The 115,343-nt window shown below is 51.1% G+C and carries 97 protein-coding genes, 6 tRNA genes and 2 pseudogenes (1 of these 105 running past the window's edge); 35 read left to right on the plus strand and 70 right to left on the minus strand.

What is annotated here, in order from left to right; all coding sequences use genetic code 11:
- The 17 genes and pseudogenes from BZG73_RS00005 to rpsB form a co-directional block, all read right to left on the minus strand.
- Nucleotides 1–245 (minus strand): annotated as a pseudogene (locus BZG73_RS00005) (acetyl-CoA carboxylase carboxyl transferase subunit alpha); the annotation flags it as partial.
- A 55-nt stretch (nucleotides 246–300) separates the two neighbouring features.
- Complete coding sequence (gene dnaE, locus BZG73_RS00010; protein WP_077578863.1) at nucleotides 301–3,780, minus strand: DNA polymerase III subunit alpha; 3,480 nt, start codon at nucleotides 3,778–3,780, stop codon at nucleotides 301–303.
- 46 nt (nucleotides 3,781–3,826) lie between these two features.
- Complete coding sequence (rnhB, locus tag BZG73_RS00015) at nucleotides 3,827–4,426, minus strand: ribonuclease HII (protein ID WP_046074188.1); 600 nt, start codon at nucleotides 4,424–4,426, stop codon at nucleotides 3,827–3,829.
- Nucleotides 4,419–5,573, minus strand: coding sequence for a lipid-A-disaccharide synthase (gene lpxB, locus BZG73_RS00020; protein ID WP_077667283.1), 1,155 nt, complete (start codon nucleotides 5,571–5,573; stop codon nucleotides 4,419–4,421). Before lpxB ends, rnhB begins: the two co-directional genes overlap by 8 nt.
- Nucleotides 5,573–6,361 carry an acyl-ACP--UDP-N-acetylglucosamine O-acyltransferase gene (lpxA, locus tag BZG73_RS00025; protein ID WP_046074186.1) on the minus strand — a complete coding sequence of 263 codons (789 nt, stop codon included), beginning with the start codon at nucleotides 6,359–6,361 and terminating at the stop codon, nucleotides 5,573–5,575. Before lpxA ends, lpxB begins: the two co-directional genes overlap by 1 nt.
- Before the next feature lie 2 nt (nucleotides 6,362–6,363).
- On the minus strand, nucleotides 6,364–6,816 hold the full coding sequence (gene fabZ, locus BZG73_RS00030) for a 3-hydroxyacyl-ACP dehydratase FabZ (RefSeq protein WP_046074224.1): 453 nt from the start codon (nucleotides 6,814–6,816) through the stop codon (nucleotides 6,364–6,366).
- Nucleotides 6,817–6,899: 83 nt separating this feature from the next.
- Nucleotides 6,900–7,925, minus strand: a complete 1,026-nt coding sequence (lpxD, locus tag BZG73_RS00035; protein WP_077667284.1) for a UDP-3-O-(3-hydroxymyristoyl)glucosamine N-acyltransferase — start codon at nucleotides 7,923–7,925, stop codon at nucleotides 6,900–6,902.
- A 14-nt stretch (nucleotides 7,926–7,939) separates the two neighbouring features.
- Nucleotides 7,940–8,449, minus strand: coding sequence for an OmpH family outer membrane protein (locus BZG73_RS00040; protein ID WP_077667285.1), 510 nt, complete (start codon nucleotides 8,447–8,449; stop codon nucleotides 7,940–7,942).
- 20 nt (nucleotides 8,450–8,469) lie between these two features.
- A complete protein-coding gene (gene bamA, locus BZG73_RS00045; RefSeq protein WP_077667286.1) occupies nucleotides 8,470–10,908 on the minus strand; it encodes an outer membrane protein assembly factor BamA in 2,439 nt (812 codons plus the stop codon).
- Nucleotides 10,909–10,941: 33 nt separating this feature from the next.
- The gene (gene rseP, locus BZG73_RS00050; RefSeq protein WP_077667287.1) at nucleotides 10,942–12,297 is read right to left on the minus strand and encodes a sigma E protease regulator RseP; all 1,356 of its coding nucleotides are present in this window, start codon (nucleotides 12,295–12,297) and stop codon (nucleotides 10,942–10,944) included.
- The gene (gene ispC / locus BZG73_RS00055; protein WP_077667288.1) at nucleotides 12,294–13,490 is read right to left on the minus strand and encodes a 1-deoxy-D-xylulose-5-phosphate reductoisomerase; all 1,197 of its coding nucleotides are present in this window, start codon (nucleotides 13,488–13,490) and stop codon (nucleotides 12,294–12,296) included. Before ispC ends, rseP begins: the two co-directional genes overlap by 4 nt.
- Before the next feature lie 18 nt (nucleotides 13,491–13,508).
- Entirely contained in the window at nucleotides 13,509–14,360 is an 852-nt protein-coding gene (locus BZG73_RS00060; RefSeq protein WP_077667289.1) for a phosphatidate cytidylyltransferase, read from the minus strand.
- Nucleotides 14,361–14,375: 15 nt separating this feature from the next.
- Nucleotides 14,376–15,146, minus strand: coding sequence for an isoprenyl transferase (locus BZG73_RS00065; protein ID WP_077667290.1), 771 nt, complete (start codon nucleotides 15,144–15,146; stop codon nucleotides 14,376–14,378).
- 75 nt (nucleotides 15,147–15,221) lie between these two features.
- Complete coding sequence (frr, locus tag BZG73_RS00070) at nucleotides 15,222–15,779, minus strand: ribosome recycling factor (RefSeq protein ID WP_077667291.1); 558 nt, start codon at nucleotides 15,777–15,779, stop codon at nucleotides 15,222–15,224.
- 53 nt (nucleotides 15,780–15,832) lie between these two features.
- Nucleotides 15,833–16,561 (minus strand): UMP kinase, encoded by a 729-nt coding sequence (gene pyrH / locus BZG73_RS00075; RefSeq protein ID WP_046074177.1) that lies wholly within the window; start codon nucleotides 16,559–16,561, stop codon nucleotides 15,833–15,835.
- A gap of 82 nt (nucleotides 16,562–16,643) precedes the next feature.
- Entirely contained in the window at nucleotides 16,644–17,486 is an 843-nt protein-coding gene (gene tsf, locus BZG73_RS00080) for a translation elongation factor Ts (RefSeq protein ID WP_046074176.1), read from the minus strand.
- A gap of 132 nt (nucleotides 17,487–17,618) precedes the next feature.
- The gene (rpsB, locus tag BZG73_RS00085; protein ID WP_077667292.1) at nucleotides 17,619–18,347 is read right to left on the minus strand and encodes a 30S ribosomal protein S2; all 729 of its coding nucleotides are present in this window, start codon (nucleotides 18,345–18,347) and stop codon (nucleotides 17,619–17,621) included.
- Nucleotides 18,348–18,793: 446 nt separating this feature from the next.
- On the opposite strand from rpsB, the gene map reads away from it, so the two are divergent.
- The 3 genes from map to BZG73_RS00100 all read left to right on the plus strand — a co-directional run bounded on the left by map (nucleotide 18,794) and on the right by BZG73_RS00100 (nucleotide 22,717).
- Entirely contained in the window at nucleotides 18,794–19,588 is a 795-nt protein-coding gene (gene map / locus BZG73_RS00090; RefSeq protein WP_046074174.1) for a type I methionyl aminopeptidase, read from the plus strand.
- Between the two features lie 54 nt (nucleotides 19,589–19,642).
- Nucleotides 19,643–22,261: a bifunctional uridylyltransferase/uridylyl-removing protein GlnD gene (gene glnD, locus BZG73_RS00095; protein ID WP_046074173.1), complete on the plus strand. Its 2,619-nt coding sequence runs from the start codon at nucleotides 19,643–19,645 to the stop codon at nucleotides 22,259–22,261.
- A gap of 78 nt (nucleotides 22,262–22,339) precedes the next feature.
- Complete coding sequence (locus tag BZG73_RS00100; RefSeq protein WP_046074172.1) at nucleotides 22,340–22,717, plus strand: DUF3461 family protein; 378 nt, start codon at nucleotides 22,340–22,342, stop codon at nucleotides 22,715–22,717.
- Between the two features lie 46 nt (nucleotides 22,718–22,763).
- Here BZG73_RS00100 and truC read toward each other — a convergent pair whose 3' ends face one another.
- Complete coding sequence (gene truC, locus BZG73_RS00105) at nucleotides 22,764–23,516, minus strand: tRNA pseudouridine(65) synthase TruC (protein ID WP_235605998.1); 753 nt, start codon at nucleotides 23,514–23,516, stop codon at nucleotides 22,764–22,766.
- Nucleotides 23,513–23,830 carry a YqcC family protein gene (locus BZG73_RS00110; protein ID WP_046074171.1) on the minus strand — a complete coding sequence of 106 codons (318 nt, stop codon included), beginning with the start codon at nucleotides 23,828–23,830 and terminating at the stop codon, nucleotides 23,513–23,515. The genes truC and BZG73_RS00110 overlap by 4 nt, the downstream gene beginning before the upstream one ends.
- A 139-nt stretch (nucleotides 23,831–23,969) precedes the next feature.
- Here BZG73_RS00110 and BZG73_RS00115 point away from each other — a divergent pair, with 139 nt between their 5' ends.
- The 4 genes from BZG73_RS00115 to BZG73_RS00130 all read left to right on the plus strand — a co-directional run bounded on the left by BZG73_RS00115 (nucleotide 23,970) and on the right by BZG73_RS00130 (nucleotide 26,761).
- Nucleotides 23,970–25,022, plus strand: a complete 1,053-nt coding sequence (locus tag BZG73_RS00115) for a DUF3549 family protein (protein WP_046074170.1) — start codon at nucleotides 23,970–23,972, stop codon at nucleotides 25,020–25,022.
- Complete coding sequence (locus BZG73_RS00120) at nucleotides 25,012–25,335, plus strand: DUF3301 domain-containing protein (protein WP_046074169.1); 324 nt, start codon at nucleotides 25,012–25,014, stop codon at nucleotides 25,333–25,335. Before BZG73_RS00115 ends, BZG73_RS00120 begins: the two co-directional genes overlap by 11 nt.
- Before the next feature lie 877 nt (nucleotides 25,336–26,212).
- Complete coding sequence (locus tag BZG73_RS00125) at nucleotides 26,213–26,446, plus strand: DUF2789 domain-containing protein (protein WP_046074168.1); 234 nt, start codon at nucleotides 26,213–26,215, stop codon at nucleotides 26,444–26,446.
- Between the two features lie 36 nt (nucleotides 26,447–26,482).
- Nucleotides 26,483–26,761, plus strand: coding sequence for a hypothetical protein (locus tag BZG73_RS00130; protein ID WP_077578881.1), 279 nt, complete (start codon nucleotides 26,483–26,485; stop codon nucleotides 26,759–26,761).
- On the opposite strand, the gene BZG73_RS00135 is transcribed toward BZG73_RS00130, so the two are convergent.
- Together BZG73_RS00135 and syd are read right to left on the minus strand one after the other, a co-directional pair.
- Nucleotides 26,758–27,537: a Zn-ribbon-containing protein gene (locus BZG73_RS00135; RefSeq protein ID WP_046074166.1), complete on the minus strand. Its 780-nt coding sequence runs from the start codon at nucleotides 27,535–27,537 to the stop codon at nucleotides 26,758–26,760. The two genes, BZG73_RS00130 and BZG73_RS00135, sit on opposite strands and share 4 nt — an antisense overlap.
- Nucleotides 27,534–28,082 (minus strand): SecY-interacting protein, encoded by a 549-nt coding sequence (syd, locus tag BZG73_RS00140; RefSeq protein WP_046074165.1) that lies wholly within the window; start codon nucleotides 28,080–28,082, stop codon nucleotides 27,534–27,536. The genes BZG73_RS00135 and syd overlap by 4 nt, the downstream gene beginning before the upstream one ends.
- Nucleotides 28,083–28,145: 63 nt before the next feature.
- Between syd and queF the strand changes: the two genes are divergently transcribed.
- The 5 genes from queF (at nucleotide 28,146) to xni (ending at nucleotide 35,414) form a co-directional block, all read left to right on the plus strand.
- Nucleotides 28,146–28,994, plus strand: a complete 849-nt coding sequence (queF, locus tag BZG73_RS00145) for an NADPH-dependent 7-cyano-7-deazaguanine reductase QueF (RefSeq protein ID WP_046074164.1) — start codon at nucleotides 28,146–28,148, stop codon at nucleotides 28,992–28,994.
- Between the two features lie 57 nt (nucleotides 28,995–29,051).
- A complete protein-coding gene (locus BZG73_RS00150) occupies nucleotides 29,052–31,397 on the plus strand; it encodes a tetratricopeptide repeat protein (RefSeq protein ID WP_077667294.1) in 2,346 nt (781 codons plus the stop codon).
- Between the two features lie 77 nt (nucleotides 31,398–31,474).
- The gene (locus tag BZG73_RS00155; RefSeq protein WP_052708027.1) at nucleotides 31,475–33,031 is read left to right on the plus strand and encodes a GGDEF domain-containing protein; all 1,557 of its coding nucleotides are present in this window, start codon (nucleotides 31,475–31,477) and stop codon (nucleotides 33,029–33,031) included.
- A gap of 119 nt (nucleotides 33,032–33,150) precedes the next feature.
- The gene (gene ppnN, locus BZG73_RS00160) at nucleotides 33,151–34,506 is read left to right on the plus strand and encodes a nucleotide 5'-monophosphate nucleosidase PpnN (protein ID WP_077607288.1); all 1,356 of its coding nucleotides are present in this window, start codon (nucleotides 33,151–33,153) and stop codon (nucleotides 34,504–34,506) included.
- A 116-nt stretch (nucleotides 34,507–34,622) separates the two neighbouring features.
- Complete coding sequence (gene xni, locus BZG73_RS00165) at nucleotides 34,623–35,414, plus strand: flap endonuclease Xni (RefSeq protein WP_101494447.1); 792 nt, start codon at nucleotides 34,623–34,625, stop codon at nucleotides 35,412–35,414.
- Between the two features lie 85 nt (nucleotides 35,415–35,499).
- On the opposite strand, the gene rlmM is transcribed toward xni, so the two are convergent.
- From rlmM to BZG73_RS00185, 4 genes are all read right to left on the minus strand, one after another.
- Nucleotides 35,500–36,576: a 23S rRNA (cytidine(2498)-2'-O)-methyltransferase RlmM gene (gene rlmM / locus BZG73_RS00170; protein WP_046074221.1), complete on the minus strand. Its 1,077-nt coding sequence runs from the start codon at nucleotides 36,574–36,576 to the stop codon at nucleotides 35,500–35,502.
- 119 nt (nucleotides 36,577–36,695) lie between these two features.
- Nucleotides 36,696–37,076, minus strand: coding sequence for a DUF423 domain-containing protein (locus BZG73_RS00175; RefSeq protein ID WP_077667296.1), 381 nt, complete (start codon nucleotides 37,074–37,076; stop codon nucleotides 36,696–36,698).
- The gene (locus tag BZG73_RS00180; protein ID WP_046074159.1) at nucleotides 37,073–37,711 is read right to left on the minus strand and encodes an alpha/beta family hydrolase; all 639 of its coding nucleotides are present in this window, start codon (nucleotides 37,709–37,711) and stop codon (nucleotides 37,073–37,075) included. The genes BZG73_RS00175 and BZG73_RS00180 overlap by 4 nt, the downstream gene beginning before the upstream one ends.
- Nucleotides 37,708–38,613, minus strand: coding sequence for a transcriptional regulator GcvA (locus tag BZG73_RS00185; RefSeq protein ID WP_046074158.1), 906 nt, complete (start codon nucleotides 38,611–38,613; stop codon nucleotides 37,708–37,710). The genes BZG73_RS00180 and BZG73_RS00185 overlap by 4 nt, the downstream gene beginning before the upstream one ends.
- Nucleotides 38,614–38,969: 356 nt before the next feature.
- Here BZG73_RS00185 and BZG73_RS00190 point away from each other — a divergent pair, with 356 nt between their 5' ends.
- From BZG73_RS00190 to BZG73_RS00225, 8 genes are all read left to right on the plus strand, one after another.
- Nucleotides 38,970–40,181, plus strand: a complete 1,212-nt coding sequence (locus BZG73_RS00190) for an aminotransferase class V-fold PLP-dependent enzyme (protein ID WP_077667297.1) — start codon at nucleotides 38,970–38,972, stop codon at nucleotides 40,179–40,181.
- A gap of 19 nt (nucleotides 40,182–40,200) precedes the next feature.
- On the plus strand, nucleotides 40,201–40,626 hold the full coding sequence (csdE, locus tag BZG73_RS00195) for a cysteine desulfurase sulfur acceptor subunit CsdE (protein WP_046074156.1): 426 nt from the start codon (nucleotides 40,201–40,203) through the stop codon (nucleotides 40,624–40,626).
- A 504-nt stretch (nucleotides 40,627–41,130) separates the two neighbouring features.
- Complete coding sequence (locus BZG73_RS00200) at nucleotides 41,131–41,871, plus strand: SDR family oxidoreductase (RefSeq protein WP_046074155.1); 741 nt, start codon at nucleotides 41,131–41,133, stop codon at nucleotides 41,869–41,871.
- Nucleotides 41,872–41,886: 15 nt separating this feature from the next.
- The gene (locus BZG73_RS00205; protein WP_046074154.1) at nucleotides 41,887–43,098 is read left to right on the plus strand and encodes an acetyl-CoA C-acetyltransferase; all 1,212 of its coding nucleotides are present in this window, start codon (nucleotides 41,887–41,889) and stop codon (nucleotides 43,096–43,098) included.
- Between the two features lie 58 nt (nucleotides 43,099–43,156).
- The gene (locus BZG73_RS00210; protein ID WP_046074153.1) at nucleotides 43,157–43,504 is read left to right on the plus strand and encodes a phasin family protein; all 348 of its coding nucleotides are present in this window, start codon (nucleotides 43,157–43,159) and stop codon (nucleotides 43,502–43,504) included.
- A gap of 79 nt (nucleotides 43,505–43,583) precedes the next feature.
- Nucleotides 43,584–45,407 (plus strand): class I poly(R)-hydroxyalkanoic acid synthase, encoded by a 1,824-nt coding sequence (gene phaC, locus BZG73_RS00215; protein ID WP_046074152.1) that lies wholly within the window; start codon nucleotides 43,584–43,586, stop codon nucleotides 45,405–45,407.
- Between the two features lie 179 nt (nucleotides 45,408–45,586).
- Complete coding sequence (locus BZG73_RS00220; protein WP_158010031.1) at nucleotides 45,587–46,303, plus strand: substrate-binding periplasmic protein; 717 nt, start codon at nucleotides 45,587–45,589, stop codon at nucleotides 46,301–46,303.
- Between the two features lie 38 nt (nucleotides 46,304–46,341).
- On the plus strand, nucleotides 46,342–47,121 hold the full coding sequence (locus BZG73_RS00225; protein WP_077667298.1) for a substrate-binding periplasmic protein: 780 nt from the start codon (nucleotides 46,342–46,344) through the stop codon (nucleotides 47,119–47,121).
- A 7-nt stretch (nucleotides 47,122–47,128) separates the two neighbouring features.
- Here BZG73_RS00225 and tcdA read toward each other — a convergent pair whose 3' ends face one another.
- Nucleotides 47,129–47,944 carry a tRNA cyclic N6-threonylcarbamoyladenosine(37) synthase TcdA gene (tcdA, locus tag BZG73_RS00230; RefSeq protein ID WP_077667299.1) on the minus strand — a complete coding sequence of 272 codons (816 nt, stop codon included), beginning with the start codon at nucleotides 47,942–47,944 and terminating at the stop codon, nucleotides 47,129–47,131.
- Between the two features lie 32 nt (nucleotides 47,945–47,976).
- Nucleotides 47,977–48,894: a LysR substrate-binding domain-containing protein gene (locus tag BZG73_RS00235; RefSeq protein ID WP_158075255.1), complete on the minus strand. Its 918-nt coding sequence runs from the start codon at nucleotides 48,892–48,894 to the stop codon at nucleotides 47,977–47,979.
- Nucleotides 48,895–48,993: 99 nt separating this feature from the next.
- Between BZG73_RS00235 and BZG73_RS00240 the strand changes: the two genes are divergently transcribed.
- From BZG73_RS00240 to BZG73_RS00250, 3 genes are all read left to right on the plus strand, one after another.
- Nucleotides 48,994–50,319: an aspartate aminotransferase family protein gene (locus BZG73_RS00240; protein WP_077666546.1), complete on the plus strand. Its 1,326-nt coding sequence runs from the start codon at nucleotides 48,994–48,996 to the stop codon at nucleotides 50,317–50,319.
- A 40-nt stretch (nucleotides 50,320–50,359) separates the two neighbouring features.
- Nucleotides 50,360–51,187: a BKACE family enzyme gene (locus BZG73_RS00245; RefSeq protein WP_077667301.1), complete on the plus strand. Its 828-nt coding sequence runs from the start codon at nucleotides 50,360–50,362 to the stop codon at nucleotides 51,185–51,187.
- A 142-nt stretch (nucleotides 51,188–51,329) separates the two neighbouring features.
- Nucleotides 51,330–52,301, plus strand: a complete 972-nt coding sequence (locus BZG73_RS00250; RefSeq protein WP_046074145.1) for a TAXI family TRAP transporter solute-binding subunit — start codon at nucleotides 51,330–51,332, stop codon at nucleotides 52,299–52,301.
- Nucleotides 52,302–52,376: 75 nt separating this feature from the next.
- Here BZG73_RS00250 and mltA read toward each other — a convergent pair whose 3' ends face one another.
- Nucleotides 52,377–53,456 (minus strand): murein transglycosylase A, encoded by a 1,080-nt coding sequence (gene mltA / locus BZG73_RS00255; RefSeq protein WP_077667302.1) that lies wholly within the window; start codon nucleotides 53,454–53,456, stop codon nucleotides 52,377–52,379.
- 235 nt (nucleotides 53,457–53,691) lie between these two features.
- On the opposite strand from mltA, the gene BZG73_RS00260 reads away from it, so the two are divergent.
- Nucleotides 53,692–53,916, plus strand: coding sequence for a hypothetical protein (locus tag BZG73_RS00260; RefSeq protein ID WP_046074144.1), 225 nt, complete (start codon nucleotides 53,692–53,694; stop codon nucleotides 53,914–53,916).
- 30 nt (nucleotides 53,917–53,946) lie between these two features.
- Here the strand turns inward: BZG73_RS00260 and BZG73_RS00265 are convergent, their stop codons facing one another.
- On the minus strand, nucleotides 53,947–54,303 hold the full coding sequence (locus tag BZG73_RS00265) for a DUF2850 domain-containing protein (protein ID WP_046074143.1): 357 nt from the start codon (nucleotides 54,301–54,303) through the stop codon (nucleotides 53,947–53,949).
- Between the two features lie 252 nt (nucleotides 54,304–54,555).
- Here BZG73_RS00265 and argA point away from each other — a divergent pair, with 252 nt between their 5' ends.
- Nucleotides 54,556–55,881, plus strand: a complete 1,326-nt coding sequence (gene argA / locus BZG73_RS00270) for an amino-acid N-acetyltransferase (protein ID WP_046074142.1) — start codon at nucleotides 54,556–54,558, stop codon at nucleotides 55,879–55,881.
- Nucleotides 55,882–55,896: 15 nt separating this feature from the next.
- Here argA and recD read toward each other — a convergent pair whose 3' ends face one another.
- Nucleotides 55,897–57,735: an exodeoxyribonuclease V subunit alpha gene (recD, locus tag BZG73_RS00275; RefSeq protein ID WP_077667303.1), complete on the minus strand. Its 1,839-nt coding sequence runs from the start codon at nucleotides 57,733–57,735 to the stop codon at nucleotides 55,897–55,899.
- Nucleotides 57,732–61,325: an exodeoxyribonuclease V subunit beta gene (gene recB, locus BZG73_RS00280; RefSeq protein WP_077667304.1), complete on the minus strand. Its 3,594-nt coding sequence runs from the start codon at nucleotides 61,323–61,325 to the stop codon at nucleotides 57,732–57,734. Before recB ends, recD begins: the two co-directional genes overlap by 4 nt.
- Nucleotides 61,326–61,572: 247 nt before the next feature.
- Here recB and BZG73_RS00285 point away from each other — a divergent pair, with 247 nt between their 5' ends.
- Entirely contained in the window at nucleotides 61,573–63,183 is a 1,611-nt protein-coding gene (locus BZG73_RS00285; protein WP_077667305.1) for a methyl-accepting chemotaxis protein, read from the plus strand.
- Nucleotides 63,184–63,314: 131 nt separating this feature from the next.
- Here BZG73_RS00285 and BZG73_RS00290 read toward each other — a convergent pair whose 3' ends face one another.
- From BZG73_RS00290 to BZG73_RS00300, 3 genes are all read right to left on the minus strand, one after another.
- Entirely contained in the window at nucleotides 63,315–65,561 is a 2,247-nt protein-coding gene (locus tag BZG73_RS00290; protein WP_077667306.1) for a CehA/McbA family metallohydrolase, read from the minus strand.
- A gap of 525 nt (nucleotides 65,562–66,086) precedes the next feature.
- Nucleotides 66,087–69,467, minus strand: coding sequence for an exodeoxyribonuclease V subunit gamma (recC, locus tag BZG73_RS00295; RefSeq protein ID WP_077667307.1), 3,381 nt, complete (start codon nucleotides 69,465–69,467; stop codon nucleotides 66,087–66,089).
- 134 nt (nucleotides 69,468–69,601) lie between these two features.
- Nucleotides 69,602–70,285: a DNA-3-methyladenine glycosylase I gene (locus tag BZG73_RS00300; RefSeq protein WP_077667308.1), complete on the minus strand. Its 684-nt coding sequence runs from the start codon at nucleotides 70,283–70,285 to the stop codon at nucleotides 69,602–69,604.
- An 83-nt stretch (nucleotides 70,286–70,368) separates the two neighbouring features.
- Between BZG73_RS00300 and BZG73_RS00305 the strand changes: the two genes are divergently transcribed.
- From BZG73_RS00305 to pheA, 4 genes are all read left to right on the plus strand, one after another.
- Nucleotides 70,369–70,677: a YebG family protein gene (locus tag BZG73_RS00305; RefSeq protein WP_046074135.1), complete on the plus strand. Its 309-nt coding sequence runs from the start codon at nucleotides 70,369–70,371 to the stop codon at nucleotides 70,675–70,677.
- A 223-nt stretch (nucleotides 70,678–70,900) separates the two neighbouring features.
- Complete coding sequence (gene dapD, locus BZG73_RS00310) at nucleotides 70,901–71,932, plus strand: 2,3,4,5-tetrahydropyridine-2,6-dicarboxylate N-succinyltransferase (protein ID WP_074213325.1); 1,032 nt, start codon at nucleotides 70,901–70,903, stop codon at nucleotides 71,930–71,932.
- 394 nt (nucleotides 71,933–72,326) lie between these two features.
- Nucleotides 72,327–72,677, plus strand: coding sequence for a ribosome hibernation-promoting factor, HPF/YfiA family (gene hpf, locus BZG73_RS00315; RefSeq protein WP_046074133.1), 351 nt, complete (start codon nucleotides 72,327–72,329; stop codon nucleotides 72,675–72,677).
- Nucleotides 72,678–72,936: 259 nt separating this feature from the next.
- Nucleotides 72,937–74,121: a prephenate dehydratase gene (gene pheA, locus BZG73_RS00320; RefSeq protein WP_077667309.1), complete on the plus strand. Its 1,185-nt coding sequence runs from the start codon at nucleotides 72,937–72,939 to the stop codon at nucleotides 74,119–74,121.
- A gap of 69 nt (nucleotides 74,122–74,190) precedes the next feature.
- Here the strand turns inward: pheA and BZG73_RS00325 are convergent, their stop codons facing one another.
- The 3 genes from BZG73_RS00325 to BZG73_RS00335 all read right to left on the minus strand — a co-directional run bounded on the left by BZG73_RS00325 (nucleotide 74,191) and on the right by BZG73_RS00335 (nucleotide 77,512).
- Nucleotides 74,191–74,880 (minus strand): DUF3800 domain-containing protein, encoded by a 690-nt coding sequence (locus BZG73_RS00325; RefSeq protein WP_077667310.1) that lies wholly within the window; start codon nucleotides 74,878–74,880, stop codon nucleotides 74,191–74,193.
- A gap of 418 nt (nucleotides 74,881–75,298) precedes the next feature.
- Nucleotides 75,299–76,432, minus strand: coding sequence for a bifunctional chorismate mutase/prephenate dehydrogenase (tyrA, locus tag BZG73_RS00330; RefSeq protein WP_077667311.1), 1,134 nt, complete (start codon nucleotides 76,430–76,432; stop codon nucleotides 75,299–75,301).
- Nucleotides 76,433–76,435: 3 nt separating this feature from the next.
- Nucleotides 76,436–77,512 carry a 3-deoxy-7-phosphoheptulonate synthase gene (locus tag BZG73_RS00335; protein ID WP_046074130.1) on the minus strand — a complete coding sequence of 359 codons (1,077 nt, stop codon included), beginning with the start codon at nucleotides 77,510–77,512 and terminating at the stop codon, nucleotides 76,436–76,438.
- 180 nt (nucleotides 77,513–77,692) lie between these two features.
- Here BZG73_RS00335 and BZG73_RS00340 point away from each other — a divergent pair, with 180 nt between their 5' ends.
- Complete coding sequence (locus tag BZG73_RS00340) at nucleotides 77,693–79,390, plus strand: sensor histidine kinase (protein ID WP_046074129.1); 1,698 nt, start codon at nucleotides 77,693–77,695, stop codon at nucleotides 79,388–79,390.
- A complete protein-coding gene (gene btsR / locus BZG73_RS00345) occupies nucleotides 79,387–80,103 on the plus strand; it encodes a two-component system response regulator BtsR (RefSeq protein WP_077667312.1) in 717 nt (238 codons plus the stop codon). The genes BZG73_RS00340 and btsR overlap by 4 nt, the downstream gene beginning before the upstream one ends.
- A gap of 13 nt (nucleotides 80,104–80,116) precedes the next feature.
- Here btsR and BZG73_RS00350 read toward each other — a convergent pair whose 3' ends face one another.
- The 7 genes from BZG73_RS00350 to ffh form a co-directional block, all read right to left on the minus strand.
- The gene (locus BZG73_RS00350) at nucleotides 80,117–80,503 is read right to left on the minus strand and encodes a DUF2799 domain-containing protein (RefSeq protein ID WP_077650551.1); all 387 of its coding nucleotides are present in this window, start codon (nucleotides 80,501–80,503) and stop codon (nucleotides 80,117–80,119) included.
- Nucleotides 80,504–80,653: 150 nt separating this feature from the next.
- Complete coding sequence (locus BZG73_RS00355; protein ID WP_046074126.1) at nucleotides 80,654–82,078, minus strand: carbon starvation CstA family protein; 1,425 nt, start codon at nucleotides 82,076–82,078, stop codon at nucleotides 80,654–80,656.
- Between the two features lie 222 nt (nucleotides 82,079–82,300).
- Nucleotides 82,301–82,654, minus strand: a complete 354-nt coding sequence (gene rplS / locus BZG73_RS00360; RefSeq protein ID WP_046074125.1) for a 50S ribosomal protein L19 — start codon at nucleotides 82,652–82,654, stop codon at nucleotides 82,301–82,303.
- A 28-nt stretch (nucleotides 82,655–82,682) separates the two neighbouring features.
- Complete coding sequence (trmD, locus tag BZG73_RS00365) at nucleotides 82,683–83,438, minus strand: tRNA (guanosine(37)-N1)-methyltransferase TrmD (protein ID WP_046074124.1); 756 nt, start codon at nucleotides 83,436–83,438, stop codon at nucleotides 82,683–82,685.
- A gap of 25 nt (nucleotides 83,439–83,463) precedes the next feature.
- Entirely contained in the window at nucleotides 83,464–83,991 is a 528-nt protein-coding gene (rimM, locus tag BZG73_RS00370; RefSeq protein ID WP_077667313.1) for a ribosome maturation factor RimM, read from the minus strand.
- Between the two features lie 28 nt (nucleotides 83,992–84,019).
- Nucleotides 84,020–84,268 (minus strand): 30S ribosomal protein S16, encoded by a 249-nt coding sequence (rpsP, locus tag BZG73_RS00375; protein ID WP_046074122.1) that lies wholly within the window; start codon nucleotides 84,266–84,268, stop codon nucleotides 84,020–84,022.
- Nucleotides 84,269–84,473: 205 nt separating this feature from the next.
- Nucleotides 84,474–85,856: a signal recognition particle protein gene (gene ffh, locus BZG73_RS00380; RefSeq protein ID WP_046074121.1), complete on the minus strand. Its 1,383-nt coding sequence runs from the start codon at nucleotides 85,854–85,856 to the stop codon at nucleotides 84,474–84,476.
- A gap of 181 nt (nucleotides 85,857–86,037) precedes the next feature.
- Here ffh and BZG73_RS00385 point away from each other — a divergent pair, with 181 nt between their 5' ends.
- Together BZG73_RS00385 and BZG73_RS00390 are read left to right on the plus strand one after the other, a co-directional pair.
- Nucleotides 86,038–86,835, plus strand: a complete 798-nt coding sequence (locus tag BZG73_RS00385) for a cytochrome C assembly family protein (protein ID WP_077578920.1) — start codon at nucleotides 86,038–86,040, stop codon at nucleotides 86,833–86,835.
- A 101-nt stretch (nucleotides 86,836–86,936) separates the two neighbouring features.
- The gene (locus tag BZG73_RS00390) at nucleotides 86,937–88,223 is read left to right on the plus strand and encodes an HlyC/CorC family transporter (RefSeq protein ID WP_046074119.1); all 1,287 of its coding nucleotides are present in this window, start codon (nucleotides 86,937–86,939) and stop codon (nucleotides 88,221–88,223) included.
- Between the two features lie 149 nt (nucleotides 88,224–88,372).
- On the opposite strand, the gene BZG73_RS00395 is transcribed toward BZG73_RS00390, so the two are convergent.
- The 22 genes from BZG73_RS00395 to BZG73_RS00505 form a co-directional block, all read right to left on the minus strand.
- Complete coding sequence (locus tag BZG73_RS00395) at nucleotides 88,373–90,928, minus strand: LuxQ periplasmic sensor domain-containing protein (protein WP_077667314.1); 2,556 nt, start codon at nucleotides 90,926–90,928, stop codon at nucleotides 88,373–88,375.
- A gap of 3 nt (nucleotides 90,929–90,931) precedes the next feature.
- Nucleotides 90,932–91,978, minus strand: coding sequence for a substrate-binding domain-containing protein (locus BZG73_RS00400; protein ID WP_077667371.1), 1,047 nt, complete (start codon nucleotides 91,976–91,978; stop codon nucleotides 90,932–90,934).
- Between the two features lie 303 nt (nucleotides 91,979–92,281).
- Nucleotides 92,282–92,800, minus strand: a complete 519-nt coding sequence (gene luxS, locus BZG73_RS00405) for an S-ribosylhomocysteine lyase (RefSeq protein ID WP_077667315.1) — start codon at nucleotides 92,798–92,800, stop codon at nucleotides 92,282–92,284.
- 30 nt (nucleotides 92,801–92,830) lie between these two features.
- Entirely contained in the window at nucleotides 92,831–93,448 is a 618-nt protein-coding gene (locus BZG73_RS00410) for a transglycosylase SLT domain-containing protein (protein ID WP_046074116.1), read from the minus strand.
- Between the two features lie 14 nt (nucleotides 93,449–93,462).
- Nucleotides 93,463–95,040, minus strand: a complete 1,578-nt coding sequence (gshA, locus tag BZG73_RS00415) for a glutamate--cysteine ligase (protein WP_077667316.1) — start codon at nucleotides 95,038–95,040, stop codon at nucleotides 93,463–93,465.
- A gap of 97 nt (nucleotides 95,041–95,137) precedes the next feature.
- Nucleotides 95,138–97,987, minus strand: coding sequence for a M16 family metallopeptidase (locus tag BZG73_RS00420; protein ID WP_077667317.1), 2,850 nt, complete (start codon nucleotides 97,985–97,987; stop codon nucleotides 95,138–95,140).
- Between the two features lie 10 nt (nucleotides 97,988–97,997).
- Nucleotides 97,998–98,420, minus strand: coding sequence for a YqaA family protein (locus BZG73_RS00425; RefSeq protein WP_077578927.1), 423 nt, complete (start codon nucleotides 98,418–98,420; stop codon nucleotides 97,998–98,000).
- A gap of 93 nt (nucleotides 98,421–98,513) precedes the next feature.
- Nucleotides 98,514–99,470, minus strand: a complete 957-nt coding sequence (locus BZG73_RS00430) for an NADP-dependent oxidoreductase (protein WP_077667318.1) — start codon at nucleotides 99,468–99,470, stop codon at nucleotides 98,514–98,516.
- A 183-nt stretch (nucleotides 99,471–99,653) separates the two neighbouring features.
- On the minus strand, nucleotides 99,654–100,784 hold the full coding sequence (locus BZG73_RS00435; protein WP_046074111.1) for a sodium ion-translocating decarboxylase subunit beta: 1,131 nt from the start codon (nucleotides 100,782–100,784) through the stop codon (nucleotides 99,654–99,656).
- A 9-nt stretch (nucleotides 100,785–100,793) separates the two neighbouring features.
- Nucleotides 100,794–102,584, minus strand: coding sequence for a sodium-extruding oxaloacetate decarboxylase subunit alpha (oadA, locus tag BZG73_RS00440; protein WP_046074110.1), 1,791 nt, complete (start codon nucleotides 102,582–102,584; stop codon nucleotides 100,794–100,796).
- 32 nt (nucleotides 102,585–102,616) lie between these two features.
- Nucleotides 102,617–102,871 (minus strand): OadG family transporter subunit, encoded by a 255-nt coding sequence (locus tag BZG73_RS00445; protein WP_077578930.1) that lies wholly within the window; start codon nucleotides 102,869–102,871, stop codon nucleotides 102,617–102,619.
- A gap of 511 nt (nucleotides 102,872–103,382) precedes the next feature.
- Nucleotides 103,383–103,459: transfer RNA gene (locus tag BZG73_RS00455), tRNA-Arg, on the minus strand.
- 26 nt (nucleotides 103,460–103,485) lie between these two features.
- Nucleotides 103,486–103,562: transfer RNA gene (locus tag BZG73_RS00460), tRNA-Arg, on the minus strand.
- 55 nt (nucleotides 103,563–103,617) lie between these two features.
- Nucleotides 103,618–103,694 (minus strand) — tRNA-Arg (locus BZG73_RS00465).
- A 31-nt stretch (nucleotides 103,695–103,725) separates the two neighbouring features.
- A tRNA-Ser gene (locus BZG73_RS00470) sits at nucleotides 103,726–103,818 on the minus strand.
- Nucleotides 103,819–103,826: 8 nt separating this feature from the next.
- A tRNA-Arg gene (locus tag BZG73_RS00475) sits at nucleotides 103,827–103,903 on the minus strand.
- A 24-nt stretch (nucleotides 103,904–103,927) separates the two neighbouring features.
- Nucleotides 103,928–104,020: transfer RNA gene (locus BZG73_RS00480), tRNA-Ser, on the minus strand.
- A 199-nt stretch (nucleotides 104,021–104,219) separates the two neighbouring features.
- Nucleotides 104,220–104,417: a carbon storage regulator CsrA gene (gene csrA, locus BZG73_RS00485; protein ID WP_046074107.1), complete on the minus strand. Its 198-nt coding sequence runs from the start codon at nucleotides 104,415–104,417 to the stop codon at nucleotides 104,220–104,222.
- A 442-nt stretch (nucleotides 104,418–104,859) separates the two neighbouring features.
- A complete protein-coding gene (gene alaS / locus BZG73_RS00490; protein ID WP_077667320.1) occupies nucleotides 104,860–107,442 on the minus strand; it encodes an alanine--tRNA ligase in 2,583 nt (860 codons plus the stop codon).
- Between the two features lie 128 nt (nucleotides 107,443–107,570).
- Nucleotides 107,571–108,011 (minus strand): regulatory protein RecX, encoded by a 441-nt coding sequence (locus BZG73_RS00495; RefSeq protein ID WP_077578960.1) that lies wholly within the window; start codon nucleotides 108,009–108,011, stop codon nucleotides 107,571–107,573.
- A 26-nt stretch (nucleotides 108,012–108,037) separates the two neighbouring features.
- The gene (recA, locus tag BZG73_RS00500) at nucleotides 108,038–109,087 is read right to left on the minus strand and encodes a recombinase RecA (protein WP_046074105.1); all 1,050 of its coding nucleotides are present in this window, start codon (nucleotides 109,085–109,087) and stop codon (nucleotides 108,038–108,040) included.
- A 132-nt stretch (nucleotides 109,088–109,219) separates the two neighbouring features.
- Nucleotides 109,220–109,705 (minus strand): CinA family protein, encoded by a 486-nt coding sequence (locus BZG73_RS00505; protein WP_046074216.1) that lies wholly within the window; start codon nucleotides 109,703–109,705, stop codon nucleotides 109,220–109,222.
- Nucleotides 109,706–109,792: 87 nt separating this feature from the next.
- Between BZG73_RS00505 and mutS the strand changes: the two genes are divergently transcribed.
- Complete coding sequence (gene mutS / locus BZG73_RS00510) at nucleotides 109,793–112,396, plus strand: DNA mismatch repair protein MutS (RefSeq protein WP_407690275.1); 2,604 nt, start codon at nucleotides 109,793–109,795, stop codon at nucleotides 112,394–112,396.
- Between the two features lie 126 nt (nucleotides 112,397–112,522).
- Here the strand turns inward: mutS and rpoS are convergent.
- The 4 genes and pseudogenes from rpoS to surE form a co-directional block, all read right to left on the minus strand.
- Nucleotides 112,523–113,504 (minus strand): annotated as a pseudogene (rpoS, locus tag BZG73_RS00515) (RNA polymerase sigma factor RpoS).
- Between the two features lie 101 nt (nucleotides 113,505–113,605).
- On the minus strand, nucleotides 113,606–114,508 hold the full coding sequence (locus tag BZG73_RS00520; RefSeq protein ID WP_077667321.1) for a peptidoglycan DD-metalloendopeptidase family protein: 903 nt from the start codon (nucleotides 114,506–114,508) through the stop codon (nucleotides 113,606–113,608).
- A 34-nt stretch (nucleotides 114,509–114,542) separates the two neighbouring features.
- The gene (locus tag BZG73_RS00525; RefSeq protein WP_046074102.1) at nucleotides 114,543–115,163 is read right to left on the minus strand and encodes a protein-L-isoaspartate(D-aspartate) O-methyltransferase; all 621 of its coding nucleotides are present in this window, start codon (nucleotides 115,161–115,163) and stop codon (nucleotides 114,543–114,545) included.
- Nucleotides 115,164–115,248: 85 nt separating this feature from the next.
- Nucleotides 115,249–115,343, minus strand: partial view of a 5'/3'-nucleotidase SurE gene (gene surE / locus BZG73_RS00530; RefSeq protein ID WP_077667322.1) — the end only. It continues 643 nt past the right edge of the window; only the last 95 of its 738 coding nucleotides appear in the window; its start codon lies off the right edge, out of view; its stop codon occupies nucleotides 115,249–115,251.

The following is a 115,343-nucleotide window of genomic DNA, read 5'->3' on the forward strand; positions in this document are numbered from 1 at the left end:
ATGCGATCCAGATAGTCGTAGGTATAAGGACGTTGAGGATGACGCGCCAGTTGTGCCACCTGCCATGCGCCTAAATCACCAAAAATCTTTCGCGTCAGCTCAAGGCTTTTTGTTTCCAGTTGCTCAATTTCTTTATCTAAGTTAACCGCGTCTTCTCCACCCCGCTTAGAGACAGCGCGAAGGGCCTCAATTTTGGCTTCTAGTTCTGCGATAGGTTGTTCAAATTCTAAAAAATTAAGACTCATACCAAGAGAATCCTATTGGTCACCGCCAGTGTACGCGTTACGTCACCAGCCTGGCTTAGTTAAACTCTAATTCGACCTGCTCGTTACCGAGCAAGCCTTTCAAGGTGTCGATTAATTCATCGGTTGGCGTTACGCGCCACTCTGCGCCTAAGCGTAACCGCGCGCGCGCATCGTCGCGCTGATAGTAAAGATTCACAGGAACGGTACCGGATCGGTAGGGTGCCAGTGCATCATGAAACCGTTCAAAAAAGGGCGCATCGACCTGCTCAGATGTCATCGATATCCCTAAACAACGCGCATATTTTTCCCGCGCCTGACTAATGTCCATCACTTCACGGGCGGTCATTTTAAGCCCCCCGTTGAAGTCATCAAAGCTGACCTGTCCTGAGACCACTAAAATTCGATCTTTCTCCACTAAATCGAGATATTTGTCGAGCACATCAGAGAAAAGCATCACTTCCATACGCCCTGAGCGATCGTCTAGTGTGAGGATCCCTAATCGAGACCCTCGTTTAGTGGTCATCACCCGAGCTGCGATCACTAATCCTGCCACCGTCGACACCACATCGCGTTTCGTTGCATGAGCATCCTCGAGCCGCCACGTGATATAGTTTTTTAGCTCTTTGCGATAACTGTTGATCGGATGACCGGTCAGATACAAGCCCAGTGTTTCCCGCTCCCCTTCTAACCATACTTTATCTGGCCACGGGTTGGCATGCGCATAGGCATGCTCGACTTCTTCGGGGGCATCGGTCAACACCCCAAACATATCGGTTTGCCCGTAGGCTTCCGCTTGGTGATGTTGGCTCGCAGCACGAATAGCTTCATCGACCGAGGCCATCATCGCCGCACGATGAGGGCCGAGTTTGTCCATGGCACCAGCGCGGATCAGGCGCTCTATCACGCGCTTATTGACTTTTTTGGTATCAATGCGGGCGCAAAAATCAAACAAGTCGCGGAAATAACCGTCTTGCTCTCGCGCGGCGACAATGGTGTCGATAGGGCCTTCACCGACCCCTTTTATCGCCCCAATACCGTAAACAATTTCCCCTTGCTCATTGACGGTGAAATGGTGCAGTCCCGCATTCACATCCGGCGGTAACACCGTCAACTTCATTCGCCGACACTCCTCGACCAAGCCAACCACTTTATCGGTGTTATCCATATCCGCGGTCATTACCGCCGCCATGAACTCCGCCGGGTAGTGAGCTTTCAACCACAAGGTTTGGTAAGAGACCAGCGCGTATGCGGCTGAGTGCGACTTGTTAAAGCCATAGCCGGCGAACTTTTCTACCAAGTCAAAGATCCGCATTGCCAGCTCGCCATCAATGCCGTTGGCAATCGCCCCTTTTTCAAAGATGTCTCGCTGCTTGGCCATTTCTTCTGGCTTTTTCTTACCCATTGCCCGGCGCAACAAGTCCGCCCCACCCAAGGTGTAGCCTGCGAGTGTCTGAGCAATCTGCATCACCTGCTCTTGATAGAGAATGATGCCATAGGTCGGCTCAAGCGTTTCTTTCAACGAGTCGTGTTGCCATTTTTCATCCGGGTAAGACACGACTTCACGGCCATGCTTACGGTCGATAAAGTTATCCACCATCCCAGATTGCAATGGCCCAGGCCGGAACAAGGCCACCAATGCGATCATGTCTTCAAAGCAGTCAGGCTGAAGGCGCTTAATCAGCTCTTTCATGCCACGTGATTCAAGCTGGAATACCGCAGTCGTCTCTGCCTTACGCAGCATCTCGAATGACGCTTGGTCCGCCATGGGAATTGCGGCGATATCAATAGGATCTTTCCCTTGACGCTGTAAACGCGGATTTATCATCCCCAGCGCCCAGTCGATGATGGTCAGCGTCCGCAGACCCAAGAAGTCAAACTTCACGAGACCGGCGGTTTCAACATCGTTTTTATCAAACTGCGTGACCGGATGATGCCCTTCACTGTCGCAATAAAGAGGGGCGAAATCGGTGATCGTGGTGGGTGATATCACCACCCCGCCCGCGTGCTTACCCGCATTTCGGGTTACCCCTTCAAGCATCCGCGCCATGTCAATCAGCGCTTTGACTTCCTCATCGTTGTTATAAACCTCGACCAGCTGAGGTTCGGCGTCGAAGGCTTTCTCGAGGGTCATACCTGGGTCTGGTGGCACCAGCTTGGAAATCCTGTCCACAAAACCATAAGGATGGCCCAACACACGGCCCACATCGCGGATCACGGCTTTCGCAGCCATGGTACCGAAAGTAATGATCTGAGAGACCGCATCACGGCCATACATTTCAGCGACGTGATCAATCACCAGATCCCGCTTGTCCATGCAGAAGTCGACGTCGAAGTCAGGCATAGAGACACGTTCGGGGTTCAAAAAGCGCTCGAACAGGAGATCAAACTGTAGCGGGTCGAGATCGGTGATTTTTAGGGCGTACGCCACCAAAGAACCAGCCCCTGAGCCGCGTCCTGGGCCCACGGGGATATCATTATCTTTTGACCATTGGATAAACTCCATGACGATCAAAAAGTAGCCGGGAAACCCCATTTGGTTGATGACCCCAAGCTCGCGCTCTAGCCGAGCATCATAGTCGGGGCGTCGGCGCGTTCTTTCCGCTTCGTCAGGAAAGAGAAAGGCGAGACGCTCTTCCAAGCCTTCTTGTGAGCGCTTAACCAAATATTGATCAATTTCCATTCCCTCAGTCGGGAAGTTAGGCAAAAAGTACTCATTCAGCCGCACCGGGACGTTACATCGCTTGGCGATTTCTACGCTATTGGTCAGTGCCTCGGGAATATCCGCGAAGAGCTCACACATCTCTTGCTCGGTACGCAAATACTGTTCGGCGCTGTATTTCTTGGGACGGCGAGGATCATCGAGAGTGAAACCATCATGAATCGCAACCCGGATCTCATGCGCATCAAACTCCTCAGATGAAATGAAGCAGACTTCATTGGTCGCCACCACAGGCAAGTCATGCTCGGTCGCGAAATCAACCGCAAAATGGAGATACACTTCTTCATCTTGCCGCCCGGTCCGCACCAGCTCCATGTAATAGGCATCGGGAAAATAGGTTTGATAGAAACGGGCGCATTCCTTAGCCAGTGTTTGATTGCCTTTGAGTAAGGCTTTCCCCAAGTCGCCGCGGCAGCCGCCAGACAACACAATCAACCCTTGTGCATGCTCAACCAACCACTGCTGATCGATCACTGGGCGGTGCTGAATATGGCCTCGGAGGTAGGCCTTGGAGATCAGCAAGGTCAAGTTCTTGTAGCCGGCTTTATCGGTCGCCAACAAGGTAAGCTGGCAAAGCTCCTCGCCAAAGGCGTCAGACTGGACCAGAAAGTCAGCGCCGATAATCGGCTTAACACCAACGTTATTGGCCGTGTTGTAGAATTTGACCAACCCACAAAGGTTACTGAAATCGGTCAGCGCCATGGCGGGCATGCCCATTTCCGCCACTTTTTTTACCAGTGGCGGCACTTTGGACAACCCATCTACCATGGAAAAGTCACTGTGGATGCGTAAATGGACAAAACGTGGCTCAGACATACGGCTCGTTACTTAACGGTAATAGGGCTGGAATTCACCACACGCACTAGTCAATGCCCAGTGCGCGCTTAACAGGTTTAAAACTTTTGCGATGCATTGGCAGAGCGCCATGCTCGGCCAACGCCGCCATGTGGACCTTGGTGGGATAGCCTTTGTGTTGAGCAAACCCATAGTTCGGGTAAGCGGCATCCAACATGGCCATTTCATGATCGCGATCGACTTTCGCCAAGATCGAGGCGGCACTAATTTCTGCTACCCGCAGGTCACCTTTTACCACGGCCTGTGCCGGCATCGGCAAGGATGGTACCCGGTTGCCATCAATTAATGCGTAATCAGGGGTGACCGATAAGCCATCAATCGCACGCTGCATCGCCAGCATGGTCGCATTTAAGATATTCAGCGAATCGATTTCATCAGGCTCTGCGCGCCCCACTGACCAAGCCAATGCTTTTTGTTTGATTTGATCATAGAGCGCGAGCCGTTTTTTCTCGCTCAACTTTTTCGAGTCCGTTAGACCCGCAATAGGCTGAGCCGGATCGAGAATCACCGCGGCAGTGACCACGGCACCGACCAAGGGCCCACGTCCGACTTCGTCGACCCCCGCGATAAGCTGTGCGTCAGGGTAGTGAAAAGGGTGTTCAGTCATGGTCATCTAATAAATTTAATACGGCATTGGCTGCAGACGTATCCGCATCTTTGCGGATGGTGTGATGCAACTCAGTAAAGGTGGTCAACAATGCCTGGTTATCACTGTCTAATTGCGCACTGACCGCGTCAGCCAGTGCGCCTGGCTCACACTCTTCTTGCAGCAGTTCCGGCACTAAAGGCGCGTCAGCGAGAATATTGGGTAAGGAAACATACTGCGTTTTAAGCAGGCGTTTGGCAAGCCATGCCGTGACCGGCTTGACCTTGTATCCCACCACCATCGGGCGTTTAAGTAACATGCACTCTAACGCTACGGTGCCAGAAGCGAGCAGCACCGAGTCGGCGGCGCTAATCACTTGGCGCGCCGTATCATCAACCAGGGTAAATGAAAGCTCTGGCGCGATCGCTTGCCAAGCCTGCTCAAATTGCTGTCGCCGGGTTTCATTAACGAGCGCAACCACAAACCCCAAGTCCGGATATCGCGCCGCCAGTTGCTGACACGCTTGTAAAAACGGCGGAGCTAACATCGACATTTCACTGCCACGGCTGCCAGGCAGCACTGCTAACCAACGTTTTTGGCTATCTAACCCAAGAGCACGCTGCGCGGCGAGTTTGTCCACCTGCATCGGAATGCTATCGGCCATGGTATGGCCAACAAACGCACAAGGCACATTAAACCTATCGTAAAACGCTTTCTCGAAGGGCAAAAAAGCCAGAACCAGATCAGTGGCTGCAGCAATCTTAAAAATCCGCTTTTGCCGCCATGCCCACACTGATGGGCTGACATAGTGAACGGTTTTGATCCCCGCTTTTTTTAATGATGCCTCGAGACGTAAATTAAAATCTGGGGCATCGATACCAATGAACACATCCGGCGGATTGACGGTAAAATGCTTGACCAACGCCGTTTTTACTTTCAGCAAACGTGGCAGTCGTCCTAGCACTTCCACCAGCCCCATCACAGAAAGCTCTTCCATATCGAACAAGCTGTGACAGCCTTGAGCCATCATTCTTGGGCCACCGATACCGACAAACTCAACATTAGGGTGTTGAGCTCGCATCGCTTTGATCAGGCCTTCACCTAAAACATCGCCGGAGATTTCTCCGGCGACGATTCCAACGCGTAATGGACGTTCACTCGGTAACATTAACGAATAACGCCTCGCGTCGAACGCTCAAAGAAGTCAATGAAAAGAGCCAGCGCCGGCTCGCTCTCGGCTTGCTCTGCAAGCTCTTTTTTCACTTCTTCTAAGGTTTTACCGGAGCGGTACATATTTTTATATACCGCCCGAATGGCGCGAATCGCTGATTTTTCAAACCCGCGTCGCTTCAGGCCTTCCACATTAATACCAAATGGCGCGCAATGATTGCCCTGTGCCATCACATAAGGGGGGACGTCTTGAACCACAATCGAGCCACCGCCGAGCATGGCATGGCTGCCAATCACACAGAACTGGTGAATGGCTGACATGCCACCGACAATCGCATAATCATCGACATGAACGTGGCCCGCTAAGGTAGCGTTGTTGGCAAAAATACAATGATTACCGACCACACAATCATGGGCGACGTGGGCATTAATCATAAACAGGTTGTCGCTGCCAACTTTGGTTTCGCCTTTATCTTGGACCGTACCACGGTGCATCGTCACGCTTTCACGAATGGTGTTACGATCACCGATTTCTAGCGTGGTTGGCTCCCCAGCATATTTAAGATCTTGGCACGCTTCACCAATGGAAGCGAATTGATAAATGCGATTGTCTGCGCCGATACGGGTCGGGCCTTTGATCACAACATGTGTCATCACCTCGGTACCTGTACCGATTTCAACCCCTTCGCCAATATAAGAAAAAGCGCCGATTTTTACGTTTTCGCCCAATACGACGCCGTCTTCGACAACCGCAGTGGGGTGAATGTAAGCCGTTTCGTGGATCACAATTAGATCTCTCTTCTTGCGCACTTCAGTTCCGCCGAGCAGACAACCTCGCCGTCTACTTTCGCCACCCCATTAAAGGCCGCAATACCTCGACGCTCTTTAATAAATTCCACCTCAAGCACCAATTGGTCACCCGGTGAGACCGGACGGCGGAATTTCGCATTATCAATGCTTGCAAAGTAGTATAGCTCGTTGTCTTTCGGCTTACCGAAGGTCTTAAACGCCAACAAGCCTGTTGCTTGCGCCATGGCCTCTAAAATGAGTACGCCTGGGAAAACAGGCAATTGCGGGAAATGACCCGTAAATTGAGGCTCATTGACAGTGATGTTTTTAATCGCGTGAAGGTATTGCCCTTCTTCAAAATCGATAACGCGATCAATCAACAAAAAAGGATAGCGGTGTGGTAACAGCTCTTTGATTTCGTTGATATGTAGAACTTTGTTTTCGCGAGTCAAGGTAGTATTCCCGTTCAAATCCAATACTGACTTCATTAACGCAAAACGGCCCGCGTTGCTAAAGCGGGCCTGTCATCTCGGCGTTAATCTTGTTTTTCGAGCTGATTTTCCAGCTCTTTGAGCCGCTTGTGCATCTCATCAATCTTGAGTACACGCGCGGCAGTCTTCCGCCACTCGCGGTTGGGCTGCAACGGAATGCCGGACGAATACATGCCCGGCTCAGTGATTGGCCGCATCACCATCGCCATTCCCGTGATGGTCACGTTATCTGTGATTTCCATATGGCCATTAAACACGCTGGCGCCACCAATGATGCAGTGTTTACCTACCTTGAGGCTGCCTGCCATGACAGTCGCGCCGGCGATTGCCGTGTTCTCACCGATCGATACATTATGCGCAATCTGACACTGGTTGTCGATAATCACCCCATCGGCAATTTCGGTATCATCCAGTGCGCCCCGGTCAATGGTGGTGCACGCACCAATTTCGACCCGATCCCCAATCACAACGCGGCCAAGCTGAGGGATTTTAACCCACTTGCCTTTGTCATTGGCATAGCCAAAGCCGTCCGCACCGATCACGGTACCCGCTTGAATCAAGCAGTCTTGCCCTATCACTACCTCATGATAAAGGGTGACATTCGCCCAAAGCTTGGTCCGAGCGCCCACCTTTGTCCCTTTGCCGACAAAGCAACCTGCGCCGATTTGCACGCCATCGCCAATAAGCGCACCAGATTCAATCACCGCGTTAGGGCCGATGGCAACGCCTTCTCCCAAGACTGCATCATCAGCCACCACCGCCGATGCGGCAATATCGGTGGCACAAGCAGGCGTCGAGTCAAGAATCTGCGCCACTTTGGCATAAGCCAAATACGGGTCTGACACCACCAGCGCATTGCCTTGACAATAAGACAAGTCCCCTTCTTTGAGCATCACGGCGCTGGCGCGGCATAGTGCCAAATTTTTACGATATTTAGGGCTGGATAAGAAGGTGATTTGCCCTTCTCCCGCTGAATTCATCCCTGCAAGCGAGGTTATCGTTACAGCGCCATCTCCGTGGAGCTGTGCATCCAGTTTATCCGCTAATTCAGCGAGAGTAATCGAAACCATGGGCTCCTCGACTTTTATTTAACTGCATTGATCACTTTTTCAGACAAGTCATCGCTTGGGTTAGCGTACAAGACGGCATTGGCGTCAATCACCATGTCATAGCCCTCTTGCTCAGCCACTTGGTCGACCGCTGTCTTGAGCTTTTTGACCAGTTTAGACTCTTCTCGACCACCACGCTTGCGTTGATCTTCTTGGAGCGCTTTCACTTTCAGCTTGTAATCCGACTCCATCGACTGAAGTTTACGTTGAAGCGTCACTCGCTCGTCTTCGCTCATCAGCTCACCATTGCGCTTGAGCTTTTCTACGCCCTCGGAGAGCTTTTCTTTCAAACGCTCAATTTCAGCCACGCGGTCTTTAAATTCACCGCGTAGTTTTTCGTTGAGGTTGTTTTTCTTCGCCAGTTGCGACATCACGGCCCCGGTTGATACGTAGCCCACCTTCTGTGCAGCATCAGCCGCTGATGCGTACATGGACGTCGTCAATACCGCGACACTCAGTCCCGCTGCTTTCAAAAATGATTTCACAATAGTCTCCTTTCTGATCATCAGAATGTGCGCCCGATCGTGAAGGTAAAGAACTCTTCATCGTCGCCAGGCTGGCTTGTAATAGGTTTTGCGATGGAAAATACCAAAGGTGCCATCGGGGACATCCACTGCAATGCCATACCATAAGAGGCACTGATATTGGATGGATCTGAGTAGTCTTTTGTGCCTGCGGGATAGCCCATGTTGATAAGTTCTTGGCGATCAAACTCAGTGTCCCACACTGAGGCGGCATCAATAAACACACTGGTACGGATTTGCTCGCGTGCTTCCTCTGAGGCAAACGGCGTTGGCACAATCAACTCAGCACTGGCGCGTGCCATGGCGTTACCACCGACGGCGTCACTCGAGCCATAGCTACCTTCTGAGTACTCCACGTCTCCGTCTGACTGCTCAGATCCTCCCTCCGACTTGTCTTTGTAGACCGCTTTCGGGCCTACCGTATTCGAACGGAAGCCACGCAGTGACGAGAAGCCCCCCGCGTAATAGTTCTCATAAAACGGCAGCATGTGATCTTGGCCATTGGTTTGGCCATAACCGTTACCATACGCAAGTCGGCCACGCATCAACAGCGTAAACTCGTGCTCTTGTGTCAGCGGCACGTATTGGCGGATGTCATACTGCATTTTAAAGTACTGTACATCCGAGCCGGGTACCGTCATCCGATACGATGCGCGTTGGTAGTTACCTGCGGTTGGGAAATAGCCGCGGTTGAGGTTATTGCGCGTCCAGGATACTGAAATATCAAAGTCGTCAACTTCCAGGCCTTCATTGTGATTAAGATTATCTTGGTGAAGGTCTAAGAACTTATCAATTTGATAATAACTGCCGAGGTTCTCAATCTTGTTGTGCGTGTACCCTAACGAGAAATCAATCGAGTTCAGCTCATCAGTCCAAAAACCCCAGGTGAGGTTGGTACCGTAACTTTGGTTGGTGTACTCAACGATGTTGGCGTCGCGCGCTTCAAATTCGTTATAGAATACCTTACCGCCTAGGCTTACACCGTCGAGCGTAAAGTAAGGGTCACGGTACTCAAGCGTCAGGTTTTTGCGATAGTCGTTGACCATGGCGTTGATACCAAAGCGGTTCCCCGTACCAGCAAAGTTATCTTGCTGTAAGCCGAGCTGTAAGCTCGCGCCTGACTCGGTGCCATAACCGATACCAAAGTTGATGCTGCCTGAGTTAGCTTCTTTAACTTTGTAGTTAACGTCGACTTGATCATCCGTGCCGGGTACGCGCTGAGTGTCCACTTCAACATTCTGGAAAAAGCCGGTTCGACTGAGACGCTCTTTACCACGGGTAACCGCTTTTGAGTTAAGCCAAGTGCCTTCAAGCTGTCGCATTTCACGGCGCAATACTTCATCTTTGGTGGTGGTGTTGCCTGAAAAACGGACATTGCGCACGTAAATACGCTTACCTGGCTCGACATTGACCGTTAACGACACTTGCTGATTGTCATCATCAAAGCTGGGTAAGGTGTTCACTTTGGGGTAGGCAAAGCCTGTCTCGCCTAAGTGGCGTTTGATCGCCTCTTCAAGTGCAGTCACTTTATCACCGTTATAGGTATCACCACGGGTGAAGGTGACTAATGAACGGTAAATCTCTTCATTCTGTGGATCACCACGAAAGTCCAAATCAGCGACCTGATAAGGCTTGCCCTCGTTGACATTCAAGGTGATGTAGACCCCTTTTTTGTCAGGTGAAATAGCCACTTGTGTCGACTCAACACGGAACTTAAGGTAACCGCGATTGAGATAAAAACTGCGTAGTTTTTCAAGATCGCCTGCAAGAACCTGTTTTTGGTACTTTTCGTTGGCGAGGAAATTCCACCACGGCACGTCGGCACGCAAATCAAAATTATCACGCAGCTGCTCATCACTGAACACATCATTGCCGACAAAGTTAATTTGCTCAATTTTGGCCGATACGCCCTCAGTGAAAACAAATTTCAAATCGGCACGATTACGCGGCAAGGGGGTGACCACCGCTTTCACCGACGCACTGTACTTACCGACGCTGTAGTAAAAGTCTTCAAGACCTTTTTCGATTTTGCTCAGTTGGGTGCGATCGAGCGCTTCACCGACACGAAGGCCTGACGATGTCAGGTTCTCTTTTAGCTGCTCTTCCTTAATCGCCTTATTCCCTGAAAAGGAAATACTGGCAATGGTCGGGCGCTCTACCACTTTGACCAGCAGTGCTTCATCATCGCGGTAAACTCGCACATCCTCAAAGTTACCAGAGGCAAAAAGTGCATTGATAATGTCAGCCACATCGTCGTCGTCCACTTTGTCGCCGACACGCACTGGCATTGACAACAAAGCGGCCCCTAGACTGACTCGTTGCAGTCCCTCAAAGCGGATATCGCTGACTTGAAATGTGTCAGCATGCGCCATACTACTGCTTACTAAAAGAGACGCTATTAATAGTTTTTTCATCGCCATCTGCTATCTGACTTATCCTTGAATACTAACCGTTTAAAGTCGGGCGAAGTCGTTAAACAATGCCACTGCCATTACCATCATCAACACGGCAGCGCCGATTCGATACCCAAAGTCCTGCACACGCTCCGATACCGGTCGCCGTGTGACAGCCTCAATCCCAAAGAACAGCAAATGGCCGCCATCCAATACGGGCAGAGGGAGTAAATTGATAATGCCTAGGTTCACACTAATCAGTGCCATAAACCCTAAAAATGAGATCAGCCCGATCTCCGCGGTCATCCCCGCGCCTTTTGCTATCGATATTGGGCCACTCAAGTTATTCACCCCAACATCGCCGGTAATCAGTTTTTTGATCATATTGACCGTCATACTGATCACTTGGCCTGTTTTCCCCACTGCCTCCGGTATCGCTGCGAATGGTCCATACTGTTGGGTGAATCGATATGACTCGGGCCACTCGTCCATTTGTGGCGCAATGCCAGCATAGCCTGTGACCTCACCATGACTGCGACGCGCATCCGGCGTTAATACCACAGATTGACGCTGCCCCTGTCGCAATATTGTCAGCGACAGGGTTTGGTCTGGGCTCGCTTTAATCACCTCGACCAAGCGCTGCCATGACGACAGCTCGGTATCAGCCACTGCAATAATTTTGTCGCCTTGCTTGAGACCCGCTTGCTCTGCCGCGCTTCCTTCTACCACTTGCGCGATCGATAAAGTAATCGCAGGGCGATAGGGGGTGATCCCCAGCGTCGTCAGAGGTGATTGGTGCTCTGGGTCAAATTGCCATTGGCGTAAATCCAGTTGATAGTCTCTGCCATAACTGGACGTTGGGCTCGGTTTGGCGGTGAGGGTCATGCTCTCATCACCAATGTGACCAATCAACGCAAAATTAACAGCTTGCCAATCAGCGGTTTCGACGCCTGAAACCTGGGTTAGTTCCATACCTGGTTCAATTCCCGCTTCTGCCGCGATCGAATTGGGTGCAATTTCACCAATCACAGGTTTGACGGCAGGAACACCTATCATCATCACCAGCCAGTATGCAAAAACGGCAAATACGAAATTAGCGATGGGGCCAGCGGCAACAATAGCACTGCGCTGCCACAAAGGCTGGTTGTTAAATGCGCGTGGTTTATCGGCATCCGGCACCGCTTCGATGCGCTCGTCCAGCATTTTGACATAGCCGCCAAGGGGGATCGCGGCAATCACATATTCGGTGCCATCCTTACCAAGTTTCCGCCACAATGCGCGACCAAAACCAATGGAAAAGCGCTCCACTTTCACGCCACAACGGCGAGCCACCCAAAAATGGCCGAACTCGTGAATCGCAACCAGTATGCCCAACGCGACGATAAACGCCGTTGCATTCCATAGAAACCCGCTCATGGTGCCACCTTAGCAATCTGCTCATTTGCAGTGATGCGCGCTATTCTATCCAGCTCAAATAAGCAATCCAAGCTTGTTGGCGTAGGAAGCGAGGACTGGGTCAAAACCTGTTCATTGATACGCGCAATATCCATAAACCCGATTTTTCCTGCCAAAAAGGCTGCCACCGCCTGTTCGTTGGCCGCATTCAAGCTCGTCGTCGCCGCTTGTCCTTGCTCGCAGGCCGCGATCGCGAGCGATAAGCAGGGATAACGTCGAGCATCCGGTGCCATAAAGGTAAATTCGCCAATTTGGGTAAAATCCAGCGGCGCAACGGAGGCATGAACACGCTCAGGGTACCCCATCGCATGAGCAATAGGGGTACACATATCTGGCGTCCCTAATTGTGCTAACACCGAGCCGTCACACATTTGCACCATGGAGTGGATCACTGACTGAGGATGGATCACCACCTCTAGCTGTTCAGGCTTGGCGTTGAATAACCAACGCGCTTCTATGTATTCCAAGCCTTTATTCATCATGGTGGCTGAGTCGACTGAGATTTTAGGGCCCATCGACCAGTTCGGATGTGTGACTGCCTCTTCGACGCTCACACTGGCAAGACTTTGCGGATCGCGATAACGGAACGGGCCACCAGAGCCGGTTAACAGGATTTTGCTGACCCCCGCGGCATGAAGATCGCAACGCCCAGGTGTGTGTTGAACCGCCTGCGGCAAGCATTGAAAAATGGCATTGTGTTCACTGTCGATAGGGAGCAGCTCGGCGCCATATTGATAAACGGCATCAATAAAGAACTGTCCAGACATCACTAAGGCTTCTTTATTGGCAAGCAGAACACGTTTGCCCGCCTTCACCGCCGCCATGGTCGAGGATAACCCTGCCGCCCCGACCACGGCAGCCATCACCATATCTACCTCAGGTAGCGAAGCCAGTTGACACAGCCCCTCCTCTCCAGCAAGCACCTCGGTAGCTAGGCCTTTGCTCGCGAGTCTTTTTCTGAGCTGCTGAGCCGCGTCGTGGTCGGCCATCGCCGCATAAGCGGGCTGCCAATAAAGACACAAAGCGGTCATTTTTTCCACATTGGTATGGGCAGCCAGTGCCACTACCTCATACTGCTCAGGGTTCGCTTCAACCACTTTCAATGTGCTTGAACCAATCGAACCTGTCGCGCCTAACACGGTGATTTTTTGCATTTCAACGACTCGTTTCACTTAATTCGCAAACGCGAAGTACAACACGGTAAAAACAGGGAATGCCGCCGTCAGACTATCAATACGATCGAGAATGCCGCCGTGACCGGGCAGCAGGTTCCCGCTGTCTTTAATCCCTGCCACACGCTTAAACATGCTTTCCGCGAGATCCCCCAATACCGACGCAAGGGCCGTCACCATTGCAATCGCCAACAAGATACCGAGGTTGGCAAAATGCAGCTCGAGGACATGGGCGCCAAGCCAGGTCACACCAACCGCTGCGGAAAGTCCACCCAGCAACCCCTCTAGGGTTTTATTGGGGCTCACCGCCGGTGCCATTTTGTGTTTGCCAAACTTCTTTCCGGCAAAGTAAGCACCGCTATCCGCACACCAAACCAGCACAAACACCAGCAGTACTAATTTAGCGCCGTAGTAAGTGGAAAACTGATAATCCGCTGCACGCAATAACAATACACTCCACATAAAAGGAAGCATGGTGAGCAGACCAAACACCAGGCGAAGTAGTTTGCTATGGGTCCAATAGCTGCCTGAGCGTGGGAATGCGAGCACGAGGACAGTGGCAAACAGCCACCAAGCAGCGCCTGTTGCAGCGACCGCAAAAGGCGGTAAACGTACGTGCCCCAATGCCATGGCGTCAAAAGGGAGAGCAAACAGAGACAATGCCAACGCAGCAGCGGGAATGATAAAAGTAAGCAGTCGTGACGACGCTGAAACAAATTGCGTCCACTCCCAAAGTCCAATAAGCGTGACGACCGCTATCGCTGCCACAAAAGCAGGAAACGGTAAGTAGAAGACGCCCGCGACCACTAACGGGACTAAAAAGGCCGCGGTTAAAACTCGTTGTTTGAGCAAACTGATTCCTCGTGGTTACTTATCCGTGGTTATCATGGCTTTTATTTGCTCGCCCGTGCAGCCGAACCGTCGTTCTCGGTTGACGTACCAAGCCACAGCATCATACAAACTCTGTTCGTTGAAGTCCGGCCAATACTGCTCGGTAAAACACAGCTCGGCATAAGCGGCTTGCCATAAAATAAAATTACTGATGCGGCACTCTCCGCTGGTGCGGATCATCAAATCCACATCCGGTAAGTCAGCCAGCATCAAATAGCGAGCAATATCTTGCTCACCGATATCGTTCGGTTGCAACTGCCCTGCCGCGACTTCTTCGGCCACTCGGCGCGTTGCTTGGGTAATATCCCACTGCCCACCATAGTTAGCAGCAATATTGAGTACTAAACGGTCATTATCGGCCGTTAGGGCTTCGGCTTCGGCGATTTTGGCCTGCAGTGACGGGCTAAAGCGAGAGGTATCACCGATGATGCGTAATTGCACCCCATGACTGTCGAGTCGTTTGACCTCACGAGAAAGCACATTGATAAACAGCTCCATCAATACACTCACTTCGTCTTCAGGGCGACGCCAATTCTCACTGCTAAACGCAAATAACGTCAGGGCTTTTACCCCTAGTTCAGACGCGGCTTTCACCGTTTTACGCACCGCTTTTACACCCGCCTTATGTCCAAACACACGGGCTTTGCCTCGTGCCTTAGCCCAACGCCCATTGCCATCCATGATCACGGCAATGTGCTGCGGTAAAGCGGCAGACTCGAGCTGCGCATCAAGAGACTGGGAACTCATGTTTCTCCTTGGCAAATAAAAAGCGCTGTACTGCACGCACAGCGCTTTAGCATCGGCGGTAAAGTCTAATGAGATTTAGACTTCCATCAACTCTTTTTCTTTTGCATCAAGAAGTGCATCAACATTCTTGACCGCTTCGTCAGTCAACTTTTGAATGTCATCTTGCGCACGACGCTCATCATCTTCAGAGATTTCTTTGTCTTTAAGCAGCGCCTTAAGCTCATTGTTAGCGTCGCGGCGAATATTACGAATTGCCACACGGCCTTGCTCGCCTTCGGCACGCACCACTTTCACCATATCTTTACGGCGCTCTTCAGTCAGTGGCGGCAAAGGAACACGGATCACGGTGCCTGCAGAGGCTGGGTTGAGGCCCAAGTCTGAGGTCATGATTGCTTTTTCAACCGCTTGTGTCACTTGCTTGTCGTACACGCTAATCGCCAACGTACGCGCATCTTCCGCCACGATAGAGGCGAGCTGATTCAAGGGGGTCGGCGCACCGTAGTACTCAACCGTGATCCCTTCAAGCAAACTCGGGTGGGCACGGCCTGTGCGCAATTTACCTAGCGTGTGTTTTAGCGCCTCTACACTTTTATCCATACGCGATTTCGCGTCGTCTTTTATGTCATTAATCACGGGAGTATCCTTGCGATTGAATTAGTTTGTAAGATTATGCCACCGATACCGGCTTAGCTGTTAGTGATCAAAGTGCCTTCTGCCTCGCCCATCACGACACGGCGTAATGCACCTGGCTTGTTCATATTAAAGACACGAAGTGGCAGCTTATGATCGCGTGCTAACGTAAATGCGGCCAAATCCATCACTTTCAACTCTTTTTCTAAAACATCTTGGTATGTTAGCGAGTCATAAAGCGTTGCATCCGGGTTTTTGGTTGGGTCATCGCTGTAAACCCCATCGACCTTGGTTGCTTTGATCACAATATCAGATTCAATTTCAATACCGCGTAAGCACGCCGCCGAATCCGTGGTGAAGAAAGGGTTACCTGTCCCGGCGGAGAATATCACCACGCGACCATTGCGAAGCTGGCTAATCGCTTCTGCCCAATTGTAGCTATCACACACGCCATTCAAGGGAATGGCTGACATCACTCGCGCGTTCACATAGGCACGATGAAGTGCGTCACGCATTGCCAATCCGTTCATCACGGTGGCTAACATACCCATGTGATCGCCCACAACACGGTTCATTCCCGCCTCAGCAAGACCAGCACCCCGGAATAGATTACCGCCGCCGATAACCAAACCCACTTGAACACCCAGCTCGACCAGTTCTTTGATTTCTTGTGCCATGCGATCTAGCACGGCGGGATCAATCCCGAATCCATCATCGCCCTGCAGGGCTTCACCGCTAAGTTTAAGTAAAATTCGTTGATAAGCTGGCTTAGGATTTGTAGTCATTTCACTACCTTTCTATTAGGCACTAGTTAGGGAAGAAGGTTATGGAAGACCGCGGCGAGCACCGCGGTCTGAGTCAGAAAAATTAGCTTTGTTGTGCCGCAGCAACTTCTGCAGCAAAGTCTACTTCTTCTTTCTCGATGCCTTCGCCCACTTCAAAGCGGATGAAGTCGGTCACTTCGGCACCTTTCTCTTTCAGCATTTGGCCCACAGTTTGTGATGGGTCCATGACGAATGCTTGACCCGTCAGAGAAATTTCACCGGTGAATTTCTTCATGCGGCCAGCAACCATTTTCTCTGCGATGTCAGCAGGCTTGCCTGATTCCATTGCGATATCAACCTGAATTTGCTTCTCTTTCTCTACCACGTCGGCAGGTACATCTTCAGGGTTAACATAGTCAGGCTTAGACGCTGCAATGTGCATAGCCACGTGCTTGATGGTTTCTTCGTCCGCTTTTGCCGCAACGATAACACCGATGCGACCGCCGTGACGGTAAGAACCCACTTTCTCGCCTTCGATGAATGAAACACGACGGATATCCATGTTTTCACCGATTTTCGCGACCAGATCAGCACGCTGCTGTTCAAATTTTTCTTTCAGCGCGTCGATTTCAAGGCCTTCAGCCAGTGCAGTTTCAGCAACTTGATCAGCAAATTCCGCGAAGTTTGCGTCTTTTGCAACGAAGTCAGTTTCACAGTTGATCTCAACGATCGCTGCTTTGCCTTCGTTTTCTTTCACTAGGATCACACCTTCAGCAGCAACACGGCCAGCTTTTTTCGCTGCTTTTGCCGCACCGCTCTTACGCATGTTCTCGATTGCCACTTCGATATCTGCGTTCGCTTCAACCAGTGCTTTTTTACATTCCATCATGCCAGCGCCAGTGCGCTCGCGAAGTTCTTTAACCAGGGCAGCGGTAACAGTTGCCATTGTTCAATCCTCGATTCGAAACTATTTGGGTAAAAAACAGGGGCCCGAAATCGGCCCCTGCTAACCATACTTAGCTTACAGCATGAAAGATGACACGCTGATGGCTAAGAACGCTCACAAGGAGCTGTCGTCTTATTCAGCGACTTCAACCAGCTCGTCTTCTGCTTGCGCAACGATGTCTTGGCTACGGCCTTCTTTGTAAGCGTCAGACGCGGCATTCAGGTAAAGCTGGATAGCGCGGATTGCGTCATCGTTACCTGGAATGACGTGGTCAACGCCGTCTGGGTTAGAGTTAGTATCTACCACTGCAAATACTGGGATACCCAGGTTGTTCGCTTCTTTGATGGCAATGTGCTCGTGATCCGCATCGATAACGAACATTGCATCAGGCAGGCCGTTCATGTTCTTGATACCACCCAGTGATTTGTCGAGCTTTTCCATCTCACGGGTGTACATCAGTGCTTCTTTCTTGGTCAGCTTCTCAAACGTACCGTCAGTAGACTGAGTTTCCAGGTCTTTCAGACGCTTGATAGATGTACGAACGGTTTTCCAGTTAGTGAGCATGCCGCCCAACCAACGGTTGCTTACATAAAACTGCTCGCAGTTTTCTGCTGCCGCTTTTACCGCTTCGCTTGCTGCGCGCTTAGTACCAACGAACAGGACTTTACCTTTACGCTCACCGATTTTTGACAGTTCAGCCAAAGAATCGTTAAACATTGGTACAGTTTTCTCAAGGTTGATGATGTGCACCTTGTTACGTGAACCAAAGATGAAAGGCTTCATTTTTGGGTTCCAATAACGAGTTTGGTGACCGAAGTGTACGCCCGCCTTGAGCATGTCGCGCATTGAAACAGTAGCCATGATAATTTCCTCTTGGGGTTAGGCCTCCACATATCCCATTCACCGACCCGCTTGAGGGCACCCCGGTTAATGTGTCGATATGTGTGTGATTTAAAATAAAAAGTATTGAGTGAAGACCATCAAACTGAAACCCAGCTCGGCTAGATTGATCACAATGACGGTTTTCGGCGCGCTTTATACCACAAAAACACCAGCAAAATCCAGCAATATTGCGCATTCGGTCAAGCGTGGTTGCCACTGCATCTCATCGGGATCCTGCCCCTTTTGGTTTCCAGAATGCAGATGGCTTGGTACCATAGCGCCACATCATACGGCTGATCACCTCAGTCACTGCGACAAGCGTAGCAGGTCTGGGCGGCTGTGCTCGATGATACCGAGCGTGAAAAGATCCGGCTCTCGTTCTCATCGTCATCATTGAGCGACCCAAATTAAAGTGAGAAAGCAAAATGACAATCCCGATTAAAACAGAAGAAGAAATTGAAAAAATGCGCGTCGCTGGCCGCTTGGCGTCCGACGTGCTCGTCATGCTTGGCGACCATGTAAAACCCGGTATCACTACGCGTGAGCTGGATGACATTGCCCACCAATACATGACTGAAGTGCAAGGCACCACGCCGGCTACCTTGGACTACCACGGTTTTCCAAAGTCAATGTGCACCTCGATTAACCACGTGGTTTGTCACGGCATTCCGAATGATAATGATGTGTTGCAGGATGGCGATATTGTCAATATCGATGTGACCGTGATTAAAGATGGCTACCATGGCGATACCTCAAAGATGTTTTTAGTCGGAGAGGTCTCTTTGGAAGACAAACGTCTTTGTCGTGTGACACAAGAAAGTCTCTATCACGCGATCAAAAAGGTAAAACCGGGGGCTACCGTGGGTGAGCTCGGGACCGCCATTCAAAAATTCATTAAAAATAGCAATACACGCTACTCTATCGTGAAAGAGTACTGTGGGCATGGCATTGGTGCGAGCTTCCATGAAGACCCTCAAGTGGTGCACTACAAAAATAATGATCGCACTGTACTCAAACCTGGCATGTGCTTCACCATTGAGCCTATGATTAATGCAGGTAAATACGGTACCGTGCTCGATGAAGACGACGGCTGGACGGTATACACCATCGACGGTAAAAAATCGGCCCAGTGGGAGCACACCCTGCTGGTCACTGAGACTGGCGTCGAGGTATTAACGTTGAGAGAGGAAGAAAACCTCCCGCGTTACATCAACCACTAATCCAACCCTTAAAAGCCGGCTTCGCTCCGGCTTTTTTTTGCGCAAAGGATCGCCATGACAGACACAGTGATTACGCCACAACACCTTGAGGATGATCAGCTCGACCCCATCACCCTCAAAGCCCAATTTCAGCAATTGCTTGAACAGCAAAAACAGGACTTTTTGGCCAATGTTCCTGTGGCGGAATTGGTGTACCAGCGCACCGATTATATGGATGCCTTACTGGCACGCTTGTGGCATCACTTTGGGTTCGCACACACCTCACTTGCCTTAGTCGCGGTGGGGGGATATGGTCGGCGCGAACTGCACCCTCTGTCGGATATCGATTTACTCCTGCTCTGCCAGGCCCCATTAGATGCTCACCAGCAACAAAGTTTAAGCGATCTGCTTACTCTTTTATGGGATTTAAAGCTCGAAGTCGGCCACAGTGTACGCACCGTCGACGAGTGCATTCGGGTTGGGCTGGACGATTTGACTGTCGCCACCAACTTACAAGAATCTCGCTTATTATGTGGTGACGCGCAGCTTTTTGATGCGCTTGAAACGCGCGTGCATGATGACAGCTTTTGGCCCAGCGAACGGTTTTATCAAGCCAAAGTTGAAGAACAAAAAGCCCGCCACCGCCGCTATCATGACACCGCCTACAAGCTTGAGCCTGATTTGAAACTCAGTCCTGGCAGCCTGCGCGATATTCACACCTTATCGTGGATTGCGCGCCGTCACTTTGGTGCCACCAGCTTACGAGAGATGAGTGATTTTGGCTTTTTAACCGACGCGGAATATCGCGAGCTCAATGAGTGTCAAAATGTATTGTGGCGAATTCGCTTTGCGCTTCACCTTGAGCTGCGCCGTTACGACAATCGCCTCACCTTCGCGCATCAAACATCGGTCGCGGAACTACTCGGTTACCGCGGTGAAGGGAATCGTGCGGTCGAAACCATGATGAAAGACTTCTTCCGCACACTTGGGCGGGTCGGTGAGCTCAACAAAATGCTGCTACAAATCTTTGATCAAGTGATCATCGATAATGGTCGCGCCGGAGAAATCGACGTCTTAAGTGATGATTTTCAGCGCTGCGGACGCACCATCGAAGCGCGCAAACCCGCGCTATTTCAAGCGCGACCGGAAACCATTCTCGACATGATGCTGCATATTGCCAATGACACGTCGATTGAAGCGATTGCGGCGCCTACCCTGCGGCAGTTGCGTACAGCAAGACGTCGACTCAATCACTTTTTGTGTCAGCAAGAAGACGCGCGCGAAAAATTCATGGCCCTGGTTCGTCACCCCAATGCGCTGCACAAGGCCTTTGGCTTAATGCATCGCCACGGGGTGATGTCGGCCTACTTACCACAGTGGAGTCAAATTGTTGGGCAGATGCAGTTTGACTTATTCCATGTCTACACGGTTGATGAGCACACGATCCGACTGCTCAAACATATGCGCTTATTTGATGACGAGGCCAACCGAGACCGCCATCCGATCTGTTGTGATGTCTTCCCCCGTTTAGCACGCCGTGAGCTTTTATTGATTGCAGCCATTTTCCATGACATTGGCAAGGGACGTGGCGGGGATCATAGCGAAATTGGCGCCATTGAATCGCATGATTTTTGTTTAGAGCATGGTTTGTCAAAACCAGAAGCGAATATTGTTAGCTGGCTCGTCCGTAATCACTTATTGATGTCCGTCACCGCACAGCGCCGCGATATATACGATCCTGATGTTATCACCGATTTTGCCAAAGAAGTGCGCGACGAAGAACGACTGGACCTTCTCCTTTGTCTCACCGTCGCAGACATTAATGCCACCAACCCAGACTTATGGAACAGTTGGAAGCGCACACTGATCGCAGAGCTGTATTACTCTACACAAAAAGCGCTCCGCCGAGGCTTAGAAAACCCGCCAGATGTGCGTGAACGCATTCGTCATAACAAACATTTAGCGGCTGCCATGTTACGTAAACAAGGCCATAGCCCGAGGGATATAGAAGTGTTATGGCAGCGTTTCAAGGCGGACTACTTTCTGCGCCATACCCATAAACAAATTGCTTGGCACAGTGAACATCTCCTTCATCACACCGGCGACGCCCCACTGGTGCTGGTAAGTAAAAAAGCAACCCGTGGCGGGACCGAGATTTTTGTTTACTGCCAAGACCGGCCCAGTTTGTTTGCGCGCGTGGTAGCGGCTCTCGATAAGAAAAACCTGAGCGTCCATGATGCACAAGTGATGACCAGTAAAGATGGTCACGCCCTCGATACCTTTATGGTGCTAGACCAAAATGACGATGCCATTCCTCTTGACCGTCACCCGAGCATTATCAAAGGGGTCAGCAAGGCGCTGGGAGAAACCGGGACAATGACTATCCCCAAACGGCGAGCACCGCAAAAACTTCAGCATTTTTCGGTTAAAACCCAGGTACTTTTCTTACCCACGAAAAACGGTCGTCGCACATTGATGGAGCTAGTAGCACTCGACACACCTGGACTACTGGCTCGGGTCGGGGCCGTCTTTGCGCGCCAAAATGTCAGTGTCCATGCCGCTAAAATCACCACCATTGGCGAGCGCGCCGAAGACTTTTTTATCGTCACCGACGCAGAGAACCAAGCATTAACTTCCGAGCATCAGGAACAGTTAAAAGCGGCACTGGAGAAAGCGCTCGCTCGCGCCAAGTAACAAGCAACCCCCATCAACTATGCTAAGCGACGGTGAGTTCGTCGCTTAATAGAGAAAACATTCAACCATGAGGTGGCTATGTATCAGCAGTTGAAAAATATCGGTATTGAACATCCGGAAAAGATTGAGCGTTACTCTCTGCGTCAAGAAGCCAGTTATGACACGCTCAAAGTGTACTTCAGCAAGCAAAAGGGCGACCTTTTTGCGCGAAGCATGAAATTTAAGTATCCACGCCAGCGGAAAAATGTGGTTGTCGACAGTGGCACCGGACGCTCTCGAGAGGTCACTGAGATCAACCGCAGCTTGTCTCTGGTGATCGATGAACTGGATCGTATCGTTCAGCACGAGCACACCGAACAAGACGTGAAGCAAAAAGTACTCACCGATCTCCGTCATCTGGAAAAAGTGGTCGCCAGTAAGATTGCCGAAATCGAAGCCGAGCTAGATAAGCTCTAACACTTATATTGGTGCGGCCTGCAAGGTGCGGCCTGCAGCGGGCTGTTTACGCCAAGGAGGTTGTGCAAGGCACATCCCACTCCAAGGCCGACAGGACACGCTGCCACGTGGTATCGAGCGGCGCCTGTACCTTGACCGTCTCAGCGCTAACGGGATGGATAAACTGCATCTCATTGGCATGGAGTAAAAGCTGATGGCAGTGAAAATGCTCGCGGAAAACACGATTGTGCCTTCCGTCGCCATGCGTAGTATCGCCAATAATCGGATGACTGAGGTGATGCATGTGGCGACGCAATTGGTGTTTTCTTCCCGTTTGCGGCTGCATCGCCACGAGGCTATAGCGGCTGGTCGCATACCGTCCTGTTGCGATAGGCAGCTCCACCGATGCCAGCGGTTGATAATCCGTCACGGCCGGTTTGGCCGTGGGCGGCTGGCTCGCCTTTTTATCTGCTATTTTGTCTTGTTCTTCCACCAGTGGGTAATCGAGTCGACCGGCTTCTGTGATCCAGCCTCTGACCACCGCATAGTAGGCTTTTTTAATCTGCCCTTGCGCAAACTGAGGCATCATCAAGGACGCCACCTCGCTCGACAGCGCAAACACCAACACACCAGACGTCGGTTTATCGAGTCGGTGTAAAGGGTAAACATGCTGACCAATCTGATCCCTTAGTGTCTGCATAACAAAACGCGTTTCCCCTTTATCCAGCCACGAACGATGGACCAGCATCCCTGCAGGCTTGTTCACCACAACCAATGACTCATCGCGGTATAAAATGGATAACGGTTGTTCACTCATCATTGGGTTAAAAGCGCATCAATACGATAAGTCACTTTGACCACCGCCGTCGCCCCTTGCTGCTCTTTCATCGCTTCTTCCACATAGGGGGCGATTTCAAAATTTCTTGGCAACGGCTGGCGAGCAACCACCAAGGCACGCATTTTGGGTATAAATATCCACTGTAACCACTCATGGCAATCAAGCGTATCCACCGCAAACGGTTCGCGGCTGGCCAGTCGTTTAGGTGATGGTGGCTCGGACTGGAGCAGGTCACACGCATCTAACACTTGCTCAAGCTCATCCAGAAGTTGCTCACACTGTTGGTAAAGTGTCATTGACAATCCCATCATTACTCAAATTAGAAACCGCGAAGCATAGCATGATCCCGACAAAGACAACATCAACAAGACAAGCATCTAGCCGGGAAAAACTGATATACTCGCGCGCATCAAGCGATAACTAAGAGCGGACATCATGGAAACGGTTCACGCCCTCAGCGCCCTATTCGACCACGCCGGTTGTCAATTCAGTATTTACGACCTAGGCCGTCGTGTTTGTCAACTGGATGAAACGGCCTTTCGTGCGGTTGAGGCCAATCAACAACCTTACCCTTACCCCTTGCGTCAACACGCGCATATGGCTATCGCCTTTTGGCCGCCAGGCGGCGCTCCTTGGGTATGGTTCTTAAAAATGCCTCTCGATGAACGCGGCCTCCTCAATCACACCGCGATGGGAGACTTTTTACAGTATGTCAGCGCGGCCATGGGAGAGCGCTTAACCGCGACACCGAATAAAGAGCAGCGTGAGAAACTGGCCAATAACCCTTATACGTTTACGCCCACCGACGACAAAATGGCGATGTTTCATGCCACATTGACCTATCAACTGGGCCGGCCAGCTAGCCAGTATTATGATCATGCACAGCATTATTTAAATGGCGAGCTTGGCTGGGATAATTGGCAAGGGGTGGGCCTACAAGGGCTCGCTGATACCTGTGTACGCATGGCCGAGCAAAACAATGCCACTCGCGTCCGCAAAGCGCTCAATCATCTACCGACCACGCCATTGTACGCCCTTCTCGGGTGCTTGGAGCACTGCCAAATCAATGACAAACTCGCGGCAAGCTTGCGCGATATGTTTCAGCAAATGTGTCAGACGCAAGAGGTTGATATTTTTTTGGTCAGCGCATTAATCCGCGCACATGCGGGCGCCCCATCAGCCACTCGGCATCAACTGATTGATGCGGTACTTGATCGCGCTGAATTACACCATCGCGAGATTTTTGTCGCGATAGCCGGTCGCTGCTGGCATCACTTGACCGATGATGCTGCTCTGGATCGCTTTTTGATTGCTCTCGCCGATCAGCACGATGCGACGTTATTTCAACAGGTTTATGCGGATCTGGTGATGTTACCTCCCCTTCGTGGCGCGCTATTGGGTCGTTTACATGGCCATACATCACCCGCCCTGACTCAAGCAATGGCACGCATGCAGCAAGCGGTGAAGCAAACCCACCATGATCACTGATCTATTCACCATTCTCTTGGTTGTTGTCGCCGCTTTACTGTTCTGGCAACAGCGGCGACAATCCGAGCAAGCGCACCAGTACATTCGCCAATACTGCCAGCGGATGGAGTTGCAATTATTGTCTATCGCACGAGGCCGTCACACCATACGGAGAACCGAGCAAGGGTGGCAATGGCTCACTCAATACTGGTTCGAGTTTTCTGCCACCGGGGATGATCATTATATCGGTCACGCTCATCTTCGAGGATTAAGATTAAAGGCTATAGACACACCGGTTCATGCGATGCCAAGAGCAAGCCAAACCGACGGTTAGATGTCACCCAACAACGCCAACCGTGTTGATACTAAAAAGGCGGGGATAATTATTCGCGCGACGTGAAAAGCTGTACTAGATTAGAAATATGGTGCACACGCAAGGTTAGTGCTAACGGTGCGTGACAGGGAGTTACCGGTGTCGGTTTAACCGGCCAGAAAAAAGGAAAGGGCGCAGCTTGCGCCGCGCCCTAGAGTTTTACTTGCAGCCATCCTGCTACTAAAAGGTGCTCCCTGCATCATTCCTTGATCAGTCGCCGAATCCTTCAGCGTCGTTCCATGTCTCTCCGTCTTGGAGGTGTCCTTTCGTCATCCTGACAAACCGAAATTCCCGTTTTCGATAAGCTCTCCATCCTGGAGGTGTCCATGACTTCGTCCTGAAGTAGTCCTTAAGCCCCCATCCTGGGTTGTCCTAAGTCTTCCTGACGTACAAGCTTCCTGCTTGTAGAGAACGGCTCCATCCGTTGTCCTTTTTGCAATCCATGCCAGCGCTTCTTCCTGAAGTACTGCCTCATCCTGAGGTACCAAGTCCTTGGTGATTCCTGTTCCCTGTGTCAGTTCCCTTCCGACACCGATAAGATTACGCGACTGAGCGTTTGGTACAAGCCATTCTCACCTGCTCAATCTCTCATTTTTTATCTTAAACCAAAGAATAAACAGTAAGCACATGTAATATAAGAAAAAATAAAAACAAGGGGGGTCAATTTTCGTAGCAAGATTCTGCTTTTATCCCACGCTCTTGTAAGAGATATCTCACACGGAGCAGGGACTTTTTCTATGCATTGTCCTATGCTCACAGGCACCGCTTTCACCACAACATAGGGCGGAGGCTGCTACTATAGTGAGTATAGACGCGTATCGAGCAGCCAGGAGGGACAGTGGAAACCTTTCAACACGACTTACAGCACCTTTTTGAGCAGCTGGGCTTAGCAACCGATAAGGCCTCAATTGAGCACTTCCTATCCAGCCACTGTTTGGTTGAAGGGCAAACACTGGTCGATGCCCCATTTTGGAACGCGGCACAACGGGCGTTTATTGATGAAGCCATAAAGGAAGACGCGGATTGGGCGGAACAGGTTGATATGCTTGATGCGCTGCTGAGAAAGCCCTAATCTTTCTCTCTCCTGTTATGTCGCTAGGATTAACTGATGAGCTATCAAGCTGAGCTGGCGCGAGCACTCAAGGTGCTCGACGCAAAAGGGCAAACCGTCACCGTGGCAAAGGTGAAAGCCCAATTGACAACGCAAGTCCCCCTCCCCTTGATTATTCAAGCGGTGAAGAGCGCGAAGACCAATACACCGCTACCCGAGATACCCGTCGATGACATCAAGCTATCTGATGCTGAGCGTATCAGCCAGCTCGAACAACACGTGGCCGAGTTGAGCGAGCGATTAGCGACGCTAGAAGCCCAGTATTCAAGCCGCTAAGCCAGTTTAAAGTCCCAAGAAAGGTTGGATACTAGCCGGCAACGGTCGCATTTAAACAGAAAGATATCGTGTAACGGGGCCTCAAGCCGCCAAGGCTCGCCACACTGAGGGCATGGGCGATGAAGCTCACTCTCTTTATCTTTACCGCCAACGCGATATTGATAGTAGTAAGTCGGCGTGCCAGTTAAGTACTCTATCCGCCCACGTAAATCCCAACCGCGCTGAAATAGGCGCGTATTGGGACACCCAATTTCATTCAAGCCTGCAAATTCGGCATCGCTGGCACCGGCCATTTGTAACTCATCACAGGCTTGCCATTCTGTTTGCCATTTGATGACCGCTTTGTGATCACCGTTAAAGGTGGCGGGTAAGCGATAAAGCGGGATGGGGAGCAGGGTATCGCCACAACGCAGCGGCGAACACGTGTGAACAAAGGTGGTGTAAAGCACTTGCCAGGTCGGTGAGACACTTGGAGCGGCTTGTTCTGAGTTCAAATCGCGCCCAAGCACACGCACTTTCGGTTGGGTTAAGCACGCATCGGCTAGCTGCTGTAAGGCCCGTTTCACTTGTGGGCTGTGAAAGCGTGGGTGCAAGGCGTCTTCATCTGGGCAGACAACACGAAGCTGAAACTGGCCCTCTTGCATCAAGATCGGAAACTCGCGTCCAAGCACCTGGCCATTATAACGTAATGCATCCATGAGGCCGTTGATAGTACGGTCGACCGCACTAACGGTGGTATTATCAAAGCACTCAAAGGTCAGTTCCGTGAGAATCATGCCACATCAACCTCTAATGCCGCGAGAAATGTTTCCAGGTTGGGGGCAATCACATCACGCGTCCCTTTATTAAGGGTTTCTCTGATCACTTCTCCGCTCATGTTATCAATTGCAATGATCACCATTTCATCGGCTGTGGTCGCAATAAAGACACTCGGCGTAAGCTTGCGCTGACGCTGCATCATCAGATGCCCCAAGATATTTTCTTGTAAGCGCGCCAAGTCATCATCACTCCATACCTGAAGCAAGCTTATCGACTCCCCCTGATAACGAACCGATAAATCTGCACAATAAAATGCGTTGTAAAAATCTTTAATATCGCTATGCAAACGCAACGCGATTGCTTGTTCTACATTGGCAAAGTCGGCCAAAGCGTCGCGCTTGACCGGTTGCCATTGTAGTTGGTGATCGTTTTCGCTCACAACACAGGGAGATGGCAAGCCAATGTAGGCATCTGTACAGGGTAAATGTTGATAATGACTCTGCCATACCGCCATATAATTCTGTGTTAGCGCCCAAAGGGCACGATGTACTGTGTTCTCCATTCGCAACCTATAGCAAGATTCAGTAAACTTTACCCATTCTACTTGAATCAATAGCAGATCCGTATGAGCAATTATCAAGATGCCGATGCCCTCGCCAATTTATCACTTGGCGAAAAAACAGATTATCCAACCCAGTACGATCCGTCACAACTACGTGCCGTCCCTCGCGCGCTAAATCGTCAGGCCATCGGACTAGATAATGCGCCGATGCCCTTTACCGGTTACGACACCTGGACCTTGTATGAGCTGTCATGGCTCAACAAAAATGGTTTGCCCCAGGTCGCGATTGGCGAAGTCCGTCTACCGGCCTCTAGCCCCAACTTGATCGAGTCAAAATCATTTAAGCTTTACCTCAATAGCTTTAATCAAACCCGCTTTGATAACTGGCAACAGGTAGCTAACGCATTGCAAACCGATTTATCCGCCTGTGCGGGCGAAGAGGTGGATGTCACCTTATCACCGCTCAGTGAGTTAGAGGGAGAAACCATCGCTGGCCTAGCGGGTGAATGCATCGATCACCAAGATATCAGCATCGATGACTACACATTTAACCCAGACTGGCTCGACGGTGCCGCTCAAGGCGCGGTTGTGTCTGAGACCCTTCACAGCCATTTACTCAAATCAAATTGCCTGATTACCAATCAGCCAGACTGGGGCTCGGTGAGAATCGCCTATAAAGGCAACAAGATAAACCGTGAGAAGCTGCTTCGCTACTTGGTGTCATTTCGTGAGCACAATGAGTTTCATGAGCAATGTGTGGAGCGCATTTTTATGGATATCATGCGTTTTTGCCAGCCAGAAAAGCTCACCGTTTATGCCCGTTACACGCGTCGCGGTGGTTTAGATATTAATCCATACCGTACGAACATGGGTAAAACACCAAGCGAAAACAACCGTTTGGCAAGACAATAACACCACAGGCTGCCTGCGGGCAGCCTTTCTCTCATCGCTTTATTTAGAGGATGGCGCATGCGCATCAGCCGACTACTCGTAGGCCTGCTTTTTTGGTTAACGTCGATAACGGCGTTTGCCGCTATCCACTCCTCACCTGTGCTAACCAATGCCGAAAAGCTTCTCGAGACCTCTCCAGCGCAATCGTTGGAAATCAGCAATCGGTTTTTAGCCCAACGCCGCCTAACCACAGGTGCCAACCGCTCACACGTCAATAACGACACGGATCGCTCGATTCGCACGCCATTGCATACCGTGTATGCCTATTTGATCAGTGCCCGAGCCTATGCGTATCTCGATCAACCCATAGAGGCTAAAGCCGCGCTACAAAAAGCGTATCAAGTGGTCGATGAATACGACTTAAAACACGTACAAGTGCAAGTTTTACTGACCGAGGCCTCTCTTATCTGGCACCTTGATCGCGACTCGACGCGCGCCTTAGCGACACTCGATGCCGCCCAAAAAGCGATTGAAACCTTGCCGGAAAACAGCTTAAACGGCCAAGCAAGCCGCTTTAAAAGCGCTTTACTGCGTGCCAATATTCTCGCGGCGACCGCAGACAGTGAAACCGCGCTTGTCGCCTATGAGAATGCGCGAAGCCAGCTTAGCAATGATCCCCAAGACTTGCGGGATAAAGTCGAGTTTCAGCTCTCGTTGGGCGGCTTTTTACTCGACCAAAAGCAACATGAAAGTGCCCTGACCGAGTTACTCAGTGCTTTCTGGATAGCAAGCGAGAACGAATACACGGCATTGATTGCGGGTGCCAATATGAAGCTGGCCAAGCTGTATAACCAGCAAGGCGTGCTTAATCAAGCCCTTGAGCACGCGAACCAAGCCGCTGCCTTTTTTGAGCACTTCTCATTAAGCCGACGTTTATCAGCGTCACAGCGCCTATTAGCCACCATTTATGAGCAGCAAGCCCGTTATAATTTTGCCTTGGTGCATTATTTTAATGCGCTTGAAATTGAGCAAGCACTCGGTCGCCTCCAACCGCTTGCGCAAGTCCACTTAGCCATCGCTCGCACTTATTATCAGCTAGAGCATTTCCCGCTCAGTGACAGATACATTCAAGATGCGTTAAGACTGGTCGGTAGCCTACCCAACTCGCCGCTGACCACACAGGCAATGTTGTTACAAGGACGTATTCATCTTGCACTGTCTCAACCAAAGCAAGCAGAGAAAGAAATTCGCACCGCACTGGAGCGAGCAGAGGTAGAAAAAGACCGCAAAACCATGACGATGGCGCATCATGCCCTCTCCAAAGCCTTGGAATCGCAAGGCAAGTATCAAGCGGCTCTGATGATGCAACGTGATTATGAAAAGCTGCGCGCACAGCAAACACAATCAGAGCAACAGCAACAAGCCGATACCTTTAAACAACAACAGCGTGTGGTCGAGCGACAGCTACAGATGGATGAATTGCAGCGCCAGCTAGATAGCGCACACCAAGAGCAGCTCCACCTACAAAAGGTCAACTATTTCCTACTAGGCAGCCTTGGGGTGTTAGTGACCATTGTTTACCTTCGTCATCGTGCCGCGGTGATGCGTCAGGGAGAACTCGAAGAGCTGCGTGATGACTTTTATACGCACCCGCGCACCGGGCTGAGGAACTTACGCATGCTGAATGCCAAGTTACCGCGTTCGTTGGAAAAAAGTAACGCCAACTTTGAGCAATGGTATCTGAACGACATGATCCACCAGCCACTCAGTGATCGGCTACGCTTTGCCATGTTCGATGTCGCCTTTCTAAAAGCGCTATTTTTGCGTCTCGGCTATCAAAGGGCGCAAGATATCGAGCGTCAGCTTGGCGACTATTTGTCCGAGCGTGTCACTCAATCTGGCCGCTTATATCATTTCGCCGATACCTTGTTTATTTATATCGAGACCAATTGGGATCAAGATACCCAGCCTGATGCGCTTGCTCATTTTGTGCAGTCTTTGATCGCAGACTTTGTCAGCCACTACCAAAGCTGTCAGGCACAAACGGTGAATGCAGGTCACCAACCTCCAGCGCTCACGCCGCAAGTCGCCATTGGTCTCGCGGAATACCCTTTTTTACCGCGCGCGTACACATCGATTAATGACCAAGAGTTAATCGAGATTTTATTAACGGCTACTCATCAAGCCAGTGATCTCGCGCAACAGACCGGAGAAAGTCATTGGGTACACTTTAGCGCGATTAACACAGCGCCCGCCGCGAGCTTCGTGAACACCAACTTACGTCATGCTTGCTTGAAAGGGATTGACTCTGGATTGGTAAAGGTTAAATCTTCAGCGAACGACTTATTGAACTGGCAGAAGGATCACGAATCTGATAAAAAGCCATCGTCAGTTATTGATGATCAGAGCAATAAGTCGGTATAGCTACAGGTAGTTAGTGAAACTGTTTTCGCTACCAATGGCGCCAAAACGCGAATATAATCAGGTATTTCCTCGATAAAATGACTAAGTCCACCCCATCACCGTTGTCGGCCCAGCCCGCTCAGGCGGGTAATAATGCGTCGCCCTCAACGTATCGGGAGCTGGCGCTTAAGTCGCGTCGAGAAATCCATAGCCTTAAACGGCTGGTTTCGCGCTTTATCGCCACGTGCTCGGGTAAAAATAACTTGGTCGACCAAAAACTGGCCGAGTTCCGTGACGTATTGTATTCAACGCAGGATGTTAGCGCGTTGCTTCCGCGTTTAGCCGTTATTGAACGCATGGTGGGTCATCAAAACATGACACAAGCAAAAGCACAGTCACACCTCGATGAGCAATTTCACACCAGTGGTGAAACACTACAGCGAGTGACAGGTCTCCCCGCTCAATTGAAACGTGACTTGCGAGATCTATTAGCGCAACCGGCGAACGGTGATACCGAACGCACACAACACCTCATTAAGTTACTTCAGCTTTACGAACGCGCCGTGACCTTGCAAGTTGCTAGGCCCCGCACCCAACAAACACCAGACATCGACAACGATCAGATACGTCGCGTCGCTGATGAACTACAAAACCTGATTACAGAGCTCGATATCAACGGTCAAGCAGGCGATAAGTTGCTTGAAATCCGCCGTGAACTGCTGACCGATATATCACCGGCTACCGTGGTGTCTTTGACGTTGGCGGCACTCAAACTGATTCTGGAAGCCACCCAATCAGAGCGGCGGGCTTCGCAGCAATTTCTCAGTCAAGTCAATGATGACCTCGTCTCAATAAGCCAACAAAATACCCGTGCGCATGATCATGCGACACAACTACGGCTGGCACATCAAGGTGTCGATCAGCGCCTCGATCGCACCATTAACGATATTGAACACGAACTCAAACGGAAAGGCGCGGCAAAAGCCAACCCAGAAGCCGCATTAACCCAAGCGCTTGCAGAGCTGAAAGTGATCGCGCAAGAAAACAAAGCGCTCAAAAATCGCGAACAAGCCTTGGAAGAGCAGTTGGCACACAATCAGAACCAACTTAGCGCCTTAGCAGAGCAAACCCTCGATCAACATCGTCGCGTCGGCGACCAAGAACGTAAACGCCTGTTAGACCCGCTGACCCGCGTCTACAACCGTGCCGCCCTTAACGATCGTTTGGAGCATGAGTACCGGTTATGGAAAAAGTACCAGCGCGAGTTTTGCCTTGCCGTCATTGATCTTGACCACTTTAAACAAGTGAATCAACAATTTGGCTACGAAGTCGGTGATAAAGCGTTGAAAATTATCGCGCGCAGCATCTACCAATGTCTGCGCGACACCGACTTTATTGCCCGCTTTGGTGGCGAAGAGTTTGTCATTTTACTGCCTGATGCGGATGATGAAACGCGGACCGATATTTTGGCCAATATTAGCCACACCATTCGCAAACTCCCGCTGAAGTTTAAAAACGAGCGCGTTTCAATTAGCGTCTCAATTGGTGCCACCCTCTTCCAAGGTGAGGATACCCCCACGCCGGTGCTAGAGCGTGCTGACCAAGCGCTCTATCAAGCGAAAAACAGTGGTCGCAACCAAATCATCTGGTGTTAATTTTTACTGGTCAATTGTGGCTAGCGTGTGTATTTTTAATTAACACACTGATTTTTATAGCACCGCTCGACAGCCTGGCTTGCGTTAAACAGGATGTCGGCGTGTAAGAGGTTGTCGCTATGATCACACACATTAGTCCGATTGGAACGATGGATCTGCTTTCTCAAATCGAGGTCGATCGTTTAAAAGCCAGCGCCAGCAGTGATCTGTACCGCTTATACCGCAACTGCTCATTGGCCGTTTTAAATTCAGGCAGCCATACAGACAGCTCCAAAGCACTTCTTGAAAAACACGCCAACTTTGAAATTCGCGTGTTGCGCCGAGAGCGGGGCATCAAACTCGAGCTGGTTAATCCACCGGATCATGCCTTTGTCGACGGTAAGATCATTCGCGGCATTCAAGAGCATATGTTCTCGGTACTACGCGACATTATTCACGTCAATGTGCAGCTCGAGCATAGTCCTGCCCTCAACCTCGATAGCTCACCGCATATCACTAACTTAATATTCGGTATCTTGCGTAATGCGAAAACGCTCCGTCCGCGAGTCGATCCTAATTTAGTGGTTTGCTGGGGGGGGCATTCAATCAACGACATCGAATATCAATACACGCGTGAAGTGGGTCATGAGCTTGGTCTGCGTGAACTGGATATTTGTACGGGGTGTGGCCCTGGTGCGATGGAGGGGCCAATGAAAGGCGCAGCCATCGGCCATGCCAAGCAGCGCACGTATGACAGCCGATTTATTGGCTTAACCGAGCCCTCTATTATCGCTGCTGAGCCGCCGAACCCCATGGTTAACGAGCTGGTGATCATGCCCGATATTGAAAAGCGCCTAGAGGCATTTGTCCGTATCGCGCATGGGATTGTCATTTTCCCAGGTGGCGCAGGGACAGCGGAAGAGCTGCTGTATATTCTTGGCATCATGATGCACCCTGATAACCGCTCACAGCCTTTGCCTATCGTGTTAACCGGCCCGAAAGAAAGTGAAGATTACTTTCGCGATATCGATGCCTTTATTCGTGATGTATTGGGCGAGGAAGCCACCCAATATTATGAAATCGTGATTGACGATCCAGCCAAAGCCGCACGATTAATGAAAAATGCCATGCCTGCCGTCAAAGAGCATCGCAAAGCCACCGGCGATGCCTACTCGTACAATTGGTCATTGAAAATCGAGCCGGACTTCCAACATCCCTTTGCGCCAACACACGAAAACATGGCTAACCTCAACTTGCACATGAATCAGCGCCCAGAGTTACTCGCTTCAGCGTTACGTCAGGCATTCTCGGGCATTGTGGCAGGGAATGTTAAAGACGAGGGGATGCGCAATATCGAGCAACACGGCCCATTTAAAATTGATGGGGACAAGTATTTGATGGCAAAAATGGACAAACTGTTACAAAGCTTCGTCGACCAACAACGGATGAAGCTGCCAGGCACCGCCTATGTGCCGTGCTATGAGATTGTTTCCTAGCCTGAACGCGCACTGAGCCGGCGAGCTGTCGATAACCTGCATCTCGCACACTGCGTTATGCCACTAACACAGGTATAATGCGCGGCTCATGCTGCGCGTTATTACTGGTTTTTATTATGTCTAACCTCCATGTTGTCATTATCGATGCAATGAACCTCATTCGCCGCGTCCACGCGGCTCAGCCTGAGGGCGATGCCATCGACACCACGGTGAATGCCTGCCTCAAAACCCTCAATAAAATCATCAATCATAGCCAGCCGAGCCATATTATTGCTGTCTTTGATCACCTAGGTAATGATCGTGGCTGGCGCGCAGAGATCTTGCCGGCATACAAACAACACCGTAAACCAATGCCTGCAGTACTCGAGCAAGGATTAGATGCGATTCAAGATGCATTTTGGCAGCACGGCGTCGACTCGTTGCTTTCTCAAGGCGATGAAGCTGACGACATGATTGCCACCCTGGCTTTAAAAGTGGCCGAGCACCGGCAAGATGTCACAATCGTATCGACTGACAAAGGCTACTGTCAGCTATTGCAACCGACAGTCAGGATCCGCGATTACTTTCAGCAGCGCTGGTTAGATCTCGCCTTCGTCCAATCACAATTCGGCGTTCGTCCAGAGCAGCTTTGCGATTTTTGGGGGCTCGCAGGGATCAGCAGTAGTGAGATCAGTGGCGTGCCAGGGATCGGTCCCAAAACGGCCGCCAGCTTGCTGAGCGACTATGCCACTATCGATGCAGTGTTCGCTGCTGAGGATCTGGCACCAAAGTGGCAAAAAAAACTCAACGGTCATTATGAGCTGGCTCAACGTTGCAAAAAGGTCGCGCAACTAAAAACGGATATCCCACTAGGCTTTAACCTACAAGATATCCGTTTTGAACCTGCCGCTGAGGGCCAACCCTCGTAACCGTATTCAGTGGTGATGAAGTTCAGTGGTGATGAATAAGTATAAAGCCGGTATGCGGTGCTAAGATAGGCCCACACTGCTGCATCTAGCGCTGACGTTTTACCCGCCGTAAGTGCACCGTGATTTCCTCGCGATCATGGTACAGATGCTTCGCGCGCATTTCATACGCCACCTTGTAGTCATCAAGAAATGCACCTAAGGTGTCGAGGTTCTCCGTCACCTGCTCATAGCGGCGGCTCATGGGCAATTTCAAATTAAATATTGCYTCTTTTGCCCACCCTTCAATCAGCCACTCACCCATCAATTGGGCCACACGAGAAGGCTTTTCAATCATATCGCACACCAGCCAAGTGACATTTTTTCGCGTAGGCTCAAATTTAAATCCATCTTCGGCGTGATGAAACACTTGCCCTGTATCCATGAGCTGTTCATCCATCGCCCCGTTATCCACCGCGTGGACAAACATCGAGCGCTTGACCAATTGATAGGTCCAACCTCCCGGACACGCACCTAAATCGACCGCCCACATGCCGGGCGCTAAACGCGTCTCCCATTCTTGCTTGGGAATAAAGTGATGAAATGCCTCTTCCAATTTTAAGGTGGAGCGACTCGGCGCATCAGCCGGAAACTTCATGCGTGGTAACCCCATATAATGCGGGGAGTTATTGGTTGTCAGTGAATAGCCGATCAAACAGGTGCCTGGGGCGGTAAAGCACACGTGGATCACCGGCTTTTTCGGGTTATCCTTTGCCAGCATCACGCCTTGCTTACGTAGCGCCTGACGCAATGGTACGGTGAACTTGCGACAGAATTTCAACAGGGCTTTCGCTTCATCATTATCTGGGGTTTCCACCCGTAAGTCGCCGCCTTTGGGTAAACGCTCGCCCACTGCCAAAATCGGTGAAATACGATCGTCAGGGTCAAGCTCAGAAAGAGACGCGGTGATAGCGATCATTTGCCGGGCAAAAATCAGTGAGTCTAGCGGGAGATCACGAACAACACGCTCGGCATCGCCCTCTTGGTAACACTCAAACAGGACATACGCACTGTTATTGACCACGCGCGGGAACCCATATACCCCCATGTCGGTGGTTTTTTGTTGGATCTCTGCGGCACAGTCTTTCTCAAACCCCGCACGACAATAAAGCAGAACCTGATTCATAACACCCTCTGGCTCGAACATATCACCACGCTGTGTGGCGGTAAAAATAAGCTGCGCATTATATCTGCCATCCAGACCAGAAAGAAATGCCCGCGAGGCTTTTATTCATGTCAGCGGACTCAGCGCTGATAAGAACGCCAGGCTCCTATGGCTAGCCCCACCCAGCCGATCAGAAAGCTCACACCTCCCATTGGGGTAATGGGCCCAAGCCAATACCAAGATGTCAGCGCCAGGAGGCATAAGCTACCACTAAACGCCACAACACCGATAAGCCAAGCCCAAGCCACAATGGCAAAACAGCGAGAAGAAACCTGGGAGGCGACACCGCAAATCCCCAATAAGGCGAGACTGTGCCACATTTGGTAGTCTACGCCCGTTTTAAAAATGGCTAACTGATAATCTGACAGCACCGCTTTTAATCCATGCGCGGCAAAAGCGCCTAGCCCCACGGCTAACCCTGCGCCGATCGCTGCTACACACACCCAATGATGTAATTTCATCCTTGCTGACCTTGTTGTTCAATAAACCGATGTAGGCTATCCACCGCCCACTGGCGATTGCCTGACTCCGTATACCCTGAGGCTTTACGAGGCTTAAAGCTATGATCGCCATCCGGGACAACAATCACTTGAACCGAGGGAGACAGCGGATAATGCATCACTTCGTCTTCACGGCCGAACGTATCGCGTGCACCTTGTATAATCAGCAGTGGACGCTCAACGGTCGCCAGATGCGCCCCTTTATACTTTTCCGGCTTCCCTGGGGGATGGAATGGAAAGCCCAAACAAATCCCCCCACTGACAGAGGCATGATCAGTCAAATGACTCGCCATACGCCCACCCATCGACTTACCAGCTAACCATAATCGGCTCCCAGCAGGGCGCAAACCATCCACGTGCTCAATCACAGACTCAAAATGGGCAAGTAATTTTGGAGCGCGATCGGGCGGGCGCTTTTTTCCCTCTTGCTCGCGCTTTTCCATATAGGGAAAGTTAAATCGCACCACTTTGCAGTGTTTCCCTATCCGCGCGGCCATATCAGCCATGAACTCGTGATCCTTTCCAGCGCCCGCACCATGGGCAAAAATCACCCAGTCTGTTGCCGTTTCCGGCCCGTCAACCTCTAAACCTGTCATAAATTCATTTTCTCTTGTTCTTTCGCTGCCGTCGCCAACATCCATTCTCGGAATGCGGTAATACGTCCGGTATCCGCATCGCGTTGCTGGCTGACCAAGTAGAAGCCATTATCGCTCTTTAGTACTTGCTCGAAAGGCTGAACCAAGCGCCCAGATGCTAGCTCTGGTTGAGAAAGCACATTGTTTCCTAGCGCGACACCTTGCCCATGTGCCGCCGCCTGCAACACCATGGATGAGTGACTAAAAATCGGCCCATGTTCAACATTCACTTCACTAAGTTGATGGGCTTTCGCAAATGCTTTCCATTCTTTACGCGAGCGGTCATGCAATAAAACATGATGAACCAAATCATCTGGAGTTTGTAGAGGCTGCCCTGACTCCAGTAGCAGTGGCGAACACACAGGCAGCAAGCATTCTTGATACAAAAGATCGCAGCGCAATCCCGTCCAGTGTCCCCGGCCATAGTAAATGGCAACATCGACATCATCGGTCAGAGACCCTTCTTCCAAATCAACCGCTTTTATCCGAACATCAATATCGGGATGCGCTGTATTAAAATCAGCTAATCGAGGTACTAGCCATTGAATCGCAAAACTGGGCGGCAAACTAATCGTCAGCGCTCCTTTGGCACTGCGTTCCAGCACTTTATCCGTCGCATAGGAAAGCTCAGAGAAAATATCTTTTATATCAAGAAAGTATCCTTGTCCTTCTTCGGTCAATAGTAACGAACGGTTACGCCGGCGGAAAAGCTTCAAACCAAGAAACTCCTCTAATGCCTTGATTTGATGACTGACTGCCGCTTGAGTCACAAACAGCTCTTCTGCCGCTCGCGTAAAGCTCAAATGTCGTGCGGCTGCTTCAAACACACGCAGCGCGTTGAGTGGGGGAAGACGCCTCGCCATATGCTGACACCTCTATGCATTAATTTTTCTAATCGTTGGCATTATAAATTGTCGATTGCTGATATACCAGCAAACTCCTATAGTGCTCCCCGCATCCACTTGTGACGTCTCTCTATTTAGACTGTTTCCGTGGTTGCGATGTTGTGTTTGCATTTGTCTAACACTGGTTAGACAGGTAGTCGTATCTACCACTTTTAACTTCCTGTATTTTGACATTGTCTGTCATTACATATTTGTTGGCACTGAGCGTCGCTCAGTGCTTTTTTTTGTCTGTAATAAGGCGCGAACCAACAACAGACTTGAGTTACATCCACGAGATAGCGATCATAGACGGGATTTTATTTCGGACGATAACTATGACCGACGGTTTTGATCCCCATTTCCTACGCGCCCAGTTTCCCGCTTTTGATACGCCAGGCTGGGTATATCTAGACAGTGCTGCTACTGCCCAAAAGCCGCAGTCAGTGATTGATGCGATCAGTCGCAGCTATATGATGCCGGTTGCAAACGTCCATCGAGGCCAGCACCAAGCGTCCCTCTCCGCAACCGAACAGTTTGAGCAAGCGCGGCGAGATGTAGCACATTTTATCGGTGCCAACCCACACAATATCGTCTGGACCCGGGGCGCGACAGAAGCCATTAATCTGATCGCCTATGGCCTAAGCCACTCGCTTACCCCACAAGACGAGATCCTGGTCAGCGAAATGGAGCACCATGCCAACCTGATCCCTTGGCAATTGATGGCACAACGCACGGGCGCTCAACTGGTAAAAATCCCCTGCTGCCCTCGCACGGGGCACTTAGATATGAAGGTATATCAGCAACGCTTAACCGCACGGACACGCATTGTTGCGATCAGTCATGTCAGCAATGTCACCGGCACCCGCCATCCTATCGAGGAAATGACTCAGCTGGCGCACAAAGTTGGTGCAACCGTGATCATTGATGGCGCACAGGGGATCGTCCATGAGCCTGTCAGTATGCAAACACTGGACACTGACTATTATGTTTTTTCTGGCCATAAACTTTATGGTCCCACAGGAATTGGCGTCTTGTATGGAAAATCAGAAGCGCTGAGCGCGCTCTCGCCTTTCCAAGGGGGTGGGAAGATGATCACAGACGTGTCGTTTGACCATCATAGTCTCGCCCCCATTCCCGCCCGTTTTGAAGCAGGCACGCCTAACACCGCCGGCGCAATTGGCCTTGCCGCTGCTATTCATTGGCTCCAACAACAAGACAGCCAAGCAGTGGAGGCACACATAGCAAGCTGTTACCAACAACTTATAGAAGCTTTACGCACGAGGCCGCGCATTCATTTAATCGCGCCACAGGCGACCAGTTCTATGGTCTCTTTTGTCGTGCGTGACGAGCATCATGCCGATGTAGCTGAATTGTTGGCCCAGCAAGGTATTGCTGTTCGCTCTGGCCATCATTGTGCCCACCCTTTTATTAAGGCGCTTGGGGTCGATGGCACCATCAGGGTCTCTCTGGCGGCCTACAATACACACCAGGATATCGCACAGTTTATTGCAGCATTAGATAAGACCCTGGATCTACTCGACATTTAATCATAAGGCAGGATAGACAATGGCGTTACCCCATCACCCTTTTGGCACCGAGCTTAACCAAGCGACGGTCACCGAGATGCTCGCGCAACACACCAGCTGGGAAGATAAATACCGACAATTGATTTTGTGGGGAAAACGGCTACCAACCTTTACTGATGCACAAAAACAAACAGCAAGCCAAGTACACGGCTGTGAGAGCGCGGTTTGGTTTCTCCATCAGGCAGAGGGGGACACCCATTACTTTGCCGCCGACTCCAACGCCAGAATTGTTAAAGGCTTATTAGCGATCGTGCTTGCCTGTGTTCACGGTCAACACGGTAATGCCATTCATACCCTCGATATAGACCGCATTTTCCAGCAAGCGGGACTGGCGCACCATTTAAGTGAGTCACGCACCAATGGCTTGCACGCTATCATTGAATACATTCATCAGGTCACTCGTTAGTTCTTTATCCACGTGGTGGCGTGTCGCCACCGCTCTCCACTCAACGCACAAACAGTGATCATTTTCTGACCACCCTGTCCATTTAAAAAGGCAACTCTCAACATAAAGCCACCAACCTGACCACTAATGCAATCCATTTCATGGACTTAGTCAAGCAGTGGGCAATTCGATTTAAAACCAACAAAAACAAACACAAGACAAACATTATTTTAACAATTGATTGCAGTGTTTCCTTATTAGTATGACCAAGATCTCGAATGCAGAACATGGGGTTTTTATACTTTGCGTATTTGTCTAGATTCGTTAGCTTAGAAGCAGGCAGTCATAAAAGGGTCACACCAATCCGTTAGGCTGCCTAACAATATCGGCAGAATGATTAGTTGATTTTTGGCACAACTATTGCTGCTGTGAGAAAAAGATGACTGTAATTCTGGTTTGAAGTGGTTCCAGATGCGGCTTCAGGCATCTCGTTTAGTTTGCTTGTTGTAGTGAATGGAGTCATAAATGAAAAAACTGGCATTAGTAACCGGCGCGAAAGGCGGGATAGGATCAGCAATTACCGAGAAATTGGTGGAAGATGGATACCGCGTCATCGCGACCCACTTTACAGGGGGAGCGGAGTGCGCCCAAGAGTGGTTTGACGAAAAGAAATTTAACCACGACCAAGTTCGTTTGTTTGAGCTTGATGTCACCGATACCGAACAATGCGCCTCACGGATTGCTAAGCTACTCGAGGAAGAAGGCACGGTGGATGTACTGGTAAACAATGCTGGTATTACCCGCGACAGTGTGTTCAAGAAAATGAATGCCTCACAATGGCATGATGTCATTAATACCAACCTCAACAGCCTCTTTAACGTCACTCAGCCCTTGTTCGCCGCCATGTGCGAAAAAGGAGGAGGACGCATCATTAATATCTCATCCGTCAATGGCCAAAAAGGCCAATTTGGCCAAGCCAACTATGCCGCCGCCAAAGCCGGCATGATGGGCTTCAGTAAGTCACTCGCGGCAGAAGGGGCGCGGGCCGGTGTCACTGTCAACGTCGTGGCGCCAGGCTATACCGCGACACCAATGGTTACCGCCATGCGCGACGATGTGTTGGAGTCAATCACCAACCAGATCCCGATGAAGCGCTTGGCCAAGCCAGAAGAAATTGCGGCATCGGTGGCTTACCTTGCCAGCGACGCAGGCGCTTACATTACGGGTGAGACGCTGTCGGTAAACGGCGGCCTCTACATGCAATAAATCAAGGATAGATTGATGGAACGTATTTTTATTGTGGCGGCAAAACGCACCGCCATCGGTGCCTTCTCAGGCACGCTCAAAGACGTCCCAACGGGGCAACTCGCCGCTTATGCCATTAAAGGCGCGCTAAGTGAAACATCACTTGCCCCAACCGCGATTGATGAAGTCATCGTGGGTAACGTGGTCAGCGCAGGACAAGGGATGGGGATCGGTCGTCAAGCTGCGATTTACGCGGATATCCCGACCCATGTCCCTGCGTATTCAATCAATATGGTCTGTGGTAGCGGCATGAAAAGTATCATGGATGCTGTCACCCATATCCGAGCCGGCGATGCACAGGTTGTCGTCGCGGCTGGGGTTGAAAACATGTCACAAATCCCATTTGCGGCAGCGGGCAACCTCCGCACTGGGCAAAAAATGGGCAACTTCGCCATGAAAGACTTGCTCATTAATGACGGACTTACCGATGTGTACAACCAATATCACATGGGAGTCACCGCCGAAAACGTTGCCAAAGAAGTCGGGATTACCCGTGAGCAACAAGATAGCTTTGCGCTTAGCAGCCAACAAAAAGCCGTTTCAGCCATTGAAGCGGGTCGGTTTAAAGATGAAATCATCCCGATTGAGATTAAGCAGCGCAAGCAAACCATTACTTTTGATACCGATGAGTACCCAAAAGCAGACGCCACGCTAGAGGGCCTCAGCAAGCTGCGCCCAGCATTTGATAAAGAAGGCTCAGTAACGGCCGGTAACGCCTCGGGTATCAATGATGGCGCGAGTGCGGTGATCCTCGCGTCTGAGTCCGCAGTCAAAGAACACGGGCTGACACCACTCGCAGAAGTTGCCGCCTACGCTCAGCACGGTGTCGATCCGAGCATCATGGGCTTAGGCCCAGTGGGGGCTGTCAATACGGCATTGGAGAAAGCCAACCTGACTCTCGACACCATTGATTTATTTGAGCTTAATGAAGCATTTGCAGCACAAGCACTGGGGGTCATACACCAATTGGCGGAGCACCACAAAACAACACCTGATGCGATATTGGCGCGTGCCAATGTCAACGGCGGTGCCATTGCACTCGGTCATCCGCTCGGGGCATCAGGTAACCGGATTGTGGTGACCTTGCTACACGAGCTCGCGCGAAGAGGCGAAACCCACGGGGTGGCTTCTTTGTGTATTGGCGGCGGCATGGGTACAGCTTTAATTGTTAAGCGTACACAAGCATAAACGGACACTTGCGACCTTGGGTGAGAAACCCATACACAACACTATCAGGAGATACACCATGTACACAGATATGTTTAAAGCGTTTTCTGAGCAATCTGAAAAAGCCCTGGCTCCCTATGTTAATTTCAACAAGTTGGTAGCCAAAAATGTTGAGACGCTGACTGAGCTACAAATGAATGCTATGCGCACCTATAGCGAGCTCGGTCTAGAGCAAATGAAAGCAGCCAGCGAAGTGAAAGATGTCTCAAGTATGACGTCATTCAGCAGCCAACAGCTGGCCGCTTTGACCAAGCTGTCTCAGCAAATGATGGATGACAGCGCCAAGCTGCAAAACATCGCCAAAGAGTTTAAAGAAGATATCGACAAACTCACGGCTGAGAATATGAAAGCCGGCACCCCAGCATAAAGGCAGGGTTTTTGCACGAGTGCCTGCTGTCATTGACGGCAGGCCTTTGTAGTGCTTATCCGATCAAGAGGGCAAGACTATGTTTCATCACTTCTTTTCGGACTACCTTGCCAGGCTGCAAGAACAAAACCAGCAATGGTGGCAGGATCTTGAGCAGGGCAAGGCAGCCGTAAATACACCGTTCAATCAAGCCATGCAGGAAGTCAGCCTGCAAGACACTGCTCAGTTGCTGGAAGGCGCGGCTCAACAACCCGCTGCACTTCTACAAGTGCAAATGCAGTGGTGGGAACAACAGATGCAAATCTGGCAGAACGCCATGCTCGCGCGTGATAACACGGGAGAGGTAGTGAGCGAAGGCAGCGACGATAAACGTTTTAAGGATAAGGCTTGGCAGGAAGATGTCCTTTACAACTTTATCAAACAGTCCTATCTGCTGTTTGGGCGTACCTATATGGAAACCATCGATGCCATTGAAGGCCTTGATGATAAAACCCGTGAACGTCTCTCATTTTTCTCACGCCAAGCGATTAACGCCATGGCCCCGAGTAATTATATTGCGACTAACCCTGAACTGCTCAAAATGACACTGGAGTCTCAGGGCGAAAATCTACTGCGCGGCATGGAACAGCTTAAGCAGGATATGGAGTCTAGCGCGGATATTCTTAAAGTGCGCATGACCAATAATAACGCGTTTCGCGTGGGTGATGATGTCGCCAACACACCTGGCGACGTGGTGTATAAAAATGAGTTATTCGAACTCATTCAGTATCGTCCGATGACGGAAAAAGTGCATACCACCCCCATCTTGGTCGTGCCTCCGTTCATCAACAAATACTATATTCTCGACTTACGCGAGAAAAACTCACTGGTTCGTTGGTTGGTTGAACAAGGGCATACGGTATTCTTGATGTCCTGGCGTAACCCCTCTGCCGAACAAGCCGAAATTGGTTTCGAAGACTACGTGACCCAAGGCACCGTCAAGGCGGTCAGTGCCATCGAAGACATTACCGGCCAATCACAGATTAACGGTGTGGGTTACTGTATTGGTGGTACCGTTCTGGCTTGTACTATCGCCTACTATGCTGCGAAGCGCATGAAAGCACGGATTAAATCGGCGAGTTTCTTCACCACCTTACTCGACTTCTCGCAGCCGGGGGAAATTGGTGCCTACATCAATGACAGCTTGATTCGAGCCATTGAAGCGCAAAACACGGCGCGTGGTTATATGGATGGCCGTTCACTCAGCGTCACCTTCAGCTTGCTTCGCGAAAACAGCTTGTACTGGAACTATTACATTGAGAACTATCTCAAGGGAAATAGTCCTGTCGATTTTGACTTGCTGTATTGGAACAGTGACAGCACCAATGTCGCCGCGAAGACACATAACTTTATCCTGCGCGATTTGTATCTTGAAAACAAATTGGTGCAAGACAAAGGGGTCAAAGTCGGTGGCGTCTGGATTGATCTCAATAAGATCAAAGTGCCCAGCTATTTCATTTCAACCAAAGAAGATCACATCGCACTTTGGCAAGGCACCTATCGTGGTGCACTGAATGTTGGCGGGAATAAAACCTTTGTACTGGGCGAGTCAGGGCATATTGCCGGTATCGTGAACCACCCCGTGAAGAAAAAATACGGTTTTTGGACCAACGATAGCTTGCCTGATAGTGCCGATGAGTGGCTCGATAATGCGTCACATCACACAGGCTCTTGGTGGACCCACTGGGAAAAATGGTTACGTAGCTACAGTCCAGAAGAACAAGTGGAGCCATACTCAATAGGATCTGAGACCTATCCTGTGCTTGATACGGCGCCCGGCGAATATGTTCGCCACGTTCTGCCGATTGAAGCGGAGGCTCAGCAAGCTCAGGCAACACCAACCCCTGAAGAAGAACAGGCCTGATCAGACATCACAGCCTGCGTCTCAACATTGAGAATAATGGTGCACACTCGGTGGTAAACGCTGAGGTGCACCTTTTTTTATATGATTGAACTACACTCAAAGCCATGGAAGCAAAACGGTGTAGCGTCAATATGAGATGGGCATGGTACTGTCTATTAACCACTCTTCTTTTCATTTCGATGAGCGTACAGGCTCAAACACTGCGTCTGACATCGGGTGAATATGCGCCCTTTATTACTCAGACTGTGCCTGATGGAGGCCCGATCACTGAAATCGTGATGCAGGCGGCGCAAGAGGCAGACATCGCGGTATCACTGGGTTATTTCCCATGGCATCAGTCGATGAATCTCGCTCAAACCGGCGAATGGGACGGCACCATAGGCTGGGCCTACACACAAGAACGTGCGAATAACTTCATCTACTCGGACCCAATTTATACCGAAAGCGTTGGCTTTTTCTACCTTACCGAACGCGAGTTTGATTGGCAGTCCCCACAAGATCTTGATGGCTTTGCCATCGGGGTGACCAAAGGCTTTATTGACGTTAAGACACTGACTGAACTGCAAAAGTCAGGCGTCGACGTTAAAATCCAAGAATTCCTTGATGAAAAATCAAAAATCGATGCGCTACTCGCTCAGCAAATCGACTTGGCGTTAGGCAACATAGACGTACTCAAAAGGGTGATCGCACAAGAGGTGGCCCCCAGCCAAAAACAAAACGTTGCCCATCATCCGCGACCAATAAGAATTACCCCGCTGTACGTTTTATTTAGCCGACAAACAAAGCAAAGCTATGATCAGGCAGAACGCTTTAACAAAGCATTACGGCGACTCAAAGCGGATGGGCGGTATCAAATGATCTGGAGTCATTTTCGCCACGCCCACTACAATCATTAGGCCTTGGCCGTAACGACGTTTTATATCTTGGAGGTGTTATGCGGCGAATACTGCTCGTGACCCTGCTCCTTTATTTACCTTCCATCGCCGCCGCACAGGTTCAGCTAAAATTGTTGGCAGGCGATTACCCCCCTTTCCTCTCAGATCGCTTAGCGCATCAAGGGGTGATTGCCTATATCGTTAAAGAAGCAGGGAAGCGACAAGGACTAGAGATAGAGATCGCGTTTACACTTTGGCAGCAAGCAAAAATGAAGGCGCAAGAAGGCGCGGTTCATGGGACCGTTGGCTGGGGCTACACCCCAAAACGTGAAAATGACTTTGTTTACTCTGCTCCCATTTATACCGAAACCGTGGTGTTTTTTCATCTCAAAAACCGACACTTTGATTGGCAGTCGTTAGCCAGCCTAAACGGCTTACGCGTCGGGCTCAGCGAGAGCTATATAGAAGATGCCATGCTGGCAAACTTTAATCAGCAAGGTGGCGACGTGGTGATACGCCGCTATCCTAACGAAGTCGAGAAGCTGCGCAGCTTACTCACTGGCGAAACCGATGTGATTATTGGTAACCAATATGTAGTGATGGATATCCTACGCACTGTGATGCCTGATGACACGCGTCAGCACATCACTTTTCACCCTACCCCTCTGCGTGTCACCCCCCTCCATGTTCTACTGAGTCGCCAGCATCCTGAGAGCACACGCTGGGTAGAACGCTTAAACCGTGGTATTCATCAACTCAAAAGCAGTGGCGATTACCAAAGAGCATGGAGTGCGTTTCGTATGGGCGAATTTGGCTTACGCGCCCTTCCCCCAGAGTAAAGCAGACTCAGCCAGCCTGCTCGCGACGCTGATCAGCAGCGATTAGCTTTTGTAAAATGCGCGAGACAGCGACAAAACCAAAACTCGCGGTCACCATGGTTGCCGCCCCAAAACCACTGGCACAGTCCATGCGTTTGGGTCCCTCGGCTGACACTTTGCTTTCACACACACTGCCATCAGGCTGAGGGTATTTGAGCTGCTCGGTAGAATACACGCAATCAATGCCAAACTTACGTCCCTGGGTTTTCGTGAAGCCATGAAAACGACGAAGGTTGTTACGCAGCTTCGCCGCGAGCGGGTCTTGAATCGTTTTAGTCAAATCCGCCACTTGGATCTGAGTGGGGTCGATCTGTCCACCCGCACCACCCACGGTAATGACTTTGATTTTGTGCCGCTTGCAGTGAGTCAATAGAGCCGTTTTGGGCTTGATGCTATCGATAGCATCAAGCACATAATCAAAGCGCTTGTCGATGTACTCAGCAATATTATCCGGCGAGATAAAGTCATCAATCACAGTCACTTGGCATTCTGGATTGATCGCCGCGACACGCTCAGCCATCACCTCGCTTTTGCTTTGGCCGATAGTCTCTTTCAAAGCATGAATTTGACGATTGGTGTTGGTGACACACACATCATCCATATCAATTAATGTCATTGCCCCCACACCGGTTCGCGCTAACGATTCTGCCGCCCACGAGCCAACACCACCAATGCCAATCACACAGATGTGGCTTTGACTAAATACTTCGAGCGCACGCTGGCCGTAGAGCCTTGCGGTGCCTCCAAAACGTTGCCAATAGGCATCTGATAACTGGCGTGTCATACCCGTCTCTTTGTTCATCAAACCGAGGGGCGTTATACCGACTTGCTCGATAATTGTCTAGCGGGATCCCGCGCAAAGCGGTCACAAAGCCAATGCACAACTTGGCTAACGCCTGCGGCGCGCTGCTTGTAGCTTGCACTGTAGAGGTAATAACCATAGCCGCTATCAATACCTAGCCCCAAAGGATTCACGACTTTTCCTTGTCGCAGACTGGTTGTCGCCATAAAGGTAGGAATTAATGCCATCCCCATGCCTTGCTGCACCCCCTCCAATGCCATAAAAAAGTGCTCAAACCCCGCGCCATACTGCGGGTTGCTATCCGTTAAGCCAAATTGCTGCCAAAAATGTTCCCACAGTGTCGGCCTGGTCAGGTGAGAAAGCACCGGCACCGTAGCAAGTAGCGCCGCACGCTCAATAGGCTGAGGGACAATAGCGGCAGCGGCTAATAAAGATAGGTGTTCATTAGCCAGACAGATTGACTGGGAGCCTGCTTGTTGATGTGGCTGGCAACGGATGAGGATATCAACCTCTTTTTCTTTCCCCTGCGGAATAGAATCACTCGCGCTGACCGTCACCGATACCGACGGATAACGAGCTTTAAAGTCTGGTAGTTGCGGGATTAACCACAGACTGGCAAAAGATGGCGGCACCAGCAAGCTGACCGACTCTTGCTGGACACTCTGTTGACGTGCGTAAGCCGTCGCGTTGGCAATTTCATGGATCCCTGAGGAGACTGATTGAAGATAAGTCTCTCCAATGGCATTGAGCACCACCCCATACGCAGTCCGCGCAAACAAGGGTTGTCCAATCCACTGCTCTAGCTGTTGGATTTGTTTACTGATAGTACTTTGACTGACATGCAATACCTTAGCCGCTTCCGAAAAGCTGCCTTGCTGGGCGACCACTACAAACGCTTGTAACACTCGCATCGATGGCAAACGCGCTTCCATTCCCATTCCTTTTTTTCATGCCTGGTGAAAATATATCCTTTGTCGCGCAAAATACAATCGGTTCATACTCATGTGCAAACGTCACTATGAGGCAATCGTATGAGCCACGTATTTCATCGCCACTGTCATCACGAGCTTCCTACTATCGCGAGCGGTCACGGCATGTATCTGACTGACACGCAGGGAAAGCGCTACCTAGATGCATGTGGCGGTGCCGCGGTATCTTGCCTTGGTCATCATCATCCTGCGGTATTGGATGCGATTCGCGCCCAACTCGAGGCTATTCCCTATGCGCATACTGGCTTTTTTACCTCCGAGACCAGTGAAGCACTGGCCGACATACTCACTGACTTAGCACCGGCGACGATCAATCATGCCTACTTGGTCAGTGGCGGATCAGAGGCGATGGAAGCGGCATTAAAACTGGCACGTCAATATTGGGTGGAAGTTGGCCAGCCGCAGCGCCAACACTTTATTGCCCGACGCCAAAGCTACCACGGCAACACACTTGGCGCGCTGTCCGTGGGAGGTAACGCATGGCGTCGCGCGCCCTTTGCACCTTTATTAATGGATACCAGTCTGATTGCTCCCTGTTACGCCTATCGCGATCAGCGTCCCGATGAGACCGCTTACGAATATGGTCAGCGGGTGGCCAACGAGCTTGAAGCCATGCTGTTAGAAAAAGGTCCGGAGAATGTCATCGGGTTTGTGGCTGAGCCTGTCGTTGGCGCGACAGCTGGCGCATTGACGGCCGAAGCAGGCTACTTTACGCGTATTCGTGAGATCTGCGACCAATACAATATTTTGCTGATCCTTGATGAAGTAATGTGCGGTACGGGACGCACTGGGCGCTTTTTCGCCTTTGAGCATGAACATATCGTTCCAGATATAGTGGCTATCGCCAAAGGGCTAGCCGCCGGTTATCAGCCTATTGGCGCGACGCTTGTGGCTGACCCTATCTACAACGCGATCGCTAACGGCTCGGGCTTTTTCCAACATGGCCACACCTTTATGGCACACCCTACTGCCTGTGCTGCAGGGCTCGCCACATTAAAAGCAATCCAGCAAGATAGTCTAATAGACGCCGCCGGCCAGCAGGGAGAGGCGTTAAAAGCCACCCTCACTCATCATTTTCATTCCCATCCTTTTGTCGGCGACATTCGTGGCCGAGGACTCTTTCTCGCGCTTGAGTTGGTGGCAGACAAAGCGTCAAAGCAGCCTTTTTCGTCTACATTGCCGCTAGCGAAACAAATCAAACAAACTGCGCTGGAAAACGGCCTGATGTGCTATCCCATGGGCGGCACCATTGATGGCAAACAAGGGCACCATATTTTATTGGCGCCTCCCTACATCATTAAACAGCCACACATTGATGAGATAGCCGAAAAACTAAGGATAACCTTAGACACCTGTTTGCCACACTAAGCAGTCTGTCTTGCTCTCAACCCAGGCTTAAGGAGAAAAGATGACCGATACACGCACCATCATGGTTGCCCCCAATGGCGCGCGGCTGCAGCCTTCCCAGCATCATGCCGTCCCCATTGATACGCCATCACTGATTAACTGCCTGCAAGCATGCGCTGACGCCGGTGCCGCCATGGCGCACATTCATGCACGAGATGAGTCTGGCGCGCATAGTTTGGACCCCATTCTCAATCATCGGCTTTATCAGCAAGTCCAAGATGCGGTCGGTGATCGCATGGTCATTCAACTCACGACCGAAGCCGTGGGTCGCTATCGCCCCTCAGAGCAAATCGCGTTAGTGAAAGCCGTAAAGCCTGAGGCCGTCTCCATTGCGCTCAGAGAGCTGGTACCTGATCCCTCCGAAACCACCGAGGCCAGAACATTTTTTGCGTGGCTACATCACCATGCTGTTTACACGCAGTTTATTCTCTATCACCCCCAAGATGTGGCGCGCTATCGTCAGCTACGTCACTCCGGCATTATCCCGCCAAAGGGGCACCATTTACTGTTCGTCGCAGGCCGGGATCAAAGCCCCCCATTTGGCCACCCAGAAGACATCATCGCCATGTGGCAAGCGCTCCCCGACCATGACAACCTGCGATGGTCAGCCTGTGCATTTGGCCACCATGAGATCCGCTGTCTAACGACCGCCGCGCTCCTGGGAGGAGACATACGAATCGGCTTTGAAAACAACACCCAACGCGTTGATCAACGCCGGGCCATAGATAACGCAGCTCAGATCACAGATTTACGCAACACACTGGAAAAGCTGGGATATTGTACTAAACCTGTACAAGCACTAAGGCAAACCATGACCCAATCGTTTTAACCCAATACAATTGCTTGCAAATATTGTTAAAAGATTGAAAAAATAGCGCGGTGACACTTTTTTGTCATATTGTCATTGAGTGTTATACAACTTCGAGGGTGCGCCCGGATAGCAACCTCTAACTTAAAAAGGAATCTTAAGCATGAAAGCGATGAAACCTACCCTTATTGCGCTCGGCTTTTCTGCCGCACTAGGAACCGCGGCAAGCGCGCAAGCGAACCAGTTTGTGACCATTGGTACTGGCGGTGTGACTGGTGTTTATTACCCAACAGGTGGCGCTATTTGCCGTCTCGTCAATAAGAGCAAAGATGACCACGGCATCCGCTGCTCGGTAGAGAGTACAGGCGGTTCAATCTACAACATCAACACCATTCGTGCTGGCGAGCTCGATATGGGTATCGCCCAATCTGACTGGCAGTACCATGCTTACAAAGGCACCAGCAAATTTAAAGATCAGGGCGAATTTAAAGAGCTTCGCGCCGTTTTCTCTATTCATCCAGAACCGTTTACCGTGGTAGCACGTGCCGATGCGGGCGTAAAAACCTTTGATGATCTGGAAGGCAAGCGCGTTAACATTGGTAACCCTGGCTCGGGCCAACGTGGCACTATCGAAGTATTGATGGATCAAATGGGCTGGGATATGGACAAGTTCGGCCAAATTTCTGAGCTAAAAGCGGCCGAGCAATCCAAAGCGCTGTGTGATAACAAAATTGATGCCATGGTGTACACCGTGGGTCACCCAAGTGGTGCTATCCAAGAAGCGACTACCGCATGTGACAGCGTATTGGTTGAAGTCGCGAACGATGCAGCTAAACAGCTGATTGAAGATCGTGACTATTACCGCCAAGCCACTATCCCTGGCGGTATGTACCGCGGTAACGACAACGACGTCACCACCTTTGGTGTGGGTGCGACGTTCGTTTCTTCCACACAAGTCCCAGAAGACGTTATCTACAACGTGGTTAAAGCGGTATTTGAAAACTTTGATGACTTCCGCCGTCTCCACCCAGCGTTCGCTAACCTGAAGAAAGAAGAAATGGTACAAGACGGCCTGTCTGCACCGCTTCACCCAGGTGCAGCGCGTTACTACCGTGAAGCCGGGTTGATTGAGTAATCAAACCCCGCTTACCAAAAAGCGAGCGTTATACGCTCGCTTTTTTATTTTCTAAGGGCCTCACCTAACCCGTTATTATGGCTGGCTCACCATTTGTGGCGCTAAGGCGTCCAGTTTCCAAACCCGACCAAAGTGCTTGTAATGCCCGGCTTGCTCGCCTGCTTTACGGCCCATACCATGATACAAGTCCAGATGATTCTCTTTCACCGCGCCACCGGTATCTAATGCCATCAGAAGCTTTAATACATGCTCGCCCGTCCATTTGCCTTGCTCATCCAGCTGAGGCACTTCAGCCAGTAACACAGAGCCCATGGGTAAATAACGTCTATCCGCCGCCACTGACGCCCCGGCTTTCAATGGAATACCTGCCGTACCACTGACAGGATCAGCTGCCTTAGGGGTAAAGAAAACATAAGAGGGATTTTGCTCGAGTAATTCACGCACTTCATCTTTACTGTGGGCAGCCACCCACTCTTGGATCGCTTTCAGCGACATTTCTTCGCGCGGCACTTCCCCCCTCTCGATCAGTACTTTTCCAATGCTGACATAAGGGTGACCATTCTTGCCACCGTAGGCAAAATACTCCAGTTGGTCGTTATCGCCAAAATGCACAAAGCCGCTGCCTTGTACTTCCATAATAAAACTATCGATAAGGGAGGCGCTGTAGCCCAGCTCTAAGCCCTGCCCATCTAACGCCCCAGCATAGATAGCAGCACGGTCTGGACAGTCCTCACCACAAGGGGGCTTGGCGTAGACAGGATAGCGGAACAGGGCATCCGGTTGGTGACGCATCTCTATCACAGGAGAGAAATAACCGGTAAACATCACGTTACCAAAATCATCTCCCCCTGCCATTTGGTTCACCCCTAAGCCATAATCCGCAAGTGCCTCAATCTCGCCTCCCGCGTCCAACCAGGCTTGCAAACGCTGATAAACCGCTTGATGCGCCGCCACTAACGAGGGTGAGTTGGCAGTCACCTCCGCTAATTGCTCATTGAATAAACTAAAGTCTCGCGGGCTTTCAGAGACCACTTGTGGTACCGGGGTGAGTATCGATTCAAATCGCCCATCCACATATTGTTGGCCCCGGTCAGTGGGACGCATACACCCTGCGAGTGCCGCCACACACGCCATCACGACTAACGCTTTTTTCACACCATATTCCAATCAGTGAGTTAATAGCGCTAAGGCTCGCAAAAACCGCCCCGCTTCGCAATCAGTTCTCAACGTTAAGTTTGTAACTGTCTGCAAACCAATACAGATTTATTGTGACCCTATTCAGCTTACTTCCTTTACCAAGGCGACATTCATCAAAGTGTCATATAATTATTATGTACTGTCCTTGCAACAAAACTGCATAGAAAGTGCAACATAAAGGAGTAAAGCAGCGATGGATTTAAAAGTTGGGCGTTCAACGCTACTTGATAGTGATGCAGTGGAGTACCAATGGATCCGGATGATGGCCAGCGAAGGCTGCACTCGCCAAGTGATTAATGCCAGTATTCAGCGTTGTCTGGGTGGTGATGCGCAAACCGCCGATCTCTTGCGAAAGGTGGCGACGAAACAGTGCTCGGTCAACGAGCTGCTCACCACGTTGGAATCACAGCACTACTGATCCAGGTCGCATTGGGGATAACACTTCCTCTTATGAGCGTTTATCTTTAGCAAAAAAAGATGTGTAGTGAGCAGGTTCAATACGCTCGAGCGTCTTTGCGTCTTCAACCCGGTACAGGTAGGTTTCCGTTCCTATCGTGTATTTAAGCTGATCACCATCAAACTGGTACTCAGTGGTGGCGCGACTCCCATTGGTGTAGACACCATCAGGACGTATTTCAAATCGGTCGGCTGCATAAGGAGCCACATCTTGTTCTACCCATTCGCCATAAAGCTGTTTGTCTGTCATATGTGGCGCAAACAGCTCTGGGCGGGTGGCCACGGTAAAACTCACCCAGCCCAGTACGAGAACAATCACCAGCATGATAAATTGTTTGGTTAACCGCACGCTACAACCTCACTTATTGGTTTTATTGTGATTTTAACGAACTAACTGACCCACATTGATAAACCACTTGCGAATCTTGAGAGATAGTTCCCAAACATTGCGCGAATAATGATAAACGTAGTGCAAAAAACATCACGATGCAGAGTACATCCTTGCCTCTCCTCTGCAATTATCTACTTGCTTGGGGGTTGACACACACCGAACAAAAAGAATAAAAAGGCAATATTAGTGAATAATTAAACGGATGAGCGCGTGAAAATAAGAAGTACCGCCCTGGTTAAAGGATTTCGCCAATCGGCGCCGTATGTCAATGCTCACCGAGATAAAACCGCGGTGATCATGCTTGGCGGCGAGGCCATGGCGGATGAGAACTTTCAAAATATCGTCAATGATATCGCGCTACTCAATAGCCTAGGCATGAAGCTGGTATTGGTGTTTGGCGCCCGCCCGCAAATCAATCGCACCTTAAATCAGTACGGACTGGAAACACCGTATCACAAAGGAATACGCATCACCGACAGCCACGCGCTTGAAGTGGTCAAACAAGCCGCCGGCCAAGTGCAGCTCGACATTACGGCGCGTTTATCCATGGGACTCAACAATACGCCCATGGCGGGCGCTCAAATTAATGTGATCAGTGGCAATTTTGTTATTGCTCAACCGCTGGGCGTCGACGAGGGCATTGATTACTGCCATAGTGGCAAAATTCGCCGCATCGACATTGACGGCATTCAGCGCCAGCTCGATCAAAACGCGATTGTGCTGATGGGGCCGGTAGCCAGCTCAGTGACGGGGGAATGCTTTAACCTCACCTCCGAAGAAGTGGCGACTCAAGTCGCGATTCGATTACGCGCAGATAAGTTGATTGGCTTTTGCTCCGAGCAAGGGGTCTTAAACCAAGACAATGAGGTGATTTCTGAGTTACTGCCCACCCAAGCCCAACCGCTTTTAGAAGCCAGAGAAGCCGCTGGCGATACCGGCTCTGGCACCAGTCGCTTTTTACGAGGCGCGATTGCCGCGTGCCGGGCGGGGGTTACGCGTAGCCATTTGATCAGCTATAAAAAAGACGGCGCCTTGATCCAAGAGCTGTTCTCGATTGAAGGGATCGGCACCCAGATCGTGATGGAGCGTGCCGAAAAAGTGCGCCAAGCCCAGATTGACGATATCGGTGGGATCTTGGATTTGATCCGCCCGTTGGAGCAACAAGGGATCCTAGTGCGCCGCTCACGAGAACAATTGGAGCAAGAAATCCCCCGCTTTACCATCATCGAACGGGATGGATTAGTGATAGGCTGCGCTGCCCTCTACCCATTTAGTGAAGCGCGCACCGGCGAGATGGCGTGCGTCGCCATTCATCCGGATTATCGTGATGGCGACCGCGGCGTCATGCTGCTCAATCACCTCAAACAACGCGCCAAAGCCAAAGGGCTCGAAACCATTTTTGTGCTCACCACCCACAGTCTGCATTGGTTTCTAGAACAAGGCTTTTTGCTCTCCGATGTATCAGCACTCCCCAACACTCGCCAAGAGCTGTACAACTATCAGCGTCGCTCTAAGGTGCTGACTTTAGCGCTTTAGCGGGTTTCGCCACGCTCAAGGGGCCAACAAGGCATCCGGCAAGCCACTATAACGGGCGGTGCGTGCGCCCACACCGTGGCGCAGCACCGGCCAAGACGCGTAAAGGTCAAGTTGGCGCTTCGCCCGCGTGATGCCGGTGTAAATCAGCTCGCGGGTTACCACTGGTGAAATGGTGGGCGGACACACCAGCACTGTGTGCGCAAACTCCGAGCCCTGTGATTTATGCACTGTCATCGCAAACGCGGTTTGATGGGCAGGCAGACGGCTGGCAAGCAAATAGCGCACCTCGCCATCGTGGGTTTCAAACGCCACACGCGTGATCCCTTCATGCTGCACCGCAATCCCAATATCACCGTTATACAACCCCAGAGCATGATCGTTTTGCAAAATCATGATTGGTCGGCCGTGATACCAGGTGTCACGCTCTTTGGCGATCAGCCCTGCCGACGCCAAGTGCTGCTCAATGGCTTGGTTGAGCCCTGCGACGCCAAATGGACCTTCAGTCAATGCGCATAACAAACGAAATTGGCTAAAGGCACTCAGCACGTCCGCCATTGATGACGGGGTTTCGAGCGTTGCATTATCGAGTGTGATTAAGTAATCGCGATATCCTGTCACCGCTTGTTGCATCAGGGCCTGATAGCTGTCATCACTCAACACATGGTGGGCAATATCGCTATAGCCGCGTTTTAACACCGCCCCCACCTCAGCCATTTCTCCTCGGTTCACCGCAAAGGCGAGCTGGCCAATGCCGGATTGGGCATCAAAGCGATAACTTTTTCGCAGCAGACAAAGGGCACTGGCGATCGCTGGCGCATGTGGGTTTTCGGGTACGTCAAAGCCTGTTAACTGGCTTAAACGCGCCGCCTGCGCCGCTGGATAGCCCGCCTCGGCGTACTGACAAATATCCCCTAGCACCGCCCCCGCTTCCACAGAGGCAAGCTGATCTTTATCCCCCAGCAAAATAATGCGTGTTGAGGGCGCCAAGGCATCGAACAGCTGTGCCATCAAGGGCAAGTCCACCATCGAGGCTTCATCGACAATCAACACATCCGCATGCACGGGGTTATTTTTATGATGGCGAAACGCCACCCGCTGCGGAATCGCCCCTAATAATCGGTGAATGGTACTGGCTTGGGTCGGCAGCGCCGCTTTTACGTCATGATCAACAGGCAAAGCGGCAATCGCCCGCCCTAGTGATTCAGTCAATCGGTTAGCGGCTTTACCGGTCGGAGCGACCAGTTTGATGGTGAGCGCTGCAGACGTTGCGCGTTCAGCGTGGTGCGACGCCACCAGCGCCGCCAACAAACGGGCAACAGTGGTGGTTTTACCCGTGCCCGGCCCTCCCGAAATCACCGCAAACGGCTGGGTCAACGCGGTGGCTGCCGCCACTTTTTGCCAATCAATCTCCGCCTGTGAGGCGGCAAATAAGCTATCTAGGGTTTGTCTAGCCTCATCCGGTACCGATAGCGCCGTGAGACGCTGGCGAATATGCCCCGCCACTTGCTGCTCGGCATGCCAGTAGCGATGCAAATACAATCGATGCCCGGCAAGCACCAAGGGCGTTGACTGCATCCCATCGGACACGACTGCGGCCTGCGCCAATTGCTCGCTTGGCGCTTGGCTATCAATATGTTCCAGCAAGGGCTGCCACGCGACATCGCTGGGTGGCTGCCACTGGTGCAAGTCAAGGCAGACATGGCCTTTGCCCACTTCGCGACTCAACAGTGCCGCCCATACTGTGATAGCGGCCTTGTCTAACTGAGTTTCTTCTTCACCCATCAAACAAGCAAATTGCACATCAATCGCCCGCAATTCCCCACGCTGGTAAAGTGCCATTAATGCTTGCTTCATACCGACTCTCCAGCAAAGAGTTTGTCCAAGGCGTCAATCAGTGCCTTATCGGGACGGTGCGCGAATACGCCGGTCTCGCCGCTATCGCTGGCGCCCCGTAAAAAGAAATAAAACACGCCCCCCACATGGGTGTCGTAGTCATAATCTGGGATCCGCTGGCGCAAAAAGCGGTGCAGCGCCAAGGTATAGATTTGGTACTGAAAGTCGTATCGGTGCGCGATCATCGCCTCTTTGAGCGCCTCAGGATGGTAATCGGCCACGCTATCCCCCAAATGGTTCGACTTCCAATCCAGCACGTAATACTTGCCATCGGCGCGGAAGGTTAAATCGATAAAGCCTTTTAGCATCCCGCGCGCCGTGTCAAAGGTGAGCTGGCCAGCGCGGGCAGACAATGCATCATACCGTGCGGCGAGTCGGTTCAGTCGCTGGCAGTCCAGTGCGGCCAAAGGCATCACGAACTCCATCTCCGTTAATCGACTGGCATTATCAATTTGGTTGAGCATCAACCCGTGCTCATTGAGCGGGTGTTTCAATACTTGTGTCATCCACTGCTGCAATATCGGGCACCACTGTGGGTCATAGTTTTCCAAGCTAAGATGATGGGTAATAAGCTCAGCGATTTCTTCACTCATCAAATCGGCGGTAAAGTCCACTTCTTCAAATAGGGTGTGTAAAAAGGTACCGGCTCGCGCGCCTTTGGGAAACGCAAAAACCGACCAAGGATCCACCGCCACATCCGCCGTCTCCTCGTCAGCGAGATCATCGTCCGCGTCCAAGTCATAACTGGCCAATGTTGGCAAGGCACTGATGTGATGGCTTTGTTTTAGCAGCCCTGAGTAACTGGTTAAGCGCCACTGACGGTCAATCTTGCCGCCAAACTGACGCGCGCTTAGCGCCTCGTGGGAGCCTGTTTGAGGGGCATAACGGCTATCATCCGGCTCAGGTGGGGCGACCACAGCCACCGCATCGCTCGCGCTTGCTAATCCAGCCAAACTCTCGGCCAGCAGGCTAGCATCACCGGCTTCTCCATGCTGGAGCAAATAACCGAGGGCCGTTAGGTGCAAGGCCGAGTCTTTTTGCCGACTGTTACCTTGTTTAAGAGGTGCACAGCCGATAAAACACCCATACACGGCACGGGTCACCGCCACGTACAGCAAGCGGATATCTTCAGCCAGCCGCTCTTTTTCAGCCCGCTCTTTGCCTTCATCGACATTATCCAGCGCCAGCACTGGCTGATACTGTTCATCGTGATAAAACGGTTGGCTGCTTTCGCGATACTGACAAGCAAACGGCAAGTAAACCAGATCGTATTCCAAGCCTTTCGATTTATGGATGGTGACGATTTGCACCAAATCACGCTCCGACTCCAACCGCACCTGCTGCTCTTCCGACTGTTGAGCCGGCTCGGCCATTCGCTCTTGTAGCCAGCGGATCAGCGCGTGTGGGTTGTCCAATTGCTGGCTGGCACTTTGCAGCAACTCCGCGATATGCAAAAAGTCGGTCACACAGCGCTCGCCTTGCGGCATCGCCAACCAGTTTTCTGCCACTTGGCGGGCACTGGCGACTTGGCGAAGCATCGGCATCACGCCACGGCGCTGCCAAGTGTCACGGTAATGGCTAAAGGCCACCACCTCTTGCTCCCACAAGGCTTCGTCTTGATTGAGTAACGCCAGCTGCTCGGCAGTCAGGCCAAATAAAGGGCTGGCTAGCGCCGCCCGCAACTTACGCTCGTTTTCAGGCTGCATGACCGCCACTAAAATGCGTTCAATATCACTGGCGACGGGGCTGGCGAACACGTTATCACGGTTAGAAAGATACACAGACGCCACGCCTTTTTCGGCCAGCGCTTGCTTGACCAGCTGTGCCTCGCGTCCGGTGCGCACCAACACAGCGATATTGTGCGGCTGAATGTCGGCTTGGCCGGAAGGCGTTTGTAGATAACTATTGCCCGCCACCGATTGATTGAGCACTTGCGTTATATGCTGTGCGGTACTCACCGCTAAGGTCTGTTCAAAATCTTGCTTGCCACACAATTCATCCGGGCTGTGATGCCAAAAGGTGAGCGCGGGCTGCTCGTTTCCCTCCACCACCAGCGCTTTTTGTTTGGCGCTAGGCGAAGAGGCCACCGCTAAAAAGGGAATGCTGTCTTGATAAACGAACGGCGCCTTAGCGCGTGAGAACAAGGCATTGACCCCGCGCACCATACCATCTGTCGAGCGCCAGTTAGTGGCAAGGTTATAGTGATCACTCACCTGCGCACGGGCATGAATATAGGTGAAGATATCGGCGCCACGAAAGGCATAAATCGCCTGCTTAGGGTCGCCAATCATCATTAAACCGGTGCGCTCATCCTCTTCCCCTGTGTCTGTCTCGGCGTCTGCGAATACAGGGGCATCGTCCGCCACTGGCGGCTGATAGACAGTGCTAAAAATCTGATATTGCAGCGGGTCGGTGTCTTGGAATTCATCAATCATTGCCACCGGATATAAGCTGCGAATACGCGCAGCCAACTGGCCTTGGCTATCTTGGTCAAGTGCGCTGGCAAGTTGAGAAAGGAGATCGTCAAATGAGAGCCACCCTTGGCGACGTTTTTCTTGGCGGAGCAGCTGCCGCACGTCTTTAATCGCCAGTGCGGTCAATCCCGGTTTTAACGTCGGCGGCTGATCAACCAATGCCTGAATTTGATCAAATAGCGCCAGACTCGGTGGCTCAGCTTTACTCTTAGCCGCTAATGTCTGTTGGGCGAATTTTTCCAATTTGTCGGGCAATTGGTAATCAAGCGTCTCGGCATTGGCCCATTGTTCCATCGCATTCAGCCAGTTCGCCAGATGGTCTTTGCGATAACTGCGGCCATCGAGCTTGGCGGCGCTGAGCTGGTCGGTGATCTGTTCCCCCGCCTCGCGCCATGCGCGCTTCACCGCATCAATCTTGGCAATCGCCGCTTGGTGTGCCGCCATGAGATCTTCGCCGAGATCAGGCGCCTTAACCGTGACAGCCGGTCCGGATAAATAGGGCGCAATCTCTTTTAATAAGGCCTCCGGTGCGGGCCAGTAGCTACTCACCACACCGGCTAACGATTTAGGCAGCGGATAAAAACGACGACGCCAAAAATCGGCCGCCGCGCGCGCTTTGATCTGTCGCTCATCGGTGACAAATTCATGACTGAACAGGCTACCCGATTCAAACGCATTTTGGGTCAGCATCCGCTGACAAAAACCGTGAATGGTATAGATAGCCGCTTCGTCCATCTGACGCTCGGCCTCTAACAGTCGCTGCGCCGCGGTTTTATGATCGCTTACCTCTGCCAGCAAAGGGCCAATGATAGGATCGCCACTCTCACCGCGCATAAAGGCAAAACGCGCCTCATGAATGCGACGCCGAATACGGTCTTTCAGCTCTTGGGTTGCCGCTTCGGTAAAAGTCACCACCAGTATTTGCTCGACCCGACACGGCGCTGCGCGGCCATGCCCAAGTAACAATCGCAGGTACAAGCCAGCAATGGTAAACGTCTTGCCGGTGCCAGCGGAGGCTTCGATTAATCGGACGCCATCAAGTGGCAAGGTGAGCGGATTGAGGATCTGCGGTTCCATATCATTATTTCATCGCCTAGTCTGCTCGCTATTGTAGCAACCCCTTGGGGGAAAACATATTCAGGCCGAGACAACCGTGCTGAGCTCGCTAAGATTTTCCTGCCCGACTCATTGACTGTTATTCATGCTCACACCCCTCAAATGATATTAATACTCATTATCATGACTTGATATTTAGTTTTAATTCTATTAATAATGGACTGCTTATAACTATCACTCATATAAAACTCATACAGGGAGTATCACCATGCCACTCATCCACCGACTCTCGGTGCGTAATAAGCTCTTACTTTTAGTTGGCTTAGCCGTATTAAGTCTCGTCAGTTTGGCCGCTTACCTTTCTTTTTCCCATTTTGAGGCCATCAAGCAAGAGCGCATCGCCCAGATGCACAAAAAGGTCGATATGGCATGGCACTATCTTGATGCTATGCACCGACAATACCCCAAMCAAGACACGCCCCCCGAATCCGTTCTTCATGCTGTCAGCGCACTCAAATATGGCCAAGCCGGCTACTTTTTTATCGTCGATCGCAATAATGTGATGATTGCTGGTGCCGAAAGTGCAGTAGGCAAAAACACGCGGCAAATTTTTGATGCCGATGGCCAATCGATTTTACCCGCCCTGACCCAGGCCGCTAATCAAGCTAATGGGGGGATCGCGCGGTATACATTTCAAAAGCCCGGTAGTCATCAAGCGGTAGAAAAGCTCAGTGTGGTGAAGCGTTTTGGTCCTTGGGATTTGATGGTAGGTTCAGGGTTCTACTTGGATGACCTACGCGCACAGGCGTGGCAGCAAGCGCTCAACGCAGCAGGAGTGACAGCTCTGATTAGCGCGGTGATGATTGTACTTGCCAGTGCCCTTTCCCGAGCGATGCTGACACCGCTCATGGCGCTGCGCCATGTCATATCTTCACTCGCTGAGGGCGATCTTACTCAACGCGCGACCGTGTATGGTCGCGATGAGATTAGCGACATGAGTCAGCATACCAACCAAGCTTTGGATGCGCTGCAGCGGCTGATCTCGCAGGTAGATACCAATGTAAGCGAGCAGCATCAAGGTAGTGAAGAAGTCGCAAGCCTGGCTGCCAGCACCGCTCGTGCGGTTGAAGAACAAAATCGCACTCTCGACTCTGTGGCAAGTGCCGTCGAAGAACTTTCTACCGCCGTACGTGACGTGCAATACCTTACCGAGTCGAATGCTTCTCAAACCGATAGCGCCACACAGCTCATCAACGATGTCGATGGCAGTTTGCAACGCGCTACCAGCGCGATGGAAACCGTGCAGCAACGCGTCGACGATACGTCTGAGATCTTACGTGAACTCGCCGACTCCACCCAACAAATCAGTGATGTGACTACCGTCATTAACACCATTTCCGAGCAAACCAACCTACTTGCCCTTAACGCAGCGATTGAGGCAGCACGAGCGGGTGAAGCGGGACGTGGATTTGCAGTGGTTGCCGATGAGGTTCGCCAATTAGCGCAATCCACGCAAGAGTCGACCACACGCATCAGTGATATTGTCGGCACGCTGCAAGCTCGGGCCGACAATGCAGTCAGCAGCATGGCGGATGGTCAACAACAAACACAAACATGTGTCAATGACGCACAAGCGGCGCGTCGTGATATGGCCGCGTTGCAAACTCAGGTTCAAGAACTCGCCGCTTTGAATGGCCAAGTGGCGACTTCAACCACTCAGCAAGCAGCTGCCGCCGAGGAAGTGGCCAAGAACCTAGCAGCTATCACCGAAGTGTCTCATCAAAATGCCCAAGCCAGCGATGATACCCGTGAACTGACCGATAAAGCACTGTCACTCAGCCAGCGTGTAAAGCAAGGTCTCTCGCTATTTTCACACTGATAAAGCCCTAACAGTGAAAGGATCACCAAGACGACTTGGTGGCTCCTTGGCGGTGAGCGATGACTCCCTAAAAAGCGAACATTAAAAAGGCCAGCATGGCTGGCCTTGGTTCATTGATTGAGACGTAACGCTTACGACTGAAGCCAAACTGGGTTGGTCCATGCCGTGCTGCCGTCTTTGTCTTCCACTTCTAGGTTGATCCAACCTTCTGCATCCGCAGGAATAGGCAGTGATAGCTCAAGGCGCTGTGTACTCTCTTCGGGGTTAATGGTGATGCTGTTTAGCACCTCACCACCTTGACCGATTAAGCGCACTTCTTTGAGACCATCAGCGGCGACTACATTGATATCCCATTTATCACCAGCCTTGGCGGTTTCACCAAACATGATGTTTTGTGGGTACAGAATAGGCCCCTGAGTGGCATAGCCGTGACCTGCTTTCAACGCTTTGGCAAAGGCAAGAGGCGTTAGCTCACCATCAACATTGGCCATCATACGAATACGACCGGTAAGCTGGTTCCACGCATCATGAGTATCGGTACCGGCTGTGAGGTACATGGCTTCGCCTTGATCCCAAAGCTTGTGCGCTTTTTCAAGGGTCGGCTCGTTATCGACACGTGCGTTGAGCTCCATCAGGTCGAAACGATCGGTCTTACCACCCGGCACCGCATCCTTAGCGATATTGGTGAAGTAGCCATAATCGTTATATGGGTGGTTCATCGGCACCACTTCTGCGCCCATCTCATGCGCAGCATCAATCAAGGTGTGCACGTCATCAGTACCCGGATCGACCGTCAGCGCGGCGCCATTGTCGATGGGGAATGGGTTCATGTGTCCCCACGATGGCGAGATCTCAATCGATGGAATGAAAGGTACGCCACGTTTTGCTGATAGGTCAGCAAACACTTTGTGATTAATGGTGGAATCGTGATCGCTGATAAAGGTCAGATCCAAGTCAGTTGCCAACTGAGCACGCACTACGATTTCTGGAGGTGTTACCCCTTCCAGCACATTGCCGTGGTGGTGCAAGTCAGCGCCATACCAATGGTTACGGTTAGGGAAAGTCACCTGAGGCACTTTCACCACTTGTTGGTTGGTTTTGCCCGACTCGAGCGTTACATCCAAAGTTTGTGATTCTGCAGTAAAGCCCGCACCGGCGTTAATGCCTAACTTGTATTCACCCGGTGCCAGTTTTAGCTCGGCATGGCCTGCAGGCAGTAAATCAGTGAAGAAGGTACGCTTACCCAAAAATTCAACCGGTGGCGCTTGGCCTTCAATGATAGTCACACGCGCGTCTTTGGCGACACCAGAGGCCGCTTCTTCCACGTTAAGTGCAAGCGTCGCTGGGCTTTTCAGCGATGTGAAGTCCAATGTTTGTTCACTGTCAGCACTCACGGTAATAGATTGCGGTTGGCTATTCGCATGTCCTGTTGCCGTGCCATACACTTGGTACTTACCTTCTGGCAATGCCATGTTGTATTGACCCTCTTTGGCAAGGGTCCACGCGTAAGGGTGACCGTCTTTTTCAATCATCACAATCGCATCGGCTGGCACGTTACCGTTGTCAGCGCGCAATTGGCCGCTAATGGTGCCCGTCGCTTCGCCATGACGCTCAGCTTCCGCTTTGACAATCGGTGCCATATCGCCGTTGGGAACAACCTGGAGCTTTGAGTCAAAGGTACGGGTCTCGCCCGCTTTAAGCGTGTGACCCAAATACATATCGCGGCCGTTATATTTGATGCGATCAAAATAAGGCGCATGCAGTGCGAACGCCCAATCACGGTCATACGCCACCATGCGATCGGCTAGGGCATTATCGGCCATCGCTTCTTCATTGCCTTCAAGACCTGGTACCGCGAACTGATAGCCCGTATCCGGCCAAATCGTGTGGCCTGATTCTAGCTCAAGGTCGTCTTCGCCTTGGTTGCTCATCACGGTTTTGAGTCCAATCGAATCAGAGCCCGCTTCCAAGGTGTACCAAGTGGTAATGTCGACCTTGTCGAAGTTACGGCTCACTTTGAWCACCGCTTTTTCATCGCTGTCTTCCACAATGTCAATCGACTTACGATCGTTCGGCCAAGCCGACCAGCTATTAGGGATGAAATCTGCAAAAGCGACTCGGTCTAGATCAATTTTGCCATTTTTCACCGCCGCGAGGTCCACCAAGGTACCACGTGGCACGCCCCATGGTGGCGCAGACTCAACCGCCAATGCGAACGCGACATGCTCATTTTTTACCGTGATGTCTTGGGCATGCGTTGCCTCGCCATCTGGGATTGCAGTCTTACCTTGAGTAATGCTGACGTCGGCGTGCGCTGAGGCACCCAACAAAAGGCCAGAGACTAAGGTTGCCACTGCGCTTTTTGAGAATTTATGCATGAAGGCACTTCCTTTTTTTCATGGTTTGTTATGTGAATTTTCGATGACATTGTGCGTTAAGTTAATTACACGTTCAAATAAAAAACATCGTAAAAACCCTACAAAACCACACATTTAATACGTCCACTAACAAATTAAAAAACCACAAAATACTGATATTGTTATGACTTTTTCTGAAACCCACCATTCAAATGATCGTTTAAAAAATATTTAGACCACAAATAAATTGACCCCTAACGAGGCGCAAGTCGCGCAATCTTTGACCAACAAATTGATAACAATTGTCGCACTAAACGCCGACGTATTGACGCACCTCCTGCTCACTCTTTAATGATATTTAGCGCGCACATTTAGATATTTACTCAACTATAATGAATAAAAATACAACAAGAACATCAAAAATCATGCTTTTAAAGACAATCGATGCACAATAAAAAGCCAAGCATCAACTTGGCTAACAGGGGGAAGCGTGGAGAGGAAGAGACAGAGGCCACATCGCGCCTATGATGCGGACTTCACTGCATGCTAGTGTTTTTGTCGCTGCGCTAACATCGGCATTAAGTGGCGATCGCCTGTTGCTAACAGCGCTTGGCCGAGGCTTTCACGCCATTGCGGCCAAACACGGTAAACGTAAGGGTCTTGTCCTTCGCCAGGATTAAAGCCTCCCACAAAGGCATCGCGTATCGATTTCAGCGCTTTGTCTTGGCCGGGTTCACTGTTATCAAAGCCTTTTTTACTATCTCGGGCTTTTATCCCCGCCCCGACTGAGCTTGGCAGATAGGTAAGTGGCTGATTCAGGCCCTGTTGATAGTCTTCAACCAAGGCTTGTAGGTGTGCTCGCGCGTCATCTTTGCTGAGTGGGGAAAACTCGATGGTTTCTTTCACTCCCACCAGCGTACTCGGCACGGCTTCGCCCATTGCGCATTGGCATAAATGATCAATCCATACCGCAAGCTGATGACGTATAGTCAGATCGCCACAATGAAAGCGAACCAAGCTGTCTTGATAACGCCGATTGAGCCAACCTTGCAGTTGTACCTCACCCAAGGCAGTAGGAAGGGTCAGATTGAGTTCAAGATCGGGGCGCGGCGCGGCGAGCAACGGCGTCAAGCGTTGGTACATGTCACGGATCACCGTAACTTGCGTATCCAAGGTCAATTCGCCAAAGTACGCCAAGGGCAACTTGCCCTGTCCTCGCTGTCGGGCCATAAAGTCCTGCACACTTTGGGGGCTGTCATCGGTTTCAATAAAGTGGGCTAATAGCTGATCGCGCAGCTGAAAGCGGTGCAAGGTATCTAAGCGAAAGGGTTCAAATTCTTCTAACGGCGCTTCTAACTGCTCAAAGAAGACTTTCAAGCGGCGTTGGAAAAAGTAGCGCACGGGCAACCGCCAAAAGCGCTGCAACTCTGCCAATTCAATCACAGGATCAGTATGGCTATCCGGATCTGGGCTTAATGCATCATCCATAAATGCCGGTAGTTGCATCCCTTGCCCTTTGGCAGCCGGTAGCCACTCTTGCGCGTAGCTACCATCATGAGCAAACGCCTCTGGGCTAAAGGGAGTGAGCGGATGCGTCTGGATAAGCGTCTCTTCCAGCCGCTGACGTGACTGGACTTCGGGTAAATCGCGGTCACCGGCCAAACAGTAGCCTTGGGTACAATATTCAAGCAGCTCGGTAACCAGCACCGACGGGACTTTTAAGCTGTTATCTTGCACTGAGCGCCCGACATAACTGATATATAAACGCTGCTGTGCTGACTGCAGCGCTTCTAAAAACAGGTAACGATCATCGTCGCGACGCGAGCGATCCCCTGCCCGCGTGCGGCCCACCATTAAATCAAAACCGACGCTAGGCACAGTGCGCGGGTACACGCCATCATTCATCCCAAGCAAACACACCACGTTAAAGGGAATTGAGCGCATCGGCATCAAGGTACAAAAGTTGACCTGACCGGCCAAAAAGCGCTGGCTGACTCGCTCGTTGTTGAGGCGACCATTAAAGTAATCGCGCACTACGGGCAAGCTTAGCGTGTGGGTAAAGGCAGCATCGCTAAGCTGTGTCAGCCAACTGTCTAACTGAGTACGGATCAATTTGACCGCTAACTCTTCATCCCCTTCAATGGCGAAGCAGTCATCCAGCATTTGGGTCAATCGCGCCACCCACGTCTTGCCATCGCACTCAATCGCTAACTGCTGCTGGTAGTGGATCAAGGTGTCGATAAACAGCCCTAACCGCCCCGCCAGCTCCGCATTAAGCCCTTGGACTTCATCATAAGGGACGGTGTCTGCAAACAAGCCGGCCTCACTCGGCATCGCGTAGCCGAGTAGCATACGTTTCAGGCCAAATAGCCACGTATTCTGATACTGCTCGGGCAAGGCAAATTGGCTCGCAGTATGGGTATCAAGCCCCCAGCGAATGCCGGTTTCTTCCACCCACTGCTTAATCTGATCAAACTGTTGGCTGTCGATGGCGAAACGGCGCGACACCGCCGGCACCTCAAGAATTTCCAACAGCTCCGCCGCACTGCATCGACTATCAGGCAGGGTGAGCAGGCGCAAAAAGGCGGCTAACACCGGGCTTTCTTGATCGGCGCTGCGATCTGAGATGGAAAACGGAATAAAACGCTCACTCGGCGCATTACCAAACACCGCTTGAATGGCGGGGCTGTAGGCATTGATATCCGCCACCATCACAATCACATCGCGGGGGCTCAGTGATGGGTTGGCCTCAAACATCGCGAGTAGCTGATCGTGCAGCACTTCGACTTCGCGCATCGGGCTGTGACAGGCATGGATTGCGATCGAAGCATCATCTGGCTCGATTTCTGTTTTCGCCGTACTGGTTTCAGTCTGCTTGGGATCGCCCGGCTCATTCAAATCCAAAATATCGGCTTGGATGTGATGCAGCAGATTATCGCGGTTGACCTCAACGAAGCCGCTATCAATCTCATTACAGGCCATTTCCGAGAGCAGCAGTAAGTTGTCGCGCCCCAGTTTTCCCATCGACGCCAGCAAGCTGTTCCCTACTTCACCGTGCTCGGGCTCATCAAGTCCGAGTGCCAATTGGCTCTCGGCGGGGATGTCTTCAATTCGGCTGATTTTATCCCGCGCCAATGCGGCACGTTTAGCCAGATAGCGCTTATCACGAATATCGCCCCAATAATAACGGCATGGGTTGGTGAACATAAAATGCACCTCCACATGCTCGCCCAGTGCTTGCAACGCATCCAGATAGCGTGGTGGGAGCGCGGAGATGCCAAACACAAAGACCCGCTCAATATCAGCCAGCCCCGCAGGCTTGTGCTGATGGCTGGTTAAGGTATCGATAAACTCTTGATACAAGTTAGCGCGATGGTAAGGCGATTGGCCCAGCGCCAAAGTATGATCGTATAAGCGGCGCCACAGTTTTTGCTGCCAAGGCTGCACATCGTCAAGCTCAGGCACCGGTTGTTCTTGCTCCCATGCCAGCACCCACTCGGGGCGATAGACCAAATACTGGTCGAAAATATCGGCCACTTTTTCGGCCAGCTGGTAAGCACGCTGCTGATCCTGGCTGTCTTCCAAATACGCGGCTAAATCAGCGAACTCTGGCGCATCCAGACAGCTGGGTAAGATGTCCATTAGCTTCCATGTCATCGCCTCTTTATTGAAATCACTGCGCTCAGGCACGCCATCCAACACCCGCACAAACAACTGCCAGATAAAGGTAGCGGGAAGCGGGAATTCGACGTTGGCGACAATCTGCTGCTCATTGGCGAGTGCCATTTTTAACCACTGCGCCATGCCGGGGCTTTGCACCAGAATAAGTTCTTTTTGAAAAGGGTCAGACAGTGGTCGCTGTTGGATTAGGGAGACCAACAAGGACTTCAACAGATCGAGCTGATTAGAGTGATAAACAGTAAACACAAGGCGCTCACATGGGAAAGATAACTGGCATCGATTGTGGCCGATTGCCGTACTAAGCGCAAACCGCCATCGATACGCCGCGACCTCGCACACGGCTTGCTAACCGTGTGATGGCACAGCAAATCGCTGAGCGATTAAACGCGATTATCACCCACACTGAATGCGATCAGCTGACTGATATGGTTCAGTGAACGGCCCGACTCTTGCTGCCACTCATTAAATGCCTGTTGCGCTGCTTGCATCGCCCGCTTGGTCTCTCGACCGCTATCAACGATTTTAGTTGCGCGCAGGTAGTGCTCGATATCACGGGTGAACAAGAAGGTGTCCTTGCCCATTCGCCGCAAGGTATAAGCACCGGTATTACCGCCTAAACGCTTACCGTGCTTTTTTAAATACTGCCATAACCCGACAATATCCTCGCTGGGCCAATCGGCGACAAACTGGCTAAAACTGCCGTGCGATTGCTGCACGCGGTGGATCATTTCCGCGTTGTGCGGAATGGTCATCACCTTGGTGAGATGACGAATAATCGCTGGGTTGGTGGCTTTTTCTTCCCACATTTCCGGCGGCATCAGCAGCATTTTCTCAATATCAAAGCCCCAGAATACCTCTTCGAACCCCGGCCACTTTTTACGGACGACCTGCCAACTAATGCCCGATTGAAACACCTTCTGACTAAACGCCGCTAACCAGCGATCATCCTGTATCTCACACAAGGCATGAGGCGCAAGCGGTGCCACCAACATGCGCTCTACCTCGCGTTGACCGCCTTTGCGCTCAGCGGCACGTTGATAAATGGTGCTAAATTTTTCTCTCATGTCACAATCATGGCCGGGTCAGTGGACAATGGCCCTTATCCTACTGTATAAAAAGACAGTAAATCAACGAAGAGAGGGTAATTATGGCCGTTATCGTCAAGTACGTGGTCGAACGCGAGGGAGAAGAAAAGATGACATTTACCTCCAAAGCTGAAGCCGACGCCTACGACAAAATGTTGGATATGGCGGATGCCATGTTCGATCTGATTGGAGAAAGCGAACTGGTAGACGACGAAGAAAAGCGTGAAGCCTTGTCGCTATACCTTGCTCAACACAAAGACTCGGTGCTTGAAGCACTGGGCGCAAAACGCAAGGCGGCAAAGAAAAAGCCGGCAAAAAGCGAGAACAAAGCGGACGAGAGTCGCGACGACAAAGACGCCGATGCGGCCTAAAGTTGTGATTGCTGACCCTTTTAGCATCCGCGAAAGAGCAAGCCCATTTGGCTTGCTTTTTTTATGCCTGTCTCCTGATGACTATGCATCAACATGAATCGGTGCGCTGACCTGTAACGGTTTTTGCCTCCGCCAGCCGTTAAGCGCTTCCAACCACCGCCGCTTGTCTTTAAGATGAAGTGTTTGATGTTTTAAGCCCAACGACACAAGGAGATTCCCCCCAATGGCAAGCTTTGCTCTGGCACTCGGTACCGCCACTCAAAACCAGGACGGTAAAATCATTGAAGCCTATTTCCCAGCGCCCCTGCTTAATCCTAGTGATGATCTGGTAAGTGCCCTAAGCGCGCTAACCGATTATAGCGCCGGTAATCAGGTACTAGAGGTTGCACCAGAAACCTGCGCTGCAATCAGTGAAGCCTTCGCCGCCGCTGGCGCTCAAAAGGCAGCTAACTTTGCGAGCAAGGCTCAACAAACCACACAGCCACTGGTGCTGGTTATTCTAGAAAACGACAGCAAACCCGCATCGGTGGCTGAAGGCTTCCTCAAGCTTCAGCTGATCTCGCACCGCTTAGTCAAACCACACGGTGTGGTACTAGACGGACTCTTTGGCCTGCTGCACAACATTGCTTGGACCAACCAAGGCCCAATCGACTTGCCGGAGCTACCTGAGCGTCAGATGGAAGCGCGTCTGAAAGGCGAAACATTAACCGTTGAGTGCGTGGATAAATTCCCGAAAATGACCGATTACGTGGTGCCTGCCGGTGTGCGTATTGCTGATACCGCCCGTGTTCGCTTGGGCGCCCATGTGGGTGAAGGCACCACGGTGATGCACGAAGGCTTTATCAACTTCAATGCCGGCACCGAAGGCAAGAGCATGATTGAAGGCCGTATCTCTGCGGGTGTGATGGTCGGTCAAGGTAGCGATATTGGCGGCGGTGCATCCATTATGGGGACGCTGAGTGGCGGCGGCCAGATTGTGATCTCAATTGGTGAGAACTCACTGTTGGGTGCCAATGCTGGCCTTGGCTTCCCATTAGGCGATCGTTGCACCATCGAGTCAGGACTGTATGTCACCGCAGGCACCAAAGTTACCATGCTCGACGCTGACGGCAATGTGGTCGAAAGCATCAAAGCACGTGATTTGGCCGGTAAGTCGGACCTATTGCTACGCCGCAACTCAAAAACGGGAGCGGTTGAATGCTTAACCAACAAAACGGCGGTCGAGCTCAACCACGAGCTACACGCGAATAACTAATCAAGCCCAATTTTAGTTCTGTTCAAAGGCGGCCAATTTGGTCGCCTTTTTTATGTTTACTTTGCTTGAATCACTATCGCGTCTCCGCAATGCGCCAAAAAGCACAAGCAGGTTTGTGGCACATTTTAACCACAAGCGAAAACTAGGAAAATAAACAGGCGCGAGGCGGCCCTGACTGGCGGGTAAATCAGCGTTCGTGATCTCTCCCAACGTAGCATTTTTGGCATTGAGTTCAAGGCTTTTCCGGTCTTTTCGATGTCAGGATTCGCAGGTGCTCACAGATCCTTCTATCGATATCCTTCCCCCCTTTAAACATGAGCTAAGTCACGTTATCAATAATGGAAAGCGGTAATCTGAAGATGAACCTAATACAGGGGAACAAAGAGGAAAGAGTATGAGAGTGGAAATTGCAGGCAAAAACATCGAAATCACTCCCGCCATCCGTGAGCGCATCGAAAGCCGCTTTGAAAAGCTGGCCAAGTGGCAGGTGGCACTCATCAATCCTCATGCTGTGATCAGTAAGGAGCCAAACCACCAGTTCAAAGTGGAAGCGAAAGCTGGGCTACCAGGTTCAACACTGGTTGCCTCTGCCGAGAGCGACGACATGTACAAAGCGATTAACGAGGTGGGCCAAAAACTCGAGAAGCAACTGAATAAGGTCCAACACAAAGGCGAAGCGCGCCGTAACGATAAATCAGCCGCGACGGTTGCGATGGAAGAAAATCCAGCCGATGAGGAAATCTAACCCTCAGCGCAACACCTAACTCGCTAAACATGTTAGCCCTGCCCTCGCGGGGCTTTTTGATCCTTGACACGCCTGCCTGCGCCCCATATGGTTAATCCATACTCAAACATAACAACACAACGCCCAATGCTGATTCTCGTTCGTTTTTTTCGCTTCTTTTTTATCTCGCCAACGCGGGAGGAAGCGTGCTAAGCCTAATCAGCCTGGCGCACTAACCTCCCAACCGGGAGGTTTTTTTGTATTAGAACAAGGATAATGTATGCCAGACACACCACGCCCACTGGATGAGATACGCACGCGAATAAGCCAGCTTGATCAAGAGCTGCTGACACTATTGGCCGAGCGCCGTCGCTTAAGCCTAGATGTCGCCAAAAACAAAGTCGCCGTGCAAAAACCGATTCGCGATCAAGCCCGCGAACAAGCCTTATTAGAAAAACTGGTGACCAAAGCGCAAGATCACCAGCTAGACGCCCACTATGTATTGAGTCTGTTTCACACCATTATCGAAGACTCGGTACTTATCCAGCAGCGCTATCTGCAAAACCTGGCCAACCCAGACAATCAGCGTCCAGTGGCACGGGTTTCTTTCCTGGGCAACCAAGGCTCATATTCCTATCTCGCCGCGCGCCAGTACTTTAGCCGCAAGCAAACCGAACTGGTGGAAATGGCCTGCGACAGCTTTAAAAAGGTGGTAGAAACGGTAGAAACCGGCCATGCCGATTACGGCATCTTACCCGTAGAGAACACCAGTTCTGGCTCAATCAATGAAGTGTACGATCAGCTGCAGCACACGCGTTTATCGATTGTCGGTGAGCTCACGCTGCCTATCGACCACTGCCTGCTTACCGTCGGTGACCAAGACCCAAGCCAAATTGATACCTTGTATGCCCACCCGCAGCCGCACCAGCAATGCAGCGAATACATTGACACCTTGGGTAAAGTGAAGAAGATTTATTGCTCCAGCACCGCTGAAGCCATGCGACAAGTGGCGGATTTAAACCAGCCCAACGTCGCCGCGATTGGTCATGCGGCAAGTGGTGAGTTTTACGGTTTAACCGCGATTAAGAGCGAGATAGCCAACCAACAGCAAAATCACACCCGCTTTATTGTCGTGGCCCGCAAGCCGGTTAAAGTGTCGTCACTGACCCCTGCCAAGACCACCTTTATCATGTCGACCTCGCAGCAAGCGGGCTCCTTGGTGGAGTGTTTAATGGTACTGCGCGAGCGCGGCATCAATATGACCAAGCTCGAATCTCGGCCCGTGCTTGGCAACCCATGGGAAGAGATGTTTTACGTCGATGTTGAAGCCAATATGGCCAGCAACCTGATGCAAAGTGCGCTGGACGAGCTCACCACCCTGACCCGTTATCTAAAAGTGCTCGGCTGCTACCCGTCAGAGACCATTTCCCCCACCGAAGTATCGCTGCCGGACAGCAACGAATAATCGCGAGTAGCCATTAACGCCAAAAGCCCACGATGTGGGCTTTTGGCGCTTTAATCATTATCATATCGCTTAAACCACCGTGTGAAGTCCATGCTGAACACCCCCAAAATAGTCAAATTTTCGCTCAATAAGGTCGAAAAACTGACCGTCCTTTTTTTCGTAATAACGAAACAACGCGTAAGCAATCAGGTCCGCGAGTTGAATCAATCTTGTTGCTTCAGAATCGATAAAGGCAGGGACTTCTGCCATATTCCTCAGCCGCCCCCAGTCATGACCATCGAGTTTAAACGCTTTAGCGAGTGCTTGAATCGGTGCTTCTTTGCTGCTCTTGTCAAAAAGAATCAGACCTCTTTGGGTATTATTGAAGTGAACATGTTGTCTGGCTAAGAAATGATCGAAGCGGGTTACAATTTGTTGAAAGGTATAATGAACAGGATCATTTGGAGAGATGGCACCTTTTCTTACAACTGATGCAAATATTCTAAATTTACGCCCATCAATTAAGCTAAGAGCCTGTTTGATGGCTTCTAGGCGCAACTCTTTATCAAACTTCCGCCAAAAGCCTCGCCCCGCAAGCATGGGGGCGCCGTGGAGTTCAACAGCGTGCGAGTCTTGTGGATTGAAGATTGCCGCGATTTTATCTAACTCAAGAGAAAGCCAATGTGCAGAGCGCTCGAACACACTAAAGCCAGCGAGAACAAAATGCTCTTGGTCTGCGCCACCAGGCGTGCCGGATTCATCTGCGTACAACAAAAACATAACGAACCCCTAAGATAATAGAGAGTCGCTACGAAAGGAAATGGGGGAAAGAAGGCGGCGGAAAGAGCTACGAGCTCAGCGCACTACAACAAGGCAGCACACCATAGATTGTTTCCAACCGCTCGATAACTATATCCCTAAATCACAGACTCTGCAACGATAGTTCTAATACGCTTTCGACCGCTTGCTGTAGCCTCAAACACGCAATAACCGTACATCTCATAGCGACGAAATAATACTTTCGGATCCGCTTAGCCTACTACAAAGACTCACTTTTCCACGTGCGAGCCTGATTATAAATACCCTATCACTTTATCCATGCGATCCAGTTCTTAGTCCCTCATATCGATATACACGCTATCTCACTTTATCTGTGTGGCTCTCTACCCTCCTGCCCCCTTGAAAAGGTGAGTCTTGACTAGGTCGCGGTGCGATGGGTAGCATCGTTGGCTTGTCGCAACAAGCCTTGGCTTTCTTGTAAAAAGCGTGGGGCATAGTCGCCAAACCAGTTTTCCACTTGCGCGAAGGCATCGACAAACGTGGACTTATCATGTTGCTCGAGCAAATCAATCGCTTCCCCAAAACGCTGATAAAAGCGTTTGATCATCGCCAGGTTTTGCGGCGAGGACATAATAATATCCGCATACAGACCCGCATCTTGGGCGAACAAGCGCCCCACCATGGCAAGCTCTAAGCGATAAATCGGTGAGCTTAGCGCGGTAAGCTGATCTAAGTTGGGGTTTTCTTCTGCCAGATGCACGCCGTAAACAAACGACGTAAAGTGGCGCAGCGCTTGGATCAGCGTCATGCCTTCATCATGCTCGATGGCGCTGATCCGATGTAGCCCAGCGCCCCAAATCCGAAACTGTTCCAACAACCATTGGTATGCCTCAGGATGTCGGCCGTCGCAATAAACAATCACCTGCTTGGCAAGGCTGGCCACATCGGGGCCAAACATCGGGTGTAGACCGACCACTGGGCCTGAATGCGCGGCTAACATCGCTTGTAGCGGACCTGATTTGATGGAGGTGAGATCCACTAATAAGCAGTCATCTGGCAGTTGGGTCAATTGATTAATGACCGCTTCCGTAACGTCAATGGGTACCGACACCACCACCATACCCGCGTCAGCCAGCAAGGTATCCGCATGCACCCAATCGTCTTTATCCAGCACAGTGACCTGATAGCCAGAAAGCGCAAACAAGCGCGCGAACACCCCCCCTAGCTGCCCTTTACCGCCAATGACTACGACCTGGCGTAAATCCGGGTTTAGACACTTAAAGCCAGAGTCGTTTTCACTGCTGTACGATTCGCGCATAGTACGACGCAGCACATCTTCAATTAAGTCTGGTGGCACGCCTTGCGACTGTGCTTCTTGACGACGCGAAGCGAGCATCGCTGCTTCACGGTCCGGCGCATAAATGGGCAAGCCATGTTGGCTTTTTACCTCTCCCACTTCTGCGACCAGTTCTAAACGGCGCGCGAGCAAGCTCACCATTTGCTTGTCGACATCATCGATTTGATCGCGCAATCGGCTCAGTTCTGCCACCATGATTTAGCCCTGTTGAATACGTTGTTGAAGAGAGGTTGCCAGCTCTTGGTGAGCATGACGCAACAATTGTTCGGTAGACGCCCAATCAATGCACGCATCGGTGATCGACACACCGTACGCCATCTCATCTTTCGGCAGATCCGCTGATTGGTTGCCAGCATTGAGGTGACTTTCGATCATCAAGCCAATCACAGAGCGGTTACCTTGTTTAATTTGATGGATCACATCTTCCGCCACCAGCGGTTGGCGACGATAATCTTTACGTGAGTTAGCGTGGCTACAATCCACCATGAGAGACGGATTTAGTCCCGCCGCTTCCATTTGCTGTTCACATTCAGCGACAGACACTGAGTCGTAGTTGGTTTGCTTGCCGCCGCGCAGGATCACATGGCCGTTTGGGTTACCTTGGGTATTCAATAACGCTACTTGGCCGGCTTGGTTGATCCCCATAAACCGGTGCCCAGACGCAGCGGCTTTCATCGCATTGGTGGCGGTGGCCAGATTGCCATCCGTGCCATTTTTAAAGCCGATTGGCATCGACAGTCCACTGGCCATTTCACGATGGGTTTGCGACTCGGTGGTGCGCGCACCAATCGCCGCCCAGCTAAACAGATCGCCTATGTATTGCGGGCTGATCGGATCCAGTGCTTCGGTGGCCAGCGGGATCCCCATTTGCGCTAAATCCGTGAGCAAACCACGCGCTTGCTTTAAGCCAGACTCCACGTCAAAGCTGCCATCCAGATGCGGATCGTTGATTAAGCCTTTCCAGCCAGTGGTGGTGCGTGGTTTTTCAAAGTAAACCCGCATTACAATAAACAAATGATCACTCAGCTCATCCGACAAGGCTTTCAGACGACGCGCGTAATCTTTGGCCGCCTCAACATCATGAATGGAGCAAGGGCCACACACCACTAACAAGCGGTGATCGCGTTTGTGAATAATATCCGCCACGGTTTGTCGCGCTTGGCTGATCGCCGCACGAGTACTTTTTTCAATCGGGAACTGGGCACGGAGCTGCTCTGGTGTGAGAAGCACCTGCTCGTCACGAATGTGGATATTGGTTACCGAGTCTTGCTGCATAGCCTTGCCTTGAGTTGTTCATTAGGTTTTACACAGACAATACCAGGCTCTATTCTAAAAGCAATAGTGAGTGTATCATTTAATTTACTTAGTAAATTTAAGTTTACACTCGAATTTAAGATAGAGTCTTAAACCGTCAATCGTTACTATAACCTATCCGTCATTTTTGTGTGGGTGGTTATGGCCCTGGTTCTTTCCCTCTTGCAGCAAATGAGCGTTTATCTAGTGATTGCCTATTTGCTGAGTAAAACGCCGGCGTTTATGCCACTACTGAGTATCTCAGGACGGCTGTCGCATAAAGTCGTTTGTTATTTCCTCTTCTCAGGCTTTTGTATTCTCGGCACCTACTTTGGTTTAAGTATCCAAGATGCGATTGCCAATACTCGCGCAATTGGCGCGGTGATGGGGGGATTACTGGGCGGGCCGGTCGTGGGGTTTTTGGTTGGGCTGACAGGCGGGCTGCACCGTTACAGTTTAGGCGGCTTTACCGATCTCGCCTGCGCTATATCGACGACCGCCGAAGGGTTAATTGGTGGTTTAATGCACCGCTACTTAGTGTCCCGCAACCAAACCAGCCGTTTATTTTCCCCTACCGTAGTGTTAGGGGTGACGTTTGTCGCCGAGCTGGTACAAATGGCGATTATTCTCGCGGTGGCTGAGCCCTTTAGCCGTGCATACGAGTTAGTCAGCGCGATTGCTGCGCCCATGGTGATCGCTAACTCAGTCGGTGCCGCGATGTTTATGAGTATTATTGTCGACCGAAAAACCCTGTTCGAACGCTATTCAGCGGCGTTTTCCAGTAAGGCGCTAAAAATTGCTGAACGATCGGTCGGTATTTTAAGTAGCGGCTTTAATCAGCAAAGCAGTGAACAAGTGGCTGCCATTATTCAGCAAGAGACAGGGGTCGGGGCCGTCGCAATTACCGATCGCGAAAAGATCCTCGCCTTTACCGGTATTGGCGATGATCACCACCTGCCCGGTACACCCATTGCCTCAGATTACACCCGTCGCGCGATTGCCGATGATCAATTAATTTATATCGATGGCGCCGATACGCCCTACTGCTGTTCGCTATCACCTTACTGCAAACTCGGTTCCGTGCTGGTGATCCCATTGCGCGGCGGTGATGGTTATGTGCTAGGCACGGTGAAACTTTATGAGCCTAAACGGAAACTCTTCTCGGCGATCAATGTCACCATGGGTGAGGGGATCGCGCGACTCCTCTCCAACCAGATTTTGACCGGGCGTTATCAGCGCCAACAAAGCTTGCTCACCCAAGCCGAGTTAAACTTGTTGCGCGCCCAAGTGAACCCGCACTTTTTGTTCAATGCCTTAAATACCATTAGTGCGGTGGTCAGGCGTGAGCCGGAACGTGCTCGCCAATTAATCCAGCACTTATCAACCTTCTTTCGCAGCAACCTCAAGCAAAACCGCGAAACGGTGTCGCTTGAGCAAGAGCTGAGTCATCTTGATGCGTACTTAGAGCTAGAACATGCCCGCTTTGCCGATCGTATGAGTGTTGAAAAGCAGATTGACCCGGCTATCTTACACGCGGTGATCCCAAGCTTTACCTTACAACCTTTGGTTGAAAACGCCGTGAAGCATGGGATCAGTCAATTGATGGCAGGCGGTAAAATTGTGATCCGTGGCTGGCAAGAAGGCGAATGCCTGTATTTACAAGTGGAAGATAATGCCGGGCTTTATCAACCGGCAGCACAACACTCAGGACTAGGAATGCGTATTGTCGATAAGCGCGTGCGCGGGTTGTTTGGTAGCCAATACGCGCTGAAAATGACCTGTCAGCCCGATGTGTGGACGCGGGCAACCGTCACTCTTCCCTTAACCTATCAAGCCCCCAACAAGGAGAGACAGGGATGATCAAGGCATTGATTGTTGATGATGAGCTTCATGCACGTGAAGCCTTGGAAGATGAGTTACTGGCACTCGGTGGCGTTGAGGTGCTTGGACAGTGCAACAATGCCATCGACGCGCTGAAAGCCATCAATCAAACCCGCCCCGATGTGGTGTTTTTAGATATTCAGATGCCTCGCGTGACCGGTTTAGAGCTACTCGCGATGCTCGACCCCGCCACCATGCCCAAGGTGGTGTTCGTGACCGCCTATGATGAATTCGCTGTACAAGCGTTTGAGGAAAATGCATTCGACTATTTGCTCAAACCCGTCGAAACTGGACGATTGAAGAAATCACTGGAAAAACTCACCCGTGAGCTGAGCCAGAAACACGACTACCAAGTGATCACGCCCGCGTTGGATTTGCTCCCTTGCGCCGGACACAATCGAATTACGTTGATCCCTCACCAAGAGGTGGAGGTCGCACGTACCGCGCTAAGTGGGGTCGCGCTACTCACAGCAAAAGGCGAGTCTACCACGCACCTTTCACTCAAGGTTTTGGAAGACAAAACCCCCTTAATACGCTGTCATCGCCAATACTTAGTGCATCCGGCCACTATCCGCGAAATCCAGTTACTCGACAACGGCCTTGCCGAAGTGATCACGCAATCTGCCTATGTGGTACCTGTGAGCCGCCGCTATCTCAAAACACTGAAAGACAAGCTGGGCTTGTGCCAGTAACTCTCACCGCGCGTTAGTAGAAAAGCCCATTTGCTTGGCTTTGAAAGTCGTTGTAGCCGCGCTGCCACTCCATTCTAAAACGCTGAGAGCCAGGGCGACTTTCACACACGCCCATATAGGGGTTGCCATCTAATCCCAGTTGGTAGGCATGCTTGGGATCGCAATAGGCGTCAATACCATGAATATAGCCTTGCTCGTAATCGAGATAGTTGGCATTGATGGTCTCGCCAGCCTCAGAGGCTAACGTCCGCAAATCGCTTAACGAGCGCTGTGGCAACCCGCGCTGTCCATCTTGCTCGCCAAGTCCATACCAGTTCTGCTCATCAACCAAGCCTTGGGTAGTCGATGCGGCACATCCGACCAACAGTACGACACCCCATAGTGCAAAAAACGTTTTTATCATGCTAAACCCTTCCCCTACATAAAAAAGCCCCAGCAGAAGCTGAGGCTTAGATCTTAGCGTATTTGCGCAGATATTGCCGTAAGACCAATCATTTAGATAAAAATCAATCGATGGGCATACACGCTAGTCGCTCTGATGACATGACCATCATTTCTCATCCGCGATCAACTGTGGATTCGGTTTGTAGCCGACAAAGAAAGCGATAGTGGCAGCAATTGTCGCCCCCACGCCGATGATGGTAGCGATATTCATCGGTAGGCTAAACCCGATTTCAGCGTTAGCTAAGTAGGTAACAGTCACTGCGGTCATAAACATCGCCGGAATCGTGCACACCCAGTGCAACTTATCACGTTTAATCAGGTAAGCCGCCGCAGCCCATAGCATGATCATCGCGGTGGTTTGGTTGGCCCAGCCGAAGTAACGCCAAATCACGCCAAACTCCGCTTTGGTGATCAAAAAGCCCACCACAAACATGGGGATTGCAATCATCAGGCGCTTCACCATTGGTTTTTGCTGAATTTTCAGAAAGTCGGCGATAATCAGACGCGCAGAGCGGAAAGCGGTATCACCCGAGGTAATCGGCAGCACTATCACGCCTAAGACCGCCATAATGCCTCCCACGGTGCCAAGTAGCGAGGTAGAAACCTCATGCACCACCGCAGCCGGGCCACCGTTAGCCAGCGTTTGATTAAGCGCCTCACTCGACTCATAGAAGCTCAAGCCCAGGCTACACCAGATAAGTGCAATCACACCTTCACCGATCATCGCGCCATAGAAGATAAAACGCCCTGACTTTTCATTTTGCATGCAGCGCGCCATCAATGGCGACTGGGTAGCGTGAAAGCCGGATACTGCTCCACAAGCGATAGTAATAAACAGCAATGGCCACAGTGGTAGATCGGTTGGGTGGAAGTTAGTCGCAAAGTCTAGCCCTTGGCTGTAGAAGCTGTGATCGCTCACGGCCAAGCCGATAATCAAGCCGACCGACATAAAGACAAGCAAGGCACCAAACACGGGATAAAAACGGCCGATGATTTTATCAATGGGTACCACTGTCGCCAGCACATAATAGGCAAAGATAATACCCACCCACATCGCCACGCTCATCTCTGACAAGCTACCCAACAACTTGGCGGGACCGAGCACAAATACCACGCCGACCAACATCAAGAGCAACACCGCAAAGAAGTTCATAAAGTGTTTAGCGAAGTTACCCAGATGCTCGCCGACCACAGAAGGCACAGAAGCGCCATTTGCGCGGACACTCAGCATGCCAGAGAAGTAGTCATGGACAGCCCCCGCAAAAATGCAGCCAAACACAATCCACAACATGGCTACAGGACCGTACAAGGCACCGAGAATCGGGCCAAAGATGGGACCTAACCCAGCAATATTCAAAAGCTGAATCAGGTAGACTTTTTTGTCCGACAGCGGCACATAATCCACGCCATCGTTCATGCTCATGGCCGGTGTCGCTTTCTGCGGCTTAGGCCCAAAGATTTTGGTAATGAAGGTGCCGTAAGTGAAATAGCCCACAATCAAGGTCACCACGCATAATAAAAACCAGGACATCGCTGTTCTCCGTGTCGTTAGCAGCTAAGCTGTCAATCTTTTAGTAGGGTACAGATGCCATTTTGCCGACATAGCCGCCACATTCATCTGCTTTGTCGGTGAGTGGTCGCATGGCCGAGTAAACGGTTGTAAGAGCGGTTGAGCGGTTGAGCGGTTGGTTGAGGACAATAAAAAAGCCCGTCCAAGTGGACGGGCTTTTTGAGCAATAAACGCCGAGGGCGATTACTTCTTGTTAAGACGCTCTTTGATTCGAGCTGACTTACCAGAACGCTCACGCAGGTAGTACAGTTTGGCACGACGTACTGCACCGCGACGTTTAACAGTAATGCTGTCGATAACTGGCGAATGGATTTGGAAAGTACGCTCTACACCTTCACCGCTTGATACTTTACGTACGGTAAATGCAGTGTGTAGACCACGGTTGCGCTTAGCGATAACCACACCTTCATATGGCTGCAGACGCTCACGGTTACCTTCTTTTACTTTAAGCTGTACCAGGACAGTGTCACCTGCTTGAAACTCAGGCAGGTCTTTTTTCATTTGCTCTTCTTCGAGCTGCTTGATGATGTTACTCATTGTTTATAACCCTAGAATAAACTGAAACTCAATTTGATTCGGCACTTGCACGGTGTTCTTTTATGAACTCGGCAAGTAGTGATTCCTGTTCGTCAGTCAGAGCTAGGTTTTCCAGGAGCTCTGGTCGTCGTAGCCAAGTGCGACCTAGCGATTGCTTTAATCGCCAGCGACGAATGTCCTTGTGATTGCCGGATTTTAGCACCTCTGGTACCCCCAACCCGTCTAACACTTCTGGACGTGTGTAGTGTGGACAGTCTAACAACCCGTTAGCAAAGGAGTCTTCCTCTGCTGACGCCATGTCGCCGAGTACACCCGGTACAAACCGAGCAACCGCGTCCACTAGCGTCATTGCGGGCAGCTCGCCCCCACTGAGCACAAAATCTCCCACTGACCATTCTTCGTCTACATGGGTTTGAATAATGCGCTCATCTACCCCTTCATACCGGCCGCAAATCAAAATAAGTTTGTCATTGCTAGCCAGTGATTCAACCCCCGCTTGGTCGAGCTTGCGCCCTTGCGGAGAGAGGTAAACCACTTTCGCTTTATCGCCTGCGGCATGTTTGGCAGCGTGAATAGCATCGCGCAAAGGCTCAACCATCATCAACATGCCGGGGCCACCGCCGTAAGGTCGATCATCAACCGTACGGTGTCTGTCGTGGGTGAAATCTCGCGGATTCCACGTTTCGACGTTTAACAGCCCTTTTTTTACCGCTTGGCCCGTGACTCCAAAATCAGTGACCGCTCGGAACATTTCAGGAAACAGGCTAATAATGCCAACCCACATATTTCCGCTCGCTTACTGTTGGAGTTTAAAAACCAGGATCCCAGTCAACTTCGATCCGTTGAGCAGTGCGATCAATTGACTTGATAACCTGCTCTTCAAGGAACGGAATTAAGCGTTCCTTTTTGCCAAAAGCATCTTTGAGGTTGGCTTTGACGACAAGTACGTCGTTAGAGCCGGTTTCGAGCATGTCAGTCACCGTACCGAGGTGGTAGCCTTTCGCATTCACCACGTCCATGCCAAACAGCTCACGCCAATAAAACTCTTCATCTGATAAAGCAGGCAGCGACTCAGTCCCTACTGCAATCTCAGCATTGGTCAGCATCTGCGCGTCTTCGCGCTGATCCAGCCCTTTGAGCTTGGCAACATACCCCTTGTTGTGGCGTTTCCAGTCTTCTAACTCGAAACGTTGCCACTGCCCGCGCACCAGGATAAACCAAGGAGAGTAGGCAAAAATGCTCTCAGCTTCTTCAGTGTAAGAAAAAATCTTGAGCCAGCCACGAATACCGTATGACGCGCCTAGCTTGCCAACCACGATAGTATCTTGCTCACTCATTTCTTCTTTTAACCCTGACACTGGAGACTTACGCTGCTTTCGCGGCGTCTTTAACTAGCTTAGCCACACGGTCAGAAACCGTTGCGCCTTCGCTAACCCAGTGGTTTACACGATCCAGGTCAAGGCGTAGTTTCTCTTCCTGGCCTTGAGCTACAGGGTTAAAGAAACCGATTTTCTCGATGAAGCGACCGTCGCGCGCCTGGCGGCTGTCAGCTACAACGATTTGATAAAATGGGCGTTTTTTCGCGCCATGACGTGCCAAACGAATGGTTACCATATCGTCCTCATTTGCATTACTTAATAAAATTGGCCCCGTTTCGCGTAAGCAATGCGGGGCCTCGTGCCAAAATAAAGCTCGGGAATTTTACTCTTTATTGCTGTGAATGCAACTGGTTTAGTCAAATTTCCACCAGTTGTCCCAAGCCTCACAGCGAGTTGATCTGCCTGCCAGCACTGGGCTGACAGGCAAGTCCGCTATCTGATTAGCCCATGAATCCGCCAGGCCCACCTGGGCCACCACCCGGTGGCATCATGCCTTTCATTTGGCGCATCATGTTGCGCATGCCACCTTTTTGCATCTTCTTCATCATTTTCTGCATTTGGGTAAACTGCTTAAGAAGACGGTTCACGTCCTGTACTTGGGTACCTGAACCCGCAGCAATCCGCTTTTTACGCGACCCTTTGATGATTTCTGGACGCTGGCGCTCACGGGGTGTCATCGAGTTGATGATCGCTTCCATCTGCAAGAACATTTTATCATCAACGTTATCTTTCACGTTGTCGGGCACATTCGACATCCCAGGCAACTTATCCATCATGCCCATCATGCCACCCATGCCCTTCATCTGCTCAAGCTGGTCGCGAAAATCGGCCAAGTCGAAGCCTTTTTTCTGCTTAAACTTCTTGGCCATTTTCTCGGCTTTGTCTTTATCGACATTACGCTCGAGATCTTCGATAAGCGACAAGACATCGCCCATCCCTAAGATACGGGATGCCACCCGGTCAGGATGGAAAGGCTCCAGTGCGTCGGTTTTTTCACCCACACCCAAAAATTTGATCGGCTTGCCGGTGATATGGCGCACCGATAATGCCGCACCGCCACGGGCATCACCATCAACTTTGGTCAATACCACACCCGTTAACGCCAACGCGTCATTAAAGGCTTTGGCGGTATTTGCCGCATCTTGACCTGTCATCGCGTCAACCACGAACAAGGTCTCTACTGGGTTGACCGCACTATGAACGTCCTTGATCTCGTCCATCATGGCGTCGTCAACGTGCAAGCGACCCGCGGTATCGACAATCACCACGTCGTAGAACTTCAGCTTGCCGTGATCAACCGCCGCTTTGGCAATATCAACGGGATTTTGGTCAGCACTCGAGGGGAAGAAATCCACCCCGACTTCACCCGCCAAGGTTTCCAGCTGTTTAATCGCCGCAGGGCGATACACGTCCGCAGACACCACCAAGACTTTCTTTTTTTCTTGCTCGGTAAGCATCTTACCCAGCTTGCCCACACTGGTGGTTTTACCCGCCCCTTGCAAGCCTGCCATCAAAATCACTGCGGGCGGTTGGGCCGCGAGATCCAATTTTTCATTGGCATCGCCCATCACCGCTTCCAACTCGGCTTGGACAATCTTGATAAATTCCTGCCCTGGGGTCAGGCTTTTAGACACTTCAATGCCAACGGCGCGTTCTTTGACGCGTTTGACAAAATCACGAACCACAGGGAGCGCGACATCGGCTTCCAGCAGCGCCATACGCACTTCGCGTAGGGTCTCTTTGATATTGTCTTCCGTTAACCGACCACGGCCGCTCACATTTTTGAGCGTCCGGGATAAACGTTCTGATAAGTTTTCAAACATGCGTTACTCGCCCACTCGTCCTATTGGCCCATGATTTTTCATCTGGGTGCAATCGCTGTCGCGAAATTACTGAGATTATACCGCAATCCCCCCATCGCTTGCATGTATCGATAGCGACGAAGATTGAGGCAAGGTATACTCACACCTTCATTCTTATTGATTAACTGACTGATCGGTGACGATGGAAATTCTGACAGCCTTATTCGCATCAATGCTTTATCTGGCCGCCATTTTGCAGATCATCCCCGGCTTGTCCAGCAACAATCAAATTAGTGCGAAGCCGGTCTTTTTCACCGCCGTGGCTGCGCTGGCGCTGCATGCTTATTTGTTAAAAGACCTGATTTTATCCGGCACAGGACAGAATCTTAGCATGCTCAACGTCGCCTCCTTGGTGAGTTTTATCATTGCGATGATGACCACAGGTCTAATTTTTCGATTGCGGCTGTGGTTCTTGCTCCCGGTGGTTTATGCCTTCGCTGGGCTAAACTTGGCGAGCGCGACCCTGCTGCCCGGTGCCTTTATTACCCATCTCGAATCGCACCCAGAGGTGCTATTGCACATTTCTCTGGCGCTGTTCGCCTATTCAACCTTGATGATCGCTACGCTCTATGCGCTGCAGTTGGCCTGGTTGGATTATCAACTCAAACATAAAAAACGCCAGGTCATTAATCACAATGTCCCTCCTTTAATGATGGTGGAACGACAGCTTTTCAACATCATTTTGGTGGGTCAGGTACTATTAACCTTCACTTTAATGACAGGATTTATTTTTGTCGATGATATGTTCGCGCAAGGGAAAGCGCACAAAGCCTTCCTTTCTATGGCCGCTTGGGTCGTGTATGGCGTTCTCCTTTGGGGGCATTATCAATCAGGCTGGCGTGGACGCCGGGTGGTCTGGTTTAGTATTGTGGGCGCCTTTCTACTCACTTTAGCCTATTTTGGCAGCCGTTTTGTCCGTGAGATTCTGATCGCGGGTTAAGACAGCGCGCGCATCACAGAGGGCAACCGGCCCCTGCGCGTGGCGGTAGTATACACTCGAGCATAGGCTCTGATTTTAAAACAAACGTAAGGAACAGTTCGTTGGACGACATATCGACGGGAATTTTAATTTCCCTTTTGGTATTGCTTATCGTCATTTCCGGTTATTTTTCCGGGTCTGAGACAGGCATGATGGCCCTTAACCGCTACCGGTTACGCCACCTTTCTAAATCAGGCCATAGCGGCGCTAAGCGGGTCGAAAAACTGCTCACTCGGCCAGACCGATTGATTGGGCTTATCCTGATCGGCAATAACCTGGTAAATATTCTTGCCTCGTCAATCGCGACCGTATTGGGGTTGCGTCTTTATGGCGATGCCGGTATTGCGATCGCCACCGGGGTACTGACGATGGTGATTTTGGTCTTCGCTGAGGTTACCCCTAAAACCCTCGCCGCCCTCTACCCGGAACGGGTCTCTTTTATCAGCAGTTTTGTACTGACCATTCTGATGAAAGTGTTCTATCCGTTGGTCAGCTTGGTGAACTTTATTACCAATGGCTTTTTACGGATACTGGGATTAGGCGCCAAGGCGGATGGCAAAGACAGCTTAAGCACCGAGGAACTGCGCACGATTGTTAATGAGGCAGGGAGTCTGATCCCTCGCCGTCACCAGCATATGCTGCTGTCGATTCTTGAGCTAGAAGAAGTGACCGTGGATGACATTATGGTACCCCGTAATGAAATCACCGGGATCAATATCAATGATGACTGGAAGTCGATCATGCGCCAATTCACTCATGCTCCGCATGGACGGATGGTACTCTATCGCGACACCATCGACGAAGTCGTTGGCATGCTGCGCGTGCGCAAAGCGTACCGCTTAATGGTTGAGAAAAACGAATTTAACAAAGAAACGCTGCTTCGTGCCGCCGACGAAGTTTACTTTATTCCTGAAGGCACACCACTGAACGTGCAAATGCTGAAGTTCCAACGCAACAAGCAACGTATTGGTTTGGTCGTTGACGAATATGGCGACATGATAGGGTTAGTGACCTTGGAAGATATTCTCGAAGAGATCGTGGGTGAATTTACCACCTCATTGTCACCGAGCTTGGCAGAAGAAATTACACCATTAACCGACGGTGGGTATCTGATTGAGGGCAGCGCCAATATTCGCGACTTGAATAAGAGCCTTAATTGGGCTTTACCAACCGATGGGCCGCGCACCCTCAATGGGCTCATCCTCGAACATTTGGAAGATATCCCTAACAACCGCTTAAGTGTGGAGATTGATGGCCACCATATTGAAATTGTCGATGTCGCAGACAATATGATTAAGCAAGTGAAGGTGTTGCCGGCTAAGCAACCACAAGCGAGTGTAAACAGCTAGTTGAGCCACTTCGCATCAGCCATATCACGGCACTAGCACGCTGAAAAAGCCATGCCATGAGATGAACGCACAAAAAAGGTGGGGCATTCCCCACCTTTTTTGTGCTTGCCCTTTTTAGGTCATCATCTGATCGCCCGTTACCACTGCCATCATGAAGAGCTGTTTTCCGTACAGGTATAATGCCGTAATGCCTCAATAAAGCTGGCCTCTTTGATCGGTTTCACAATCACATAGTCGGCACCTGCTTGATAAAAAGCCTCATGAACGTGACCGTACGCATCGGCCGTGCACGCATAAATGGGGACATCGAGACCCAACGTTTTACGAATCGCTTTTGTCGCATCAATGCCGCCAAGCTTCGGCATATGATTGTCCATTAATACCAGATCATAATGCGCTTGTTGGAGACGCTCGAGGGCCTGCTCCCCATCTTTCACCCAATCAACTTCAATCTGGTATTTTTTGCAAAAGGCTTGAGCCACCATGGCATTGATTTTGTTATCCTCGACCAGCAACAACCGCTCTATGCCCAAAGACGCGGGGTCAAAAGGGTCGGCCTCTACGGTTTGTGCCGGTTTAGCGTGTGTCACAGCCACAGGCACAGTGACCATAAAGCGGCTACCTTTATCCGGCTCACTGGTCACATCAATCTCTCCTCCGAGCAAGTCGAGTAAGCTTTTCACGATAGATAAGCCCAAGCCACTGCCTCCGTATGTGCGCGTGACGCTGGAATCGGCTTGTACAAAGGGATCAAACAAGGATGATAGCGCTTGTTGATTCATCCCCACCCCCGTGTCAGTGACCTCTATATGTAAGCGTGTTTGCTCACCCGACTCGACTAATTTGATGGTCATCCCCACCTTGCCAACATGGGTAAACTTCACCGCATTGCTCATCAAGTTGAACAGGATCTGAGTCAGACGTGATTGATCAGAGCACACCATGGTGTCATCGGCGACGGGAGCATCAATGGTCAGTGCAATCTGTTTGCTCTCACAAATCGGGGTATAGATATTCTCAACCGTGCGAATCATGTCGTGCAGATAAAAGTCGCCGTGCTCGATAGTCATCTTTCCTTGTTCAATTTTGGAAAGATCAAGCACATCATTTAACACAGTAAGTAAGTGCTCACCACTTTGATAGAGACTCCCTAGCAGCTCTTTTTGCTCTTTTTCTTTCGCCTTATCACTCAATATCTGGGTTATACCTAAAATACCATTGAGCGGCGTTCGAATTTCATGGCTCATCTTAGCCAAGAACTCAGACTTGGCACGGGCAGAGGCTTCTGCCGCTTCTTTAGCGCGTTGGCTTTGTTGCTCCGCTTCAATCAAAGAAGTGATTTCTTGCCCCTGCCCAATCACCGCTTTCACTTGGTTGTCGACCATCAACGGCGCTAAGTTCCAACGGTAAACCCGACGATCAATCTCGATATTCACCCCTTTTAAAATCGTCCCGTTTAATGCACGTTGTAGATGAGGGGTAATCGCATACATAAACTGGTCGTAGAGCCAACTAGAGGCATGGATTTGCTCGTCATAGTTAAGCTTTAGTTTGGCCGCGGGGTTAATACGTGTGATATCAAAGTGGGTGTCCCAAACGATGATGGGCGACAAGGCATAGTCAAACAGGTCTTGTAGGGAGCGCTCTTTTTCATACAAGGCATCAAATGTGGACTCCAGCGTCTTACCGATATGGTTAAACTCTTCAATATCCGAGCCCGCAAAAGGCAAGGTGCGCTGTCGCGAGCGCGCGCCTTGGGTATAACGCATCAATTTTTCCAGTGAATCCGCGATGCGCGTTTGCACAAATCGGTTAACCCAGATCGCTGCCACGATAATCACCATCGTAGTCAGCAGCAGGTTAATTCCCATTTGCCGTTGCAGTGCCACCACATTGTCATTTTGCTGTGCCGACAACAGAGCAATTTTTGAAGGCTCACCGGCGATGCGTAACTTGGCTTGGCTCACCAAATAGTGGCGAAACGCCTGGCTCTCTCCTGGCGAGGGCAGCGTAAGATCGCGACCAATCTCATCGTTGCTGCTCAGCGTCGAGGCGAGAGTGACATTATCTGCAGACAACCACACCGCTTGCGTACCGCTCGCGCGCTGCAAACTTTTGACAAACGAGAAGTTGCCATTAAGCATCACCACCACATATAAGTAACCCCCCAGCTTGCCACTAGACTGAAAAACGATTGGCGTTCGCCGCATTAACAGATAGCTCTGCTCTACCTCTGTGGTGATGGTGGTTAACGTCCAGCGGTTAACGCCTCTGAGTTGTAGACGTAACTGCTCCAGCTCGTCACCATCAATCCCATGAAACAAGCTGCTGCCATCATGCCAAAGCACCCGATCGTCTTTGGCAATAAAGCGGAAATCGGGGGTGTTGGCCACGTCTTGTTGCTCTTGTTCGATAAAATAGTCATCCAACGCCGCGCTGTTCTCATTCGCCACCATTGACTGCAGTGTCACACTCGCCGCATTGGTATTTTGGTGGATTTGTAGTGATGTGAGACGACTGTCAAACACATTTTGCAACAGGCGAGAAGTCTGCGTCAGCGTGCGAGTGATTTCTTGATTAATCCCCGCCAAAGTAAGCTGATAACTCTGTATATACACCCCGGCCGTCACAAAGAGGAAAAAGACCACGATCAAACGGGTCAGTAATTGAGACAGTGACAGCTTCGGCGAACCCGATATGGCCATTTTTTAGTCCGAATACCTAAATGCTTTTTTCTTAAGTGCCTCTATTCGCTTGGGATCATCGTAGCGAGTGACCACTTCAAACCGCCCAGAATAGACCACAGGCACAGGTTGATCCTCAATGTCACGTTTGATCGCCTCGGCCATGGCGATACCTGTATCATCATTCATTCTCATCACAGTCACATCAAGTTGACCGGCGGCAATCGCGTCAAGCTCTGCTGAGCCACCTCCCCAGCCATTGAGTCCAACCGTGTCACGGCCTAGCTCATCGAGGGCCTGGACAGCGCCAAACGCGACGTCGGTTGCACACGCATAAATAAAGTCGAGCTTTGGATTATTGTTTAGCATCGCTTTGGCCGCCTGGTAACCCGACTCTCGGTCACCCTTGGTGTAATAGGCAGACAGCAAGTTGCTATCAGCGTGCGAGCTCATGGCCTCAATAAAGGTATCTCCCCGTGCATCACTGACATAACCTTGCGAAAAATAAAGCACCGAATAATTCACGCCTTCAGGATATCGCTCTTGGTAATAGCTTGCCAATGCACGGCTACCACGTTGGTGATCAAACCCCACATATAAGAATGGTTGATTATCTTGCCACGCTTTTACGGGCGTGGTGATGTTTTGCAAAATAAGCTTGGTTTTGTTTTGGGATAACACATGGTTAATAAACTTACGATGGCGCACACTGTTCAAGGTAAAAATGAGGTAATCGGCCCCATCACGCAGCGCCGCATACAACGAGGCGCTTTGTTCACGAATATCGGTATTGGGGCGCGTCGTGACTTGTTGGAGCTGGTAAGGGATATTGAGTGCATTCAGCCGCCGCTCGAAAGCACGTACGTTACGTTGCCAGTAATCGGATATTTGCTCGCCTGGCACCACCACAGAGATTTTTATTGGCTCCATGGCACCTAAAAAAGGCACCGGCTCTGCTTGTACCTGAGCGTCCAATTCGGTGGTTAAGCTTTTTTGCTCAGGGTGCAGGGCAAGGTACTCATCGTAAGACCAAAAGCCATTGAGTGATCCGTGGGCACTGGACATCACCATCAGCAAGGTGAGCCCAGTCAACCAACGGAAAAAACGGATCGCGTCATTTAGGTGTCTGGTGCGTAAACTCACTTTTATCCCACAGCCTTTTTGTTTCCAAGTCAGTGTCAGCTTAGCGAAACCCGTGCACGGACGCAGCGAGAAAAGCGAGAAGCGTGCTTGATGAGGCAAAAAAGATGCAACAAAGCCTACACTTCCCAGGCATTTATCTAGCAATCAAGACAAAAAAGGGAGAAAGCCATGAATACCAAGAAAAACGGCAGCCCAATATGGACTGCCGTTAACGTTCAAGACAGAGGCACACTAGTCAACGCGCAACGTTTGTAGCATGGGCTCAGGCAAGGAAAGATCATCGTTTTTATTCACGGTCACCCCTGCATCTATGATGGCACGAGCGATATCTTTTGCCTCGCTGAGTGAGTGCATCTCATACGTCCCGCATTGATACTCGTTGAGCTCAGGGATCTTGTCTTGCGATGGCACAACCAGCACATCTTCCATCGCCAGTTCCCATGCTTTCGCCACCTCAGGCTCTTGGGGCTCCCCAATCAGGCTCATGTAGAAGCCAGTACGACACCCCATCGGCGAGATATCAATGATCTCCACCTTGTCGCTGTTGAGGTGGTTACGCATAAAGCCGGCAAACAGGTGCTCGAGCGTGTGGATCCCTTTTTCCGTCAAGTGCTCTTCGTTAGGGCGACAAAAACGAAGGTCAAAAACGGTAATCGTATCACCGCTGGGCGTTTGCATCGTTTTGGCGATCCGCACTGCTGGCGCATGCATACGTGTATGATCAACCGTAAAACTATCTAGTAGTGGCATCTTACCTCCTTTACTCCTCGCGGTGCCCCCTTAAAATGGCCACCAGCTCAGATTATCCTCGAGTCGTTGTCGGCAACCTTTTAGCTGCCAACCGTAGTCCTTTGCTTGTTGTTCGACTTTACGCGCCACGCGTTTTAACCCGGGTTTCCCCTCAAACGAGCCGCGCTGAAACCCACCTCTACCTTCATGGTAAGCCAAATACTGGCGATACACATCCCATTTAGACACCCCGAGTTGGCGGTAGGTTGCATCGGTATACCAACCAATAAACTGCAACGCATCGGCAAAGTCGGTGCGGGAGCCGCCATTGTCTGTGGCTTTTTGATAATCAGACCAAGCCGGGTCTTGCGCCTGCGCATAGCCATAGGCACTGCTAACACGCCCCCACGGCAAGATGCCCAACACATAATCACGGGGTGGCAGGGCATCATGCACAAACGCGCTCTCTTGCTTGACGAACGCCATGGCCACTTGGATGGGCGTTCCCCAATCCGCTTCCATCTCAACCGCTGCTTCAAACCAATCTGGGTGTTGGTCGAATATCTCACAGAGGTTATTGGGATTATCCGGTGGTGGCGTGGCACATCCTGATACCATCACCACGGTGAAGAATGCGCCAATATGACGGAAAAAGCGCTTCCTGCTCATCGTCGTCCGTCCAATTACCAGCTTTCGGCCATGGGCACGTCTTTAAAATAAGCATTCAAAAAAGCTTCAAAGCTTTGTGTATCGCTTTCTTCGACCGCTTTTTGACGCGCGACGCTCTCTTTGGCTTCTTGTAAAAAGTCGGCATCACTGTGGATCTTGTAAGGCACATCCGCTAGCGCCGCTTTATGGTCACGAGCAAGGCCTAGCCCTAGGCCGCCGATACCGCCTTGCGCGATCACGTCTGCCAGAACACGACCAGATAGCGTGAGTTCTGGGTTATCAAAACAGGCGATCATTTTATCACATACGGTTTCATAGCGATGGTCGTCGACCGCGCGATCCATGACTTTCGCCAACTGCTTAAGCTCACCCATCACTTGTAACCCCCACTCTGCTTGCGTCAGGGTCTCGCCCTCACATCCTGTTGTTAGGGTTAATCCTGGTTTGCGGCCTTCGAGTACAATCTTGTTCCAATTGTCACGCCAGCAATTGAGTTCAGGGTCGGTCATCGGCTCAGAAGGCGATAACGCACACCAGGAGACAAAGAGATCAAGAAAATGGATCTGATCCTCTTCAATCCCCACCGGGCTGTATGGGTTGACGTCCAAAGAGCGCACCTCAATGTACTCGACACCGCCTCGCTCAAGCGCTTCGGTCGGCTTTTCACCGCTGTCGGCATTCCGTTTGGGGCGTATAGGCGCATAGAGCTCGTTTTCAATTTGCAGCACATTGGTGTTGAGCTGACGATACGTCTCGCCATCACGAATACCTAGCTTGGCAAACGCCTGTGAGGGAGTACGAATCGCGCTTCTTAAACCTTCAAGGTATTGTTCTAGGGTGTTAAAACCAATTTTCAGATCCGCTTGCGCATTATTGGTATACCCTAAATCACTCAAGCGCAGCGACGTTGCATAGGGTAAGTAACACGTACCTGACGGCATATGCTCAAAGGGCAACTGGCTTTGCGCATGCTTGATAAACGAGCCACATAACGCAGGTGACGCACCAAATAGATAAGGGATCATCCAACCATGGCGATAATAATTACGAATAAGATCAAAGTAACCTTGGGTGACTGACGCTTGGCTTACCGTGTCTGAGTGGTACAGATGCTGCCAAAATGTCTCAGGCAAAGAGATGTTAAAATGTACCCCTGAGATCACTTGCATCACACTGCCATAGCGATGCTTGAGCCCTTGGCGATACAAGGTCTTCATCCGCCCAATATTTGAGCTGCCGTATTGCGCTAAGGTGATATCGTCTTCGGATGCCACCACGCACGGCATTGACATAGGCCACAACTGTTCGTCGCTCATTTGCTGATAGGTAAAGCGATGGATATCCTGCAACTCATCCAGCATCCCTTTCACCGACGTGTTAACCGGCGTAATAAACTCCAACAGTGATTCAGCAAAATCCGTCGTGATCCAACGGTGTGTCAGCGCGGATCCAAGTGTCTCTGGATGCGCCGTTTGCGCTAAATGACCTGCTGGCGTAATGCGTAATGCCTCGCGCTCCAATCCGCGGCCAATCCCCTTTAATGCATCTGGGTTTTGCGCTAAACGCGCTAACCGTTGGGTAAAGTCAGTCAAAATGTATCTCTTATTTTTTTAAGCTGCATGGCGGTCAATATAAACAAGCTATTACTCAAAAGCCATCACGCAGCGGAGTAAGTTTATCCAAATAGGCTTATCGGTAATCGAGCGCTAACGTGCGCACTGGCAAGCCAAGTTGACGTAAGCTATCACCAAGACGAGAGGCATCCCCGACCACAATAATTTGATAGTCGTTAGGATCAAACCAACGTGCCGCCTGGGCATTCAGCTGTTGCAATGAGATTGATTGCAATAAGGCTTTTTGTGCCTCTCGGTAGTTGTCGTCTAAATCAAAGGCTTCAATATGTGCTATCAAGCCTGCTTTTTCCCATGGCGTTTCATAACTCAGCGCATCACGCTGACCACTCGATTGACGCAGATAGGCCAATTCTTGTGCCGAAAAGCCATTTTCTTGTGCATGCGCCATCTCTTGCCATAGCGCTTTAATCGCATCGTGCGTCGCATCAGCACGTACATCGGTACTGACTTCTATGGTGCCTGTCTGTCGGCCTCCATAAACACCACTGTGCGCGCCATAGGTATAACCTTTATCTTGACGCAAGTTTTGATTCAGGCGCGCATTAAAATTGCCCCCTAAATTAAAGTTGGCCAAGCGGGTTTTAAACATCGGGCCGGTGGCATCGTATGGCATACCATGGCGCACCATACGAATACTGGTTTGTGGGGCTTGCGGTTTATCTACCAGCCAAATTTGTGCCTGGTCGTAGTCTTTCGGGACAGCACGCGCCACCTGAGCCGTAGGCTGCGTTTGCGCTTGCCACGGTGTGATCCGGTTGGCGAGATTGATCGCATGTTCACGAGAAAGGTCGCCCACCACAATCAGTTGGCTGCCTCGCAATACGTAGTGCTGGCGATAGAAGTGTTTAACATCGTCAAGTGTCATCGCTGCAATATCTTCCGCGACGCCGCCCTCTGGCGCTCGGAAGGTGGCATCTTGATATAACAGCTGGTTTGTCGCTTGGCTGGCTAGCCAGCCTGCATCATCGGCGCGAGATGCCAGACCTTCCAACAACTGGGCTTTAACACGGTCAAAATCTTCATCTGCAAAGGTCGGCGCGCGCAAGGTTTTATTCACGAGTTTCAGGGTCTCACCCAGGTGCTTTTTCAGTGATGTTACCGTGATTTGTGTATGGTAACTGTCCGCGTCGATATTGACTTGACTGCCCAGCTTGTCTAAGGCTCGAGTGAGCTCAGCGGCCGACATACCTGCCGCGCCCTCGGTCACCATGGTTGCCGTTAAGTTAGCGATACCTCGCTGATCGTTAGGCTCCATCAAGGTGCCGGCAGGTAAACGAAGCTGCAAGGTGACCGTGGGTGTCTCGCGACTCACTGTGCCTGCCAGATGCATCCCATTGTCCAAGTCGGCCCGATAAATGCGTGGCACATTAACCGTGACACTCCCATTAGGAGCCGGGATCTGGGTGCGATCGAAATTTTCTGGGGGTTCACGTCGTGCTAACGTGTCGTGCTGGCTTTGCGTCTGTGCCTGTTCATATTCTGGACGTTGATAGATAAAATTCGCGGGCGCAGCGACCAAGTCCGTCCGTCCAATAGGGACCACACTGGTGTTTACTGCGGGCTGATCTTTTATCCACTGCCGATAGCTTTCCATCACCTTGTCAGGGGTCACCGCATTCAGGCGTGAAAGGCGCTGATTCATACGGTTTGCATCACCGTAGAGCGTATAATCACTGGCCAGCTGTGAGACCTTACCGTCGACACTTTGTAGCGCAAAGATATTATCGGCTTCCACCATGGATTGGATTTGGTTGATATCCTCGTCACTGACGCCTTTTGCCTCAAACTGCGTCATGGTTTGCGCTAACAAGGTACGGATCTCAGCCAGAGATTGACCTTGGCGACCGACACCGTAGACCTCAAACGTACAAGCTAGCTCACCACACTGGTGCGATGCGCCTGCACTTAACAGCTGCCCCGTTTGTACCAGGGATTGATAAAGGACACTGTCACGCCCTTGCCCCAATACATTGGCCAGTACCCCCAGGCGCGTCGTGGTGTCCGTCTCAGGCACACTGGTAGGAAAGGTCATCACCAATACCGGTTGCGATACCTTATCTTCCAATGTCACAAAGCGAGAGCCGTCCAGCGTGACCGGTTGCGGTTTCGCCTCTGGTATTGATGGGCCTTGAGGAATATCACCAAAGTATTTTTTCACCCACGCTAAGGTTGTCTGAACATCAATGTCGCCACCAATGGTCAAGGTGGCATTATTCGGCCCATACCAGCGCAGGAAGAATTGCTTGAGATCGCCAACATCGACACGGTTAAGGTCCTCAACATAACCAATCACCGGCCATGAGTATGGGTGACCCTCAGGGTAGAGTGCTTGATTAATGGTCTCGTTAACGCGGCCATACGGGACATTGTCTATCCGAAATGCCCGTTCGTTTTTCACCGTGTCACGCTGCACTTCAAATTTGCGCTGAGAGACCGCATCCAGCAAAAAGCCCATGCGATCAGATTCAAGCCAAAGGACACGCTCAAGCTCGTTGGCCGGTACGGTCTGGTAATACTGGGTGGTGTCGCGATTGGTCGAGCCATTGTTATAGCCCCCCACCTCTTTAATACGTTTTCCGTGATCATCTACGTGCTCAGAGCCTTCAAACATCATATGTTCAAAAAAATGCGCAAAGCCTGATTTTCCCGACTCTTCTCGGGCAGAGCCCACATGGTAACGTACATCAACATTGACAAGAGGGTCGGAGTGATCCTCATGCAACAACACCGTCAGTCCATTATCTAATTCAAATTGCTGATACGGGACTTGCGCACTCCCTGGCGGAGGCGCGACGGTTTTAATCCAAGTGACGCCCTCAGGTGTTTGGGTTGGGGCTGAGCCAGTCAACTGGCATCCAGACAACACAGATAGAAAGAAAAACGTGGCAAGCAATAAACGTGGCATATGATAGTTCCTAACCCGCTACCCAACGGATTGAGATGACAATCACTAGGTAGCGCGATGCTTTTGCAACAAAGATAATCAGCCAGCACCAAGATTGTCGAAGGCGCAGCCAACCGGCAACCACGCAAAGCGGATCACCAATAATCGGTACCCAGCTTAATAGCAAGGCAGCATAACCATAGCGTTGCAGCCCAGCGAGCGCTCGGCGGTGCCATGATTGATGCGGTTGATAATCAGGCAGCCAACGCCCGATGGCGTAATTGGTCATGCCACCGAGTGTGTTGCCTACCGTGGCAATCGCCACAACGATCCCATCCGCGAATGAGTGCTGAGTTAATAAATACACCAAGTTGGCCTCAGAGCCACCTGGCAATAAGGTCGCACCTAAAAAGCTGGTGGCAAACAGCGTTGCCAGCAGCACCCAATCGTCCATTCGACCCCATGTATTATCATTGGTTCAGCACGAGCTCCCTACGACGCCACGGCCTCATCAACCCGACGAGAGCCGGAAGACGAAGCCCTGAGGTTAAGACGAAGGCATTTCCAACACACGTTTACCGCGAGTATGGCCTGCCTCGAGTGCGTAATGTGCCTGCGCGCCCTGCTCAAGCGGGTAGACCGCAGCGATATCGATCTTAAGTTCACCTTGGTCCAGCATATCGAGCAAGCGCTGGGTCTGCCAAGTATTTGGATCAACCAACATACCTGTCGCCTTCAGCCCTCGCTCGGCAGCGGCGGAGGTAATGGTATCGCGCGTATTGGTGGGGACTGTGACGATACGCCCACCTGTTTTTAGGCTTGCTAATGCATCAATGGCGGTGTCCCCTCCCACCAAATCAATCACCAGATCAAATTCACCATTGCCGGTGGCCCAATGCGCTTGATGGTAATCGATCGGGGTCGCGTCCAGTTGACGTAGAAAGGCATGATTGTTTTCAGAGGCAGTGGCATAAACCTGCGCCCCGAGACGCACGGCCAACTGGACCGCAAGGTGCCCGACGCCGCCGGCGCCCGCTAAAATCAATACTTTTTCATCACGCACCAGTTTACCATGCTCAAGCGCTTGCCAAGCCGTCAGCCCAGCCAATGGTACTGCGGCGGCATCTACCATTGGCACACTTGGCGGTACTGTTGATAATAATCCGGCGTCAGCGACCACATATTGGCTGTATCCCCCGCCTTCGGTCGGAAAGCCAATCATCCCAGCGACACGATCCCCGACATCAAACTTGCTTTCATTGGTGCCATTCGCCACCACAACACCTGCAACATCATAGCCAGGCACCCAAGGCAAATGATCGCGATTATGCTCAGCGGCCCAGCCGAGTCCGGCACGCGTTTTCACATCAATGGGGTTAACGCCTGCAGCCTTCACTTGAATCAGCACCTGTTCTTCAGAGGGAGAAGGAATCGAACGGTTGACCGGGGTAAGTACCTCTGGTGCGCCAAATTCAGTGATTGCAAGAGAGAGATTGTTCGACATATTGACTCCTTTCGCATGCCATTGTGCTTATGCTGGCGTATACAGTAATGGTATTTGCCTTAACGAAGAGATTAAGCACAGAGCCATTGCAAAGCGTAAACCTCTAGTCTTAACAAAAAAAGCGGCAGACTCAATGCCTACCGCTATTTTCTTTTTATCTGCTTGATGTCAAATCACTGACGATTAGCCAACCAGCGCCAACAAAATACCGGCCGCCACCGCAGACCCCAGGACACCAGCCACATTTGGCCCCATCGCATGCATTAGTAAGAAGTTATGCGGGTTAGCATCCAATCCGACCTTGTTAACCACACGGGCGGCCATGGGAACCGCCGACACCCCAGCCGCACCAATCAATGGGTTGATAGGGTCGCGGCTAAAGCGATTAAGGAGTTTAGCCATCAGTACGCCTGTTCCCGTCCCGATGCTGAACGCGACTGCGCCCAATACCAAGATGCCAAGGGTTTCAAACTGGAGGAACTTGTCGGCTTCCAATTTGGAGCCCACAGCCAGACCGAGAAAAATGGTAACAATGTTGATCAGCTCATTCTGGGCAGTGCCCGATAAGCGATCCACCACGCCACACTCTCGCATCAAGTTACCGAGGCAGAACATACCAACCAGCGGCGTTGCCGAGGGCAAAAATAAGATGGTCATCATCAGTACCGCCAACGGAAACAGCACTTTCTCGGTTTTCGACACATGACGAAGTTGCTTCATCTCAATCTTGCGTTCACTTGCAGAGGTGAACAACTTCATGATCGGGGGCTGAATAATCGGTACCAGTGCCATATAGCTGTACGCCGCCACGGCAATGGCCCCGAGCAAGTCCGGCGATAATCGACTGGCGAGGAAGATAGCCGTCGGCCCATCCGCACCACCAATGATCGCGATGGAGGCCGCATCTTGCAGGCTAAACGCCATGCCTGGCACCAAGTTAAGTAAAATGGCACCAAACAAAGTGGCAAAAATACCAAACTGTGCCGCCGCACCCAGCAACAAGGTGCGCGGGTTAGCAATCAGCGCGCCAAAATCGGTCATCGCCCCCACCCCCATAAAGATCAGGAGGGGGAACACGCCAGTATCAATCCCGACATGATAGACGTAGTAAAGCAGGCCGCCCGGCTCGTTAAAGCCCGCATTGGGAATATTCGCTAATATCGCCCCAAAACCGATAGGTAACAAAAGCAAGGGCTCAAAGCCGCGCCTAATCGCTAAAAAGAGTAATAGGCAGCCCACGGCAATCATTACAAGCTGTGGCCACTGGAAGTTTGCCAGTCCAGTTTCCGACCACAGGATCATTAATCCTTCCATGCTGCCCTCTTATCCTAAGTGCAATAACGGCATGCCAACGGTCACGGCATCGCCTTCTTTCACTTGTACATCTTGGACAGTGCCCGCATGGGCTGCCCGCACCTCGGTTTCCATCTTCATCGCTTCCAAAATGATTAGGACATCACCTTCCTGCACGTGCTCACCAGGGGTCACCATCACTTTAAAGATGTTGCCTGCCAAAGGTGCCGTTACCGGCTCAAGGTTGCTTGGTGCGGCTTGAGGGGCTGGCGCACTCGCCGACGCTGACACCTGACTCACTGGCTGAATGTCACCCAGCGCCCCATCTGGCCCTACATCTACCTGATAGACCTGGCCGTTAACACGCACACTATAGGTTTCCACGTCGCCACTGCCTGATGGCTGAGGAGCGGCGGACGCAGAGGCTGGCTCCCCGGTTGGTGCCGGTTCAAATGCTTCAGGGTTACCTCGGTTTTGTAAGAACTTCCATCCCACCTGCGGGAACAGGGCGTAAGTCAGCACATCATCAATGGTCTGCTCCGCCAAGGTGACATTCTCGGCCGCGGCTTTGTCGGTCAGTGTTTGGGTCAGGGCATCCATTTCCGGTGCCAGTTTATCGGCAGGACGACAAGTGATCGCCTCTTCGCCGTCTAACACGCGAGCCTGGAGGGTGGCATTAACCGGCGCGGGGGCTTTCCCATACTCCCCTTTCAAAAGGGCCGCCGTTTCTTTGGTAATGCTCTTGTAGCGCTCACCGGTTAGCACGTTAATGACCGACTGAGAGCCGACAATTTGCGAGGTCGGGGTGACTAAGGGGATATAGCCTAAATCTTCACGAACCCGAGGAATTTCCTCTAACACCTCGTCCATTTTGTCGGCCGCCCCCTGCTCTTTGAGCTGGCTCTCCATATTGGTCAGCATGCCACCGGGCACTTGTGCTATCAAAATACGTGAGTCGACCCCTTTGAGCTGCCCTTCAAATTGCGCGTACTTTTTGCGCACAGTACGGAAATAAGCCGCAATCGACTCTAGCTTGTTCAGATCAAGCTGCGTGTCACGCTCAGTGCCTTCGAGCATCGCCACCACAGTTTCCGTCGGCGTGTGTCCGTATGTCTGGCTCATGGAAGAAATGGCAGTATCGAGTACATCCAAGCCTGCTTCAACCGCCTTGACGGCCGTGGCCGTCGATAGCCCCGTCGTCGCGTGACAGTGCAAGGATAAAGGGATATCACAGGCTGCTTTGATGCGGCTTACAAGCTCGTGCGCTTCATAAGGTTTTAATAAACCAGACATGTCTTTAATACATAACGAGTGGCAGCCAAGATCTTCCAACTGTTTGGCCAAATCTGTCCAAGTGTCCATGGTGTGCACTGGACTGGTGGTGTAGGAGATCGTGCCTTGCGCATGCGCACCGACATCCACCGCCGCCCCCACTGCTGCTTGGAAGTTACGGACATCATTCATGGCATCAAAAATTCGGAACACATCCATGCCATTTGCATGTGCGCGCTCGACAAATTTGTGCACCACATCATCAGCGTAGTGGCGATAACCTAACAGGTTCTGACCACGTAGCAGCATCTGCATMGGGGTATTTGGCATCGCTTTTTTGAGCTCTCGCAAGCGTACCCAAGGATCTTCCCCCAGATAGCGAATACAAGCATCAAAGGTCGCCCCACCCCAGGTTTCCAATGACCAAAAACCAATTTGATCCAGCTCGGCAGCAATTGGCAACATATCGTCCAAACGCAGACGTGTGGCAAACAACGACTGATGGGCATCGCGCAATACCACATCGGTAATAGCTAACGGCGTAGACATAACAAACTCCTTTTTTATATGTGCCTGACCACTCAACGGTGACGTTGGCGGTACTGCTGAACAGCCACAGTGATCGCGGCAATCACATCCGATGACGGCTGTGATGCGTCAGGTGCAGCTTGGGCTTTGGGCTGAGCGGCCGCGTTCGCCGCGGCAGGTGGGAGAGGGTCGCCAAAACGTTCCAGTTGGCGGACCAAAAAAATTAATATCGAGAGAAATACAAACACAACAACCATGCCAGTTAACATCAGCATCATTGCCTGTTCTAAAAGCGGGCCTAAATCCATGATTTTCTTCCTTGTCACACTCACTCTTGCTTACACCGAAGCAGTGATTGCCCCCGTTATTATCCATTTATCTTGGTGGCAAATTCATCATCGGCGTTCAAAATACTAACAATTCGCATAAATGACAATCTGACTATTGCGTTTTTGTTACCTCATAACGTCCGTTAATGGGCATTTTCACTCACTGATTAAAAAAGACGGATCAACGGGATGTTTATGCAAACTCACGGTCAGCAGGCGAATAACAACGGCGAGCGGCAGAGCGCGACTGTAAAGAAAAGCAATGCCAGCTTCACGACTGTGGCACTTATGGAAAAAGCGTTTTTCCGAAAGCGACCAAGATCGTTGATAGCCGGGCACGACAAACATTCCGGGACGATAAACAGCCAGAAGGTAAACGTGTTGAAATAAGAGGACGTCACAGAAACGAGGATGAAGACGCGAAAACGGTCGGTTTTGCCCGATTGGCGACAAGTCATGTCGCGAGGCGATGTGCGAAGGGGAGCCAAAATGGCGCGTCCGGGAGGATTCGAACCTCCGACCGCCTGGTTCGTAGCCAGGTACTCTATCCAGCTGAGCTACGGACGCGCTGACGGATTGGCTAAGATTGAAGATGGCGCGCTCGGGAGGATTCGAACCTCCGACCGCCTGGTTCGTAGCCAGGTACTCTATCCAGCTGAGCTACGAGCGCGTGTCGTCAATCTTACGTTCATCATGAACAATCTTGCGGGTCTTCCGTGAAGAGATGGCGCGTCCGGGAGGATTCGAACCTCCGACCGCCTGGTTCGTAGCCAGGTACTCTATCCAGCTGAGCTACGGACGCACATCTTACTACAAGGCAGGCTTGTAAATCATGGCGGTGAGGGAGGGATTCGAACCCTCGATACGGCTACAAACCGTATACTCCCTTAGCAGGGGAGCGCCTTCAGCCACTCGGCCACCTCACCGCAAGTAGTGGCGCGTCCGGGAGGATTCGAACCTCCGACCGCCTGGTTCGTAGCCAGGTACTCTATCCAGCTGAGCTACGGACGCGCATCTATCTTGCTTGCAACAACATGGCGGTGAGGGAGGGATTCGAACCCTCGATACGGCTACAAACCGTATACTCCCTTAGCAGGGGAGCGCCTTCAGCCACTCGGCCACCTCACCGTCGCTGCGGGTGCACATATTACTTTGAGCCACATATATGTCAAACACTTTTCTGGCAAAAATCGTCTTGCCACCAACAAATGGACAATTATCACCCACAGCCCGATTTTATTGTTGGATTTATCGCCGTTTCATTCTGATTTTATGGGAAAAGCGGCGATAAAAAAGGCCGACCTGTGGTCGACCTCTTCTTGCCTTGTTAGTAGTCGCTCTGACCACCTGAAGGCGCGCCTTTTTCGGCCTGAATACGCATGTAGATCTCTTCACGATGAACCGAAACATCTTTCGGTGCATTCACACCAATACGGACTTGGTTACCTTTTACACCCAATACAGTGACAGTGACTTCATCACCAATCATCAAGGTTTCGCCCACACGGCGAGTTAAAATCAGCATGCTTCTACTCCTTGAGTATCAATCTTTTACTTATTCAATTAGTGTCTGAGCCAGATAACCCGCCAGCGTATCGGCCCGTTACCTGTGATCGTTGGATTCTTTCCCTGCTCATGATGCCAATACGGGCGCTTACTCGCGTCCGTATTCCACACTATGGCCGAATTATCACACCATATCCAGAAAAGGGCAGAGAAATTTACTGTTTTATCATCATGCCGTTAGCCGTGGAGGCGATTGACCTGAGATAACAGTGTAAGAGAAATCTGTACTGCATTGGCCAGCGTGGCGACAAAATCTAACCAATATCACGTCTTACCGCTGACACAGCGCTTAAGGCGTTGCACTATACAGAATCAGAAAAAAAGTGCAATTATTAATCTAGATCACAAAAAAGGGTCGCAATACGCGACCCTCTTGACTTTTCAATAAAAACAAAAGTGTATTACAACTGCTCAGTGAGCCATGTCTCTGCTGAGGCTAGCGCGCTAGGCAGTGCACTCACATCACTGCCCCCCGCTTGCGCCATATCAGGACGACCACCGCCTTTGCCACCCACTTGTTGCGCGACAAGGTTGACCAGTTCACCCGCTTTTACCGTGCCGGTCAAATCCTTGGTGACACCCGCAATCAGGCCGACTTTGTCATTGGCCACATTGCCGAGCAGCACGATACCGCTACCCATTTGGTTTTTCAGATCATCAACCATACTACGTAGCGCTTTGTTATCCGCGCCATCAAGTTGGCTAATCAACACTTTTACCCCGTTTAGCTCACGGACTTGATTGATCAGCCCAGCACTTTCTTGTGCGGCCAATTTCTGCTTAAGCTGCTGAATTTGTTTTTCTAACGCTTTCGCTTTGCTCTGGGCATCGTCAAGCTTGGCTTCATAGTCCGCCTGTTGCTGATAAACGCTATCAATGGCCGCTTGCCCGGTAATGGCTTCAATACGACGCACACCAGCCGCGATACCCGCTTCCGAGACGATTTTAAACATCCCAATGTCACCTGTACGCGTCGCGTGTGTCCCGCCACACAGCTCGATAGAGAAGTCGCCCATGCTCAGTACGCGCACTTGGTCATCGTACTTCTCACCAAACAGTGCCATCGCCCCTTTTTGCTTGGCAGCTTCGATATCCATCACCTCAGTCTGCACGGGGCTATTTTCACGGATTTGCTGATTCACGATCCGCTCAACCGCTTTGAGTTCATCAGCGGTGACAGGTTCAAGGTGTGAGAAGTCAAAACGCAACCCATCAGGCCGGACGAGCGAGCCTTTCTGCGCAATGTGCTCCCCCAGTACCTCACGCAGCGCGGCGTGCAGTAAGTGAGTGGCGGAGTGATTCATCGCTACCGCGTGACGACGCTCTGCATCGACGCGAGCGGTTGCTTGTGTCCCGACACTCAGTTGCCCTTCCGACAAGCTACCGTAATGCGCAATGGCTTGCCCCGCTTTTTGGGTATCCGTCACGATAAATTGCCCTTGGTCTGTTTCTATCACCCCTGTATCACCACACTGGCCACCAGCCTCGGCGTAGAAAGGGGTGTGGTCAAGGATCACGACCGCTTTATCGCCTGATACCAGGCTATCAACGGTGTCTCCGTCGACAAAAATCTCAGTGATCTGGCCGGTGCCTTCTGTCCCTGTGTAACCACAAAAATCCGAGCCATGCTCCACTTTTATCGCTTGGTTGTAGTCGGTGCCAAACTGCCCGGCTTCCCGCGCGCGCTGACGCTGCGCTGCCATCGCCGCTTCAAAGCCGGCTTCATCAATACGATAACCGCGCTCACGCGCAACATCGTTAGTTAAGTCTGCTGGGAAGCCGTATGTGTCATAGAGTTTGAAGACAGTTTCGCCATCCAACTCGTCACCCTTAACCTTGTCCAAAGCCTCTTCCAACATCAACATGCCACGCTCAAGCGTGCGGCCAAAGTTGTCTTCTTCAATCTTAAGGACTTTTTCCACCATGGTTTGCTGCGCACGCAAGTCTTCACCTGCCGTCCCCATGATGGTGGCGAGAGGACCAACCAACTTGTAGAAAAACGCGTCTTTGCTGCCGAGCTTGTTACCATGACGAACCGCGCGGCGAATAATACGGCGCAACACATAGCCCCGCCCTTCGTTCGATGGCATCACGCCATCAACAATCAAATACGCACAAGAGCGGATATGGTCTGCCACCACGCGCAAAGACTGGTTAGTCAGATCTTCAACCCCGATGATCTCCGCGACTTGCTTAATTAATTGCTGGAAAACATCAATTTCATAGTTGGAATGGACGCCCTGCTTGATGGCCGCAATCCGCTCAATCCCCATGCCGGTATCCACTGACGGCTTAGGTAGGTTCTCCATCGTACCGTCAGCTTGACGATTGAATTGCATAAAGACGATATTCCAGATCTCAATGAAGCGATCTCCGTCTTCTTCTGGCGTGCCTGGAGGACCGCCCCAGATATGCTCACCGTGATCATAAAAGATCTCACTGCATGGTCCGCATGGCCCAGTATCGCCCATTTGCCAAAAGTTGTCTGACTCGTAAGGCTTACCGTCTTCCTTATCACCAATACGCACAATGCGATCCGCAGGCACGCCAATTTGCTGGTGCCAAATATCGAACGCTTCGTCATCGGTTTTGTAAACAGTCACCAGTAGCTTTTCTTTTGGCAAGCCAATCGTTTCAGTCAAAAACGTCCACGCGTACTGAATCGCATCTTGCTTGAAGTAATCACCGAAGCTGAAATTGCCGAGCATTTCAAAGAAGGTATGATGGCGCGCGGTAAAACCGACGTTTTCAAGGTCGTTGTGTTTGCCGCCCGCCCGCACACAACGCTGTGCTGACGTTGCACGCGTGTAGTCACGCTTTTCAACCCCTAAAAAGGTGTCTTTAAACTGGTTCATTCCTGCGTTGGTAAACAAAAGCGTTGGGTCATCGGCAGGCACGAGCGACGAGCTAGGCACAATCTGGTGCCCTTTGCTTTCAAAGAACTTGAGAAACGCTGTACGGATCTCATCAGTGCTCATATACATTGGCTAATCCTGATAATCGAATATTGCGTTAGCAACCAGATATGGTCGTGACGCGATGGAAGCATGGTTTTATTTACGCCATTGTAAACAACCGATCGCGTGCGGAAAAGAGACAGAGTGGGATTGGTTTAGAAATGGGTGTCCGGATCGTCGTGACTGAGTGCGTATTGGATTTGATCAAAGTTAAAGCCACGTGACTGTAAAAAGCGCATGCGTTTGGCTTTTTCCTTTTGCTCGGCAGGCGGAAGGCGACCATCGAGATCGGCATATTTACGCTCTGCGGTCTCTCTGGCTAGCGCATACCAGTCAACCTCCTGCTCCTGTTCGGCGCGTGATAATAACTCAGTGTCGATACCTTTTCGCTTGGCGTCTTGGCAAATACGTAACCAGCCATGGTGTTTACTTACACCTTGGCGCAACAAGCTGGCCGCAAAGCGGGCATCATCCAACCACCCACGCGCCAGACACTGCTCCAGTGTGATGTCGATGGTGTCTTGGTCAAAGCCGCGTTGCGACAGTTTTTGCTGCAGTTCGTGAACAGAGTGGTCACGGCGGGCCAATAAACCCACCGCAACCTCTTGGCACGACGCGGCCATTACAGTTGGTCGTCCTCGGTTTCTGCTTCCGCGTTCGCGTCGACCGCTTCGTTATTTAGCGCGGTTTGCAATAGCATCTCACGCAAGGTGGTATCGATTTCTTCAGCGACGTGCGGGTTTTCTTTTAGGTATTTGCATGCGTTTGCTTTGCCCTGGCCAATTTTATCGCCTTTGTAGCTATACCAAGCACCAGCTTTTTCTACCAGCTTGTGTTTTACGCCCAAGTCCACTAATTCACCTTGCAAGTTAATGCCTTGGCCGTAAAGGATTTGGAACTCGGCTTGTTTGAAGGGTGCAGCGACTTTGTTTTTTACTACTTTGACGCGGGTTTCGTTCCCCACCACTTCGTCACCTTCTTTAATCGCACCAATGCGGCGAATATCCAAGCGAACCGAGGCGTAGAATTTTAACGCGTTACCCCCAGTCGTGGTTTCTGGGTTACCAAACATCACACCAATTTTCATGCGAATTTGGTTGATGAATACCATCATGGTATTGCTGTTTTTGATGTTGGCTGTGAGCTTACGCATCGCTTGTGACAACATACGCGCTTGCAGACCCATGTGTGAGTCGCCCATCTCGCCTTCAATCTCAGCTTTAGGTGTCAATGCCGCTACCGAGTCAATGACGATCATATCGACAGCGCCCGAGCGTGTCAGTGCATCAGCGATTTCCAACGCTTGCTCACCGGTATCTGGCTGAGAGACCAAAAGGTTATCGATATCCACACCCAGCTTGCGCGCATAAATAGGGTCAAGGGCATGCTCAGCGTCGATAAAGGCACAGGTCTTACCCATTTTTTGTGCTTCGGCAATCGCTTCTAGCGTCAGCGTCGTTTTACCTGATGACTCTGGGCCATAGATTTCGATAATACGACCAAAAGGCAGGCCACCTGCACCTAGGGCGATATCGAGAGACAAAGAGCCGGTCGATACGGTTTCGATGTCCATAGTGCGGTCATCACCCAGACGCATGATTGAGCCTTTGCCAAATTGCTTTTCGATTTGTCCGAGTGCGGCTGCGAGCGCCTTTTCTTTGTTATCGTCCATTTCAGTCTCCAGGAAATAAAACGCTATCGCTATGCGATGAAAGCTATCAGTAATTGGGGCTAAGTATACTGTCCATTTATACAGTGTCTAGCCCTGTATAGAAAAAATCTTTGTGATGCGACACGCCTCCAGTTACGGAGACAAGCGCATGAGAGCATGTGACAACGCGTGCACGACCGTTTGTTCACGGACCGCGCGCCTATCACCCTCAAAATGACACACTTCAGTGTCGGTTTCGCCGCCATGCCAAGCCCATGCGAACCACACGGTGCCAACAGGTTTATCCGCACTGCCACCACTCGGGCCGGCGACACCGCTAACGGCAATCGCCAAGTCAGCGGCAGCCTCATTAAGTGCGCCCTCTGCCATGGCCGTTACCACAGGCTCACTGACCGCGCCGTATTGGGTCAATAAATCGTCTGGCACATGCACCTGTTGATGCTTAGCCTGGTTGCTATAGGTGACCCAAGCTTGCTGAAACCACTGCGAGCTACCCGGCACGTCCGTCAAGCAGTAAGCAATACCGCCACCGGTGCAAGACTCTGCGGTGGTCACCGTTAAGCCCGCATCCAATAAGGCGTCACCGAGTTGCTTTGCTAGCGAGAATAACTGTTCCACCATTCACTCCTTTTGTTTAGGGTGAAGAAACCGGTACCGCAACTTTACCCTTTGCCGTACGATCACGTATTCTACCTACCCTTTTCAATGTTCCATTTTGCAGGTCTAGTCGTGACAGTACAAGCGCTCGAAAAGCACACCCCTATGATGCAACAGTACCTCAAACTCAAGGCGCAGCACCCTGAAGAACTGCTGTTCTATCGCATGGGGGATTTTTACGAACTCTTTTACGACGATGCCAAACGTGCCTCTCAGCTTTTGGATATCTCGCTGACTAAGCGCGGCAGCTCAGGCGGTGAACCGATCCCCATGGCGGGTGTGCCCTTTCATGCCGTAGAGGGATATTTAGCCAAGCTGGTGCAGCTAGGAGAGCCGGTGGCGATTTGTGAACAGATCGGCGATCCCGCCACGAGTAAAGGCCCGGTTGAGCGCCAGGTGGTGCGAATCGTCACCCCCGGTACGGTATCGGATGAAGCGCTGCTTAGCGARCGGGTTGATAACTTGGTCGCCGCACTGACCTGTCATAACGACCAATTTGGTTTTGCCACCCTAGATATCACATCAGGGCGCTTCGTGCTGACTGAACCTGCCACCTACGAGCAAATGCAAGCGGAGCTGCAACGCACGCAACCGGCAGAGCTGCTTTACCCCGAAGACTTTCCCTACCCTGATTTACTTGCGGTGAGCCGCGGCGCAAGGCGTCGCCCCATTTGGGAGTTCGATCTCGACACTGCTCGCAGTCAACTGACCGGTCAATTTGGCACGCGCGATTTAGTCGGTTTTGGCGTGGAAGACTGTACGCTGGGGCTCTGTGCCGCTGGCTGTGTGTTGCAGTACGCCAAAGAAACCCAACGCACCGCGCTCCCCCATATTCGTGCCATCATCAAAGATCAGCAAGACACCGCTGTGGTGTTAGACGCTGCCACACGGCGCAATTTAGAGATCACCCAAAACCTCGCTGGCGGCACCGACAATACGCTGGCTGACGTTTTGGATCGGACGACGACGCCGATGGGCAGTCGCTTACTGAAGCGCTGGCTCCATCAACCTCTACGCGATAGCCATGTACTCAACCAACGTTTGGATGCAATCGGGACATTGCTTGATAGTGGCCTACACTCGGAATTAAGTGCAGCACTCAAACCTGTCGGCGACATTGAACGTGTACTGGCTCGCTTGGCAATGCGATCCGCCCGTCCGCGTGATATGGCAAGGCTGCGCACCGCATTAGCACAGCTGCCCGAGGTACAGACACTGCTCACCGAGCTGGATCACGGTGCGTTTTCCGATTACCTCACTGCCACCACACCGATGCCAGAGCTGCAAGATTTGCTCACCCGTGCAGTGGTCGAGAACCCGCCGGTGGTGATCCGTGATGGCGGTGTGATTGCGCCAGGTTACCACGCAGAACTGGATGAATGGCGCGACTTATCGGAAGGCGCATCACGCTACTTAGAAGAACTAGAAACCCGCGAGCGCGAGCAATATGGCATCGATACCCTGAAAGTGGGTTATAACCAAGTCCATGGCTTTTACATCCAAATCAGCCGCGCGCAAAGCGATCGGGTGCCGACACACTATGTCCGCCGGCAAACGCTTAAAAATGCAGAGCGTTACATTATCCCCGAATTAAAAGAGCACGAAGATAAAGTCTTAAGCTCTCGCTCTAATGCGTTAGCGTTAGAGAAGCGTTTGTGGGAAGAGTTGTTTGATTTGTTACTGCCACACTTGGCCCAGCTGCAACATGCCTCTGAAGCGCTCTCTGGGCTCGATGTACTATGTAACCTCGCCGAGCGAGCAGATACACTCAATTATCATCGCCCCACCCTTGGCGACAAACCGGGGATCAATATTGAGGCCGGTCGCCATCCTGTGGTTGAACAAGTGATGACTGACCCTTTTATTCCCAACCCCATCGCCTTAAGTCCTGAGCGCCGAATGTTGATCATTACCGGTCCTAATATGGGAGGTAAATCCACTTATATGCGCCAAACCGCGTTGATCACCTTGCTGAGTCATATTGGTGCTTATGTGCCCGCCGATCGTGCAACCATTGGGCCCGTCGATCGCATTTTCACTCGTATTGGTGCCTCTGATGATCTCGCTTCCGGCCGCTCCACATTTATGGTGGAAATGACAGAAACCGCCAATATTCTCCACAATGCAACTGCTAACAGCTTGGTGTTGATGGACGAGATTGGCCGCGGTACCAGCACCTACGATGGCTTATCTTTGGCGTGGGCCAGCGCGGAATGGTTGGCAGAGAAAATCCAAGCAATGACCTTGTTTGCCACCCATTATTTCGAACTCACTGAACTGCCAGGGCAAATGGAAGGCTTGGTGAATGTGCATCTTGATGCCATGGAGCATGGCGATGACATTGCGTTTATGCACGCGGTTCAGGAAGGGGCAGCCAGTAAGTCTTATGGTCTGGCCGTGGCGAGCCTCGCTGGCGTTCCCAAGCCGGTGATTCGGCGCGCCAAGCATAAACTGGCACAACTAGAGCAAAGCGGCCAACATACCATTCATGCTGAACAAACGGTCGGTGATCCAGCCCCCGCTCAGCTCGCCTTACTGCCTGAACCCAGCGAGCTGGATAACGCAGTCGATGCGTTAAACCCTGATGAGATGACCCCGCGGCAAGCCTTAGACGCCCTCTATGCCCTCAAGGCGTTACAGCAATCTCGCTAATCAGCCGCGCCGTCATCTTGCGAACCATCATGACCGCCAATAAAAAGGGACAGCCATGGCTGTCCCTTCATTTGCGTCTATGATTGTCAGTCTCGCGCTATGACTGATGCGAGATTGACAGCGCATTTATTGCTCAACGTTAAAGAGCGATTCAATGCTCAGTCCTTGATGCGTCAGCATGTCGCGCAAGCGGCGTAGCCCTTCCACCTGGATTTGCCGTACTCGCTCGCGAGTCAAACCAATCTCACGCCCCACATCTTCCAGCGTTGACGCTTCGTGACCCAAAAGTCCGAAACGACGTGATAACACTTCTCGCTGCTTAGGGTTAAGCTCTTGTAGCCACTGCACAATCGACTTTTTCATGTCATCGTCTTGTGTGGTGTACTCTGGGCCGTCTTGCTTCTCATCTGGAATGATGTCTAGCAAGGCTTTTTCTGAATCGCCGCCAATTGGGTTATCCACAGAGCCAATACGCTCGTTAAGACGAAGCATTCGGTTCACGTCTTCCACAGGCTTATCAAGCTGCGCCGCGATGTCTTCAGCGGTCAGCGGTCGGTTCATGGTCAAGCTTTTGCGCCAGCTCGCGCGCCGTGCGCAGATACACATTCAGCTCTTTCACCACGTGAATAGGCAGGCGAATGGTACGCGTTTGGTTCATGATGGCACGTTCAATGGTTTGACGAATCCACCAAGTTGCATAGGTTGAAAAGCGGAAGCCGCGTTCAGGGTCAAACTTCTCCACCGCACGGATCAAGCCGAGGTTTCCTTCTTCGACCAAATCGAGCAGCGCTAAACCACGGTTAGAATAGCGACGTGAGATTTTCACCACCAAGCGAAGATTACTCTCAATCATACGCTTGCGAGCAACCTCGTCACCGCGCAGCGCTCGACGTGCGTAGAGCACCTCTTCTTCAGCGGTAAGCAGCGGTGAGAAGCCAATTTCGCTGAGGTAGAGTTGGGTGGCATCAGAGGCCTTTGAAGTGGCCGCTTGTTGCTGTACTGCCTCTTCGACTTCTTCGAGCACCTCGTCAGCTTGTGCTTCCACAGTGTCGAATTCAACGTCTTGGTTCAAGCCGTCCAGTTTCTTTGCGGTATTTGTTTGGCTCATAGCGCCTCCCTTATGACGTAGCAGCTAAGCAGAACGCATTTCTGCTTATACCGGCCCCGTCACATTGGTGGCTGCGGCGATATCACCTTGGTTACCCTGTGCTACCGCTTTGGCAGATAATGTAACGGATTGACCGATTTTCCTTTGTAGCGAATTTCAAAATGCAACCGAACACTGTTTGCACCAGAACTGCCCATGGAAGCTATTTTCTGCCCCTTTTTGACAGCTTGGCCTTCTGAAACGTAAAAACTATCGTTATGCGCATAGGCGCTTAGATAATCATCATTGTGTTTCACTATTATTAATTTACCGTAACCCCGAAGCGCACTGCCGGCGTACACGACTTTTCCATCTGCCGCTGCCTGAATGCCCTGTCCTCGTTGTCCAGCAATATCTATGCCCTTATTGCCTCGCTCTGTGCTAGAAAATCGGGACACCATCCGGCCTCTGGTTGGCCATTGCCAGCTTATCTGTTGGTTAGATGGGCTGGCGGTCCGCTTGTTAACAGCTTGTTTACTTTTTTCTTTCGTTTGACTGTACCTCGACGATGACCCCGATTCAACGCCTTTTGTGCGTTCAGTCGCGGTTTTAGACTTCTTTTTTTCCTCGAATTTGCTAGGGTTGGCGCTTTTTCTAGAAGATGCTGCTGCCACGCTCGCGCTTGCAGCTGACGTTGTGGCAGAGGCCACATTTGTCGCGCCTGATGTGGATTGGGCCACGTCAGGGCGTTGGTAGGCGGGCTTCCACAAAGCCAGTGTCTGCCCGGGATAAATGGTATAGGGAGGCTGTAGATTGTTGTGTTCGATGATGTCGTCGATATCACGATCCGTGATATAAGCGATATAGTAGAGGGTATCGCCTTTCTTCACTTCGTAATAACTGCCGCGATAGCTGCCTCTATCAACGCTGGTATAGTCTGGTGTCACGCTGGATACCGGTGCCGGCCCTCGCCAGGAACAACCAGATATAACCACTAACAGTGACAGAAAAAGCGCGATTTTCATCTGTTTTTAAACACAGCTCCATCTCTGAGACAGTTTATGCCAGCTCACCTGCCACCAGGGGAACAAATTTAACCGATTCAACCGTCTCGGTGTGAAAAGTGGTGCCTTGGCGAGTGACGCGCATCAATATTTGCTCATCATCACCAATCGGAATAAGCATCACGCCGCCATCATTGAGCTGATCGCACAGCGCGTCGGGCACGTGGGCCGCGGCCGCTGTTACCATGATCGCATCATAAGGGCCCTTCGACGGCCACCCTTGCCAACCATCTCCATGTTTTGTCGACACATTATAAATATCTAGCTGCTTTAAGCGCCGTTTGGCCAGCATTTGTAATGGTTTGATCCGCTCGACAGAATAAACATGATCAACCAAGTTAGCGAGGACCGCTGTTTGATAACCCGATCCGGTGCCAATTTCCAAAATGCGACTATCGCGTCGCAAATTGAGCAATGATGTCATCTTAGCCACAATATAAGGTTGTGAAATAGTTTGTCCCCATCCAATAGGTAACGCATTGTTACCATAAGCTTGGTGGGTCATGGCTTCAGAGACAAATAAATGCCGAGGCACCGCCTGCATGGCGTTTAGCACATCGGTGTCAGTCACACCTTGTTGCTGCAAAAATTGAATAAGTGATTGCGCTTGACTCAACGTCTGCTTCCTTTATCACTGAGTATAAGTCTATTGAAACGGTTGCCGCCTCAATGCGGCTCACCAACGATGACGTACTTGCCGTCTACTCACTTAACCATTGTGAAAACACGCCTAGGGTATCATGGGCGGTTAAGTCTACCTGCAGTGGCGTAATAGAAACGTACTGCCCCGCAATGG

The organism is Salinivibrio siamensis, assembly GCF_001996005.1.
Classification (GTDB): Bacteria; Pseudomonadota; Gammaproteobacteria; order Enterobacterales; family Vibrionaceae; genus Salinivibrio; species Salinivibrio siamensis.

What these genes read in the sequence shown, in the direction of transcription:
- BZG73_RS00205 (WP_046074154.1), top strand. Translation starts at nt 41,887, where the DNA reads ATGGAACGTATTTTTATTGTGGCGGCAAAACGCACCGCCATCGGTGCC.
- tsf (WP_046074176.1), bottom strand. Translation starts at nt 17,486, where the DNA reads ATGGCAACTGTTACCGCTGCCCTGGTTAAAGAACTTCGCGAGCGCACT.
- BZG73_RS00325 (WP_077667310.1), bottom strand. Translation starts at nt 74,880, where the DNA reads ATGTTTTTGTTGTACGCAGATGAATCCGGCACGCCTGGTGGCGCAGAC.
- BZG73_RS00300 (WP_077667308.1), bottom strand. Translation starts at nt 70,285, where the DNA reads ATGAGAGAAAAATTTAGCACCATTTATCAACGTGCCGCTGAGCGCAAA.
- rplS (WP_046074125.1), bottom strand. Translation starts at nt 82,654, where the DNA reads ATGAGTAACATCATCAAGCAGCTCGAAGAAGAGCAAATGAAAAAAGAC.
- BZG73_RS00175 (WP_077667296.1), bottom strand. Translation starts at nt 37,076, where the DNA reads ATGAAATTACATCATTGGGTGTGTGTAGCAGCGATCGGCGCAGGGTTA.
- tcdA (WP_077667299.1), bottom strand. Translation starts at nt 47,944, where the DNA reads ATGACACGCCAGTTATCAGATGCCTATTGGCAACGTTTTGGAGGCACC.
- BZG73_RS00150 (WP_077667294.1), top strand. Translation starts at nt 29,052, where the DNA reads ATGCGCATCAGCCGACTACTCGTAGGCCTGCTTTTTTGGTTAACGTCG.
- BZG73_RS00185 (WP_046074158.1), bottom strand. Translation starts at nt 38,613, where the DNA reads ATGGCGAGGCGTCTTCCCCCACTCAACGCGCTGCGTGTGTTTGAAGCA.
- map (WP_046074174.1), top strand. Translation starts at nt 18,794, where the DNA reads ATGACAATCCCGATTAAAACAGAAGAAGAAATTGAAAAAATGCGCGTC.
- phaC (WP_046074152.1), top strand. Translation starts at nt 43,584, where the DNA reads ATGTTTCATCACTTCTTTTCGGACTACCTTGCCAGGCTGCAAGAACAA.
- csrA (WP_046074107.1), bottom strand. Translation starts at nt 104,417, where the DNA reads ATGCTGATTTTAACTCGCCGTGTGGGCGAAACCTTGATGATTGGTGAT.
- pyrH (WP_046074177.1), bottom strand. Translation starts at nt 16,561, where the DNA reads ATGACTACAAATCCTAAGCCAGCTTATCAACGAATTTTACTTAAACTT.
- trmD (WP_046074124.1), bottom strand. Translation starts at nt 83,438, where the DNA reads ATGTGGGTTGGCATTATTAGCCTGTTTCCTGAAATGTTCCGAGCGGTC.
- BZG73_RS00385 (WP_077578920.1), top strand. Translation starts at nt 86,038, where the DNA reads ATGGAAATTCTGACAGCCTTATTCGCATCAATGCTTTATCTGGCCGCC.
- BZG73_RS00220 (WP_158010031.1), top strand. Translation starts at nt 45,587, where the DNA reads ATGAGCGTACAGGCTCAAACACTGCGTCTGACATCGGGTGAATATGCG.
- rnhB (WP_046074188.1), bottom strand. Translation starts at nt 4,426, where the DNA reads ATGACTGAACACCCTTTTCACTACCCTGACGCACAGCTTATCGCGGGG.
- BZG73_RS00155 (WP_052708027.1), top strand. Translation starts at nt 31,475, where the DNA reads ATGACTAAGTCCACCCCATCACCGTTGTCGGCCCAGCCCGCTCAGGCG.
- BZG73_RS00420 (WP_077667317.1), bottom strand. Translation starts at nt 97,987, where the DNA reads ATGCCACGTTTATTGCTTGCCACGTTTTTCTTTCTATCTGTGTTGTCT.
- BZG73_RS00245 (WP_077667301.1), top strand. Translation starts at nt 50,360, where the DNA reads ATGACCGATACACGCACCATCATGGTTGCCCCCAATGGCGCGCGGCTG.
- BZG73_RS00100 (WP_046074172.1), top strand. Translation starts at nt 22,340, where the DNA reads ATGTATCAGCAGTTGAAAAATATCGGTATTGAACATCCGGAAAAGATT.
- BZG73_RS00240 (WP_077666546.1), top strand. Translation starts at nt 48,994, where the DNA reads ATGAGCCACGTATTTCATCGCCACTGTCATCACGAGCTTCCTACTATC.
- BZG73_RS00520 (WP_077667321.1), bottom strand. Translation starts at nt 114,508, where the DNA reads ATGAAAATCGCGCTTTTTCTGTCACTGTTAGTGGTTATATCTGGTTGT.
- BZG73_RS00190 (WP_077667297.1), top strand. Translation starts at nt 38,970, where the DNA reads ATGACCGACGGTTTTGATCCCCATTTCCTACGCGCCCAGTTTCCCGCT.
- tyrA (WP_077667311.1), bottom strand. Translation starts at nt 76,432, where the DNA reads ATGGTGGCAGAACTGAGCCGATTGCGCGATCAAATCGATGATGTCGAC.
- BZG73_RS00115 (WP_046074170.1), top strand. Translation starts at nt 23,970, where the DNA reads ATGGAAACGGTTCACGCCCTCAGCGCCCTATTCGACCACGCCGGTTGT.
- rseP (WP_077667287.1), bottom strand. Translation starts at nt 12,297, where the DNA reads ATGAGCGGGTTTCTATGGAATGCAACGGCGTTTATCGTCGCGTTGGGC.
- recA (WP_046074105.1), bottom strand. Translation starts at nt 109,087, where the DNA reads ATGGACGATAACAAAGAAAAGGCGCTCGCAGCCGCACTCGGACAAATC.
- BZG73_RS00340 (WP_046074129.1), top strand. Translation starts at nt 77,693, where the DNA reads ATGGCCCTGGTTCTTTCCCTCTTGCAGCAAATGAGCGTTTATCTAGTG.
- BZG73_RS00135 (WP_046074166.1), bottom strand. Translation starts at nt 27,537, where the DNA reads ATGATTCTCACGGAACTGACCTTTGAGTGCTTTGATAATACCACCGTT.
- rpsB (WP_077667292.1), bottom strand. Translation starts at nt 18,347, where the DNA reads ATGGCTACTGTTTCAATGCGCGACATGCTCAAGGCGGGCGTACACTTC.
- lpxB (WP_077667283.1), bottom strand. Translation starts at nt 5,573, where the DNA reads ATGTTACCGAGTGAACGTCCATTACGCGTTGGAATCGTCGCCGGAGAA.
- syd (WP_046074165.1), bottom strand. Translation starts at nt 28,082, where the DNA reads ATGGAGAACACAGTACATCGTGCCCTTTGGGCGCTAACACAGAATTAT.
- BZG73_RS00260 (WP_046074144.1), top strand. Translation starts at nt 53,692, where the DNA reads ATGGATTTAAAAGTTGGGCGTTCAACGCTACTTGATAGTGATGCAGTG.
- xni (WP_101494447.1), top strand. Translation starts at nt 34,623, where the DNA reads ATGTCTAACCTCCATGTTGTCATTATCGATGCAATGAACCTCATTCGC.
- BZG73_RS00065 (WP_077667290.1), bottom strand. Translation starts at nt 15,146, where the DNA reads ATGAGTTCCCAGTCTCTTGATGCGCAGCTCGAGTCTGCCGCTTTACCG.
- BZG73_RS00235 (WP_158075255.1), bottom strand. Translation starts at nt 48,894, where the DNA reads ATGGAAGCGCGTTTGCCATCGATGCGAGTGTTACAAGCGTTTGTAGTG.
- BZG73_RS00210 (WP_046074153.1), top strand. Translation starts at nt 43,157, where the DNA reads ATGTACACAGATATGTTTAAAGCGTTTTCTGAGCAATCTGAAAAAGCC.
- glnD (WP_046074173.1), top strand. Translation starts at nt 19,643, where the DNA reads ATGACAGACACAGTGATTACGCCACAACACCTTGAGGATGATCAGCTC.
- BZG73_RS00250 (WP_046074145.1), top strand. Translation starts at nt 51,330, where the DNA reads ATGAAAGCGATGAAACCTACCCTTATTGCGCTCGGCTTTTCTGCCGCA.
- BZG73_RS00430 (WP_077667318.1), bottom strand. Translation starts at nt 99,470, where the DNA reads ATGTCGAACAATCTCTCTCTTGCAATCACTGAATTTGGCGCACCAGAG.
- dnaE (WP_077578863.1), bottom strand. Translation starts at nt 3,780, where the DNA reads ATGTCTGAGCCACGTTTTGTCCATTTACGCATCCACAGTGACTTTTCC.
- truC (WP_235605998.1), bottom strand. Translation starts at nt 23,516, where the DNA reads ATGATGAGTGAACAACCGTTATCCATTTTATACCGCGATGAGTCATTG.
- BZG73_RS00305 (WP_046074135.1), top strand. Translation starts at nt 70,369, where the DNA reads ATGGCCGTTATCGTCAAGTACGTGGTCGAACGCGAGGGAGAAGAAAAG.
- ffh (WP_046074121.1), bottom strand. Translation starts at nt 85,856, where the DNA reads ATGTTTGAAAACTTATCAGAACGTTTATCCCGGACGCTCAAAAATGTG.
- BZG73_RS00400 (WP_077667371.1), bottom strand. Translation starts at nt 91,978, where the DNA reads ATGGTGATGTCCAGTGCCCACGGATCACTCAATGGCTTTTGGTCTTAC.
- ispC (WP_077667288.1), bottom strand. Translation starts at nt 13,490, where the DNA reads ATGCAAAAAATCACCGTGTTAGGCGCGACAGGTTCGATTGGTTCAAGC.
- BZG73_RS00410 (WP_046074116.1), bottom strand. Translation starts at nt 93,448, where the DNA reads ATGAGCAGGAAGCGCTTTTTCCGTCATATTGGCGCATTCTTCACCGTG.
- hpf (WP_046074133.1), top strand. Translation starts at nt 72,327, where the DNA reads ATGAGAGTGGAAATTGCAGGCAAAAACATCGAAATCACTCCCGCCATC.
- queF (WP_046074164.1), top strand. Translation starts at nt 28,146, where the DNA reads ATGAGCAATTATCAAGATGCCGATGCCCTCGCCAATTTATCACTTGGC.
- BZG73_RS00200 (WP_046074155.1), top strand. Translation starts at nt 41,131, where the DNA reads ATGAAAAAACTGGCATTAGTAACCGGCGCGAAAGGCGGGATAGGATCA.
- BZG73_RS00425 (WP_077578927.1), bottom strand. Translation starts at nt 98,420, where the DNA reads ATGGACGATTGGGTGCTGCTGGCAACGCTGTTTGCCACCAGCTTTTTA.
- rpsP (WP_046074122.1), bottom strand. Translation starts at nt 84,268, where the DNA reads ATGGTAACCATTCGTTTGGCACGTCATGGCGCGAAAAAACGCCCATTT.
- BZG73_RS00435 (WP_046074111.1), bottom strand. Translation starts at nt 100,784, where the DNA reads ATGGAAGGATTAATGATCCTGTGGTCGGAAACTGGACTGGCAAACTTC.
- BZG73_RS00395 (WP_077667314.1), bottom strand. Translation starts at nt 90,928, where the DNA reads ATGGCCATATCGGGTTCGCCGAAGCTGTCACTGTCTCAATTACTGACC.
- BZG73_RS00120 (WP_046074169.1), top strand. Translation starts at nt 25,012, where the DNA reads ATGATCACTGATCTATTCACCATTCTCTTGGTTGTTGTCGCCGCTTTA.
- csdE (WP_046074156.1), top strand. Translation starts at nt 40,201, where the DNA reads ATGGCGTTACCCCATCACCCTTTTGGCACCGAGCTTAACCAAGCGACG.
- BZG73_RS00355 (WP_046074126.1), bottom strand. Translation starts at nt 82,078, where the DNA reads ATGTCCTGGTTTTTATTATGCGTGGTGACCTTGATTGTGGGCTATTTC.
- BZG73_RS00110 (WP_046074171.1), bottom strand. Translation starts at nt 23,830, where the DNA reads ATGACACTTTACCAACAGTGTGAGCAACTTCTGGATGAGCTTGAGCAA.
- BZG73_RS00445 (WP_077578930.1), bottom strand. Translation starts at nt 102,871, where the DNA reads ATGGATTTAGGCCCGCTTTTAGAACAGGCAATGATGCTGATGTTAACT.
- recD (WP_077667303.1), bottom strand. Translation starts at nt 57,735, where the DNA reads ATGAAGCAAGCATTAATGGCACTTTACCAGCGTGGGGAATTGCGGGCG.
- dapD (WP_074213325.1), top strand. Translation starts at nt 70,901, where the DNA reads ATGGCAAGCTTTGCTCTGGCACTCGGTACCGCCACTCAAAACCAGGAC.
- pheA (WP_077667309.1), top strand. Translation starts at nt 72,937, where the DNA reads ATGCCAGACACACCACGCCCACTGGATGAGATACGCACGCGAATAAGC.
- BZG73_RS00130 (WP_077578881.1), top strand. Translation starts at nt 26,483, where the DNA reads ATGAGCTATCAAGCTGAGCTGGCGCGAGCACTCAAGGTGCTCGACGCA.
- lpxD (WP_077667284.1), bottom strand. Translation starts at nt 7,925, where the DNA reads ATGGTTTCGATTACTCTCGCTGAATTAGCGGATAAACTGGATGCACAG.
- BZG73_RS00335 (WP_046074130.1), bottom strand. Translation starts at nt 77,512, where the DNA reads ATGCAGCAAGACTCGGTAACCAATATCCACATTCGTGACGAGCAGGTG.
- alaS (WP_077667320.1), bottom strand. Translation starts at nt 107,442, where the DNA reads ATGTATATGAGCACTGATGAGATCCGTACAGCGTTTCTCAAGTTCTTT.
- BZG73_RS00225 (WP_077667298.1), top strand. Translation starts at nt 46,342, where the DNA reads ATGCGGCGAATACTGCTCGTGACCCTGCTCCTTTATTTACCTTCCATC.
- rimM (WP_077667313.1), bottom strand. Translation starts at nt 83,991, where the DNA reads ATGAGTGAGCAAGATACTATCGTGGTTGGCAAGCTAGGCGCGTCATAC.
- btsR (WP_077667312.1), top strand. Translation starts at nt 79,387, where the DNA reads ATGATCAAGGCATTGATTGTTGATGATGAGCTTCATGCACGTGAAGCC.
- bamA (WP_077667286.1), bottom strand. Translation starts at nt 10,908, where the DNA reads ATGGCGATGAAAAAACTATTAATAGCGTCTCTTTTAGTAAGCAGTAGT.
- luxS (WP_077667315.1), bottom strand. Translation starts at nt 92,800, where the DNA reads ATGCCACTACTAGATAGTTTTACGGTTGATCATACACGTATGCATGCG.
- ppnN (WP_077607288.1), top strand. Translation starts at nt 33,151, where the DNA reads ATGATCACACACATTAGTCCGATTGGAACGATGGATCTGCTTTCTCAA.
- recB (WP_077667304.1), bottom strand. Translation starts at nt 61,325, where the DNA reads ATGGAACCGCAGATCCTCAATCCGCTCACCTTGCCACTTGATGGCGTC.
- BZG73_RS00180 (WP_046074159.1), bottom strand. Translation starts at nt 37,711, where the DNA reads ATGACAGGTTTAGAGGTTGACGGGCCGGAAACGGCAACAGACTGGGTG.